Genomic DNA, 112,028 nt, shown 5'->3' with positions numbered 1-112,028 from the left:
AGGTGCCGACCTTGGTGATGCATGGCGAAGACGACCAGATCGTGCCGATCGCCGACTCGGCCTTGCTTGCGGTCAAGTTGCTGAAGAAGGGCGAGCTCAAGACCTACAAGGGTTTCCCGCACGGCATGGCGACGACGCACGCCGACGTCATCAACAAGGACCTGCTGGCGTTCTTCAAGGCCTGACGTCCAATGCTCGACAAAGGGAGACACCCGCCGCACGCGGGCGTCTCTTTCTCCGGCGCGCGACGCGGGTCTCCGCTACAGATCGTGTCCCGGGCGCAAATTCCTTTTGACAGCTTCGCTTATGATGTGGCCAACCAGCACGCGTGCAAGCTACTCTTCGTCAAGAACCAAAGCAGACATCGAGAGCGTGCTCCGACCATGCCCATCACCATTTACGGCATCAAGAACTGCGACACGATGAAGAAGGCGCGCGCCTTTCTCGACAAAAAGGGCGTCGACTACGCTTTCCACGACTACAAGACGGCGGGCATCGACAAGGACAAGCTTGCTGCCTGGGCGAAGAAGGTCGGCTGGGAGACCTTGCTCAACAAGGCCGGCACCACTTTCAAGAAGCTGCCCGAGCAAGACAAGGAAGGGCTCACCGAAGCCAAGGCCATCAAACTGATGCTGGCGCAGCCGTCGATGATCAAGCGTCCGGTGCTGGAGATCGGTGGCGGCAAGATCCTGGTCGGCTTCAAGCCGGAGGACTACGCCAAGGTTGGCGGCTGAGGCTCAGCGACTCTTGCGCTTTGAAGCGAGCGGGAGCGGCGTTTCGCGGCCGTCCGCCGCCATCGTGAGTAATTCGCGTTCGGCCTGGCTGACCCAGCGCTCGCGGTGGCGTACGGCGTAGAACTGCCGCTTGGGCAAGACAAAGTTCAGCGCAGTCAGCGCGCCTGAGGCCAGCGCGTCGCTGACGGCCAGCTTCGACAAGGCTGCGGCGCCAGCGCCGTGCTCGACGGCGGCGCGTACCGCTTCGTTGCTCGGCAATTCGAGCACGATATCGAGAGTGTCGGGATCGACGCCGAGTACGGCGAGCGCATCCTCGAAGATTGACCGTGTCGCCGAGCCGCGCTCGCGAAACACCCAGCGCATGGCCTTGAGATCGACGGCGCCTAGAGGCTGGCGGTTTTTTGGCTGGCGATGTTCCATCGCCCTGTCGGCACGAGTGACGACGATGAGCTGGTCGTCGGCTACCGGAATCGCGGTCAGCGCCGGCTCGTCAATCTCACCTTCGACAAAGCCGAGATCGACCGTGCCCTCGCGCACCATGGCGGCGACCGTTTCGGTGTTGCCGACGATGAGGGAGAGGGCGATGCCGGGATATTTTTCGCGATACCGTGCCATCAAAGGCGGCAGCCAGTAGCTCGCGACGGTCTGGCTGGCGGCGAGGCTGAGCGAGCCGCGCTTGAGGCCGGCAAGATCGGTGAGTACGGTCTCGGCCGCGGCGGCGCGCGCCAGCACCGCGCGCGCCTCGGTGAGGAACAGTCGGCCGCTTTCGGTGAGCTCGATCCGCCGGCCGACGCGATCGAACAGTCGGACGCCGTAGCGTGCTTCCAGCGCGCTCACCGCGGCGCTGACTGCCGACTGGGTGAGGTTGAGTGCGCGCGCGGCCTGTGTGACATGTTCGCGCTCGGCGACCGCAGCGAAGATGCGCAATTGTTCCAGCGTCATGCTCATGCGGTCGCGCTCATGTCCTAGGCGTAAACGAGTTTGATGAGGATCAGGCTCAGGGCCGAAATGAATAGCGAAGCGGCGAGGCCCAGCAGCAGCGGACGCAGGCCTTTGCGTTTCAGCTTGGCGATGTCGGTCTCGAGTCCCATGGCCGCCAGCGCGACCGACAGCAGGAATGCGGTGGCCGGCACGATGATATCCTTCATTGCGGCCGGGATGGTGACCGCACTGTTCACAATGATCAGGGCGATGAAGCCGAAGACGAACCACGGCAACGGCGGCGCTTTGCCGGCGCTGGTATTCGCGCCCATCCGCCGGCTGGCGATCACGCCAAGCGCGATGACCAGCGGCGCCAGCAGGATGACGCGCGACAGTTTGGCGATGGTGCCGAAATATCCGGCCTGTTCGCCATCCTGATAGGCGGCGGCGACCACCTGCGCGATTTCGTGGATCGAGGCGCCGCTCCACAGGCCGTATTCATGCGGCGTAAGATGCAACAGGCCGGGCAGCAGCGGATACACAAACATCGCGATCGAGCCGAACACGGTGACGCAAGCGACCGCATAGGCGACGTCCTCGTCGGGCCCCTGGGTCACCGTATTGGTGGCGATCACCGCGGAGGCGCCGCAGATCGAGGTGCCGGCGGCAATCAGTTCGGAAAGCTTGCCATCGACACCGATCAGCGCGCCGAACCACTTGGTGAACGTGAACGTTGCCACCAGCGTTACGACGATCAAGGCTACACCGCTGGCGCCGACCTCTGCGACCTGCGCGGCGGTCAGTTGCAGGCCGAGCAGGATGATGGCGAAGCGCAAAATGCGGCGCAAAGAGAAGGTGATGCCGGCTTTTGCGCGCGCCGGCGTGCCGACGACGTTGTGAAAGGCGATGCCGATGAGGATGGCGAGGATCATCGGGCTGAGGACCGAGATGCCGGGGATCAGCCGCAGGCCGAAGGCTGCGGCGGCAATGGCAAAGGTCAAAGCGAGGCCGGGCAGGGTGGCGATCAGGCCGGCGCGCAGACGGGCGGCGGCCGAAATGGCGGAATCAGGGACAACGGCGGTCATCAGGGCATTTCCGGAGTTCAATTCGAGCGGGAATGCGCCGATCATGAGCCGATCCGAATGTTCGATCCAATTGATTATATAACATAAAATGTTCGAATTAAACGAACGAAAAGCGCCGCCAAACGGCCGTGCAGGAGGTCAGCCATGAAGCCAATCCGGAAGACGGATTTCCCGGTGGAGGAGATCCGCCGCTTTCTCGAGCCGGGCCCGGTGGTGCTGGTGTCTTCGGCCCACAAGGCAGAGCGCAACATCATGACAATGGGCTGGCATACGGTCATGGAATTCGCGCCCGCGCTGGTCGGCTGTGTCATCGCCAGCGGCAATCATTCGTTCGAGCTGATCCGCCGCTCCAGACAATGCGTGATCAATGTACCGACGTTCGATCTTGCGCCGGTGGTGGCCAAGATCGGCAATTGCTCCGGCGTCGACACCGACAAATTTGCGGCATTCAAACTCACGGCGGCAGCGGCGAGCGAGGTGAAGGCACCGCTGATTGCCGAGTGTCACGCCAGTCTTGAATGCAAGTTGCACGACGGCCGGCTGATCGATCGCTATAATTTCTTCGTCTTCGAGGTGGTGAAAGCGCATGCGCCGCGCGCACCAAAATATCCCAAGACCATTCATTATCGCGGTGACGGCCAGTTCATGGTATCGGGCCGCTCGATAAGTCTGCGCCGCTACTTCCGTCCTGGCATGTTGTAGTGGCTCGTCAACTCACGCGCGTGTCGGGCGTCACGTTGCTCACCGTCGCTTCTTGACGCCGCCCCGGCCCTCGGGCACGTAGCATTGCTCCCGCATTCGTCTTCCTGGAATTTCCGTGCCGTTACAGTCTGAGCAGGGCGCCGTCCGCCCGCGATTTTTCGTTGCCTCCATTTGGTATTCGCTCGCGATGGCTGCCGTTCTGGCGGCGACGCTCGCCGCAATGATGGCGGTTCAGCGCAACGCGATGCAGGAGACGGCGCACCGAGACCGCATCGCCCAGATGAAGCTGGTCAGCGGCGCGCTGGATTCGGCATTCGACCAGGCCGGCAAGCTGGCGCAGGCGCTGGCGGAGACAACGGCCCGCCGCGACCAGGTTGGGCGAGCGATGGCTGCTCGCGACCGCGATATGTTGCGGCGGGTGTCCGCGCCGGTGTTCGACTACGTCAAGAACAACGCCGGCATCGAGATCTTCGGCTATCACTCCGAGGACCTTCACTATTTCCTGCGCATGCACCGCCCGGAGCAGTTTGACGACGACATTTCGGCCTTCCGCTCGATGGTGGTTGCGGCCAACCGCAGCCGCCAGCCGCAGACCGGTGTGGAAATCGGCATCGCCGGCATCGGCATGCGCGGTATTGCGGTGATCAATTACGAGGGGCGTTTTGTCGGCACAGCCGAGGCCGGCGTCGCGATCCAGCCGATCCTCGAAATGGTGAAGGCCTCAGCCAATGCCGACGCCGCCGTGGTGATCGTGCCGTCGATGAGCGGCGTGAAGATTGACGACAAGCTGCCGCGGTTCGGCGATCTGGCGCTCGCGGTGTCGACCGACTCCGATCTGTTCACGCGCTTTCTCAAGCAGGAGCGTGTGTCGCCGGTGCGCGATCTCGAAATCGGCACCGTGCGTCTCGATGGCCGCAACTATAGCACTTCGATCGAACCGCTGGTCGACTTCAGCGGCCGGCTGGTCGGCCTCATCATTGCGCTGAAAGACGATCCGCTCGCGGGTCTGGCGCGAACCCGCATCGAACTGTGGGTGACCGCTTTGTGCGGCGGTATTCTTGCCTTTCTGGTTTTCGTCGTGCTGTTCCAGTTCGCCATTACGCGGCGCGAGGCGTCGAAGTGAGGCGGCTGCTCGCAGTTCTTCTCTTGCTCGCGGCAGCCATTGCCACGCTGCCGGCGAAGGCGGCCGATACGCCGTCGATGACGGCGGTGACAGCGCTGCCGCCCGGCGAATTGCCGGTGCGCGTGCGCGTCGCGTTGCGCGTGCTCAACATTCTCAGGATCGCGGAAGTTGCGGGGCAGGGCCGCCTGTCCATCGAGGTGACGCAGCGCTGGACCGACAGTCGGCTGCGTTTCGATCCGATCGCGCGCGGCTTTGCACGCGCCGATTATGTCGGGCCGGACGCCGACGCCTATCTCAAAACCATCTGGACGCCGCAGCTCGCGGTCGACAACCAGACTGGCGATAAGACGTCCCGCACCATGGCGGTGTCTGTCCATTCAGATGGCGATGTCACGCTGATCGAGCGTTACGAAAGCGATTTCCGCTTCGCCATGAACCTTGCGGCCTTTCCATTTGACCGCCAGAACCTGACCTTGTCGATGTCGCTGCCGCGTTACGCCAAGCAGGAAGCGATTCTGCTGGCAACCGAAGAAGATCGCAAGCTGTCGGACGTCGAGAACACGCTGTCGGTTGCCGACTGGAAAGCGGAACGGCCGCGTTTTGCCAACGAGGAAGCGGTCGGCTGGAACGCGCGTTTCTATTCGCGGCTCAACGCAACCGTTCAGGTGTTGCGCCATTCCGAGCAATACATCCTGCGCATCTTCGTGCCGATCCTCGCAGTGCTCACGGTGTCGATCTTCATCCTGTGGACGCCGGAATTGACCGGCAAGGAGAAGGGCACGCAAATCTTCTCGTCGATGCTGGCGCTTGCCGCACTCAGCTTCACGTTCGAGGCGAGTTTTCCGGGCGCTATCTCGCTCAATACGCCGGTCGCGCAGATCATATCGCTGGGCTATTTCTATCTGATCGTCGTCCTGCTGTCGGACGTCGTGCTGTCGCGGCTGATCGCGGCAGAGCGCGGTCATGTTGCGGCCTGGCTGGCCCTGCAGAGGCATCTGCGCTGGGCGCTTCCGGCGATCATGGCCATCGTCTGCATCGGCGCGACGATGCGTGCCTTGCCGGCCTGAGCGCCTGACGCGCGGCATCGATTTCCGCCATCAGCCAATGGCCTGACCCCATTTACTACGCCTTTGGTCGAGTGTGACCAAGGTCGATTTTCTCCATCTTCTTCAAGCGGATGTGAAGGTCTCATCCTTTTGGATTGCTTGCGACGATCCGATGCTTGGGCCTATGCCGTCGGCGAAACGTCCCTTCGAGCAAGAAGAAGCAACATGTCGCAAATTGCCATTCCGGCGCCGGCCACAGCCGCGCGTCCACGTAACCCATGGTACCGCATTCTCTACATCCAGGTTCTGATCGCCATCGCAATCGGCATCGCGCTTGGCCATTTCTGGCCCGATCTCGGCAAGGCGATGAAGCCGTTCGGCGATGGCTTCATCGCCTTGATCAAGATGATGATCGCGCCGGTCATTTTCTGCACCGTGGTGCACGGCATCTCGTCGATGGGCGATCTTCGGCGCGTCGGCCGCGTCGGCGTCAAGACATTGCTGTATTTCGAAATCGTGTCGACCCTGGCGCTCGCCATCGGCCTCATCGTCGGCGAATTGCTGCAGCCCGGCGCCGGCTTCAATATCGATCCGGCTTCGCTCGATATGAAGTCGGTCGCGACGTATGTGACGAAAGCCAAGGAAGACGGCATCGTCGCGCATTTGCTGGCGATCATTCCGGACAGCTATGTCGGTGCGCTGGCGCGCGGCGACCTGCTGCAGGTGCTGCTGGTGTCGATTCTGTCGGGCTTCGCGATCGCTGCACTCGGCGAGCGCGGCCAGCCGATCGCCAACGCCATCGACCAGGCGGCCAAAGTGTTCTTCGGCATCATCCGCATCGTGGTGCGCGTGGCGCCGATCGGCGCTTTCGGCGCCATGGCCTTCACCATCGGCGCCTATGGCATCGGCTCGCTCACCAAGCTCATCGCGCTGATCGGCACTTTCTACCTGACCAGCCTGCTGTTCGTGCTGCTGGTGCTTGGCGCCATCGCGCGCATGGCCGGCTTCTCGATCATCCGCTTCATCGGCTACATCAAGGATGAATTGCTGATCGTGCTCGGTACGTCGTCGTCTGAAACCGTGCTGCCGCAGATGATCCAGAAGATGGAGCATCTCGGCGCTTCACGTCCCGTCGTCGGTCTGGTCATTCCGACCGGCTATTCGTTCAACCTCGACGGTACCAACATCTACATGACGCTGGCCACCTTGTTCCTGGCGCAGGCGACCAACACGCACCTGACCATCTGGCAGGAGCTTGGCATTCTCGGCATTGCCATGATCACGTCGAAGGGCGCGTCCGGCGTGACCGGCGCGGGCTTCGTGACGTTGGCGGCGACGCTCGCCATCGTGCCGGATATTCCGATCGGCTCGCTGGCGCTGCTGCTGGGCATCGACAAGTTCATGAGCGAATGCCGTGCGCTTACCAATCTGATCGGAAACGGCGTCGCCTGCATCGTCATCAGCCGCTCCGAGGGCGAACTCGACAAGGCGGCGCTGCACCATGCCATGGCGCATCCGATTTTGGAGGGCGAAGCCCAGGAGCCGGGCGGGGCGCTGGTCCAAAGCTAGACGTCCAACGCGACCAATAAAAAAGCCCCCGCGATGAGCGGGGGCTTTTCATTTTTTGGAGCCTGAGATGCCTCAGTACCTGGCGCGATCGGGCAGCTTGCGGAATTCCTGCCAGACCTGCTGCGCCTCGCTGCGCAACAGCGGCGCGACCTGAACGGTGCGCTTGGCGTAGGGTCGCTTCATGTCCTGCGCGATGTTGGAATCGTCGAACAGGTCGGCATAGTCGGTCCAGGCGGCGGCGTAATAGATCTTGCTGACGCGCGCCCAATAGGCCGTCGCGTAGCACATTGGGCAGCATTCGCAGCTCGTGAACATCACCGCGCCTTTGATGTTCGGTTGGCCGACCTTCTTGCACGCCGCGCGGATCGCGTTGACCTCGGCATGCGCGGAAGGATCGTTATCGCGCAGCACGCTGTTGCCCTCGGCGGCGAGGATCTGACCGTCGCGTACGATGACGCAGCCGAACGGGCCGCCAGTGCGATCGACGACGCCGGCCTTACGCATCAGCGCGATGGCCTGACGCATGTAGGCGCGGTCTTGTTCGGTAGCCGCGGCAGGCGCGGGGGCAGCAATCGCCTCGCCGGCATAGGCGGCGGCGAAAGCGCCGGCGCCGGCTGCGAGGAAATGGCGGCGCGGCATGACGCGGGTCTGTGCGAGGGCGTCGTCGAAGAGGTCGTTGAGTGCAGTTTTGTCTTGGTGGTCCGGATGGTCCATTGGCGCTTCCTTAATAAGATACCGCACTGTAGGAGCGGGTTCTTTCGAAACAATTGATAAGGTTGGCGCAAATCGCCACCGCTTGAAGGGAGGTTCCGGCATGGTCTCGACGGGCACGCTTGCATTCGCCCTTAATCATGGATAAATAATATCCACGAAAGGCAAGATCATGAAACTCGGCGAAGGCGTCGAACAGGCGATCCACTGCGTGTTGCTGCTCTCCGGCCTGTCGGAGACGGGCGTGTTGTCAGCGCAGGCGCTGGCGGAATTCCACGGCGTATCGCCGAGCTATCTCCTGAAGCATCTGCAGGCCATGGCCGGGGCAGGGCTTCTGGAATCCGTGCCGGGGCCGAAAGGCGGTTATCGTCTGGCGAAACCGGCTGACAAGATCACACTGCTCGATGTCGTGCTTGCCGTGGAAGGGCCTGAGCCCGCCTTCCGCTGCGCAGAGATCCGTCAGCGCGGGCCGAGCCCGGTCGCGAGCCACTTCTTCAAGTCGCCCTGCGCGGTGAACGCTGCGATGCTCAAGGCCGAACGGGCGTACCGCGCGGAGCTGAAGCAGGTCACCATCGCCGATCTGGGTGGCCGCGGTGGCAGCGAACTGGGCAAGGCGATTACCGCGCGCACCTGCGCCTTCTTCGATCTCCACGAGCGCAATCGATCAACCAACCCGTAACAGGAGTAGAGCCATGAAGACCCGTTTCGATTTCGCCACTGTCGCGCCGGACGCCATGAAGGCGGCGATCGCGCTGGAGATGCACTGCAAGAACAGTGGTCTGCCGATGCGGCTGTTCCACCTCATCAAGCTGCGCGCGTCGATCATCAACGGTTGTTCCTATTGCGTCGATATGCACTCCAAGGAGTCGCGCGCCGACGGCCTCTCCGAGCAGTGGATCAATCTGGTGTCGGCCTGGCACGAGTCCACCGTGTTCTCCGACGAGGAGCGGGCGGTGCTGGCCTTTACCGACTCCTTGACCCTGCTGGCGCAGACCCGCGCGCCGGATGCCGACTACGACGAACTGCGCCGGTATTTCTCGGAATCCGATATCGCCAAGATCATCATGGTGATCGGCGCTATCAATGTCTGGAACCGCATTGCCGTCGGCACCCGCAAGAAGCATCCGGTGGATGCCGCGGCCAAAGCGGCCTGAACGGGCCGCCTGGGGTTCGTCAGACCGGACAGGAAGCAGGGAAAAGCCTTGAAATAAGGCGCTTTCCCTGCCACATGCCCGGCCATGGATCAGACCGCCGAAATGGCCGATTCGGGCCCGAAACTGCGCAATTCGTCGCCGCTGGCGGCGGAGGTCGACCGCCGCCGCACCTTTGCGATCATTTCGCACCCGGACGCCGGCAAGACCACGCTGACCGAAAAGCTCCTGCTGTTCGGCGGTGCCATTAACCTCGCCGGTCAGGTGAAGGCCAAGCGCGACCGCCGCTCGACCCGCTCGGACTGGATGTCGATCGAAAAGGAGCGCGGCATTTCGGTTGTCACCTCGGTGATGACCTTCGATTACAACGGCCGCGTCTTCAACCTGCTCGACACGCCGGGTCATGAAGACTTCTCCGAAGACACCTATCGCACGCTCACCGCCGTCGACAGCGCGGTGATGGTGATCGACGCCGCCAAGGGCATTGAGGCGCGCACGCGCAAGCTGTTCGAGGTGTGCCGTCTGCGCGACATTCCGATCATCACCTTCATCAATAAAATGGATCGCGAAAGCCGCGACCCGTTCGAAATCCTCGACGAGATCGAGAAGACGCTGGCGCTCGACACCACGCCGATGACCTGGCCGATCGGCATGGGCCGCGACTTCGCCGGCACCTATGACGTCCGCCGCGGCGACATGCGGCTGATGGTGGAGGACTCCAAGGACGCGCCATCTCAACCACTCGATTTGAAGATGCTGGCGGCGAAGAATCCGATGCTGGACGCCGATGCGATTGCCGAAGAGCTGTCGCTGATCAAGGAGGCGTGCAAGCCGTTCGATTTCGCTGCCTTCCGCGAAGGACATCTGACGCCGGTCTACTTCGGCTCGGCGCTGAAGAATTTCGGCGTCAAGGATTTGCTCGATGCGCTCGCTGATTTTGCGCCGCCGCCGCGGCCGCAGGCGTCTTCCACGCGCACGGTGGAGCCGGAAGAGAACAACATGTCGGCCTTCGTCTTCAAGATCCAGGCCAACATGGACCCGAACCACCGCGACCGCATCGCGTTCGCGCGGCTGGTATCGGGCAGGCTGCGCCGCGGCATGCGCGCCAAGCTGGTGCGCACCGGCAAGCCGATGACTCTGTCGGCGCCGCAGTTCTTCTTCGCGCAGGACCGCTCGATTGCCGACGAAGCCTTCGCCGGCGACGTCGTCGGCATTCCGAACCACGGCACCTTGCGCATCGGCGATACGCTGACCGAAGGCGAGGACATCAAGTTTCTCGGCGTGCCGATGTTCGCGCCGGAAATCCTGCGCCGCGTCAAGCTCGGCGATCCGATGAAAGCGAAGAAGCTCAAAGAGGCCTTGCAGCAGATGGCCGAAGAGGGCGTCGTGCAGGTCTTCCGCCCGCTCGATGGCGCGCCGGCCATGGTCGGTGTCGTCGGCTCGCTGCAGCTCGACGTGCTGAAGGTACGGCTCAAGGACGAATACGGCCTCGAGATCGGTTTTGATCAGCCGGAATTCCAGCTCGCGCGCTGGATCGCCTGCGACGACGACAAGAAGCTGAACGATTTTGTGCAGGCCAATTACTCGTCCTGCGCCGAAGATCTTGATGGCGACAAGGTGTTCATGGCGCGCAACCAGTTCATTCTCGACTACACCGGCGAGCGCGCGCCCGGCATCGTCTTCACCGACATCAAGGACGTGAAGAAGGCGGAGTAGGCTTCGGGCTCTCGGCCTCATGCCCGCTTTCGCGGGCGATGACGGGCAATTTGATGCGCCGCTCTTCGGTTGCGCATTCGCGCCTTGTTCTTCGGCGGAAAAAGCGTCAGCCTCTCCCTAGTGTCGGGACGGGGCCGCCATGCGTTTCATCATCGGGTTTCTCTCGGGTATCCTCGGTGCGCTCGCCGGCTGGTTTGCGCTCGCCATGCTGGTCATGGCGCTGGCGGGTCCGGACCGCGATGGCGGCGTTGCCATGGGCGCGTTCTTTAATATCGGGCCAATCGGCGGCGTCATCGGCTTTGTCGCCGGGGTGTTGCTGTATCTCAAATTCGGGATGACAGCCGAGGCGCCGGCGGATGCGGGGGTGGCCGGCCCATCAAGGGCGCCGAAACGGAAGCGCGTCTCGCGCCCCTTCGCCATCGTGGTTGTGGCGGTCCTGGCCCTTCTGGCGTGGGGGGCGTGGTACGAACTGATCCGCTCGCCTTACATGACGCGTGGTTTCATGACGCTGGAGCTGCAATTCAGGCTGCCGTCCGGCATGTCGCTGCCGGCCGATCCAACCGGCGTTCATATCGCTGTGAAGGAGGGATCGCAGACTCTCGAGCCCGCACTCGGGCCAGCGTGGCAGGGCACCGATGAAGGCCGGCCCGTCATCCGCGCCCATGTGACGCTCAGTCTGAAAACAGGTGCGCGATCGGTCACTCTGGCCTTGCCGGGCGTGCAACAGCAGACGTGGCCGATTGACTTGCCGCGCGATCCCGGGCCCACGCCCGGTTATGCGCCGTGGCAACTGGCGAGCGGGCGGTCCGAGCCGAAAATCGAGATGAACTTCCGCCTTAGTGCCGACCGCTGAGACGGCACGTTGTGCGTTTCAATTCACCTTCACATCCGCGGCCTTGATCACCGGTGCCCAGCGCTCGATCTCGCCGTCGATGCGGGCGCGGAACTGTTCCGGCGTATTGCCGACCGGCGCCATGAGCTGCACGGCCAGCTTGTCCTTCACCTCAGGCAGCTTGATGATGGCGACGACGTCCTTGTTGATGGCATCGACGATCGGCTTCGGCGTGCCGCCCGGCGCGATCAGGCCCATCCACGCGTCGGCGTCGATATCGATGCCGCTTTCCTTCAGCGTCGGCAGGTCGGGAATATAAGGCGAGCGTTCGGCGGTCGAGACCGCGAGCGCCTTCACCTTGCCGTCCTTGGCCTGCGACATCACCGAGATCGCGGGCAGGCAGGCCATCTGCGCGTCGTTACGAATGACGGCGAGGATGGCTTCGGGCGAGCTCTTGTAAGGAATATGGACGAGCCTTGTGCCCGCCTTGATGGCCACCGCTTCCATGGCCAGATGCGACAGCGAGCCGTTGCCGATGGAGGCGAAGTTATATTTGCCCGGGTTGGCCTTCATCAGCGCGACGAGCTCTTTCACCGAATTGACGCCGAGATCGTTCGATACCGCAAGAACGCTCGGCTGGGTGATCAGCTGCGTCACCGCCGCAATGTCCTTCTTCGGATCGTAGGGCAGCGACGAGAACAGAAGCGTGTTGATTGCCAGCGGCCCGCCGATCGAGACGCCGATGGTGGTGCCGTCGGGCGTCGCCTTGGCGACAATATCGGTGCCGGTATTGCCGGAGGCGCCGGCCTTGTTTTCGACGACGAAGGTCGAGTTCGGATATTGCTTGCCGAGTTGCTCGGCGATGAGGCGCGCCACGATGTCGGGCGTCGACCCGGCCCCGAACGGCGCGATGATGCGCACATTCTTCGGTGGCCAGGCGGGCGCGGAAGTCTGCGCCTGCGCGGGCAGGGCCAATGCGGCGACGGCCAGCAGGCCGAGCGCGATCCGTTTCAGCATCGATGTTTCCTCCACGTTTCGGCGTTTTGTCTTGCTTGACCTGTCGGCAGAAATATCTGCATTGGCGCTGCGCGCGGCAAGCGAAAGATGGCCGGTGGTGCCGCATCGGGCGCGCGGTTGCAGTGCGGCAAACGGCTTGCATTGGCGGCCATCATCGCCTCTACTGCGCCGCCAATAGCGGCGTCAATGCGTTAGCGGGTGGAAGCGATGGGCAATAATTTGGGTCTGATGTGCCTCATCGTCGGACTGGCGGTGTTTCACGCCTCGCATCTGTTCGTGACCCGGCGCGATGCACGCGCGGCGGCGATCGAGCGCCTCGGTACCAATGGTTATCGTATTGCTTTTTCGCTGGTGTCGCTCGCCGGGCTGGTGCTCATCATCTGGGGCTTCGCGCAATACCGTGCCACCGGCTGGATCGACGTCTGGTATCCGCCGGTCTTCATGCGCCACATTGCCGCGACTTTGATGCTGTTCGCGGCGATCTTCTTCGTCGCCACCTACATCCCAAGCCATATCAAGACGCGGCTCAAGCATCCGATGCTGACCGCGGTCAAGACCTGGGCGCTGGCGCATCTTCTCGCTAACGGCGATCTCGGCTCGATCCTGCTGTTCGGTTCATTCCTGGCCTGGGGCGTCATGGCGCGGATCGCGGCGAAGAAGCGCGGCGACAATGGCCCCGTGACCGCGCCGTCCGGCTATCGCAACGACATCATCGTCGTTGTCGCCGGCCTCGCGCTCTATGCCGCGCTCGCCTTCTATTTCCATCCGTACGTCATCGGCGTGCCCGTCTTTAGCAAGTAAGGCGGCTGCGCAGTTAAACTGCCCGGGAGACTAGGACGTGTCTGTACAGGAACAGATCAAGCGCTTCACCGCGCCCGATATCCGCGCCCGCAAGGGCGGCGAGCCCATCGTGATGCTGACGTCGTATCACGCCCACACCGCGCGCCTCGCCGACAAGTATTGCGACGTCATTCTGGTTGGCGATTCACTCGGCATGGTGATGCACGGGCTCGAGACCACCGTGCCGGTCACACTCGACATGATGATCCTGCAGGGTCATGCGGTCATGCGCGGTTCGCAGCGCGCGCTCGTCGTCGTCGACATGCCGTTCGGCACCTATGAGGCGTCGAAGGAGCAGGCCTTCATGAGTGCGGCGCGCGTCATGAAGGAAACCGGCTGCGGCGCCATCAAGATGGAAGGTGGCGCGCGCATGGCCGAGACCATCCGCTTTCTGGTCGAGCGCGGCGTGCCGGTGATGGCGCATGTCGGTCTCACGCCGCAATCGATCAACACCATCGGCTCGTTCCGCGCTCAAGGGCGTGACGAGACCGACTGGGCGCCGATCGAACAGGATGCGCTGGCCGTCACTCAGGCCGGCGCCTTCTCGGTGGTGCTGGAGGCGATCGCCGAGCCGCTCGGCCGCAAGATCACCGAAGCGGTTGCCATCCCGACGATCGGCATTGGCGCCTCGGTCGCCTGCGACGGTCAGGTGCTGGTGATGGAGGACATGCTGGGCCTGACGCCGCGGGTGCCGAAATTCGTCAAGCGTTTCGGCGACCTCGGCCCCGGCATCGAGAAGGCGATGGCCGATTATGCCGCCGAGGTCCGCGCCCGGACCTTCCCGGCGCCCGAGCACACTTATCCGATGAAAAAGAAGGGCTAAGGCGGCGTCTTTCGACCTCATGGTGAGGCGGGCCGCAGGCCCGTCTCGAGCCATGTGGCCGCCCATCCTTCGAGACGCGGCCTTCGGCCGCTCCTCAGGAGGCGGCGGAGGCGCCTAACCCTCTGAATCTTAACGGTTGTCTGGGACACTTTTTGCCTTGCGGCCGCCATACCGCTAGGTTACGCCGCTTGCGCCCGGCCAGGGCTGGGCGGGTTTTTGAAGGTGCGGGGAGCCATTCGTGGCCGATATTTTCAACGAAGTTGACGAGGAAGTCCGGCGCGAGAAGCTGAAAGCGCTGTGGGACCGCTATAGCCTCGTCATCATCGCCGTGGCTGTGCTCATTGTCGCCGGCATCGGCGGCTGGCGCGCTTATGAATATTACGTCGGCCAGAAGGCGTCGGTTGCCGGAGCGGCCTTCGAAGACGCCGTGACGCTCAGCGAGCAGGGCAAGCACGCCGAGGCCGAAAAGGCCTTTGCCAAGGTCGCGGGCGAGGCGCCGAAAGGTTATGCCGTGCTGGCCCGGTTCCGCGCCGCGGCCGAACTCGCAGCCGCGAACCCCGGCAAGCCGGAAGAAGCCGTGAAAGCCTATGGCGCCATTGCCGCCGATGGTTCGCTTGGTCCGCTCTGGCAGGATCTCGCCGCTGTGCGCGCCGGGCTGCTGCTGGTCGATAGCGCGCCATATGCCGACCTGCGCAGCCGTCTGGAACCAATCACCGCGGCGGGCCGGCCTTACCGGCACACCGCGCGCGAACTGCTGGCGTTGTCGGCGTTCCGCGCCAATGATGTTGCCGAGACGAGACGCTATATCGACATGATTTCAGCCGATGCCGAGACGCCGCCCGGCTCGCGCCAGCGCGTTGAAGTGCTGTCCGCGCTGATCGCGGGCGAAGGCAAGGCCGCTGCCGACGGCAAGAAGGGTTGAGGAGCAAGATGCGCAGTCTGCCACGCTTTGCCTTGTGGACGCTGCTGGTGCTCGCCGCGCCGGCTCTGTCCGGCTGCGCCAATTTCGATCCGGATAACCTCGATATCTTCGGCCTGAACGAAAAGAAGAAGCTGCCCGGTGAGCGCAAGGACGTGTTTCCCGAAGGCGTGCCCGGTGTGACCCAGGGCATTCCGCAGGAATACCGGATGGGCGCCCAGACGGCCGCGGGTGCCGATGCCGCCGCGTCGGCTCCGCAGCAACCGGCTGCTGCGCCGGTGGAGCCGGAAAAGCCGAAACCGGCTCCCAAGAGGACGGTCAAGCGCGCGGCCCCTAAACCCGCGCCGAGGGCCGCTGCGGCCCCGGTCGCTCCGGTCCAATCGCAGGAGGCGCCCGCGCCGCAGGCGACACAGCAACAGGCTCCGTCATCCGGCTGGCCGGCTCCGGCGCAAGGCACGACGTCATCGTCGGGCGGCGCATGGCCAGCGCCGCAGCCCTCCGGTACGTTCCAGCGCTAGAGTCGCGCAGGTCCGCTTTTCAAGGACCGCGCGAAGGCGCGAAACGGCACACCATGAGTTTCACCGTCGCCATTGTCGGCCGGCCCAATGTCGGCAAATCGACCCTGTTCAACCGGCTGGTTGGCCGGCGCGTCGCGCTGGTCGATGACCGGCCGGGCGTGACGCGCGACCGCCGCGAGGGCGAAGCGCGGCTCGGCGATCTCGATTTCACCGTGATCGACACCGCCGGCTTCGAGCAGTCCGGCGCCGAGACGCTCTCCGGACGGATGCGCGCGCAGACCGAGACCGCGATCGCGCAGGCCGACGCGGTCTTTTTCGTCATGGATGCGCGCGCCGGCGCGCTGCCGGACGACCGCGCTTTCGCGGCGCTGGTGCGCAAGTCGGGCAAGCCGGCGGTGCTGATCGCCAACAAGATGGAAGGCAAGGCGGGCGAATCCGGGCGGCTGGACGCTTATTCGCTGGGTCTCGGGGAACCGGTGGCGTTATCGGCCGAACACAACGAAGGCATGCCCGATCTCTATGATGCCTTGCGCGAGGCCTTGCCGGAAAAAACCGCGGAGGTGCTTGAAGCCAAGCAGGATGAGGACGGTCCCCATCCGATCCGCGTCGCCATTGTCGGCCGGCCGAATGCCGGCAAATCGACCTTGATCAATCGCCTGATCGGCGAGGAGCGGCTGCTCACCTCGCCGGAAGCCGGCACGACGCGCGATTCCATTGCCGTCGATCTGGATTGGCACGGCGAGAAATTCCGCCTGCACGACACGGCCGGTTTGCGCCGTCGCTCGCGCGTCGAAGAAAAGCTTGAGAAGCTGTCGGTCGGCGAAACGCTCAACGCCATCCGCTTCGCCGAAGTCGTGGTCGTGCTGCTCGATGTCGACAACGCCTTCGAGGAGCAGGACCAGAAGATTGTGGACCTGGTGGAGAGCGAAGGCCGCGCGGTGGTGCTCGCGGTCAACAAGTGGGACCTTAAAGAGCGCAATCCCGGCGACATTTCGAAGCTGCGTGAGAAAGCGCGCGAGAAACTGACGCAATTGCCGGACGTACCGCTGGTCGCGGTGTCGGCGCTGACCGGTGAGGGCCTCGACCGCCTGATGCAGGCGGTCATTGATGCGCATGCGGTTTGGAACCGGCGCATTTCAACGAGCGCCCTCAATCGCTGGTTTGAGGACGCGACCTCCGCGCACCCGCCGCCGGCGGTGTCGGGCCGCAGGCTGCGGCTGAACTACATCACCCAGGTGAAGTCGCGGCCGCCGAGCTTCGTCGTATTCTGTACGCGCGCCGATGCCGTACCCGACGCCTACAAGCGCTATCTCGTCAATTCGTTGCGCCAGGCCTTCGAATTGCCGGGCACGCCGGTGCGGCTGATGCTGCGCGAGAAGGCCAACCCCTATGAGGGGAAGGCGAAGTGGAAGAATTGAGAGGGCGCATCGCGCGCCATTACCGACGAAAGCGATGAACCGGTTATCGCTGTCGCAGCAGTCTATCGAAGGCGCTTGGGTCACCGGATGCCCGATTTTGCGGGCATAACGGCTCCGCTACGCCGGCGCCTTGAACGTCAGAAACTTGCCCGCGCGATAATCGTAGACCTTGCCGCTGTCGTTGCATGACGGCAGGCACAGCGGCACGATGGCCTTGGCGACCTCGTCCGGCGCCGGCAGCGTTTCGGGATCGACGCCCGGCCAGCCGCTGGCATGCATGCGCGTTCGCGTCGGCCCGGGATTGAACAGATTGACGCGCACATGGGTCGTCGCCGTCTCGGCCGCATAAGTACGCGCCAGTTCATCCAGCGCGGCCTTGCTGGAGCCGTAGACGCCAGTATAGGCGCGCCCAGCCCAGGCGAGGCCGGACGTGATGAACACCGCACGGCCCGCAGGCGCGGCGCGCAGCAGCGGGTCCATGGTGCGGATCAATTGCCAGTTCGCCTTCACATTGACTGCGTAGATGCTGTCGAAGTCCTTGGGTTCGGCATGCGCCAGCGGCGACAACACACCGAGGATACCGGCGTTGCCGACCATGACGTCGAGCCGGCCATAGCGATCATTGAGCGCCAAAGCCAGCCGTGCGATGCCGTCCATGTCCTTCACGTCGACCGGGACCAAAGTCGCGGTGCCGCCTGCGGCCTTGATCTTGTCGTCGACCTCTTCCAGTCCGCCGACAGTGCGCGCGACGGCGACAACATGTGCGCCGGCCTCGGCCAGCTGCAGCGCCAGCGCTGCGCCAATGCCACGCGAGGCGCCGGTAACCAGAGCGATCTTGTCGGTGAGCGGCTTTTGCGCGGTCATCCGTCGAACCTCATCCTGAGGAGGCCACGGGACGCGGCCGTCTCGAAGGAGGAGGCCTCATACTGCGAGACGCATTCCTTCGAAGCGCTCCTCAGCATGAGGGGCAGTGGAGGTCAAGCGGCCGGCCTTAAATCGCTTCCGCCAGCAGCGACAACTGACGCGGGCCTGCATCCTGCTGGCCGAGATCCGTTAGCGGCGTCGGGTAATCGCCGGTGAAGCAGTGGTCGGTGAATTGCGGGCGCACGTTGTCGCGGCCGGGCAGGCCCATGGCGCGGTAAATGCCGTCGACCGACAGGAAGGCGAGGCTGTCGGCGCCGATGAACTGGCGCATGCTTTCGAGATCATGAGTGGCGGCGAGCAGCTTTTCGGCGTCCGGCGTATCGATGCCGTAATAGTCCGGATGCTTGATCGGCGGCGACGAGATGCGGAAATGCACTTCCTTGGCGCCGGCATCGCGCATCATCTGAACGATCTTGCGCGAGGTGGTGCCGCGCACGATGGAGTCGTCGACCAGTACGATACGCTTGCCCGAGACCACGGCCCGATTGGCCGAGTGCTTCATGCGCACGCCCTGATCGCGGATCGCTTGCGTCGGCTGGATGAAGGTACGGCCGACATAATGATTGCGGATGATGCCGAGCTCGTAGGGGATGCCGCTTTCCTGCGCGAAGCCGAGCGCGGCGGGCACGCCGGAATCCGGTACCGGCACGACGACGTCGGCCGCAGCCGGCGCTTCGCGGCCAAGCTCCATGCCCATCGCCTTGCGTACGTTGTAGACGTGGCGGCCGCCGACGATGGAGTCGGGGCGGGCGAAGTAGATGTACTCGAAGATGCAGGGCCGCGCCGTCTGCGGCGGGAACGGCTTGTGCGACTGCGCGCCTTCGTCGTCGAAGATCACGATTTCGCCGGGCTCGACGTCGCGCACATATTCGGCGCCGATGATGTCGAGGGCGCAGGTCTCCGACGCCAGGATCGGGCAGCCGTCGAGCCGGCCGACGACGAGCGGCCGGATGCCGAGCGGATCGCGGGCGCCGACCAGCTTCTTGTTGGTCATGCCGACGAAGGCGTAGGCGCCTTCGAGCTGGCGCAGACCCTCGATAAAGCGGTCAACGAAACGGTTGCGCCGGGCGCGGGCGACGAGGTGCAGGATCACCTCGGTGTCGCTGGTCGACTGCATCATGGCGCCGTCGCGGATGAGCTGGCGGCGCATGGTCAAGGCGTTGGTCAGGTTGCCGTTGTGGCAGACGGCGAAGCCGCCGCCGTCAAGTTCGGCGAACAGCGGCTGGACGTTGCGCAGGATGGTCTCGCCGGTGGTGGAATAGCGGACATGACCGATGGACAGGTTTCCGGGCAGACGGTCGATCACGTCCCGCTTCGAAAACGTATCGCCGACAAGGCCGAGGCGGCGTTCGGAGTGGAAGCGCTTGCCGTCGAAGGAGACGATGCCGGCGGCTTCCTGGCCGCGATGCTGGAGCGCATGCAAGCCGAGCGCGGTGATGGCGGCAGCGTCGGGGTGACCAAAGATGCCAAAGACGCCGCATTCCTCGCGCAGCCGGTCGGCATAAAGATCGAGGTCCTGCTCCGGTTTCTGCGGATCGACCGCATCGCCGCCGGAGACCTGGTCTTGCGTCTGTTCTGGCATTAGCGGGTTCCCAGTCTAGGGTCCGGCTGCAAAACCGCAGCCATGCGCACAGTCGAGCCCAGCTCCGAACGGCGTTCCGGCGCCCCGTCGGGAGGAGCATCCTGATCGGCCGGCTTCGGCCGCTTCAGCTTTTGTAAGATGGTGCTTTCGGGGTCATCCGGCAACATGCCCTTGAGCCAATCCCCTGTGCTCTTGAGCACAACCTTTGACTTGGCGCCGCTGATCCAGGCCGGCTGACTGCGCTCGGGAACCAGCCAGTCGAAAAACAGGTAGGCCACCACCACAATCAACAGACCGCGGCCGAGGCCGAACAGGAAACCGAGCGTGCGGTCGAGTGCACCGACCCGGCTATCGAGCACCATGTCCGAAATCCGGACCGTAATGATGGAGACGATGAGCAGCGTTGCGACAAAGATGGCGCCGATGGTGACCGCGGTCGCAACCGTATTGCTGGAGAAGTAGCCTTGAGCGATCGGCAGTGCCTTGGAGAAAGAATACAGCGTGACCAAGGCCGCGATGGCCCAGGCCGCGATCGAGAGGACCTCGCGCATGAACCCGCGGATCATGGCGAGCAGCCCGGAGATCAGCATTACGACCAGAAGCAGGATGTCGAGCAAGGTGACCGGCATGCCAGGCTTTTCCAAGCGCTCCGCGAATTGGCGTTGGCGCGGCCCCTTGCGACGGGTGGCCGGCACGGCGAATCCAAAGCTTTCGTTTCCCCAAGCCTCTTGGCGGCTTGCGGGCACGGCGTCAATATCGGTTCTAAGTGCTTTGTGTCAGGCTCTTTTTTGCCCGCGGCCGGGCGCCTCTCGCCCGCTGGCGGGCCGGCCTCGCGCGCGCCTTCTATAGCGGGGCGTCACCGGGCCGTCATCCGTCTTTTCGCCGGGGTTCGGCAACCGGGCGGGGTTTTCCCAGTGCCGCTATATCCGCCACCAGGCCGGAAAGCTGACCCACGGTCATGAATCGGATCGCCGGATCGCCGGCCTCGCCGCGGGCGGCCTCCGGCATGACGGCGCGGGCAAAACCGAGCTTGGCGGCTTCCTTGAGCCGCGCCGGGCTGTGGCTGACCGGCCGGATCGCACCGGACAGCGACACCTCGCCGAAATAGACGGCATCGGCCGGCAGCGGCGAATTGGCCAGCGACGAAATCAGCGCCGCCGCGGCGGCCAGATCCGCCGCCGGTTCGTTGATGCGCATGCCGCCGGCGACGTTGAGATAGACGTCGTAGCCGCCCAGTTTCACGCCGCAATGCGCCTCCAGCACCGCCAGCACCATGGCCAGCCGGCTCGAATCCCAGCCGACCACCGCGCGACGCGGCGTGCCCAGCGAGGTCGGCGCCACCAGCGCCTGGATTTCCACCAGCAGCGGCCGCGTGCCCTCCATGCCGGCGAACACCGCGGTGCCGGGCGAGCCGAGATCGCGCTCCGACAGGAACAGTTCGGACGGATTGCTCACCTCGCGCAGGCCCGCACCGGTCATCTCGAAGACGCCGATCTCGTCGGTCGGGCCGAAGCGGTTCTTCACCGCGCGCAAGATGCGGAACTGGTGCGAGCCTTCGCCCTCGAAGGAGAGCACGGCATCGACCATATGCTCGACGACGCGGGGGCCGGCGATCTGGCCATCCTTGGTGACATGGCCGACCAGGATCACCGCGGCGCCGGAGCGCTTGGCGAAGCGGATCAAGGTTTGCGCCGCGCCGCGCACCTGCGTCACGGTGCCGGGCGCGCTTTCGACCGCGTCGGTCCACATGGTCTGGATCGAGTCGATGATGATGAGCCGCGGCACCTTGCCTTCGGACAAAGTGGCGATGATGTCCTCGACCGAGGTCTCGCTGGCGAGTTCGACCGGCGCATCGGACAGGCCGAGCCGCTCGGCGCGCAGCCGCACCTGGGCGGCGGCTTCCTCGCCGGAGATGTAGACGGCGCGGTGGCCGGCGCGAGCGAGCGCGGCACTGGCCTGGATCAGCAAGGTCGATTTGCCGATGCCGGGATCGCCGGCCATCAGGATCACCGAGCCGCGGACGAAGCCGCCGCCGGTGACGCGGTCGAGTTCGGACAGGCCCGAGGGCAGGCGCGGGGCGTCCTTGGCTTCGCCAGTGAGGGGCTCGAGCTTGAACAGGCGGCCTTTGGCCGGCTTGCGCGGGCCGACAGGCTTGTCGCCGCCTTCCTCGGTTAGCGAGTTCCACTCGCCGCAGGCCTCGCAGCGGCCCTGCCAGCGAGAAGCCGCGGCGCCGCAGTTCTGGCAGACAAAGGCGAGATGGCGCTTAGACATGACAGGCCGGCATAGGCGGAATCGTTCCCGAATGGTCGCAGGCAGGCTAAAGCCCGTATGAGAACATTACAAGAACATTCGTAAACGAAGTCCCAAGCCCGTCAATTCGGAGCGCGACTGAGGCCGCGCGCCCGGAGTCCATACGCCGCAGCAGGGGACATGGATTCCGGGTCCGCGCTGCACGCGTAATGGAATGACCGAGGATCAGTCCCTTCGATACACCCGGTGATAGCGGCGTCCGAGGCTCGTGAGCACCTCGTAGCCGATGGTGCTGGCGCCGCGGGCGACCTCGTCGAGGGGCAGGTCGTCGCCGATCAGGGTCACCATGTCGCCGCGGCGCACGGCGCCTTCCGGCAGGTCGGACACATCGATCGTGGACAGGTCCATCGAGACGCGGCCGGCGATTGGACACAGTCTGCCGGCGACGAGCGCAGAGCCGCCGGGCGTTTCATCGGTCGAGCCGGAGGCGCGCAGGAAGCCGTCGGCATAACCAGCCGCGATCACCGCAACGCGCGTTGCGCGCCGCGCCGTCCAGGTGGCGCTGTAGCCCACGGTTTCGCCGCGCGTCACGCTGCGCACCTGGATGACGCGCGCTTTCAGATCGATCACCGGCCGCATCGGGTTCGGCTTGCCTGGCGTCGGATTGACGCCATAGAGCGCGACGCCCGGACGCACCACGTCGCAATGCGCCGCATCGCCGAGGAAGATACCGGACGAGTTCGACAGCGATGACGGAATGCCGCGATAGAGGAGGCGCACCTCGCGGAAGAGTTTGATCTGTCTCTCGTTGAGCGGATTGTCGGTCTCTTCGGCGCAGGCGAAGTGACTCATCAGAAGATGAATGCCGTGGTTCTCGGCGCGGATGCGCGGCGCGAGCGCCGCGGCTTCGTTGATCGAGACGCCGAGCCGGTTCATGCCGGTATCGACATGCAACGCCGCGCCGCCGCGCCAGCCGGAGGCAGCGCAATAGGCATCCCATTCGGCCAGCTCGACCGTCGAGCTGATCACGGGCTTCGCCTTGATCACCGAGAACTCGGGCCCGCTGCCGGGCATCACGCCGTTGAGCACATAGATCGCCGCGTCGGGCGCGGCGGCGCGCACACGGCGCGCTTCGCTCAGGTCCGCGACGAAGAATGTCTTGCAGCCTTCCCGGGCCAGCGCATGCACGACCGGCTCGATGCCCAGCCCATAGGCATTGGCCTTGACCACGGCGGCGCATTCGGCGGGCGTGGCCCGGCGGCGCAAGGTCTGCCAGTTGGCGGCAAGGGCGCCGAGGTCGATGGTCAGCGTGCCGCCGGCCTGCGCCGCGGGCGGGCCGTCCTTTTCGACGATACCGGTGTCGACCGGCGGGGCGGTTTCAATGAGGTCGATCGTGGCCATGTTCAAGGTTTAACGGTCCCGGCGCGTTGCGTCCACGTGAATGCCGGTCGATTTCAATCAGGCAATTGTGGCTGCTTCCGGGGCGGGGCGGCCGCGAATCATGTCGGAAGCCTTGTCGGCAATCATCAGGGTCGAGGCGTTGAGATTGGCCGAGATCATGCGCGGCATGATCGAGGCATCGACGACGCGCAAGGCCTCGAGGCCGTGGACGCGCAAGGTGTCGTCCACCACCGCCATGCTGTCGGTCGACGGACCCATGCGGCAGGTGCAGCCGGGGTGGAAGGTGGTCTGTCCGCGCATCGTCGCGGCATGCAGGAATTCATCGTCGGTCTGCACATTCGGTCCGGGAAAATCCTCGTAGTCGTAATAAGGCTGCATCGGCACGGAGGAGAGCAGGCGGCGCGCCAGCTTCATGCCGGCAATGGTGACGCGGCGGTCGAGTTCGTGGCCGAGATAATTGGTCTGGATCGCGGGCGGCTCGAACGGATCGCTGGAGCGGATGCGAACATGGCCGCGCGCTTCCGGCCGCTGCTGCCACGAGGCGACAGAGACGCCGGGCTCGCGCTCAAGCTTGCCCTGTTCGCCTTCCATGTAGCTTGCCGGCGTGAAGGTGAGCTGGAGATCCGAGGTCTCGGCCGTTTCGCCGGAATGCCAGAAGCAGTAAACCAAGGTCGGCGACAGCGCGAGAATGCCGCGGCGCCGGACCGCCCAATTCAGCGCTTCCATCGCCAGATTGAAGCCGCGGGCGCGCTGGTTGATGGTCTTGATGTTCTTCACCCGCGCCACCGAGCGCGGCGCGTAGTGATCCTGCAGGCCTTCGCCGACGCCGGGCAGGGCGTGCTTTACGGCGATGCCGCGCGCGGCGAGAAGCTCGGCCGGGCCGACGCCGGACAATTGCAGCAGTTGCGGCGAATTATAGGCGCCGCCGGAGAGGATGACCTCGCGGCGCGCGCGAACTTCCTTCGTTTCGCCGCCGCGCCCGCCAACCTTGTAGCGGATGCCGGTGGCGCGTTTGCCGTCGAACACGATTTCGGTGGCATGGGCCTGCGTGCGCACCGTGACGTTGCCGCGCTTCATCGCCGGATGCAGAAAGGCCGTGGCGGCGCTGATGCGGCGGCCGTTGTGGATGGTGCGCTGGGCGTATGAGACGCCTTCCTGCATGGCGCCGTTGTAATCGGGGTTGCGCGGGATGCCGAGGCTGACGGCGCCGTCGATGAAGGCGTCGCACAAGGGATCGCGCCAGTCGATGTCGGTGACGGTCAGTTCGCCGTTGCGGCCGTGATAGGTGTCGTCGCCATTGCCGATGCGGCGTTCCATGCGCCGGAAGTAGGGCAGCACATCGGCATAGCCCCAGGAGCGGTTGCCGATTTGCGCCCAGGTGTCGAAGTCGCTGCGCTGGCCGCGGTTGTAAATGTGGCCGTTGATCGAGGACGAGCCGCCGAGCGTCTTGCCGCGCGGCGAGAAGATGCGGCGGCCGTTGGTGTAGTCGCCGGGCTCCTGCGAATAGCACCAGTTGATGCGTGTGTTGTAGAACGTCTTGATGAAGCCGGCCGGGATGTGGATGTATGGGTGCCAGTCGGCGGGGCCGGCCTCGAGCACGCAGATGCTGACATTGCGATCTTCGCTCAGCCGGTTGGCGAGCACGCAGCCGGCGGAGCCTGCGCCGACAATCACGTAATCGAACGTATCCATTTCCATCCCGGTCTTTTTGTTGCCGGGATGCTAGCGCCGCACGGGGCGGTGGGGAAGGGTGGACGTATTAATCGGTCATTCCCGGACGCGCATGAAATGCGCGGGCCCGGATAACGACGCTACTCCATCCGCTCAGGCAGATGATCGCTGTGCGCCAAGGTGAAGAACTTGGTGATCGAGCCGTCGAAGCCGAGTTCGACCGTGCCGGTCGGGCCGTGACGCTGCTTGCCGATGATGACTTCGGCCTTGCCGCCGACCTTGTCGCCTTCCGCCATCCAGGCCGCGAACTTCTCGCGGTCGCTCTCCAGCGGCTTGCGCATGACGTGGTAATATTCTTCGCGGTAGACGAACAGCACGACGTCGGCGTCCTGTTCGATCGAGCCCGATTCACGCAAGTCGGACAACTGCGGGCGCTTGTCTTCGCGGCTCTCGACCTGACGCGACAACTGCGACAGCGCGATCACCGGCACCTGAAGCTCCTTGGCGAGCGCCTTGAGCTTGGTGGTGATCTCGGTGATTTCCTGCACGCGGTTCTCGCTCGAGCGCTTCGACGAACCGGTGAGCAACTGAAGATAGTCGATGATCAGCAGATCGAGGCCGCGCTGGCGCTTGAGGCGCCGCGCCCGTGCCGACAGTTGCGCGATCGACAGGCCGCCGGTCTCGTCGATGAAGAACGGGATGTTCTGCATCTCGATCGAGGCATCCTTGATGCGCTCGAAATCGGCTTCGCCGATCGAGCCGCGGCGGATCTGGTTCGACGGAATGCCGGTCTGCTCGGCGATGATACGGGTGGCGAGCTGTTCGGCCGACATTTCCAGCGAGAAGAAGCCGACCACGCCGCCGTTCACCGCCTTCATGTGGCCGTCGGGCTTGACCTCGCCGACATAGGACTTGGCGATGTTGTAGCCGACATTGGTGGCGAGCGACGACTTGCCCATGCCGGGCCGGCCGGCAAGCACGATCAAGTCGGACGGTTGCAGGCCGCCCATCATGCGGTCGAGATCGGCAAGGCCGGTGGCGATGCCGGACAGTTTGCCGTCGCGCTGATAGGCGTGCGCGGCCATGTCGACGGCGGTGGTGAGCGCCTGACCGAAACGCTGGAAGCCGCCGTCGTAGCGGCCGACTTCGGCGAGTTCGAACAGCTTGCGTTCGGCGTCCTCGATCTGGGCGCGCGGCGCGAAATCGACCGGCGCATCGTAGGCGACGTTGACCATGTCCTCGCCGACCTTGATCAGGTCGCGGCGGATCGACAGGTCGTAGATGGTGCGGCCGTAATCCTCGGCGTTGATGATGGTGGTCGCTTCGGCGGCGAGGCGGGCAAGGTACTGGCTCAGCGTCAGGCCGCCGATGACGATCGATGAATCGAGGAAGGTCTTGGCGGTAACCGGGGTCGCCACCTTGCCGGCGCGGATCAGGTCGCCGGCGATCTGGTAGATCTGGTTATGGATTGGCTCGAAGAAGTGTTCGGGCTTGAGAAAATCGGAGACCCGGTAGAAGGCTTCGTTGTTGATCAGGATCGCGCCCAGCAGCGCCTGCTCCGCCTCGATGTTGTGCGGTGCGGTGCGGTAAAGCGGGTCCGGTTCTTTGCCGAGCGGGGCAGAGACCGGTTTGCGAAGGACTGATTCGACTGGGGCCATGAGTTTGCGTGCGGCGCTTGTGCGGCGGATTTTTGTTCACGCTTGCTTAACCACGCAGACCCGGCGGCGCGATGGCGCATTCGCCTTATTGCCGCTGTCCACAGCGTGTGCCGGTACAAGCGAATGCATCGCGCGAAATCGGTTGACCTGACGCCGGTACGAGCGGCGCATCAAAAAAGCCGGCGCGATCAGCGCCGGCGTTGAATTCGCTCGGCAATCCGGAACGGCCTATTCGCCGGCCAGACGCAAAGGCACCTGACGCCGGTCTTCCAGCACGCGCAGGCGCTGTTCTTCGCGCATGATGTAGTCGCGGGTGATCGGCACCACATCCTGCCGTTTGGTGAGCTGGATCTGGAACACCATCATATCCTGCTCGCGGAACGACATTTCGGAAGCGGCGAGGTAGAACTCCCACATGCGGACAAAGCGTCGGTCGTAGATGCGCTCGACTTCCTCGCGGTGGGCGAGGAAACGCTCGCGCCAGTGCTTCAGGGTTTCGGCGTAGTGCAGCCGCAGGATTTCGATATCGGTGACGAGCAGGCCGGATTTTTCGATCTTCGGCAGCACCTCGGACAGCGACGGGATGTAGCCGCCGGGGAAAATGTATTTGGAAATCCACGGATTGGTGACGCTCGGCCCCTCGGAACGGCCGATCGAGTGCAACACCATGACGCCGTCGTCCTTCAGGAGTTCGGCGGCTTTGTTAAAGTAAGTCTCGAAGTGATTGACGCCAACATGCTCGAACATGCCGACCGAGACGATGCGGTCGAAGCTGTCGTTCAGGTCGCGGTAGTCCTGGAGGATGAAGCGGGCGCGCGCCGACAGGCCGCGTTCCACGGCCCGCTCGTTGGCGACGGCGTGCTGTTCCTGCGACAAGGTGATGCCGGTGACATTGGCGTTGCCGTATTCGGCCAGATAGAGGCCGAGCCCGCCCCAGCCGCAGCCGATGTCGAGAATGCGCAGGTCCTTGCGGTCGGGCGAGAGGCGCAGCTTGGCGGCCAGATGGCGCTTCTTGGCCAGTTGCGCATCGTCGAGCGACTGGTCCGGCCGCTCGAAATAGGCGCAGCTATATTGCCGGTCGGCATCGAGGAAGAGGGAATAGAGCCGGCCGTCGAGGTCGTAGTGATGGGCGACGTTCTGCCGCGAGCGCTTGCGCGGGTTGAACTGCTTGATGCGGCGCCAGAGATAGCGGATCAGGAACTGCGGCTTGGCCCAGTGCGGCACTTCGCTGTCCTGGCCGAGCGCGATCGCCAGCACATCGGCGATGGAGCCTTCCTCGACGACAAATGTACCGTTCATGTAGGACTCGCCGAGCTTGAGCTCGGGGTCGAGCAGGATGCCCCATTCGGCGGCACGGGTGGCAAAGCGCACCGATACCGGCGGCCCGGAGCCGTCGCCGAAAATGAGGACGGTGCCGCGCGACGTGGTGACCCGGAAATTGCCGCGCCGGATAAACGTCTTCAGTAAGAAACGAAGCAACCGGTCCATCGGCCGCATCCATCCGCCCGACATCACTCGGACACCGATCGCGCGTCGTACCCGCGCGATGCGTTAACCGGCCCGGCGGCGGCCGGTTGCAACAGGCGGTATTCAACCAAAGACTGAATGCCTCAGCAATGCCGCAAATTGCGACGCTGCATGCAGGATTGGCAGGGCCCGAGCCTTGTTCCGGCCCAATCGGGTGGTCACAAGTCCTTGTGAATCCGCTATGGAGCCACGGTGCGGCCGGGCGGGGCGATCGGCTAAAGGGAGGGCCGGGGCTGCGTATTTTGGGCGCGCTCTTTGGGCCCAGGACAGAGGGATCGGCGGCGATGACGTTGATGGGACTGAGAGTTTTCCGCCTGGCGGGACTGGCCATGCTGACGATGGCGGCGCCGGCCTGCGCCCAGGACAACCTCGACCGGGGCAAGTCGGCGCAACAGCTTTTCGCCTCCGACTGCGCCATCTGCCACAAAAGCCCGCAGGGGCTGGCCAAAGCTGGTGGTCTGTTCGGGCTGCAGGGCTTTCTGCGCGAGCACTACACGGCGAGCCGGGAGACGGCCAATTTGCTGGCCCGCTATATTGAATCGGCCGGTGCGGCGCCGGCGGCGGATCAGAAGCGCCAGCCTCAGCAGCGCCGTACCGCCAAGCCTTCCGATACCAAGCCTTCCGACACCAAGTCCTCGGATACGAAGCCTTCGGACGCCAAACCGTCCGAGGCAAAGCCTTCGGAGGCCAGGACCGACAGCAAGCCCGAGCCGGTGAAGACCGAAGCCAAGCCGGAGCCCAAACCCGAACCCAAAACCGAGGCCAAGCCCGAGAGTGCTCCAGAGCCCAAGGCCAATACCGAAATCAAATCCGGCATCGCCGTGACGCCGGCCGCGGCCGACAAGCCGAAGTCCGAGTAACCCGGCTGGCGCCGCAACGCGCTTCGATATCTCCGCAAACAAAAACACCGCCCGGATGTGCCGGGCGGTGTTTTTCTTTTCAAGCGTCGGGCGATCAGGCCTCTTCGCTCTTCTTCTTTTTGCCTTTGGCCGGCTTGGCTTCGGCCGCGGGCTCTTCGGTCGCTTCGGCGGCCTCGGCCTCGACTTCCTCTTCCTCGGCGTCGAACAGCGCTTCGGCGCGCTCGCGGGCGGCCTGAGCTTCCGCTTCGGCGTCCTCGGCAACCGAGGCGCGGACGGTCACGTCTTCACCGCGCGCGATGCGCTCGGCTTCGGCTTCGCTGCGGGCGATGATCACGGTCACCGACACGTCGATGTCCGGGTGCAGCGCCAGCGGCACCTTGAACTGGCCGAGCGTCTTGATCGGCGCGTTCAGTTCGATCTGGGTGCGCGAGATGGTCACGCCATCGCTCGAGATCAGCGAGGCGATGTCGCGAGTGGTCACCGAACCGTAGAGCTGGCCGGTTTCCGAGGACTGGCGGATCACGGTGAAGGACTTGCCGTCGACCTTGGCCGCGACCTTGCCGGCCTCGCCCTTGCGCTCGAGGCTTTCCTTCTCGAGATCGGCCCTCATGCTTTCAAAGCGCGCCTTGTTATCGGCGTTGGCGCGCAGCGCCTTGTTGCGCGGCAGGAGAAAGTTGCGGGCATAGCCGTCCTTGACGCGGACGACGTCGCCCATTTTGCCGAGCTTGCCGATACGCTCCAGCAGGATCACTTCCATTGTCGTTACTCCTCGTTTGATCGTTTGATGAAGTTAAAAATTCAGGTCGACGCCGGGGGACCACGCCGCAGCGCGGCGCGGGCCCGGAAGTTGAAAATCTGTTCGGCAAGTCCGACGAGGCACAGCACCAGGATCGGCCAGCCGAAAATCAGCACCGCCGCATAGACGCCGGCGAGCACGAAGCCGCGCGCCGACATGCCGCGCGTGACCGAGTGAATGACGGCAAAGCCGAGCACGCCGTAGACAATCAGCAGGCTCGCCATGACGATGCCGGCGACAATGCCGACCATGCCGTCGATGAAGGTGACGGCGACCGCGACGGCGAGCGCCGCGGCGGTCAACGGCGGAAGCGTCATCTCGGAAATCGCCGGCCATGGCCGTGTCAGGCGGCCGGAGAATTTTACGATGCGGCCGGCCAGCCAGAGATTGACGGTGTTGGTCAGCGTCGCCATCACCGCGGTGGCCGGCGGAATGACGACGACCAGCAGGTCGACGAAGCGTTCGGGATTGCGCAATGCGGCCGGTCCTGACGAGCCAGCTTCGCTGGCGGCGATACGGAACACCTCATGCACCGCCACGCGCATGGCTTCACGGAATGCATCGGCGTCGCCGCCCATCATCAGCACGGTGAGAACGATGAGAGCGCTGGCAAGGCCCGCTGCCCAGGCCACCAGACGGCCGGGTGGATACCATTCGAGCGAAGCGGTGCCGTTGCTTCCAACCGGCCGCGCCAGCATGGCCAGATAGCCGAGCCACCAGCCGGGCAGGCCGATGCCGGCGAAAAAGGCAACGAAGAAAAGACTGCCGAACAGCAGCCAGATGGCGAGGCCGCCGGTGACGGCACCGATCAGCGCCGCCCAGTGGCTCCAGCCCAGCGCTGCGATCATGATGGGAAGGGGCGCCAGATAGGCGAGGGGCACCGAAAGCGGCGAGCCCGAGGTCAGCGATGCGAACAGCAATGCCGCCGCCGCGCCCGAACCCAAACCTATGAGGCCAAATTGCATCATCACCAGCTGTCCCGCTCCAGGAGCGGTTAGAGGCGGATCGTGTTCTTCAGCAGAACCGTCCGCCCCAACCATCGGCGCCCGGGCTCAGTCCCGCGCGCCTCGTTTCTTGAGCCTCATCCTGAGGAGCGGGCGCAAGCCCGCGTCTCGAAGGATGAGGGATGTCGCTTCGCCCTTCGAGACGCGCACCTTGCGGTGCGCTCCTCAGGGCGAGGCGGTTACCGAATGACGTAAGGCAGCAGACCGAGGAAGCGCGAGCGCTTGATCGCCTGGGCGAGTTCACGCTGCTTCTTGGCCGACACCGCAGTGATGCGGGACGGCACGATCTTGCCGCGCTCGGAGACGTAACGCTGCAGCAGCTTCACGTCCTTGAAGTCGATCTTCGGCGCATTGGCGCCCGAGAACGGGCAGGTCTTGCGACGACGGAAGAACGGACGGCGCTGGCCGCCACCCTGCGAAGAACCGAAAGCCATGACTTATTCCTCCCCGCCGGTATCGGCATCGTCGTCGCGACGCGGACGACGCTCACGGTCGCCACCACGGCCACCACCGAAGCCGCGGTCGCCGCGGTCACCCCGATCGCCACGGTCACCGCGATCATCGCGGTCCGACTTGCGCATCATCGCCGAGGGACCTTCCTCGAGCTCTTCAACGCGAATGGTGAGATAGCGCATGACGTCTTCGTTGATGCGCTCCTGGCGCTCGACTTCGGTCAGCGCCGCCGCGGGGGCTTCGACGTTGAGCAACGTCATGTGCGCCTTGCGGTTCTTGTTCATGCGGTAGGAGAGCGACTTGAGGCCCCAGTATTCGGACTTGGTGACCTTGCCGCCGCCTTCGGTGATGACACCGGTCAGCTTGACGGTCAGCTCTTCCACCTGCTGCGGGCTCAGATCGGGCCGCGCCAGATAGACGTGTTCGTACAATGGCATGGAATGCCTTTCCCTTGGTTTGCCCATTTCCGTCGTCTCGGCGCCTAGCCCTTCGAGCCCTTCGGGAAAGGCTCGATTTGCTCTGAAGGCGGAAACACGGGACGCCGGGCTTTTGAGGGCCCTACCGTAAGCGGCTGAATTATCAGTCGAAAAACGGCCGTCCGTTCAGTCCCCAACCGGGAGCGACGGAAGATCGCGGGGTTATAGGGATTCTGGCGCAAAAGGCAAGGATTGGCGGGGCTGATCGGCCGAGGTTTACGCCGCAGTCGGGCCTTTTTGCAGCCGGCCGGCGAGCTTCACCGCCAGATCGACGCCCTCGCGGATCTGGCGGGCGCATACGGGATCGCGTTCGTCGCCGTTCTTGCGCGCCGTATTGAGTGCCGCCAGCAGCCTTTCCAGGTTTCGGGCCAGCAATTCCTGGCGGAAACCGGGGTCGGTGCGAGCGCGCTCAATGTCCTCCTCGGTGTTCAGGTCGGCCATGAACGGTTCCGCCGCGCGGGGCTACGATGTCGCCGCGCCCAAGGATACAGTGTGGTTGAGCGAAAAATCCTAGCGGCAGAGTCTTTTAGACTGGTTACTGCCTTCGGGCCCGCGCCCGGGGGAGCTTCGGATAACTCAGGTTGACATCGCGCGAGGACCCGTGTTTTTCGGCCCCGGTTTCGCCCCGGGGCTGGGTTCCGGGTACAGGCGACGGTATCCAGACACAGCGCAGGGTAAGCAGAAGACCATGACGGTCGCATTCGTATTTCCCGGTCAGGGCAGCCAGACGGTTGGCATGGGCAAGGCGCTGGCCGATGCCTTTCCGGTCGCCAAAGCGGTGTTCGATGAGGTCGACGCAGCGCTGTCGGAGAAACTGTCGACGCTGATCTTCGAGGGCCCGATCGAGACGCTGACCCTGACCGAGAATGCGCAACCGGCCTTGATGGCGGTGTCGCTGGCGGCCTTCCGCGTGCTGCAGGCGGAGGCCGGGCTCGACCTCCAGCGCGACGCCCAATTCGTCGCCGGCCATTCGCTCGGCGAATATTCGGCGCTGGCCGCGGCCGGTACCTTTTCGGTGTCGGATGCGGCGCGTCTGTTGCGCACCCGCGGTCAGGCCATGCAGAAGGCGGTGCCGGCAGGCGCCGGCGCCATGGCGGCGCTGATCGGTCTCGATTTCGATGCCGCGGCAGCGGTGGCCGCCGAAGCCGCGCAGGGCCAGGTATGTCAGGCGGCCAACGACAATGGCGGCGGGCAGGTGGTCGTGTCCGGCGACAAGGCGGCAGTCGAACGCGCCGTCGAGATTGCCAAGGGCAAGGGAGCCAAGCGCGCCATGCTGCTGCAGGTATCCGCGCCGTTCCATTGCGCCCTGATGCAGCCGGCCGCCGACGTGATGGCCGAGGCCTTGTCCAAGGTTCAGGTCAACAAGCCCGCCGTGCCGGTGGTCGCCAATGTCACCGCGGGCCCGCTGAGCGAACCCGCCGACATCGTCAAGTCGTTGGTCGCGCAGGTGACGGGCACCGTGCGCTGGCGCGAATGCGTTGCCTATATGGCGGCGCAGGGCGTGACGCAGTTTTACGAAGTCGGCGCCGGCAAGGTGCTGGCCGGCCTCAACAAGCGCATCGCCGACGGTGCGACCACGACCTCGATCGGCACGCCCGACGACGTCACCGCCTTTAAAGCCGGGAGAAATGGCTGATGTTTAGTCTCAACGGAAAAACCGCGCTGGTCACCGGCGCGACCGGCGCCATCGGCGAGGCCATTGCGCGGTCGATGCATGCGCAGGGCGCCACCGTCGCCATTTCCGGCACGCGCCAGGACGCGCTGGACAAGCTGGCCGGCGAACTCGGCAGTCGCGTTCATGTATTGCCCTGCGATCTGTCCAACATGGAGCAGGTCGAGGCGCTGGTGCCGGCGGCGGAAGAGAAGATGGAGAAGCTCGACATCCTCGTCGCCAATGCCGGCGTCAACAAGGACAACCTGTTCGTTCAGCTCAAGGACGAGGACTGGGACAAGGTCATCGCCGTCAATCTCACGGCGACGTTCCGCCTGACGCGCGCGGCGGTCTCGCGGATGATGCGCCGGCGCTACGGCCGCATCATCGGCATCTCGTCGGTGGTCGGCTTCACCGGTAATCCGGGGCAGGGGAATTACACGGCGTCGAAGGCCGGCATGGTCGGCATGATGAAGTCGGTCGCCGCCGAATATGCCAAGCGCAACGTCACCGCCAACTGCATTGCGCCGGGCATCATCACCTCGGCCATGACCGACAAGCTCAACGACAAGCAGCGCGAGACGATCCTGTCCAAGGTTCCTGCGGGGAAACTCGGCACGCCGCTGGACGTGGCCGCGGCGGCAGTCTATTTGGCCTCCGACGAGGCGGCCTACGTGACCGGACAGACCATTCATGTGAATGGCGGCATGGCGATGTTCTAGGGCGTCCGCACACCGTTGCCGGAGGGCGGCGGCGGTGTGCAAAGCAATACCGAGCGCGTAGCGACAAGATGTGATTTAGCGTGGCTTTTCAGCCCTCTAACGAATAGACTGGGGCTGCTAGTCAACGCATTTGAAGTGTGGTAACCGAATTTCGGCCCGGCTGGGGCGGCCGATGGCGGGAAGTCTCGATGCACCAAAATAGCGGTGCCGAACTGACCCGCGATCCGACGCCGTAGACGCCACTGTCACCACGACGAGGCCGAAGCGCGATGGCTGTGAACCGACCGGGGCACAGCCAATTCTAATGAAGCACGAGGTTGGACCGATGAGTGACGTTGCCGAGCGGGTGAAGAAGATCGTCGTGGAGCACCTGGGCGTTGAGCCCGACAAGGTGACCGAAGGGGCAAGCTTTATCGATGATCTTGGTGCCGACAGTCTCGACACTGTCGAGCTCGTGATGGCCTTCGAGGAAGAGTTCGGCTGCGAAATCCCCGACGATGCCGCCGAGACGATTCTCACCGTCGGCGACGCCGTCAAATTCCTCGAAAAGAACGCCAAGAGCTGAACGCTGCGAGGCGAGCTGACGCTGCCACGCATCGGATTTCCGGGCCCCGCCTTGCCGGCTACCGGCGTGCGGGCCTGGATGTGTGCGGGCGACCGATCTCCGGATTTCCCGGTGAAGTGTGTTCGCAGCGCGGCGCGCTGGCCGATGGCCGAGCCGTCGCGGCTGCGTGCGTCATCGTAATAGCACGGAGCCGGATATGAGACGGGTTGTCGTCACCGGATTGGGAATGCTGACGCCGCTGGGTTGCGGCGTCGAGCCGACATGGTCACGCCTGATCAAGGGCGAGAGCGGCGCCAAGAAGGTCGATACCTTCGAGGTGTCCGATCTGCCGGCCAAGATCGCCTGCATCATTCCGCGCGGCGACGGCACCAACGGCACCTACAATCCCGATCAGTGGATGGAGCCGAAGGAGCAGCGCAAGGTCGATCCGTTCATCGTCTATGCGATGTGCGCAGCGACCCAGGCGCTCAACGACGCCGGCTGGCATCCTGAGACTGAGGACGAGAAGGTCGCGACCGGCGTCCTGATCGGCTCCGGCATCGGCGGCATCGAAGGCGTCGCCGATATGGCGGTGATCCTGCACGAGAAGGGCCCGCGCCGCGTTTCGCCGTTCTTCATTCCCGGCCGCATCATCAATCTGGCGTCCGGTTTCGTCTCGATTGAGCATGGCCTGAAGGGCCCGAACTCGGCGGTGGTCACCGCGTGCTCGACCGGCGCACATGCGATCGGCGATGCCGGCCGCATGATCGCGCTCGGCGACGCCGACGTCATGGTGGCGGGCGGCGCTGAATCGCCTGTGAACAGGATGTCGCTCGCCGGCTTCTCGGCGCTGCGCGCGCTCTCGACCGCGTTCAACGAAGAACCGACGCGCGCGTCGCGTCCCTACGACAAGGCGCGTGACGGCTTCGTCATGGGTGAGGGCGCCGGCGCTGTCGTGCTGGAAGAACTCGAACATGCCAAGGCGCGCGGCGCCAGAATTTACGGCGAACTCGTCGGCTACGGCCTGTCCGGCGACGCCTATCACATCACCGCGCCGTCTCCGGATGGCGATGGCGCCTATCGCTGCATGAAGATGGCGCTCAAGCGGGCCGGGTTGTCGCCGGGCGACATCGACTACATCAACGCCCACGGCACATCGACGCCGCTCGGCGACGAGATCGAGCTTGGCGCCGTGCAACGGCTGATCGGCAACGATGCCGCGCATGTCTCGATGTCGTCGACCAAGTCGTGCATCGGCCATCTGCTTGGTGCGGCCGGCGCAGTCGAGGCGATCTTCTCCGTCCTCTCGATCCGCGACGGGATCGTGCCGCCGACCATCAACCTCGACAATCCATCGGTCGAGACACCGATCGATCTCGTGCCGCACAAAGCCCGCAAACGCGACGTAGATGTAGCGCTGTCCAACTCGTTCGGTTTCGGCGGCACCAATGCGTCGCTGATCTTCAGCCGCTATAACGGCTAGCGTTCCGGGCCATGGCTGCGCTAACCTTGCGCGGACGTGGCGAGGGCACGCGGAGGGGAACTTCGACCGGGTGTGGTGGTAAAGAGGGCCATGCGCGCCGGTATTGCAGACAAGGCGGTGCGGCCTCGCGCTTTCGCCACAATTCTTTCTAACCTGCGCAATCTGCTTTCGTTTTCGAGCTGCGGTCCCTTGCCCAGGGCCAGCGCCGCTCCGAAGTCAGGCATGATCGGTCAAATGCGCGAATCGGACATCGGATAAAGCCTGTCGGGCTAGGAAAGCGAGAGCGGACGTTTGGCGAACCTTCCACCAGATCACGACCGACAGCCGGGTACGCGCCCCGGTTCTGTCGCGCGTGCGGCCGCAAGCCCGGTGCCGCCGCCGTCATCCAACAAATTGCCGCGCAGCCCACGCGCGGCGCTTGAGCCCGAAATGGTGCCGGCGCCGCGGCGTCATTCGGCCCGCGTCCGCCACCCGATGGTGGTGTTCGGCAATGCCATCTTCACGCTACTCGTTCTCGTCGCCCTCGCGGGCGGCGGCGCGCTGTATGTCGGCAAGCAGAGATTCGATGCGCCGGGTCCGCTCGGCGAAGACAAGATCGTCAACATTCCTCAGGGCTACGGCGTCAGCGATATCTCCGATCTTCTGAAGCGAGAAGGCGTGATCGATCAGCCTTACGTGTTTATGGGCGGCGTTGCCGTGCTGAAGGCGCGCGGGCTGACGCTGAAGCACGGCGAATACAAGTTCGCCAAGCAGGCCAGCCTGTCGGATGTCGTCGAGACCTTGAGCGAAGGCAAGGTGGTGCAGCACACCTTCACCGTCGCTGAGGGGCTGACCTCCGAGCAGATCGTGCAGCGCCTGCTTGAGACCGATGCACTGTCGGGGCAGATCAAGGAAATTCCGCGCGAGGGCACGTTGCTGCCCGAGACCTACAAGTTTACGCGCGGCATGTCGCGCGAACTGATCCTGCAGCGCATGCAGCAATCGCAGAAGCGCGTGCTGCAGGAAGTGTGGGCGCGTCGCTCGCCCGACCTGCCGGCGCAAATCCAGACGCCGGAGCAGCTCGTCACATTGGCTTCGATCGTCGAGAAGGAAACGGGTCGCGACGACGAGCGCACGCGCGTCGCCGCCGTCTTCGTCAACCGTCTCAAGGCGAAGATGAAGCTGCAATCCGATCCGACCATCATCTACGGCCTGACCGGCGGCAAAGGCGCGCTCGGCCGGCCGATCATGAAGAGCGAAATCGAGCAGCACACGCCGTACAACACCTATACGATCGAAGGGCTGCCGCCGGGGCCGATCGCCAATCCGGGCCGCGCTTCGCTCGAGGCCACCGCCAATCCGGCGCGTACCAAGGAATTGTTCTTCGTCGCCGACGGCACCGGCGGCCACACCTTCTCGGACAGTTACGCCGAGCACCAGAAGGCGGTTGTCAAATTGCGGGCCATCGAGCGCGGCAACGGCGCCGCCCCGGCAGCGCCTGCCGCCGCGCCGGCCGAAGCACCGGCGCCGGCGGTCGATCCGAAGCCGAAAGCCGGCCTGCGGCGGTAACGGAGCGGTTTCCTTCTTCTATGCTTTCTGCCGAAGCGGCGTTTCCACGCCCCGACCGGATGCTTTATGTCGGCGCGTTTCTTCACGCGGATCGGTATCCACCTCGCTTGAAAACGCTATAAGGTCCGCCGGTCTTCACCGTTGAACAGCAGCGCGAGTTTTTATCTATGGCCTTGTCGAGCATGACCGGATTTGCCCGTGGGCAGGGCGTCGCCGGCGCCTATGTCTGGAATTGGGAGATCAAGTCCGTCAATGCCAAGGGGCTCGACGTGCGCCTGCGCGTGCCGCCGGGCTGGGACGCCGTCGACGTCGCAGCCCGCAAGGCGGCGAACGATGCGCTCGCCCGCGGCACGGTCTACGGCAATCTTTCGGTCGAGCGCAAAGGCACGGCGCCGAAGGTAAAAATCAACGAGCCGGTGCTGGCGGCGATCATCGCCACGCTTGATGAAATCGATAACCGCATTGTCGGCGCGGGGCGGCCGACGCTCGACGGCATTCTCGCGCTCAAGGGCGTGATCGAGGTGACTGAAGATGACGACACGCCGGAGGCTCGCCAGGCGGCCGAGCAGGCGGTGATTGCCGGCTTCAACAAGACGCTCGCCGATCTGGTCGCGATGCGCCGGGCCGAAGGCGATGCGCTCGGCAAGATCCTGACGGCGCGGCTCGACGAAATCGGATCGCTCGCCGCACGCGCCGAGGCAGCGCCCGGCCGCAAGCCGGAAGCGATCAAGGCCAGGCTCGCCGAGCAGATCGCGAACCTGATCGAGGCCTCGCAGCGGTTCGACAGCGACCGCCTCTATCAGGAGGCAATCCTGATGGCGAGCAAGGCCGACATCCGCGAAGAGCTGGACCGGCTTGCCTCCCACGGCACCCAGGTACGCAAATTGATTGCCGAGGGCGGGCCGATCGGGCGCCGCCTCGATTTTCTGGCGCAGGAGCTCAACCGCGAATCGAATACGCTGACCGCCAAGGCCAATGACGTCGAGCTTGCCAATATCGGGCTTGAACTGAAAACCGTGGTCGAGCAGTTCCGCGAACAGGTGCAGAACCTGGAATGAACGACGAACCCGACATCACACGCCGCGGCATCATGCTGGTGCTGTCGTCGCCCTCCGGCGCCGGCAAGACCACGCTGACCCGCACCCTGCTGGAGCAGGAAAATATCGATTATCCCGGCAAGCTGGCTTTGTCGGTGTCGGCGACGACGCGGGCGAAGCGGCCGAGCGAGATCGAAGGCATTCACTACTTCTTCAAGACCAAACGCCAGTTCGAGGTGATGCGCGACTCCGGCGAACTGCTCGAATGGGCCGAGGTTCACGGCAATTTCTACGGCACGCCGCGCGAGCCGGTGGAGAAGGCGCTAGCGGAAGGCCGCGACGTGCTGTTCGACATCGACTGGCAGGGCACGCGGCAACTGCTCGACAAGATGCGCGACGATGTGGTGACCGTATTCGTGCTGCCGCCGTCGGCGCAGGAGCTGAAGTCGCGCCTGGTGCGCCGCGCCGAGGACAGCGATGCCGTGATCGCGCAACGGCTGCGCAATGCCGCGGAAGAATTCCAGCACTGGAACGAGTACGATTACATTCTGGTCAACCGCGATCTCGACAAGAGCTTTGCGCGGCTGCGCGCCATCCTGATCGCGGAACGGCTCAAGCGCGTGAAGATGCCGAACCTGAATGTGTTCGTCGACAAGCTGCTGACGGAACTGAAAGGGCTGACGCCGTAGCCCCATTGGCTTGCGAGCTACTGGTTCTTCAGCTTCACATATTCCTGCGCCAGCGCCACGAATCCCGGCACGTCGATCTCTTCGGCGCGCGCGGTCGGCTCGATGCCGGCAGCGCCGAGCAGGGCGGCGGTGTCGACGGCGAGCGATTTAAGGCTCTGCCGCAGCATCTTGCGTCGCTGACCAAAGGCGGCCTCGGTAACGCGCTGCAGGGCGTTCGCATCGCAGGGAATTGGGGTGTCGCGCGGCTCGAGCCGCACCACCGATGAGGTGATCGAGGGCGGCGGCACGAAGGCCGATGGCGCCACATCGAACAATATCTTCGCGTCGGTACGCCAACCGGCGAGCACGGCAAGCCTGCCATAGGCATCGTCACCGACACGGGCAACAATGCGTTCGGCAACCTCGCGCTGAAACATCAGCACCATGCGGTCGTAAAACGGCGGCCAGGGTTCGGCGGTGAGCCACTGGATCAGCAGAGCGGTACCGACATTGTAGGGCAGGTTGGCGACGATGCGGCAGCGCTCGGGGCCGATCAGCGCGTTGTAGTCGGCCTCCAGCGCGTCACCGGATACGATTTCGAGCCGGCCCGGATAGTGGTCCGATATTTCCTGCAACGCGCCGATGGCGCGCTCGTCGCGCTCGATAGCGACGACGCGGCGGGCGCCGAGCGACAAGAGCGCACGTGTCAGCCCGCCCGGTCCGGGGCCGACCTCGATGACGGTGACGGACTCCAGGGGCTCGGCGGCGCGCGCGATGCGGGCCGTGAGATTGAGATCGTGCAGGAAGTTCTGGCCGAGCGATTTCTTGGGCCGCAATTCGTGTTTGCGGATGACGTCGCGCAGCGGGGGCAGATCGTCGATCGAGCCCATGGAGTATGTGCCTATTGGGCCGTCGCCAACGTCGGCGCGTGTGCCGACAGCCGCGCGGCGAGGATGAGCGCTGCAACAAGGCTTGAGGCATCGGCCTTGCCGGTGCCGGCGATATCGAAGGCCGTGCCGTGATCGGGCGAGGTGCGCACGAACGGCAAACCCAAGGTGACGTTGACGCCGTGATCGAAGGCGAGCGTCTTGATCGGGATCAGCGCCTGGTCGTGATACATGCACAAAGCGACGTCGTAACCCGCGCGGGCACGTGCATGAAACAGCGTGTCGGCGGGCAGCGGTCCGACCGCATCAATGCCTTCGCTGCGCAGCGCGGCGACGGCGGGCGCGACGATGTCGCGGTCCTCTTCGCCGAGCGCGCCATTCTCGCCGGCATGCGGGTTCAAGCCGGCAATCGCCAGCCGGGGCCGTGCGATGCCGAAGCGGTTGGCTAGATCGCGCGCGACGATGCGGCCGGTCTCGATAATCAGCGCCTTGCTCAGGCGGCCGACCACGTCCTTCAACGGCAGATGGATGGTCACCGGGACCACAGCGAGTTCGGGCGACCACAGCAGCATCACCGGCTGCGTCTTGCGGCCGGTCGCTTCTTCCGCGAGCTTGGCGAGGAATTCGGTGTGGCCCGGCTCGGCGAAGCCGGAGCGATAGAGCACGTTCTTGGCGATCGGATTGGTCACTACGGCACCGGCGCGGCCCGCGAGCACATCGGCGACGGCGCGGCGGATCGACGCAATTGCGGCGGGGGCGCTGGAGCCATCGGGCACGCCCGGCTGTGCCGTCACCTGAATGTCGAGCGGCACCACCGGAAGGGCGCGATCGAAGGTGGCGCAGGCTTCCGCAGCCGCGACGCTCTTCACCGGCACATCGAGGCCCAGCATGCGGGCGCGGTCGCGAAAAAAATCAGGATCGCCGACGACGTAGAACGCCGGCACATGCAGCGCGGTGCGGCGGCGCCAGACATCGAGCGTGAGTTCGGGGCCGATGCCGGCCGGCTCGCCCAAAGTCAGTGCGAGGGGAAGGCCGGACGCGGGTGTCATTTGTATTCGATCATCGCCGACTTGCGAATGTCTTCCAGGAATTTCTTGGATTCCGCTTCGTAGCGCTCGTTGAAGAGCTTCTCGCGTATCTCTTTCTTGGCCGGCGAGTCGGTCTGGTTTTCTCTCTTTCCGCACAACGCGAACATCTGCCAGCCCTGTGGGGTCGCTTCCGGCGTGCTCAGCCGGCCGATCTCGAGCCGCGCCAGCACATCGCGAAGCTGATCGGGCAGGTCGGAAGAGCTGCGTGTCACCGGCTCACGCACGGCAACGTCGCGCAGGCCGCGCGCCAGCCGGATTCCTGAGTCGCAACTGTTGAAGCGGCTGCGCAGGTTCTCGGCCTCCCGCCGTTTGGCATCGGCGATGCCGGGCGCGGAGCCATTGGGAATGATCACGGTAATGGGATAGAGCGTGTAGACATAGCCGGTGACGTTTTCCGGCGTGTTCGCGGCGCGCATGGCGTTGGCGACGTCGGCGTCGCCGACCTGCAGGCTGGAGCCGAAGCGGCCACGCACCATCTGGGTCCAGACGATCTGAGCTTTCAGGCGCGCCTTGAGGGCGGCCGGCGAAATGCCGCTGCGCTCCAGCATCTGGCCGAACTGCGCCGGCGTCATACGCTGACGCTGCGCCATGTTCTCGAAGGCGTTGTCGACTTCCTTGTCGCCGACATCGAGCCCGTAATATTTCGCCTTGGCGATCTTGAGGCGATCATCGATCAGCTCATTGATGACCTCCTGGCGCGTCGGTGTCTTGCGTGTCGAGGTGGCGATGAGCTTGCTGCGCTGAGAGATATCGAGCTCGGTGATGGGCGAGCCGTTGGCGATGACCACGACTTGCGCACGCGCCGGAGCGGGGGCGACGAGCACGGCGAAAGCCGCCGCCACCAGGGCGCCTGCGATCCAGACTCGGTTCGGTTGAGGTTTCCGCCGCTGCCCCGACATCGTCCGTTCCATCATATCCGCGCCTACAAGTGTTCAGGTATTCCAGAGGTCCAGGTCTTCAAGAGTCCGAGTCTTCAAGAATCCAGGGCTTCAAGGGTCCACGTCAACAAGGGCCGTGGCCGCCCGTTCTGCGGCCGCCGTAGCGGCCCTGTTACCGCCGCCACAAGCGGCAAGGCGTTATTGACCGCCCACACCCTGGCTGACCGAGGTACCGCCCAGCGTGCGCAGGCTCAGCTGCAGCATCACGGTGTGGTTGTTCGAGACGTTGCCGCTGTAGGTGTAATTAGTAATGTAATTCACGGCCAAGATGAGGCAATCGTCGATATAGCCGAGGCCGAGCCGCGTCTGGGCGAACTTCTTGTCGTTGATGTCGTAGAGCGCCTGGCCGAGGATCACCCAGTTGGCGTCCAGCTTGTACTGGCCGGATCCCAGGATGCCCTGGCGGCGGTCGAGGAAGCCGATGAGCGGCTGTGCCGCGTAGTCGCCATAGAGCACCGAACCGCTCCAGCGGTCGAAGCTGGCGGAAGCCTCAAGCTCCATCCGCTGCATGCCGAAATTGGCCTGATCGAAGCGGAAGCGCGAGGTGAAGGTGAAGATGCTGTTCGGCTGGTAGGCGAGGCGGGCGACGTAATCCGAGGATCGGGTATCGAGGCCGCTGTTGAGGCCGGTATTGCTGCTGTCGGTGACGGCGAAGGAGTTCTGACCGAACAGGCTGTACGACTGGCCGAACAGGGCGTTGACGAAGCCGCCTTTGTCGAACTGCGCGGTGTACTGGATGCCGTAATTGGCGCGGCTGCCGCCTTCGGCGCGATCATAACCCGAGAACTTGTCGACCTTGAACAGGTTGGTGTCGTCGAAGATCAGGCTCTGGCCGTCTTCGTTGATCCACTTGCCGACCTGCGTTTCGTTCGGCCGCACAATGATCTGCGCGATCGGTTCGACCGTCTGCGTGCCCCAGGAACTGACATTGATGAAGGGGAAGCGGTATTCCAAACCAACGGTCGGCATGAAGCGGACGAGGTCGGTTTGACCGGGGCTGACGAAGTTGCCGATGTTCGGGTCGTTGGAGACGTTCATCGAACCGGCGTCGGCGCGCACCGAGGCGAAGGGCGTGAACACTTGGCCCAGGCCGTCGGTGATGCTGCGCTTCCAATGTGTCTCCGCGGTGAAGCGGCTGAAGGTGCCGGGCGCGCCGCGCAACAGACAGTTGGCCGAAGTCTTGGCGGCGGGATCGGCCGTGTTGCAAATGCTGCCGCCGTTCGAGCCGGCGGTGAGCGCTGTTTTCGTGATGGCGTCGAAATTGGCCTGGCTGCGGGACAGGCTGGTGAGATTGAACTTGAAGCCGAGTTCGCCGCCGATGATCGGACGATCGACGGTGTAGTCGTAGTCGACCACCGGATGGACGACCGGGATTTGGCCCTGCACGTCCGACTCCGAGAAGCCGAGATAGTACATGCTGCGGGCGTCGAAATAGCTGCGGCTACCGCGACCGGTCAGGTAGAGCTGTGACTTGCCTTCGGCCATGCCGGTCTGCAGCGGATCGGTGGCGCGGTACTGCGACAGGCGCGGATTGTAGTCTTGCAGGAACGTGCGGTCGGACACCAACAGCGCGTCCCAGCCCCAGGCCCACTTGTCGTTGATCGCGAAGCGGCCGCTCGATTCCACGCTGCCGCGATTGTCGCGGAAGCCCGGCGTGGAGGAGCCGTCGCTGCGCTTGAAATAGTTCGGATCGGCCTGATGGATGCCGGCGGCGCGGATCGAATAGGCGCCGTTGATCAGCCGCTGGCGGAATTCGCCCTGCAGCAGCACACCCTGCTTGGTGGTGATCATCGGCGCGACGGTCGCGTCGTAATCGGGCGCCAGCGCCCAATAGTAGGGGATCTCGACCGCGGTGCCGTATTTCGAGCTCGTCGAGACGGTCGGCATCAGGAAGCCGGTCTTGCGCTTCACGGTCGGATCGGGCGCCGAGAAGTACGGCAAATACATGAGGGGCTGGCCGAAGAACTCCAGCTTCGCGTCCTCGAAATAGATCATCTTCTCGCCCTGATCGTGGACGATGCGCGCAGCCTTCACCTGCCAGAGCGGCGGCTTCTGCGGGTTGTCCTTACAGGGTTCGCAGGCGGTGTAGACGCCGTTGTGAAACACCGTGTAGTTGCCGCCAGAGCGCTCGGCCTGCGCGGCGGCCATGCGGGTGCGGTCCGGCGTCTCCACGCGCAAGGAATCGACGAAGCCGTCGCGGTAATCATCGGCCAGATCCATCACCTGGCCATGCGTGATCTTGCCGTCTTCCTCGGTGAGGCGGACATTTCCCTCAGCGCGCAGCCGCTTGGTCTTCTGGTCGTAAGTAACCTTGTCAGCCTCGATGGTCGCGCCGCCGTAGTAGAGCTGCACGTTGCCGACGGCCGAAACGCGATTGTTGGCGTAGTCGTATTTGATCTCGTTGGCCTGAACGAGCATCTGCTTCTGGCCGGACTTGTCGCGCTCGATGGCAGCGGCCGACTTGGCGCGCGCCGGCGGCGGCGGCGGGAAGTCGAGAGTCGTTTGGGCGTGAGCAGGCGCAGGCAAGCCGACGCTGAGAGCGCCGAGACCGCAGGCGGCCAGAAACAGGGCTGTCCAAACGCGACATACGCCGCGGGAGCGGCGGTCTGACACTGACGGACGAGTGCTGGGGCGCACCGCCATCAACCGTCCTCCTGATACAACAACGCCATAAACCCGGTCAGGCCGCCAACGAGCACAGGCAGCCAGGCCGCTGCCACTGGGTGCATCAGGTCGGCCTTGCTCAGGTCCTCGGTTACCTTCTGGAGGATATAAAGCAGAAAGCCCGCGGTGACGCCACTCAAAACCATCTTCTGCACGCCACCGAAACGGAAGAACCGTAAACTTACAGCCGCGGCAAGGAATACCATGGCGGCCAGAAAGAAGGGCCGGGCAAGAAGCTTCTGGAACTGCAATCTATAGCCTGCCGCGCCAAGTCCAGCGTGCTCGGCAATGCGGATATACAGTGGCAATTCCCAAAAAGGTACTGTCTCTGGGGTTGCAAAACTTTCGCGAACCTGCTCGGGGGTGAGGCTGGTCTGGAACCGGAACTCGGCCAGGTCGAGAGGCAGCTTCTGCAACTCATAGACGCGGGCATTGGACAGGTGCCACACCCCCGGTTCCAGCACTGCGGATCGGGCCTCGATACGCTGGCGGAAATGTCCCTCATTGTCGAAGCTGAACACGGTGACGCCGAACAGCGACACGCCTTGGTCGCGGCTTGACGCGGCATTGATGATCGCCGTGCCATCGCTGGTCTTCTGGCTGAGCCAGAACGGGCCGCCGCTTTGGGCGCCCATCGCGTTCTGGCCGAACAATTCGGCCTCGAAGCGCTTGGAGCGCTCCTGGAGGATGGCGGACACCGGGTTGTAGACGGTCGTGGCGAAGACGCCGAGCAGGAAGGCGACGATCAGCGCCGGCGCGACGAATTGCCAGGCCGACATGCCGGCCGAGCGCGCCACCACCAGTTCGAGCCGGCGCGACAGGTTGAGATAGCAGGACATGGCGCCGATCAGGATGCAGAACGGCAGGATGCGCTCGGTGACCTGCGGCACGCGGTACAGGGACGTCTTGGCCACCATGATTCCCGAAACATTCGGGATGTCGGAGGCCCGGCGCATCAACTCGATGTAATCGAGCAAAGCCACCAGAAGAAAAATGCCCGCGAACACCAGGAGCACGGTGTTCAGGAAGCGCATGCCGAAATAGCGCGCCAATGTGCCGCCGACGACGTTCATGACGCGGCCACGCGTTGCGTGAGGCGCAGGATACGTGCCGTTGCCGTTTCGATCCAGCGGTTGAGAAAGGCCGGCGGCTCGATGATCAGGCCGCGATGAATGACGAAAAGCCCGCCGCCGATGGCGAAGGCGAGGGCGATGTATTGCAGGACCAGCATGAACGGCGCGTTGGCGCCGAGCACGGTTGAGGCAAAGCCGATGAGCCTCAGCAAGGCGACGCCGCCAATGGCGCCCAGCATCGACATGTTGCGGCTTTGGCGCGTGGTCCGCGGCGGCCCGAGATAGGCGAAGGCAATGATGACGAAGGCGATGGGATAAAGGGGCGCCACCAGCCTGTCATGCAATTCGGCGCGGAACTGGCCCGGCTGCTCGACATAGTATTTGTCTTTGGGATCCGGGAACAGAAGCTGCCAGAGATAGCGCTCGCGGATCGAGTATGTGACCGCTTGCGGGCCGCCGGAGAACTGCGACAGATCGAACGCGTAACGGTCGAACACGACCATTGCGGGCTCCGGCTTGCGGGTCTCCTGGCGCTGCACGATGCCATCTTGCAGAACGAGGAACGTGCCGTTGTCGTTATCCACGAGTTCGCCGCGTTCGGCGATCACCGTCATGCGCTCGTTCGGATTGCGGCGGTCGTCGAGGAAAATGCCGACGAGCTGACCGTTCTGTCGCCGCTCGCGGATATGGATGGTGACATTGGCTTCGATCGGCGTGAAGCGACCTGGCTGGACGATGGTGCTGACGACATTGGCGCGCACTTCGGTCAGCCAGTCGCGCAGCATGCGCAGGCCCTTGGGCGCGAAATAGGCGCTGATCGCCATCACCAGGATGGAGACAACAAGCGTTACTGACATGAAGGCGCGGAACAGGAACCACGGCGACATGCCGGCCGCGTTCATGACGATGATCTCGGAATCGGTCGATAGCTTGTTGAGGTTGTGCGCGACCGCGATCAGCAGCGCGATCGGCGCGATCACCAGAACGAGCAGGGGAATAATGAGACCGGTGATGCCGACGAAGACCAGAATGGTCTGGCCCTGGCTGGTCATGATGTCGATGTCGCGCAGCGCCTGGGTCACCCAGATCACCGCCGTGAGACTGATGAGCACGAGCGCAAAGGCACCGAAGGTGGTGCGGAAGATATAGCGGCTGATGGAGCCCATGCGCGCTGTCTTGTCCCAGGTCCCCTAAAACGCCCCCGCGCCGGACCCCCGTCCGGCACCGTGACGCAGCAATCTTAACCCGATCCTGTTGGTTAACGTTGTTCGACGTACAAAATGGCTCAGGCAAGGCAAAGCCATTGAACATGCCCAACAATTGGTTAATGGCGGGGGCGGATACTGGGCCCAAACCAAGCCTGCGGGAAGCGATTCTGGCAAGCTGTAACGGCGCCCTTGGGCAGTTCGGCTCAGAGCTGGTTTGTGGCTGGTGAAAAGGCTCCATTTGGCGGTTCGGGGGCTTTGCAGAGCCCCCGGTGCGGCGCATATGGGTCAGGTCGTCGCTATTTCCTGCCTGACCCAAGGACCCCGCCATGGCCGATGCTCCCCGGATCTCGTTTAGTCCCGTTTTCGCAGCCAAGCCGGGCGGCACATTGGTCGTTTTCTGCGATGAGGGGTTGAAGTTCGGCGCGCGTGCGACCGAGGCCCTCGGGGCGGCGGCGGCGCTGGTGACCCGCGCGGCCAAGGCCGAGCAATTCAGCGGTAAAAGCGGCTCCGCGCTCCAACTGATCATGCCCGACGGGCTCAAGGTCGACCGTCTGTTCGTGCTCGGCGCCGGCAAGGTGGCCGAGCTGAAGTCAGAGGACATCGTCAAGCTGGGCGGTGCGGCGATGGGCAAACTGCCGAAGGCGGGCGATGCCACGGTCGTCGCCGACCTGCCGGCGGCGGGCAAGGGCAAGGATGGCGGCAAAAATGCCGGCATGAGTGCCGAGCAGGCTGCCGATCTGGCGCTGGGCATGCTGCTGCGCGCCTACGCCTTCGACCGCTACAAGACCAAACGCAAAGCCGACGACAAGCCGGTCGGCCAGCGTAACGTCGTCATTGCAACCGGCGACGTCGCGGCGGCACGCAAGGCCTTTGTCGCGCGCGAGGCCCTTGCCGGCGGCGTGCTCACGGCGCGCGATCTCGTCAACGAGCCCCCAAATGTGCTCTTCCCGGAAGAGTTCGCTCGCCGCACGCTGGCATTGAAAAAAGCCGGCTGCACAGTCGAGATTCTCAATATGGCGGCGCTGAAGAAGCTCGGCATGGGCGCGCTGCTCGGCGTCGGCCAGGGCTCGACGCGCGAGAGTCGCGTCGTTGTGATGCGCTGGAACGGCGGCAAGAAGGGCGAGGCGCCCGTTGCCTTCATCGGCAAGGGCGTGTGCTTCGACACCGGCGGCATTTCGATCAAGCCGGCGGCCGGCATGGAAGATATGAAGGGCGACATGGCGGGCGCGGCCTGCGTCGTCGGCCTGATGCAGGCGCTTGCAGGGCGTAAAGCCAAGGTCAATGCCGTTGGCGTTATCGGTCTCGTCGAGAACATGCCGGACGGCAATGCGCAGCGGCCCGGCGACATCGTGACCTCGATGTCGGGCCAGACCATCGAGATCATCAACACCGACGCCGAAGGCCGCCTCGTTCTCGCGGACGTGCTCTGGTACACAAAGGAAAAATACAAACCGCAGTTCATGGTCAATCTGGCGACCTTGACCGGCGCCATCATTGTGGCCCTCGGTCATGAATTTGCCGGCCTGTTCTCCAACAGCGACGAACTCAGCGAGCGCCTGACGGCGAGCGGCGAGGCGACGGGCGAGCCGGTGTGGCGCATGCCGCTGTCGGCGGCGTTCGACAAGATGATCGATTCAAAGTTCGCCGACATGAAGAACACCGGCGGCTCGCGCGCCGGCGGCTCAAGCACTGCGGCGCAGTTCCTGCAGCGCTTTGTCGACAAGACGCCGTGGGCGCATCTCGACATTGCCGGCACCGGCATGGATTCGCGCCAGAACGACATCAACAAAAGCTGGGCTTCGGGCTGGGGCGTCCGGCTGCTCGACCGGCTGGTGGCGGATTTCTACGAGCGGTGAGGGCGCCTGGCTCTCTTGCGCGTTCAAAATCCGCCACGCGGGTCGCTCGGCATTCAGCGGCCGTCCGGCATCATGGAATGTTGGCGTTCACCCAGTCGATGAGTTCATCATCCGTGTATTCGCTGAGCGTCTTCGGCGTTGCCGCCGTGATCGGCGTCTGCGTCGAATTGCACTTGGGAAACGTTGTGCCGTATCGCTCGGCGGTGCCGACGCATTGAACGATCAGCAAGTAGTTGCCGCCCGAGTCCGGATAGGCCTTGATGAACGCGATGGTGCTCCTGAGCGTGGCGTCCCATGTGGGCGGCGGCGGCTTGGCACGGGCGGCCGGCGCGACGCCATCGTCCATTCTGAAGCCGGCTTTGCCGACGTCGACTTGCGACGTCGCGCTGCGCAGGCCCAGCGAGTCGAAGCAGACATTGCGCCATTGTTCGGTGGTGATTGCGTAAGCCGGCGTGTCAATCGCCGACAGCGGGACGAGCATCGCGACCGCGATGCCGAGACTTCGGAAGGAACGCATGGCATTTGCCTTTTCGGTCCATGTTATCCTCCCGTTGCAGTTTCCGATGAGACAATCAAAACGTGTCTAAATTTAGTCAGTTCGAGACGGCACCGGCGGGCCTGCGTATGATGCGGAAGTCATGACCGAAATTCTCTTCTACCATCTGCAGGGCCAGAAGCTCGAAGGCGTGCTGACGCCGCTCATCGAGAAATCGCTGGAGCGCGGCTGGCGCGTCGCGGTGCAAGGCTCCAGCGAAGAGCGCATCGAGGCGCTCGACGCCCATCTATGGACCTATCGCGACGACGGCTTCCTGCCGCACGGCACCTGGCGCGAGGCGGAAGCGGCACAGCAACCGGTGCTGCTCACGGTCAACGACACCAATCCGAATGCCGCGACCGTGCGTTTCCTGATCGATGGCGCAGCGCTGCCGGCTGACGCCGAGGCCTATCAGCGCATCGTGCTGGTGTTCGACGGCAACGACGATGACGCGGTGGCGCAAGCGCGGGGCTTCTGGACCGAGGCCAAGGGCAAGGGCTTCGAGGCGACCTATTGGCAGCCCGACGAGCAGGGCCGCTGGGTCAAGAAAGCCTGAGAACCGCCGTCCGGTTCCCCTTGATTTGAGCAGCGGCTCGGCCACTGGCCGAGTTGCCGCTGCCATTGTGATGACGCAAAATAGGTCTTAAGGGACAATACGATAGATTGCTGATGATGAATTGATCCGGGGATGTTTGTCTTGGTGCGACGCGACGTGAAATCGAAACTGGCGATGGCCGGCACTGCGCTTGTGGCGCTTGCCCTTGGTGGCTGCGGCAGTGTGAACAGCATGAGCGATACGCTGCGCTCTGACGCCGGCTGGTTTTCTAAGCCGGTGAGCGGCCTGTTCTCGCGCGAGGACGGCTCAGGCTCGATGGGGACGGCCAAGAATTTGTCGCTCGGGCCCAGCGGGCCGGTGCCTCCGGAAGATCTCGTCAATCCTGACGGCAGCTGTGCTGCTGCGGCGGCCGAGACGCCAGCGCCGGCAAGCCCCGCCGCGCCGCAAGCCGGCTCGGTGGCGGGCGATCTTGCCGGTTCGCCGATGCCAGCGGGCGGTGACGCACCGGTCCTGGGCGGCGTCGCGCTCGGGATGTCGGAATGCCAGGTGGTGCGCCGCGCCGGCACGCCAAGCAACGTCGCTATTAGCGCGGCCGAAAACAACGAGCGCAAGACCGTGCTGACCTACGCCGCTGGGCAGTGGCCGGGCGTGTACACCTTTGCGTCGGGCCGCCTGAAGGTGGTCGATGCGTTGCCGCAAGCGCAGAAGCCGAAACCGGTGGCGAAGAAGAAACCGGCGCCGAAGCGCGCGCCGACCCGCATCAACTAATCCGGCGCCGGAATTTACGCCTGCTCCAGTGCGCTGGAAGCGGCGAGCCATTCCTCTTCGGCCTTGGCGATCGCCGCGACGACGTTCGCGCGTGTCTTCGACAGATCGGCGGCGCGTGCAGGGTCCTTCACGAACAGCTCGCCGTCGCCCAGCGTGTTGTCGAGCTTGGCGAGTTGCTTGTTGAGCTGCGCTATGTCGGCTTCCGCTTTTTGAATCTGCTTGCGTAGCGGTGCCGTCTCGGCGCGTTTTTCGGCGGCGGCGCGGCGCGCTTCGGCCGGATCGACGCGCGGCGCGGCTTTCGCGACGCTCGACGGCTTGCCTTCCGACAGGATGAAGCGGTGGTAGTCCTCGATATCGCCGTCGAAGGGTTTGACCTTGCCGCCCGCCACCAGCCACAGCCGGTCGACGCAGGCTTCCAGCAAATAACGGTCGTGCGACACCAGGATCACGGCGCCGGGGAAATCGTTGATTGCTTCGATCAGCGCGCCGCGGCTGTCGATGTCGAGATGGTTGGTCGGCTCGTCGAGGATGATGAGATGCGGCGCCTCGAAGGTCGACAGGCCCAGCATCAATCGGGCTTTCTCGCCGCCCGACAGTTTCTCGACCTTGGTGTTGCCGGCGTCACCGGAAAAGCCGATGGCGCCGACGCGGGCGCGTATTCTGGCTTCCGGCTGATCGGGCATCAGGCGGCGGACATGATCGTAGGGGCTGTCGTTGAGGTCGAGCTCGTCGACCTGATGCTGCGCGAAGTAGCCGACCTTCAAAGGCGCGGCGCGCGTGACAGTGCCGCGCTCGGGTTTGAGGCGGCCGGCAAGCAGCTTCACCAAAGTCGATTTGCCGTTGCCGTTGGAGCCCAGCAGCGCGATGCGGTCATCATTGTCGATGCGCAGCGATACGCCGCTGAGCACCGGATGGCCGGGCTCGTAGCCGACCGCGACGCCGTCGGTGGCGATGATCGGCGGCGATAGCAGCTTGTCCGGTGCGGGAATGTTGATCGGCCGCACATCGTCCGTCGTCATCGACACGATGGGCTGCATCTTGGCCAGCATCTTGATGCGCGACTGCGCCTGCCGCGCCTTGGTGGCCTTGGCGCGGAAGCGATCGACGAAGGCCTGCAGATGCGCACGCTGGGCCTCCTGCTTCTTGATCATCTTCTGGTCGAGCGCGAGGCGTTCGCTGCGCAGGCGCTCGAAGTCGGAATAGCCGCCTTTGTAGAGCGTGAGCTTCTTGGCTTCGAGGGCGAGGATCTGGTTGACCGAATTGTCCAGGAGGTCGCGGTCATGGCTGACCACGATCATGGTGTGCGGATATTTCGCCAGATGATCCTGCAGCCACAGCGTGCCTTCGAGATCGAGATAGTTGGTGGGCTCGTCGAGCAACAGCAGGTCGGGTTCGGCGAACAAGGTCGCGGCGAGGGCGACGCGCATGCGCCAGCCGCCGGAAAATTCGGTGCAGGGGCGTTGCTGGTCCGACGGCGAGAAGCCGAGCCCTGACAGGATGGCGGCGGCCCGGGCCGGGGCGGCATGGGCGCCGATGTCGGCAAGGCGCGACTGAATCTCGGCAATACGGTTCGGATCGGTGGCGGTTTCAGCTTCGGCCAGCAGGTCGGTGCGCTCGCTCGGCGCTTGCAGCACGACTTTGAGCAGGCTCTCGGGACCGTTCGGCGCTTCCTGGGCGAGGCGGCCGATGCGCCAGCGCGGCGGCAGGCTGACGGAACCGGTTTCCGCGCCCAGTTGGCCGGTGATGACATTGAACAGCGTCGATTTGCCGGTGCCATTGCGGCCGATCAGGCCGACGCGCGCGCCGGGCGTGACCCGGGCGCTGGCATCCTCGAGCAGGGAACGGCCGGCGATGCGGACGGTGAGATTGTCGATAATCAGCATGATGCGCGCCTTGTGGCCGACACGCCCGCGCCGCGCAATCCCCAATTCCGATGTCCTTCCGGGCGCGTCTTGCCGCGTCCGGAATGACGAGATGGAGCTCAGCTCATCGAGCTCAGGCCCATGCCGGTTTCGCGCTGGAGGATCAGAAGGTCGAAACTCGGCGTCGCATCATTGCCGAGAATGGCGGTGAGAAGGGCGTGCGCCTGGCCGCGGTGATGCGTCTGGTGATTGAAGAAATGGTCCAGCGCGGGCGCCAGCGGCTGCTCGATGACCTGCGGATTGACAACCGTCTTGTAGCGCAACGTCCCGTCGAGCCTGGCCTGATCGAGGCCGTCTATGTAGCGATTGATAAGAACGTCTTGCGAGCGGCGAGCGGCCCGTAAATCCTCGAAACGGTCGAACAGGATGGCGTTGAGGCCCGGTGGGACCTCGCCGACGCCGGTAAAGCGCCGCATCCAGATACGGTCGGCGACCAGGAGGTGATTCAGCGTGCCGTGCAGCGATTTGAAGAAGGCGCCGCGATCGGCGCGGTATTCGGCGTCCGGCACCTTGGCGATGGCATCGTAGAGCCGCTCATTGCACCAGGCATTGTAGGCGGCGAACATCTGGTAGCGGGATTTCATCAATGCCTCCAGCTCTCTCGGAAAAGTCCTTGAAAGGAGAGGAAAACCGGCCTTGCCGGGCCCCCTCGGCCCCCGGTATAAGCCGCCCGCAATCTCCCCTCCAATCAAAGTCGGACATCAGTCCGATCAATTCCACTGAAGGATTTAAACCCGATGGCAGTTGAGCGTACTTTTTCGATCCTCAAGCCCGATGCCACCGAGCGGAACCTGACCGGCGCGATCAATGCCATGATCGAAAAGGCCGGTCTGCGCATCGTCGCGCAGAAGCGCGTGCGCATCACCAAGGACCAGGCCGAGCAGTTCTATTCCGTTCACAAGGCACGGCCGTTCTTCGGCGAACTCGTCGATTTCATGATCTCGGCGCCGGTCGTCGTGCAGGTGCTCGAAGGCGAAGGCGCGATTGCCAAGTACCGGGACGTGATGGGCGCCACTGACCCGTCGAAGGCGGCCGATGGCACCATCCGCAAGACCCACGCCAAGTCGATCGGCGAGAACTCGGTGCATGGTTCGGACTCGGCCGAGAACGCGGCGATCGAGATCGCCCAGTTCTTCTCCGGCAACGAAATCGTCGGCTAAGATCAATTAGCGAAGAACCGGCGGCGGGCCGCTTCCGCAAAGGGGCGGCCCGCAACGATCCGGCGAACTGAACCGTGTAACTTTGAACTATCCGCACAGCGCGATGCGGGCACAGGTGGGGAGACAAAGCGGTGGCAAATCTGTTTGAGATGATCGGCTCCGGCTGGGGCCAGATGGGCGGCGGCGAATTCTGGATCGCGCTCGTCAAGATCATCTGGATCAACATCCTTCTCTCCGGCGATAACGCGCTGGTCATTGCCATGGCCTGCCGCGGTCTGCCACCGCATCAGCGCAAATGGGGCATGATCCTCGGCGCCGGTGTCGCCGTCGGCATGCGCATTGTCTTCACTGGCGTCGTCGCGACGCTGATGCTGCTGCCGTGGCTCAAGATCGCGGGCGGCCTGGCGCTGCTCTACATCGCCGCCAAGCTCCTGGTGCCGGACGAGGCCGAGGACGATCACGGCGAGGCGGTGCAGAATCTGTGGCGCGCCGTGCGCATTGTCGCGGTCGCCGACATCATCATGAGCCTCGACAACGTCATCGCCATTGCCGCCGCGGCCGGCGGCAACATGGCGCTGCTGGTCATCGGCCTGGCCATTTCGATCCCGCTGATCGTGGCCGGCGCGGCGCTGATCATGGCGCTGCTTGACCGCTTCCCGGTGCTGATCTGGGCCGGCGCGGCGCTGCTCGGCTGGATCTCCGGTGAGGTCATTGCGACCGATCCGGTGGTGACGGGCTATCTGGCCCAGTACGGGGCCGGCACGGCGCACGTGGTCGAGTACACGGCCGCGGCGGTCGGCGCGGTGCTGGTGCTGACGGTCGGCGGCCTGTGGCGGCGCTCGCGCATGCCGAAGGAAAGCGAAGTCTAGGACAGGACGCGACAGGGGCGCGACTTGCGGCGACTCCGCCGGTATAGTCGCGGCCATGAACCAGACCGTCCGGCCTCCGAAGCAAGCCATCCGGATCGGGCATTCGGCCTGTCCGCATGATTGCCCCTCGACCTGCGCGCTCGATGTCGAAATTCTCGACGCGCATACCATCGGCCGCGTGCGCGGCGCGCGCGACAACGACTACACTGCGGGTGTCGTCTGCGCGAAAGTGGCGCGCTATGCCGAGCGCGAGCATCACGCCGATCGCCTGATGCATCCGCTGCAGCGCGTCGGCGGGAAAGGCTCGCGCGAGTTTCGCCGCATCGGCTGGGACGACGCGCTCGATATCGTGGCCGAGCAGCTATTGAAGGCCGAAACGCACCACGGCGCGGAAAGCGTCTGGCCGTATTATTACGCCGGCACCATGGGCCTCGTCATGCGCGACGGCATCCACCGGCTGCGCCACGTCAAGAAATATTCGGGCTTTCATTCGACCATCTGCGTCAATCCGGCGTGGTCTGGTTTTGCCGCCGGCACCGGCAAGATCGCCGGCAGCGATCCGCGCGAGATGGCGAAGTCCGATCTCGTGGTGATTTGGGGCACCAATCCGGTCAACACGCAGGTCAATGTCATGACCCATGCGACGCACGCGCGAAAAGAACGCGGCGCCAAGATTGCAGCGGTCGATGTCTATATGAACGGCACCATGGCGCAGGCCGATCTTCCGGTGCTGGTGAAGCCCGGCACCGACGGCGCGCTTGCTTGTGCGGTGATGCATTGCCTGTTCCGCGACGGCAAGGCGGACTGGGCCTATCTCGACAAATACACCGACGCGCCGCGTGAACTCGAAGCGCATCTCAAAACGCGCGATCCGCAATGGGCCTCCGCGATCACCGGTACGCCGGTCGAGACCATCGAAGAGTTCGCGCGGCTGATCGGCGATACCAAGCGCACCTATTTCCGGCTCGGCTATGGCTTCGCCCGTTCGCGCAATGGTGCGGCCAATATGCACGCGGCGCTGTCGATCGCCGCCGTCACCGGCGCCTGGCAATATGAGGGCGGCGGCGCCTTTCACAACAACAACGATATCTTCGGCCTCAACAAATCGCTGATCGAAGGCACCGATGCCTTCGACCCGAAAGTGCGCATGCTCGATCAGTCGCGGATCGGCGCGATCCTCACCGGCGACCGCGACGCCTTGCGGGGCGGGCCGCCGGTCGATGCGCTGTTTATTCAGAACACCAATCCCCTGTCGGTGGCGCCGGACCAGACCTTGGTGAAGCGCGGCTTTGCCCGCGACGACCTGTTCGTCTGCGTCCACGAGCAGTTCATGACCGAGACGGCAGAGGTCGCCGATATCGTGCTGCCAGCAACGACCTTTCTCGAACACGACGACATTTATCGCGGCGGCGGCCACCAATACATTATGCTGGGGCCAAAGCTGGTCGAACCGCCGGGCGAGTGCCGTAACAATCACGACGTCGTTGCCGCCTTGGCCGAACGTCTCGGCGCCGAGCACGAGGGCTTCGGCATGAGCCCGCGCGAACTGATCGACGACATGCTGCGCCGCTCGAAGCGCGGCACGCTGGCCGAACTCGAAGCCAATAAGTGGATCGATTGCCAGCCGCCATTCGAGAAGGCGCATTACCTCGACGGCTTCAACTGGCCGGACGGCAAATTCCGCTTCAAGCCGGACTGGCCGAAAGTGCCATTCCGCAGCCCGTACACGTCAGGTCCGGTCGACGACATGCCGGTGCTGCCCGATCACTGGAACGTGGTCGAGACGGCCGATGCGGAACATCCGTTCCGGCTGGCGACGTCACCGGCGCGCGGCTTCCTCAATTCGACGTTCAATGAAACGCCGACATCGCAGGCCAACGAGAAACGGCCGACGGTGATGATCCATCCGGACGACGCGGCAGAGCAGGGCATCGCTGACGGCGACGAGGTCGTGCTGGGTAATCGGCGCGGCGAGGTGCGCCTGCATGCCAAACTGTTCGACGGCGTGCGCCGCGGCGTGCTGATCGCGGAATCGATCTGGCCGAATTCGGCTTACGTGGACGGCCGCGGCATCAACACGCTCACCGGCGCGGATGCGGTGGCGCCGTTCGGCGGCGCGGCGTTTCACGACAATAAGGTGTGGGTGCGGAAGGCGTGACGGTCATTCCGGGCCGCGCGCTTGTGCGCGCGTCCGGAATGACTGAGGTGAGCCTTACAGCTCTTTGCCGATCTTGGCGTCGACCGAATAACGGCCGCCGCCGCGAATGGCGATGAAGAAGGCCACGATGCCGAGCGTCAGCGCGAACTCGTAGCCGCCCTGGCCGGCGTAGAATCCCTTGGCCCAGTGCGCGGCAAACATCGCGACCAGCAGGAGAATGGCCGAGGCCGAGGCAAAGAAGCGCGTGAATAGGCCGATCAGGATGGCGGCGCCGCCAATCAACTCGACAAACGCAACAAGATAGGCCGAGGCACCCGGCAGTCCGTAATTGGTGGCAAAGGCTGTGCTGACCTTGTCGAGGCCGAAAGTGTTCACCTTCTGCCAGCCGTGCATGAACAGGACGAGGCCCAAGACAACACGTACGAGCGTATAGGCGATAGGCTCCATCGCGGCGTAAAAGCCGGAAAGGCCGGGAATGAGCAGACGAGTTTCGTTATTGCGAGTAAGCATTCTGTTGTTGTCCCCTTGAGTCGCAGTAGGACGTTGGGACTAGAAGTGCGCGGCCCCACGTCCAAGTCACAAAAACGTGTGGCCAGTTACGCCGGTGTTAGTGCGTGGCGTTACGCCGCAGGCGTGAGCGCGTCTGCATCCGGCACCGCAACGCCGTCGATCAGACAACGGCCATCGGCAACCTTGACGCGATCTTCGGCAACGAGCTTCAGCGCCGCGGGATAGATGGTGTGTTCGACTTTGAGCACGCGCGCGGCGAGCGTGGCTTCGGTGTCGTCATCACGCACGACAACCGCGCCCTGCATGATGATCGGCCCGGCGTCCATTTCCGGCACGACGAAATGCACTGTGGCGCCATGAACCTTGGCCTTCGCGTCGAGCGCGCGCTTGTGCGTGTCGAGGCCCTTGAAGGCGGGCAGGAGAGCAGGGTGGATGTTGAGCATGCGCTCGTTCCACTGCGCCACGAATTGCGGCGTCAGGAGACGCATGAAGCCGGCGAGGCAGACCAGCTCGATGTTGTGCGCGACGAGCACGTCGTGCATGGCGCGATCGAAGGCGGCGCGATCTTTGCCGAAAGCCTTATGATCGACGACGGCGGTTTCGATGCCGTTGTTGCGCGCCGTCTCGAGCCCGCCGGCATCCGCGATGTTGGCGAGGACGAGCACGATCTCCGCGGGATAGTCCGGTGCCTTTGCGGCCTCGATCAGCGCCGCCATGTTCGAGCCGCGGCCGGAAATCAGAACGGCGACGCGCTTCTTGGGCATCGCGTTACAACTTGAGATCGAGGGCGCCGTCATAGATGACGCGCTCATTGCCGTTGGCGCGAATGACGCTGCCGATGGCCGCGACCTTCTCGCCGGCTTTGGCAAAGGCGTCGGTCACCGCGGCCGCGTCCTTCGGGGCGACGACGACGATCATGCCGACGCCGCAATTGAAGGTGCGCAGCATTTCGTTCGGCGCGATATTGCCAACCTGCGCCAGCCAGCGGAACACCGGCGGCGCGTTGACTTTGGTTAGGTCAATGCGGGCGCCGAGGCTCTTTGGGAGCACGCGCGGGATGTTGTCGGGGAAGCCGCCGCCGGTGATATGGGCGAGACCTTTGACGGCCTTGGTGGCGCGGATCGCGGCAAGGCAGGATTTCACATAGATGCGCGTCGGCGTCAGGATGGCTTCGCCGAGCGACTTCTCGGGCGCGAACGGCGCCGATGTGCTCCACAGCAATCCGCTCTTGGCCACCACCTTGCGCACCAGCGAATAGCCATTCGAATGCACGCCGGAGGAGGCGAGGCCGAGGATGACGTCGCCTTCGGCGATGTCCGGTCGCGGCAGCACCTCACCGCGCTCGACGGCGCCGACGGCAAAGCCGGCGAGGTCGTAATCGTCGCCCTGATAGAGGCCGGGCATCTCGGCGGTCTCGCCGCCAATAAGGGCGCAGCCGGCGTCCCGGCAGCCGACGGAGATACCGGCGACCACGGCGGCGCCGATTTCCGGCTCCAGCCGTCCGGTGGCGTAATAGTCGAGGAAGAAGAGGGGCTCGGCGCCTTGGACCACGAGGTCGTTGACGCTCATTGCGACAAGGTCGATGCCGATGGTGTCGTGGCGCCCGGTTTCGATGGAGATCTTGACCTTGGTGCCGACCCCGTCATTGGCGGCGACCAGGATCGGGTCCTTGTAACCGGCGCGTTTCAGGTCGAACAGGCCGCCAAATCCGCCGATTTCGGCGTCGGCGCCGGGCCGGGCCGTGGCGCGGACCAGTGGCTTGATCAGGTCCACCATCCGGTTTCCGGCGTCGATATCGACGCCCGCCTGAGCATAGGTCAGGCCGGGCTCATTCGGGGCCTTGTCCGCCATCCTGTCTCTCCGGGGCGGCAAAATAGCGCGCGCCTGTCAACATTTAGCCGTCGCTTACGTCGAAAAGGACCTTCGCGCAATGGCACCCGCGCCGTTATACTCCGCCCGTTGGATATCCTTCCGAAGTGGCCCCGTGCCGGGGGCGTGACGTGAGCCGGGCCTGGCTTTGAGCATTCCGAACCTTATTACGCTGGCGCGTATCTTCATGGTGCCTCTCGTCGTCTGGGCGATTGCCTCCCATACGATGTGGATCGCCTTCGTCCTGTTTCTGGTCGCCGGCGTCAGCGATGCCGTCGATGGCTTCCTGGCCAAGCGTTTTGGCATGACCACGGAACTTGGCGCCTATCTCGACCCCTTGGCGGACAAGGCGCTGATCGTGTCGATCTACCTGACGCTTGGGATCAACGGGGACATCCCGCTTTGGCTGGTGATCCTGGTGGTGTCGCGGGATATCCTGATCGTCGGAGGCATCATCTTGTCCTGGCTCATGGATAACCCGCTCAAGATCAAACCGCTGTGGGTGTCGAAGCTGAACACCGTGGCGCAGATTGCCTTCGCCTGCGTGGTGCTCGGCTCGCTCGGCTTCAATATCCAGGTGCCGACGCTGCGAGCGGTCCTGATGGGGGCGGTCGCGGTGCTGACGCTGCTGTCGATCGCCGCCTATCTCAACGACTGGGTCCGACACATGAATTCCCCGAAGGCGCATTCGTGACCGGCCCGGAAGCGAGTCCGCCGAATGGTGGCTTGACCCTGCAACGCCAGATGACGTTCTGGCTGGTGGCGCTGGCGATCTTCGTGCTGCTGCTGTGGCTGCTGGCCGACATCCTGCTGCCATTCATCGCCGGCCTGGCCATTGCCTATTTTCTGGCGCCACTTACCGACCGTCTCGAGCGCATGGGCGTCAACCGCATGGTCGCGGCGCTCGGCATTATCACTTTGGTGGTGCTGCTGATCGTGCTGGTGCTGTTGCTCATTCTGCCGCTGCTCGGGGGGCAGCTCGGCGCGCTGATCCAGAATATTCCGACTTACGTCACCAAGCTGCGCTCGCTGGTCAGCGACCCGGGCATTCCGTGGCTCAACAAGCTGCTCGGCAGCGGCATCGGCAGCGACAAGGGCATCAGCGATCTGGTGACGCAAGGTGCCGGCTGGATCACCACCTTCCTGACCGGGCTCTGGTCCGGCGGCCGGGCCATTGTGTCGCTGTTCTCGCTGATCGTGGTGACTCCGGTCGTTGCCTTCTATCTGCTGTATGACTGGCACCGGATGGTCAACGCGGTCGATAGCTGGATTCCGGTGCGCCAGCGCGACACCGTGCATCAGTTGGCGCACGAAACCGATCGGGCGATCGCCGGCTTCGTGCGCGGCCAGGCTGCGGTGTGTCTTATCCTCGGCACCTTCTATGCCGTGGCGCTGACGCTGACGGGACTCAATTTCGGCCTGCTGATCGGGCTGATCTCCGGCCTCATCACATTCATTCCCTATGTCGGCTCGATGACCGGTCTCGTCCTGTCGGTCGGCGTCGCGGTGGCGCAGTTCTGGCCGGACTACACCTGGATCGTTGTCGTCATCGTCATCTTCTTCGTCGGCCAGTTCATCGAGGGTAATGTGCTGTCGCCGAAGCTGGTCGGTGAAAGCGCCGGCCTGCATCCGGTGTGGGTGATCTTCGCGCTGCTCGCCTTCGGCTACCTGTTCGGCTTCGTCGGTCTGCTGGTTGCCGTGCCGGTGTCCGCCACCATCGGCGTGCTGGTACGCTTCGCACTCCGGCGCTATCTCGAAAGCCCGTTCTATACGGGCGATCCAACAAAATAAGCAGCGCCGGCATGTCCATGCGTCACGATAGCGAGGACCTGGAGCGCGTGGACGCGCCGCGCCAGCTTGTGCTCGCGCTCGACCATGCCATCTCCTATGCGCGCGAGGATTTTCTCGAAGGGCCATCGAATGCCAAGGCGCTGGCGCTGGTCGAGCGCTGGCCGGACTGGCCGAGCCGGCTGATCGCGCTGATCGGACCGGAAGGCTCGGGCAAGAGCCATCTTGCCGCCATCTGGGCGGAGCTCAGCGGCGCGCGCGTGATCTCGGCGCGGCGGCTTGGTGAAACCGATCTGCCGCAATCGCTGGCGACCGGCGCTCTGGTCGTGGAGGACCTCGACACGCGCGATGGCGACGGACATGCGCTCGACGAGCGCGCCCTGTTCCATCTGATCAACCTGGCGCGCGAGGAGGGGGCCGACATCCTGTTCACCTCGCGCGTGTCGCCGCCGTCCTTGCCGGTGCACATCCGCGACTTGCAATCGCGCCTGCGCATGCTGCCGGTCGTCGAACTCGAAGCGCCCGATGACGAGATGCTGCGCGCGCTTCTCTTCAAGCTGGCCGCCGACCGGCAACTGGCTGTCGATGCGGCGCTGGTCAATTTCCTCGCCAACCGCATCGAGCGGTCGTTCGCCGGAGCGCACCGGGCGGTGGCGGAACTGGACGAGGAGGCGCTGCGCCGCCAGCGGCCCGTGACCCGGGCGCTGGCCGCGGAGCTGTTCAGGGCGACTTAACGCCCTTGGCCTAAGGTGCTTGACGGGAAGCCTCACCCCGGCGCCGAATGTCATGCCGGGACCATGATCGTGGCCTATCAACGGTCCGCCTCAGGTTCAGCGTTAACATGACAGAAGATACACAAGCTGCTGTTTCCAAACGCGAAAGTGCCGCCGCGGCCAAGGCCGTTGCGGCCGCGCCGGAGCCGGCCGAGCCGCCCGTCCGCGAGCGCCCGGAACGCTTCATCAACCGCGAAATTTCCTGGCTGCAGTTCAACCGGCGCGTCCTTGAGGAGGCCGCCAACGAGAACCATCCGCTGCTGGAGCGGGTGCGCTTCCTGTCGATCTCGGCCAACAACCTCGACGAATTCTTCATGGTCCGCGTCGCCGGCCTCAAGGGCCAGGTGCGCCAGGGCATCACCATCCGCAGCCCGGAAGGGCTGACGCCGGCCGAGCAACTGGCGCAAATCCGCGAGGCAGTGTCGCGGCTCGCCCACGATCAGCAGCGTCGCTGGATCGAGTTGCGCGAGGATCTCGCCGAAGCCGGCGTTACGCTGGTCGATGGCATCAAGCTTACCAAGAACGAGAAGATCTGGCTTGAAGACCATTTCCTCACGCACGTTTTTCCGTTGTTGACGCCGCTGGCGATCGACCCCGCGCATCCGTTCCCGTTCATCCCCAATCTCGGCTTCTCGATGGCGCTGCATCTCACGCGCGGCCGCGATGGCAAGCTGATGAACGCGCTGATCCGCATGCCGCAGAAGATCGACCGCTTCATCCGGTTGCCGGCGACCAGCGATCAGGGCATGCGCCTGATCACGCTGGAGGAGGCGACCGCGCTGCATGTCAGCAAGCTGTTCCCCGGTTACACGGTGAAGGGCGCGGGCTCGTTTCGTGTCATCCGCGACAGCGATCTGGAAATCGAAGAAGAAGCCGAAGACCTGGTGCGCGAGTTCGAGACGGCGCTCAAGCAGCGTCGCCGCGGCTCCGTGATCCGCCTTGAGCTCGACGCCGCCATGCCGTCCGAGTTGCGCGACTTCGTGCAGCGGGCGTTGGCGGTGGCGGACGACGAAGTGTTCAACGTCGACGGCGTTCTGGCGCTCAACGATCTGTCGCAACTGACGCGCGTCGGGCGGGCCGATCTCGAATTCACGCCGTACAATCCGCGCTATCCGGAGCGCATTCGCGACCACGGCGGCGACGCCTTCGCCGCCATCCGGCAAAAGGACCTGATCGTCCACCACCCCTATGAGTCGTTCGACGTCGTGGTGCAGTTCCTGCAGCAGGCGGCGCGCGATCCCAATGTCGTCGCTATCAAGCAAACGCTCTATCGCACCTCGGCGGAGAGCCCGATCGTCAAGACGCTGGTCGAGGCGGCGGAAGCCGGCAAGTCGGTGACCGCGCTGGTCGAGCTGAAAGCCCGCTTCGACGAGGAAGCCAATATTCGCTGGGCCCGCGATCTCGAACGAGCCGGCGTCCAGGTGGTCTACGGTTTCATCGAACTCAAGACGCACGCCAAGTTGTCTCTCGTCGTGCGTCGGGAGGGTGGCTCGCTCGCCACTTATTGCCATGTCGGTACCGGCAATTATCACCCGGTGACGGCGCGCATTTATACCGACCTGTCGTTCTTTACCGCCGATCCGGTGATCGCCCGCGACGTGGCGCGCATCTTCAACTACATCACCGGCTATGCCGAGCCGGCCGAGCTTGAGCGCATGGCGATGTCGCCGGTGACCTTGCGCGCCCGCATTCTCGATCACATCAAGCGCGAGACGGCCAACGCGCGCGCCGGCAAGCCGGCCGCTATCTGGATGAAGATGAATTCGCTGGTCGATCCGGAGATCATCGACGCGCTGTACGATGCCTCGGCCGCCGGCGTGCAGGTCGATATCGTGGTGCGCGGCATTTGTTGTTTGCGGCCCGGCGTGCCGGGGCTGTCGGAGAACATCCGCGCCAAGTCCATTGTCGGGCGGTTCCTCGAGCACGCGCGCATCTACTGCTTCGGCGACGGTCACGTGCTGCCGCACCCCAAGGCGGCGCTCTATTTTTCGTCCGCCGACATGATGCCGCGCAATCTCGACCGCCGCGTCGAGGTGCTGTGCCCGATCGTCAATCCGACCGTCCACGAGCAGGTCTTGGGCCAGATCATGGTCGCCAATCTGCGCGATAATGAGCAGAGCTGGAAGGTCTTGCCGGACGGCTCCTCGACGCGCATAAAGGCCGCGCCGGGCGAGGAACCGTTCAACGCCCACAAGTACTTCATGACCAATCCGAGCTTGTCGGGCCGTGGTAAATCGCTCAAGGACTCCTCGCCGCGCAGCCTCATCCGCCGCCTCATCGAAGGCGCGTAAGGCCATCAAAAGCGCGAGGAAAACCGAATCGGTGAAGGGCCGGCTCGACCACGGGCCGGCGATTGCCGTCATCGACGTCGGCTCGAATTCGGTGCGCCTCGTCATCTACGAAGGCCTGACCCGCTCGCCGACGCCGATCTTCAACGAGAAGGTGCTGGCCGGTCTCGGCCGCCAAGTGCAGACCACCGGCCTGCTGGCGCAGGATGCGATCGATACCGCGCTGCGGGCGCTGGTACGCTTCAAGGCGCTGTGCGACATCCAGCACGTCCGCACCATCTATCCGATCGCCACCGCGGCCTGCCGCGACGCCCGCAATGGCCGTGCCTTCATCTCCGCGGCCGAACGCATACTCGGCAGCAAGATCGAAATTCTCTCCGGCAAGCGCGAGGCCCAGCTCACGGCCTTTGGCGTCGTCTCCGGCATTCATAAGCCTGACGGTATCGTCGGCGATCTCGGCGGCGGCTCGCTCGAACTGGTGGACGTGCGCGGTGCCAGCGTGCGCCGTGGCCTGACCTTGCCGCTCGGCGGGCTGGCGCTGCAGGACCTGACAGGGCGCTCGATCAAGAAAGCCGAGAAGCTCGTCGAGCAGGCTTTCTCCGATCTCGACATCATGAATGCGGGGACGGGACGCACCTTCTACGCCGTCGGCGGCACCTGGCGTGCGCTGGCGCGGTTGCACATGTGGCAGACCGGCTATCCGTTCCATGTCATGCACAATTACCGCATCTCGGCGCGTGAGGCGCTGGAGTTCTCGCGGCTGGTGCATCGCGTCGATACCGAGACCTTGTCGAAGATCGAAGTCGTCAATTCGGCGCGCCGGCCGCTCCTGCCTTACGCGGCGCTGGTGCTGGAAAATCTGGTGCGCAGCCTGCGGCCGAAAGACGTTATCATCTCGGCGATGGGCGTACGCGAGGGGCTGCTCTATTCGCTGCTCGATGCTCCGGAGCGCGCCCGTGATCCGCTCATCTCGGCCGCCGCCGACCTCAACGTGCTGCGTTCGCGCGCGCCTCGGCATGGCGAAGAGCTGATCGAATGGACCGACCGCTTCATCGCCTCGTCGGGTCTCGATGAAACGGGGGAAGAACAGCGGCTGCGCCATGCCGCGTGTCTGCTCGCCGATATCGGCTGGCGTGCGCATCCGGATTATCGCGGCGAGCAGGCGATGAACATCATCGCGCACGGGCCGTTCGTCGCCATCGATCATCCTTCACGCACTTATATCGCGTTGTCGGTGTTTCTGCGGCACACCGGATTGAACGAGGAAGAACTGCCGTCGCGCATTCGCGAACTGGCGACGCCCTATATTCTCGACCGTGCTCGCGTGCTCGGCGCGGCGATGCGGGTGGCCTACATTCTCACCGCGGGACAGGACGGCGTGCTGCCGCACGTGCCCCTGCGGGTGGTGCGCGGCAAGCTGGTGCTCAAGCTGACCGGCCCTTACGCCAAACTGTTCACTGAGCGCGTCTCCGGCCGTATGCGCCAGCTGGCGCGGCTCATTGGCCGTGAAGCGGTGGTGGAGACCTGAGGCTTAACCGGCGCTGACGAGTGTCGTGAAGCGGTCCACTTCTTCCACCGTCGTCTGAAACGACGTCACCAGCCGCACGATGACATTGCCTTTATTGTCCGCATCCCAGCGGTAGAACACCGCGCCGGCGGCCTGCAATTTGTCGCATAGAGCAACGGGCAGGGCGGCGAACACTTCATTGGCCTCGACCGGCCAGACTGGCGCAAAGCCCGCCTTGGTCAGGCCATCGCTCAAGCGATCCGCCATGCTGTTGGCATGGCGCGCCAGGCGCAGCCATAGATCGCCGTCGAGGAACGCCTCCATCTGCGCAGCGATGAAGCGGTGCTTGGACAACAGCGCGCCGCCGCGCTTGCGCCGCGCCGACATGCCCTCGGCGCGTTTCGGATCGAAGAAGATCACGGCTTCTGCGGCCATGGCGCCGCATTTGGTGGCGCCAAACGACAGCACATCGACGCCGGCCTTCCAGGTCATCTCGGCGGCGGACACGTTGAGCCGCACCAGCGCATTGCCAAAGCGAGCGCCGTCCATATGAAGCACGGCCCCGTGCTCGTGCGCGATATCGGCGAGTGCGCGGATATCCGCGACGCGATAGATGGTGCCGGATTCCGATGCCTGTGAGATCGACACAGCTGCCGGTGCGACGTGATGCGGCGGTCCCCACGATGCCTTGTTGCCGAGCCGGGCTTTCAGCGTATCGGCCGCGATCTTGCCGTTGTCGCCGGGCAGCTCGAGAAGCTTGATGCCGCCGCCGAAGAACTCCGGCGCGCCGCATTCGTCGACCGCGATATGCGAATTCTGATGGCACAGCACCGCGCCCCAAGGCGGCGTCACATGCGCCAGCGCCAGCGCATTGGCGACGGTGCCGGTCGGCACCAGGAACACCGCGACGTCGCGCTCGAACAGCGCGCAGAACTTCTTCTCGACGCGGCGCGTTGCCTCGTCATTGCCATAGCCGAGCGTGAAGCCATTGTTGGCATGCGCCAGCGCCGCCATAATCTCGGGCGCGACGCCGGCCGTGTTGTCGCTGGCGAAGTTCATGCGTTCTATCTCAGCGGGGAGACCGCAATGCCGTTGGCCTGCAAGGTCTCCTTGACCACGCGCGCGACCTCGGCCGAATTCGCGCGGTCGCCGTGCAGGCAGAGCGTCGAGACCTTGAGGTCCATGTCGCTGCCGTCGATCTTCGACAGCTTACCCTCGTGAATGATGCGCAGCGCACGCTGCGCGACCGTACCGGGATCACGCAGTTTCGCGACACGCTCGATGATCAGGCCGCCATCGGCGTCGTAATCAAGGTCGATGAAAGCCTCCCGTGCCACGCGCGCGCCGGCGGCTTCCGCCGCGTCGGCGCCGGGACCGGCGAGCAGGACGAGAAACATCTGCGGATCGTAGGCGGCTATCGCGGCGCCGAGCGCCTTCGACAGCGCCATGTCGATTGAGCACGCCTTGTAGAACGCGCCATGCGGTTTCACATGGGCGACGTGCAATCCTTCGGTGCGTGCAATCGCGGTCAGCGCGCCGAGCTGATAGAGCGTGTAGTCGACCATCTCGTCCGGCGCGATGGTCATCATGCGGCGGCCGAAGCCCATGAGATCGGGGAACGACGGATGCGCGCCGATGGCGATGCCGGCCCGTTTGGCAATCCGCACGGTTTCACGCATCGTCGCCGGATCGCCGCCATGGAAACCGCAGGCGATGTTGACGGACGATACGTGCGGCAGGAACGAGGCGTCGTCACCGAGCGTCCAGCGTCCGTAGCTTTCGCCTGCGTCGCCGTTGATGTCGATGGAGAGGGGCATGAGGTCAACCCTTCTCGGTCGTGACAACGCGGCCTTTTTCGATGGCCAGCGCCAGCTTGCCATGCTTGAGCGCCAGTGCCTTGTCGCCGAACAATTCGCGCCGCCAGCCTTTCATGGCCGGCACGTCAGCCTCATCGTCGGCGGCGATACGGTCAAGATCGTCCACGGTGGCGATGACCTTGGCAGCGACGCCGTGCGTCTCCGAGGTCATGCGCAGCAGCACCTTGAGCAGTTCGACGATGGCGGCCCCGTTCTGCGCCGGCCGCGAACGCTCGAAGCGCGGCAGCGTTTTCGGATCGCGTTCGAGCCCGCGGTTGACGGCTTCCACGATCTGCTCGCCCCAGCGCGAGCGCTCAAAGCCCTTGGGCAGCGAGCGCAACTGGCCAAGCCGTTCGATGGTGGTCGGCATCTGCGTCGCCACATCGCCGACGATATCGTCCTTGAGCACGCGCGACCGCGGCACGTCGCGGGTCTGCGCCTCGCGCTCGCGCCAGGCTGCGACTTCCATCAGCACCGCGAGCTCCTTCGGCTTGCGCACGCGGGTTTTCAGCCGCTCCCAGGCGCGCTCCGGGTCCATGCGATAGGTCTCGGGCGAAGTGAGCACGCCCATCTCGGACTCGACCCAGCTGGCGCGGTCGCGCTTGGCGAGATCGGCGGCGAGCTTGACGTAAACCGAACGCAGATGCGTGACGTCGGACAGCGCGTAGGTGACCTGAGCGTCGGTCAACGGCCGCCGCGTCCAGTCGGTGAAGCGGTTCGACTTGTCGAGCACGTCGCCGGTGATGCGCTGCACAAGCTGGTCGTAGGAAATGGAGTCGCCATAGCCGAGCACCATGGCGGCGACCTGCGTATCGACGATCGGATGTGGAATGGTCTTGGCCATGTTCCACATGATTTCGATGTCCTGCCGCGCGGCATGAAACACCTTGATGACCTTCTCATTGGCCATCAGTTGGAAAAAAGGCGCGAGGTCGATGCCAGGCGCCAGTGCGTCGATGACGACGGCCTCGTCGTCGGTCGCCATCTGCGCCACGCAGAGCAGGGGATAGTAGGTGGTCTCGCGCAGGAATTCGGTATCGACGGTGACGAACTGGTGTTGCGCCATGCGCTCGCAAATGGCGGCGAGCTCGGCGGAGGTGGTAATCAAGGGGGACATCAAAGGCCTTCTTGCGTTGTGCGTTCAGCACGCACGGTTGGAGTCTTGTTATTGTTTCAACGTATCGTTTTGCCGCGCACCGGCGGCATATGGAGAAATTCCCACGGGCTCGGCATCGCGCCGACCGGCACCTCGATAACAGAGGGTTCGCCTGCCTTGAAGCTGTCACGCAGCGCCATACGCAATTCTTCCGGGCCATGGGCCCTGACCCCGCGGGCGCCGAAGCTTTCGGCGAATTTGACGAAATCGGGGTTGGCGAGGTCGGTGGCGATCAGGCGGTTGCCGTAATGCTCCTGCTGGATGCGTTTGACGTTGCCGAAGGCGCCGTCGGCAAACACGATGGCGGTCAGCGGAATGCGATGGCGCATGGCGGTGGCGAGTTCGCTGGCGGTGAACATGAAGCCGCCGTCGCCATTGATCGACACCACCGGGACGTCTGGCCGGGCATGCTGGGCGCCGAGCGCGGTGGCATAGCCCCAGCCGAGATTGTCCTGGTAGCCGGGCGACAGGAACGTGCGCGGCTTGTAGACCGGGAAGGCGAGGCGGGCGGCAAAGCCGACCTGGGTGACCTCGTCGACATAGATGCCGTCCTCCGGCAGTTCGGCGCGGATGGCGTCGAGGAAAGCAATCTGCGGCGCGAGCTTGGCGAGCCGGCTCCGCATTTTCATCTGGCGCGGGCGCATCTCGTCGTCGCGCGGGGCGCGCTTGATGTTGGTCTTGCCGAGGGCGTCGATCAGGCGGCGCAGAACCGGCGCGGCATCGCCGATCAACGCGACATCGGGCTTGTGGAAGCGCGTCGCGCCTTCTTTGGTCGCATCGACGCTGACGATCGTGAGGCCGCGGTCGACGCCCCATTGCGTCATCGGATAGAACAGCCGGGTGCCGACGGCGAGCACAGCATCGGCTTCGGCCCACAGCTCGCGGCCCAGCGGAAGATTGACCGAGAAGGGGCTGCGGCCGTCCAGGACACCGCCGCCACGCCGGTATGACATCACCGGAGCCTGCAGCATCGAGGACAGCAGCGTCACCTCCGGCGAGGCGTCCTGCGCGCCGCCGCCCGCGACGATGAGCACGCGCCTGGCCTTGCCGAGCATCTTCGCCGCGCGCTTGATCGCGTCTTCGTCGATCCGCGGTGCGCGGGGCGGGAGCGCCGCCGGGATCGACCCGACCGGCCCGCGTTTGCCCCAGACATTCATGGCGCATTCCAGCGCCGCCGGGCCAGGCCGGCCCTCAGTCATCGATCGGATCGCCTTCGCGGTCTTCGCCGGCGCCTCGGCGGGGCTCTTCAGCATCACGGCATGATCGACCAGCCGCTTGAGGATGCCGGCCTGATCCTTGATCTCGTGCAGATGGCCCTGGTCGCGGCCGATGGCTTCGGCCGGAATCTGGCCGATCAGGGCCAGAACCGGCGCATTCATGCCGTAGGCGGTGAGAAGGGCGGCGCCGGAGTTCATCAGGCCGGGGCCGGGCACCACCGCATAGGCCTGCGGCCGGCCTGTCGCCAAGGCCGCGCCCAGCGCCATATAGGCCGCGCCTTGCTCGTGACGGGTGTGGACCACGGCCATCCGGTCCCCGGACCGGGCAAAGGCGTCGAACAGGTGGTCGTTATGAACGCCGGGCAGGGCGTAGACAGTGCGCAGGCCGTAGGCCAGCAGGGTCTCGACCGTGGCCTCGGCGGTGGACATGTCGGTGGCGGCCGCCACGGCCTTTTTGCGGGCCTTGCGGGCAGGCTTTTTGGCAGCGGATTTCGGCATTGCTGACTCGGACACGTCCCCCCCAAACGGGGAGTTTGCAGGGTGGCTCCGAGTCTGTCGAGGCGAGGTTTGGCGGGGCTTGCCTGCGCTTTCTGGCGGTTCCGGGCTGTCCTTGACAAAGGCCACCCCCCATGCGTTTTTCGCCCGCCTCCACCCAATCCGTGAATCGTTTGCCGGAACAGCCCCGAATGTCATTGCATCGCTATCGTTCCCATACCTGCGGCGCGCTGCGCGAGAGCGACATCGGCAAGGAAGTTCGCCTGTCCGGCTGGTGCCACCGTATCCGCGACCACGGCGGCGTGCTGTTCATCGATTTGCGCGACCACTACGGCATCACCCAGGCGGTGATCGATCCGGACTCCAAGGCCTTCAAGCTGGCCGAGACCTTGCGCTCGGAGTGGGTCATCCGCATCGACGGCAAAACGCGCAAACGTCCCGAAGGCACTGAGAATGCCGACCTGCCGACCGGTCAGGTCGAGGTCTATGTCAGCGAGATCGAAGTGCTCGGCGCGGCGGCTGAACTGCCGATGCCGGTGTTCGGCGATGCCGATTATCCGGAAGATATCCGCCTCAAGTACCGCTTCCTCGATCTGCGCCGCGAGAAGCTGCACAACAACATCATGCTGCGCGGCCGCGTCATCGACTCGATCCGCAAGCGCATGAAGGATTCCGGCTTCTTCGAATTCCAGACGCCGATCCTCACCGCTTCGTCGCCGGAAGGCGCGCGCGACTATCTCGTTCCTTCGCGCATTCATCCCGGCAAGTTCTACGCGCTGCCGCAGGCGCCTCAGCAGTTCAAGCAGCTGCTCATGGTGGCGGGCTTCGATCGCTATTTCCAGATCGCGCCGTGCTTCCGCGACGAGGACGCGCGCGCCGACCGCTCGCCGGGCGAGTTCTATCAGCTCGATCTGGAAATGAGCTTCGTCACGCAGGACGACGTGTTCGCCGCGGTCGAGCCGGTGATGCGCGGCGTGTTCGAGGAGTTCGCGAACGGCAAGTCCGTGACGCCGAAATTCCCGATGATTCCTTATGCCGAAGCGATTTCGAAATACGGCTCCGACAAGCCGGACCTGCGCAACCCGATCGTGATGCAGGACGTCAGCGAAGCCTTCCGCGGCTCGGGCTTCAAGATCTTCGCCAACATCCTCGCCGGTGACTCCAAGGCGCAGGTCTGGGCCATTCCCGCGCCCGGTGGCGGCAACCGGGCCTTCGCCGATCGCATGAATTCGTGGGCTCAAGGAGAAGGCCAGCCGGGCCTCGGCTATATTTTCTGGCGCGATGGCGAGGAGGGCGGCGCCGGTCCGCTCGCCAAGAACATCGGACCCGAGCGCACCAAGCAGATTGCCGACCAGCTTGGCCTCAAGGTTGGCGATGCGTGCTTCTTCGTCGCCGGTCTGCCGAAGAATTTCTACAAGTTCGCCGGCAGCGCGCGCACGAAGGTCGGTCAGGAGCTGAACCTGATCGCGCAGGATCGTTTCGACTTCTGCTGGATCGTCGACTTCCCCATGTTCGAATGGAACGAGGAAGAGAAGAAGATCGACTTCTCGCACAACCCGTTCTCGATGCCGCAGATGGGCGTCGATGAATTCCTCGCGCTCGACGCAAACGACGCCGACAAGATCCTCGGCATCAAGGCCTATCAGTACGACATCGTCTGCAACGGCACCGAATTGTCGTCGGGTGCCATCCGTAACCATCGCCCCGAGGTGATGGAAAAGGCGTTTGGTCTGGCTGGCTATCCGAAGGAAGTGCTGGAAGCCAAGTTCGGCGGCATGCTGAACGCCTTCCGCCTCGGCGCGCCGCCGCATGGCGGCATCGCGCCCGGCATCGACCGTATCGTCATGCTGCTCGCCGGCGAAGAGAACCTGCGCGAAGTGGTTCTTTTCCCGATGAACCAGAAGGCCGAAGACCTGATGATGGGCGCGCCGGCTGAAGTGACGCCGAAGCAGCTCAAGGAATTGAGCATCAGGATCGATCTGCCGAAGAAGGCCTGACGAGGCCTGTGGCGGCCGGCTGCGTGCCGGCCGCGATGCTGCCCTGATCCATATCGCTGTCGACACGGGGCGGTCCGCTGAGTTGCGGGCCGTCATCAGTCGTGTCGGCGCACGTCTCGCCCGCGCGCGTCGTGGCGTATCCGCCTGTCACGCGGGCCGTTGTGTAATTCGTGATGTCACGGTGCGTATGACGCACTCATTTTCTTTGCCTCAACCCATTTTGGGCAACGCCGCTCTGCATAGTCGCCGATTATTCGCCCTTGCGCGTTGTGTTCACAGCTCCCGACCTTCAGGTTCCATGCAGAACAAGTCGACGCGCAAGCACAGTCAACCGACGTGCATTGCGTGCGTGCAGGTGTCGGGGATTTATAATGTCGAAGTTGTTGTCGCGTTGCTCGACGATTGCCATTGCCACGTGCGTTTGGGGATTTTCGCTTCCGGCCTATGCGGGCTGTCTGTTTACGGGTGATGCGAATCTCGTTTCCTGCACCGACAACGGCGTGCGCGCGTGGCTTAATTCAGGCACCGGAAGCCTGACGGTCTCGAACATGACTGTCGATTCGCTGGCTGCGGAAAACGTCGCGGTCGTTCTACGTGGCAGCGAGACCAGCTTCGTCACGCAATCGCTGATCCTCGAAGGGCTGACCTCCATCACCACGGCGTGGACGATCGGCGCGCATGCGCGAACCGAGACGGGAGATATCACCGTCTCGGCGGGAAAGGGGGTCACGATCGATTCCGCCGGCGCGGGCATTGGCGCGCTTGCAGCCGTCCAGGGCAACATCGTCGTCACGAGTTACGCGACGATTCATGCGGGCAAGAATGTACTCTTCGTCGATGCGTCAACCCGTGCCGGAGGTGAAGGCATTGCGGCGACTGGAAATGGCGGCGGCGCGGTTTCCGTTACGAACTACGGCAACGTCACCAGCGACTATGGTCGGGGCATCTATGCCGACGGCGGCAACGGCCACACCGCGGCGGTCGAAGTCAGCATAACGAACTACGGCGCTGTCGATGCCTGGCACGAGGGCGTGCGGGTCATTCAATACAACGGCACGGCCACGGCCACGAATGCGGCCGGCGCCTCGATCCTCAGCCGCAATCGCCAGGCTATGGTCTCGTGGGCCGATGTCGGCGACGCTATCGGAGTCAACTACGGTTCGATGACGGCCGAGAATGGCGCGGGCATGGTCATCTGGGGGCAGCGGAACGCCATTGCCGACAATTACGGCTCCGTCAGTGCCGCATATCTTTCGAGCCGGCCAAGTACGGGCTCAAGCTGGTACGGCATCGAGGCGTTCTCGCAGACGGCCGGCGATGTCAGGCTGGTCAACCATGCCGGTGCCACGGTCGTTGCCAGTTACAGCGACGGCCTTTACGGCCACGGCACCAGCGGTTCCGTGTCGATTACCAATGCCGGCCGTGTCACAGCCGCTGGCGCCGGCATCAAGGCCGATACGGCGAATGGCGATATCACCGCGATCAACAGCGGCTGGATTGGCGCGGACGGTGCGGATGGCGCCGTGGTCCTCAAGGGCCGTGATGGATCGAGCGACACGCCGCCGACCACCAGCTTTGTCGGCAATGCCAGCTTCACGAACCGGCAGGGCGGTATCGTTGCCGCCAATTCGCAGCTTTCCAAGATACCGGGGCTCGGCAATCTCTCTTCGCTGAGCGACAGCGAGCGTTCGCAATTCGTGACTGCAATCGAAAGGCGCGCGGTGGCTCTCGCCGTCAATGCGACGACACTGGATGTTACGAACGCCGGGACGATTCTCGGCAATATCAATATCTCCACCGATACCGAGCCGACGACCGGAACGGGCCGCATCGGAAATTCCGGGCTGTGGGCCTTCAGCGGCAATTCCGGTTTTGGTACCGGCGTTGCCGGCGCCACTGTCGATAATTCCGGAACGATATGGGCTCTCGGCACGAGTTCGCTCGCGGCGAACCTGACCAATAACGGCGCGCTCTGGGCGACAAGCTTGAATGGCGCGCCGGCCCGGCTGACGGTGTCGGGCAATTACACCGGCGGGGCCGGTTCGTCGATGTATGTCGACTATGCGTCGATCGCGCATGGCGGCGCCGCGATTGTGTCGATCACCGGAAACGCGACCGGCTCGACGAACGTTGTTCTCTCCGATCCGCAGAGTCTGTCGGGTATTGCGCTGGCGAACCTGCCACGCAATGCGGTTGTGACCGTCACCGGCACGCCGGCCAATGGCGCCTCGACCTTCACGATGCAGCAGTCCTACGGCCTGGTGACGATGGGCCTGGACTACTCGGCTGCGACCCAGACCTGGTCGATCAACTACAGCACGGCCAAAGCCGGCAATATGCTCGACAAGGTACCGCAGGCGGGCGCCAAATTGGTGACCTCGATTTCCGACATCGGCGCCGATCGACTGGATATTCTGCGCAGCGAAGTGCTGGGCGGCGGCGGTTTGGTGTCCTCAAGCTATGCCGCCGAAAGCGCCGATCCGATTTCATCGGCGCTTGCCAAGGCACCGGGCCGTCCCAAGCACGGGGCATGGACGAGCGTCATCGGCAATGTCGGTCATGGCGATGGTTACAATCGTGAATCGGCGACCCTTCAGGCAGGCCTCGACGGCGGCATGTCGCTCGACAATGGCGACTTCGTCACGCTCGGTGTCATGGCCGGATACAACGCGACCAAGTTCAGTTTCGACGACCGGTACAACATGGTGTTTACCGGCCCGTCGCTTGCGAGCTATGGCGAACTGACTTTCAAGAGCGGTCACTTCATAACGGCGGATGTGGCCTGGCAGCGTCTCAATGCCAGCATTGATTTTGCCGGCGTGAGCAGCACCAGCGAGGGCAACAGCTTCGGCGGCAAGTTGACCGGCGGCTACCGTTTCATGAGCCGGAATTTCGAGATCACGCCCTCGGTTTCGGTGGGCGCGAACCACACCAAGATCGGCGACTTCGCCATGCAGGGGCTCGCTGTCCAGTTCGGTGCCAGCAACACGCTGTCGGGCGAGGCGATGCTCAAGATCGCGCGCCCGATGGTGGCCGACTTCGGCTGGTTTACGCCGTTCGGCAGCGTGAAGCTTGGCGATCGCAAGACGTCGGGCGGCGGGGTGTCGGTCTCCGATGCCGGCACCTACACGGGTGCCAGCACCGGCGTGTTCGGCGCGGGCACGCTTGGCTTCACGGTGTCCAACGCCGAGGGCACCAGTTCGGCGCGGCTCTCCGGCACCGTCCGGCGCGATGGTCGTGAGAACAGCTTTGAACTGCGTGCCGGCGCGAGCCTGCTGTTCTAGGCGTCACAGGACGGCAAGGCAGCAACCGGAAAGGGGCTCGCGGGCCAGCCCGCAGCCCGCTAGGATCGCCCCGGTGGAGGGCGTCCATGCGGTTTGAACGGCTGATATTTCTGGCGGCTCTGGGGCTCGCCGTGCTGGTTCTGATGAGCCGGCCCGGACGCGCGCAAGACGGGGCGCAGGCCAACGCAAACGATGCGGCGTCGATGCCGATCTTCGACGCGCACATGCACTATAATCAGGAGCCCAATCCGTTCTTCTCCCTCGACAAGGTGATCGAGGTCTTCGGCCGCAACAACGTCAAGGGCGTGCTTGCCACCAGCCGGCCGAACAAGGGCACGCACCAACTCATGGAGGCGAAAGCGCCGGGGTTGTGGGTGGTGCCGTTCATCCGGCCTTATCGCGTGCGCGCCGATATCCAGACCTGGTTCGGCGACCCGCTCAGCATTGAACTCATCGAGCAGGAGTTCAAGCGCGGCTACTACCGCGGCATTGGCGAATTCCATCTCTACGGCAAGGCGGCTTGGAATCCGATCGTCAAACGGATCGTCGATTTCGCCGTCGCCAACGACCTCTATCTACATGCGCATAGCGACGAGGAAGCGCTCATCATCCTGTTTGAGCATAATCCGAAGGCGAAGATCATCTGGGCCCATACCGGTTTCTCGACGCCGCCTTCGCGCGTTGCCGAACTGTTCGAGAAATACCCGATGCTGTGGGGCGAGTTGTCCTATCGTGGCGGCATTACGGGGCCCGGCCGCGCACTGACTCCTGAATGGCGCGACCTGTTCGCGCGCTATTCCGACCGCTTCCTGCTCGGCTCCGACACCTGGATCAACGAGCGCTGGGCGAGCTACGACGACACGTTCAGTGAGTATCGTTCATGGCTGAAGCAATTGCCGCGCGAGCAGGCGCAGCGCATCGCCTGGGGCAATGCGCAGAAGCTGTTCGGCGCGGCGAAGGTGGATTGAGCTACTTCTCCGGCAGCGGGATGAACTCGATCTCGTCGCCCGGCACCTTGTCGAAATGGCCCGCCTTCCAGTCGGCCTTGGCCTGCTCGATACGGTCCTTGCTGGATGACACGAAATTCCACCAGATGTGACGCGGGCCATCCATCGGCGCGCCGCCGAGCACGACGAAATGTGTGTCGCTCGCCGCCGTCACGGTGATGCGGTCGCCCGGCTTGAACACCAGCAGCCGGCCCGGTTCGAATGTGTCGCCGGCGATATCGATGGTGCCGTCGACGACATAGAGCGCGCGCTCTTCGTGATCGGCGTCGATCGGCAGCGTATGACCGGCTTTGAGCACGACGTCGCCGAACATGGTTTCGTGCAACACCGGCACCGGCGAGATCGCGCCATAGAGCGAGCCAGTGACCACGCGCACGGTCTTGCCCATGTCCTCGATGACCGGGAATTCGGAAGTGGCGTGATGGGCAAAGGCGGGCGCGGTTTCCTCATGCGCCTTGGGCAGCGCCACCCACATCTGCAGGCCGTGGATCGGGCTGCCAAAGGTGCGCTGGGTGCCGTGGGTGCGTTCGGAATGCACGATGCCCCGCCCCGCCGTCATCCAGTTGATCTCTCCGGGACGGATCGCCAGCGCGGTGCCGAGGCTGTCACGATGCATGATCTCGCCGTCGAATAAATAAGTCACGGTCGACAATCCGATATGCGGATGCGGGCGCACGTCGAGTCCGGTCCCGGCGCGGAATTCGGCCGGCCCAAAGTGATCGAAGAAAATGAAGGGACCCACCATGCGCGAGCGCGCCGAGGGTAGGGCCCGGCGCACCGAGAAGCCGTCGCCAAGATCGACGGTGCGCGGCACCACGACATGGGCCAGCGCATCGCAGCTATAGGCATCGCCCGCGACCGGGTCCTGGCCGGGAAAAAAACTCATGCGCCCCTCCGTCCGTGTGAAATTGTCCCGTTAGACGTTAATGCCGGCTGCGGCATCTGTCATTGCGGTATTACCGGACGTATCCGTGCCGCTTCATCGCAATCTGCATCCAGGCGGTGTTCCAATTTAGCAGGCTGTTAACCATGCGGGCGCTGACGGCTATGCGCAGCGGCTTTTCCACGATTGTCGGGTCCCATGCTTAAGCCGCTTTTTACGGCGCCATGGCTCACTGGAGGCCGCACCAGAAGGGTGGGACGAACCGGTAATGGGTTATTTTGCGCGGGGATTTACGCGCCAGCATATTGTTGCGATTGCAGTTGGCGTATTGGTTGCCGGTGCTCCTCTGATCGCGTTCAATTTCTGGCTTAGCGGCGTCATCGACAGGCAGGGCCGAGAGGAAGCGGATGTTTCCGCCCGCCACGCGATTGCGCTTGCCGAACGTCGTACTGGCGAGGTCATTAGAACGCTCGATACGTTGAGCGCTGCTGGCGTCGTCGATTGCGGCAGTGCCGCGCTTGAGGCAATGCAGCGCGCCACGTTCGACGCTGTTCCGATCAAGGAAATCGCCATCCTCGATGCCGGCGGGCGCATCCTGTGCTCACCGCAACAGCGCGGGACAGCCATTGAGCGTGACGTGGTGCGTCGCATTCTGGCGACCGAGGCGATTGAAGGCGCGCCGGGCTACATGCTCGATATGGTCCATCTGCCCGGTGGAAAGCCGATGGTTCGCTTTCGCCGCCCGGCGGGCTCCAGTCCCAACGCGATTGCCGCCCTGGTGCCGGCCGGGATGTTCCTGCCGCATGTGGCGGTTCACGCCTTCGAGCAGGAACTGCGGGACGAGCTCAACGGCGGTCTGGAATCGGGACGTGAGGCGGACGGTCTCTATGCCGCGGTTGAGACTCGCGGACACCTCATCCTCGCCGAATTCGGCAAGCGCCCGGCCGGGCAAGCCGCCCGCGACGGCTACACCGCCGAGCACCGCTCTCCCAAGTACGGCTTCCAGGTATTGATCGCGGTGCCGAACAGGCTGATCAGCGCCGGCGGCGCCGAGGTGAGGTGGCTGGGCTTGTTCACCGCGGGCGTTGCGCTGGCGCTGCTTGGCGTGTTCGCAACATTGATTGCGCGGCGCGACCCGCACAACCCCGTTCTGGAGATCCAGCGCGCGCTCGCCGCAGGCGAGTTCGTGCCGTACTACCAGCCCATCGTCGATATCACGACCGGGCAACTGCGTGGCGCCGAGGTTCTGGTGCGCTGGAAAAAACCGGACGGCACGGTGGTGCTGCCTGCCGCCTTCATTCCCTTGGCTGAGTCGAGCGGTTTGATCCGCGCCATGACGCTCGACCTGATGCGGCGTGTCAGCGATGAGGCCGGCAAGGCGATTGGTGAGCGGCCCGCTTTGAAGATCGCGTTCAACTTCGCCAGCAAGCTGGCCAGCGACGAGACGGTGGTCAAGGATGTCTATGGCGTTTTCGCCAAGTCTCCGATCAAGATGACGCAGGTGGTGCTCGAGATCACAGAGCGCGATCCGATCGAGAGCTTCGCCGCCACGCGCCAGATCATTGCCGCCTTGCAGAGCCTGGGCATCCGCATCGCCATTGACGATGTCGGCACGGGCCATAGCGGCCTGTCCTATATGCTCAAGCTCGGCGTCGACATCATCAAGATCGACAAGATGTTCATCGACGCAATCGGCACCGATCGCAATTCGACAACTATCATCGAAACCTTGGTCGATCTCGCGCACAATATGCGTATGGATGTGGTGGCTGAGGGCGTCGAGAGTTTCGAACAGGTCATGCACCTGCGCGAAATCGGCGTTCGCTCGGCGCAAGGTTATGTCTTTGCGCCACCGCTGCCCGGCCGCGCCTTCCTCAAGCTGGTCGATGCGATGGACGGGCTTGGCGAGCAGCCGGTACCGGCGCCGATCGAAGCGGCGGCCTGAAGTCAGGCGCCGAGCTCGGTTTCGATCGCGACGATCAGGCCCGGATCCGACGGGTCGACCGCGGACGCAAAGGCGGCCTTCAGCCGGCCATCGCGGCCAATCAGATATTTGTGGAAATTCCAGCGCGGCGCTTCGCGGGGACGCTCGGCGGCGGCCCAGCGATAGAAAGGATGGGCTCCCCCACCTTTCACCGCAGCTTTGGCGGCGAGCGGAAAGGTGACGTGATAGTCGTCTTGCGCGGTCCGGGCGATTTCCGGAGCGCCGCCCGGCTCCTGACCGCCGAAATCGTTGGATGGCACGCCGATAATGACGAGGCCGCGATCCTTGTAGCGGGTCCACAGCGCCTGCAGACCGGCATATTGCGGGGTATAGCCGCATTGCGAGGCTGTATTGACGACAAGGATTGGCTTGCCGGCGAAATCGGCCAGGGCAATATCGCCGCCGTTCAGCGCGCCGAAGCGGAAGGCATAGGCGGACAGGTGACTCATCGGGGCCGCCTGCGCGACCAGTGTTCGGGGCGCGGCGGCGAGGCCGGCCAGCGCGAGCAGCAATGTGCGACGCATCATCATGGCGGCGAAGTCTACCGGCCCGCGCTCCGAAAGTACGCCACAATTTACCGTGATCGGACCGCGCCAAACTTCATTTTGCACAATCGAGATGAAGGGCAGCGAAAGGAACCGACTTAACGCTGCTGCGCCGCTGGGTTGCTCTGGGGGCGAGGGCGCGTGCGTCTAAGCCGGTTCCTTTCTTGCGTAGGCGCGGACTGGCAGAGCCCAATCAGCCTCGCCGGGCCGGGCCCGGGGCCACTCCTGCCGGTCAGGCGTACTACGCTGCTGCGAAGCGTACGGTCGTCTCGAAGGCGTAGCCGCAGGCATCGCACTGCCAAAGATGCCTGGCATAGCCGGCATCCAGCCACTCGGAGTATTCCGGCAAATAGAGCGCCTCACCGCATTGTGCGCATGTATTGGCCGGCCGGTAACGCGGGGATTGCCGAAGGATGTCGATGCCGCTTCGGGCGTGCGGATTCATCACTTGCTCCTCTCTGCTTGCGTCTACCGCGCAGCACGGTTCCCCAATATCCGTCGCGCGTTACACTCCTTCGCCGTCCCCGTACTGAAAAAAATGATAGCGATGCCGCAAGGCAAATGAAGCAGCAGGGCTGACGTATACCATCACGCCATGCGAAACGATTTCGCGCCCGCGCCGGGTGGGCGCGAGCGCGAAAATTATGTTCATATTAATTCGATTGAACCGTTCAATCGACGCAATGCGTCATCAACGATGCGCCAAACCTCGTTATTTCTTTTCCACCGATATGCCGCCCGCACCGATATTGAGCTGCACGCCTTTGGGCTCGCGATGCTCTTCGTAGAGCTTGTAACCAAGCGCGCCCACCGCGACGCAGAGGACGGCAACGGCGATAACAAGGACATTACGATTCATAGGCAGGTCACCCCAGTGGCGTTTGTATGCCCATCAACGCCGACGATGGAACAAAGTTCCGTCGCCCCGAGGTCGCCGAAAATAGCGAATTACTTTGCGAAAATGCGCAGTCGATGCGCCGTGTCGGCATTGGCGGCACCGGGCGGGATCTTGCCGGCGAGGATGTCCCTGACCTGATTGACGGTGTCGAAGGCCTGATGCTCGGCGGCATCGGGCGTGAGCCCGGCGGTGTGCGGGGTCGCAACCGCGTCGGGCCGTTTGGCGAGGAACAGCGATGGCTTCTGGTCCGGCGCGCGGCCGACGTCCATGGCCGCACCGGCGATCTGCTTGCGATTGAGCGCGTTCTCCAGCGCCTGTTCGTCGACCAGGTTGCCGCGCGACATATTGATGAAGAAGGCCGACGTCTTCATGCGCGCGAAGGCCGCGGCATTCATCAGGTTCTCCGTCTCGTCATTGGCGATGACGAGACAAACGAGGAAATCCGAAGCGGCCAAAACGTCTTCGAACGAGCCTTGCGCGATGCCGGGATCGTTGATGGTCTTGAACGGATCGGACACCATCACCTTCATGCCGAAGGCGACGCCGAGGCGGGCGAGATAATGGCCGATGGCGCCATAGCCGAGAATGCCAAGCGTGGCCCCGGCCAGCTGACGGCCCATCTGCGGCTGCGGATCGAGTCCGGCGCGATACTCCGCGGTGTAGCGGGAGACATGTCGGCCGAGATCGATCATGAAGCCGATGGTCTGTTCGGCGACGGACGCAATAAACCCCGGCGTCGCATGAGTAACCAGAATGCCGGCCTTCGAAGCGGCTGCGACATCGATGTTGCGGATATCGACCGCGACCCGGAGGAAGGCGGCGAGAGAGGCGGGCGCCTGGGCGAAGAACTCCGCAGGGCCCGCGGTCAGCCGGTCGGAGACGATGATGTCACAGCCTTCGGCGAGCTTCGCCAGCTCCCCTGGATCGAGCACCCGGCCGGTGTCGTTGAGGCGCACGTCGCACAGCCCGCGCAGCGCGGAGAGCGCGCGGTCGCCATAGTAGTTGGCGAGCATGTCGGGCGTGTGCGTGAGCAGGACGGTCGGCATGGGCGTTTCCTTCAGAACATAAGCTTGTTGGCGCCGGCCGGTGCGCGGGCATGGGCAGGGCTTTTGCTTCTAGGCAGGACTTGCAAAGATAGGCAATTGGGGGAATTGCGCCGGGAACAGGAAATCGCGGCGTGTCGCAGGCCAGTCAATGGAGCGCCGTATGAGCCCGGCGGACAATCCCGGCACCACGACCAAGCCGCGGACCAGAACGCGGCAGAAGTCCGACACCAAAGTGGCCCGCCCGCCGCTCTGGAAAGTGATCCTGCTCAATGACGATTATACGCCGCGCGAATTCGTGGTGCAGGTCTTGAAGGCCGTGTTCCGGCTCAACGAAAGCCAAGCCTATCGCGTGATGATGACCGCCCACCAGAAGGGCGCCTGCGTCATCGCGGTCTATACCCGCGACGTCGCTGAGACCAAGGCGAAGGAAGCGACCGACCTCGGCAAGATGAACGGGTACCCGCTGTATTTTACGACGGAGAGGGAGGAGTGATCTTCCTTTCCCGCTCCCCTTGTGGGAAAGGATAAGAAACATGAGGGGAAACGCATGCCACAGAAAGTCCTGATCACCGCCGGTGCGGCCGGCATTGGCCGCGAATTTGCGCGCGCCTTCGCCGCCACCGGCGCCAAGATCTTCATCTGCGATATCGACGACGCGGGGCTCGCCGCCATGGTGAAGGAAATCCCCGGCCTTGTGGCGAAGCGCTGCGATATGGCGGTGCGCGCCGATATCGAGACGATGGTGCCGGCCGCCGCCGAAGCCCTCGGTGGCATCGACGTGCTGATCAACAATGCCGGCATCGCCGGCATGACGCTGCCGGTGGCCGACTATCCGCCCGACGACTGGGACAAGGTGATGGCGATCAACCTCACCGCGATGTTCGACGTGACGCGGTTGGCCATCCCTTTTTTGAAACAGTCGGAAGCAGGCTCCATCATCAACCTGTCGTCGGTGGCCGGACGCTTTGGCATTCCGAACCGTTCGCCTTATGCCGCGACCAAGTGGGGTGTGATCGGTCTGACCAAGACGCTGGCCATTGAACTTGGCGAATGGGGCATTCGCGCCAATGCCATTGCGCCGGGGCTCGTGGAAGGCGATCGCATTCAGCGCGTGTTCCGCGGCAAGCAGCAGCTCACCGGCCGCACCATGGATGAAATTCTTGGCGAGACCTTCTCGTATCAGTCGATCAAGAAGTTCGTCGACCCGAAGGACATTGCCGCGCTGGCGGTATTCCTTGCCTCTCCGGCGGCCAAGACCATTTCCGGGCAGGTGATCCCGATCGATGGCGACCGCCAACACGCTTGATTTGACTGGGGAAATTGCATTTTCAGCTAATTTTAACGGGGCGGCGGAATGATGCGGCGGTCCCGGGCCATTCCCGGGCCGGCCGCGCCATCCCGCAATGGCGGCCGGCTTCTCATGAGGCTCTCATGCCTGACACCAGCGCCGCCCACGCCACCGATCTGCCGACGACGGACTCGCCGCCCTCCGTGCCCGCGAGCGACCCGAGTTATATCGTCGAGGTCGGCGGCCAGCGCATTTCGCAGTTCGGCTCGCTGACCGCGGCGCTGTCCTGCGGACTGACGCTGAAGGGCCAGAATGCCGGCGTCGAAGTGAGGGTCTATGACGCGCGCGAGCGCGCCACGGCCTAAGGCCTAGAGCCGCTTTTTCTTCTTCACGGCTTTCTTCGCCTTTTTGGCGGTCTTCTTTTTCTTCTTCTTGGCCGTGGCCAGTTCGGCCTTCGACTTCGAACGCATGTCGGCGGCGTGCGCGCGCTGATAGGTCTGGATGTCCTTGAACTTGCCGTCCTTGTCGCGCACCGCGTAGAGCTTCTTGCCCTTCGATGAATACAACGTCGTCCGCTTGGCCATGGGTCGTTTCCCCTCGTGATGGTCCGGTTGCGGGAGGCAAGCTAGCGCCGCCGCCGATTCGTGCCAAAGGCCGCTAGGTTTCTTCCGCCGCCACCGGCGCGACGATGCGGCGGTAGAGATGCCAGGTGGTGTGGCCGAGCACCGGCAGCGTCAGAATGAGCCCGAGAAAGGCCGGCAGCGCTGACACGATCAGCAACACCACAATCACCGCCGCCCATGAAATCAACGGCACCGGGCTGGCCACCACCGCGCGGACGCTGGTGATCATGGCGGTGATGAAATCGACGTCGCGATCCAGCAGCAGCGGGAACGACACCACGGTGAGCGAGAACAGGATCAGCGACAGCACCGCGCCGTCGAGATTGCCGATGGCGAGGAACAGCAGCCCGGTATTGGTGGTCAGGACGACGGTGATGAATTGCTCGAACGACGCGAACGAGACGTTGAGGCCGAGAAACAGCGCCATCAGCAGGCGCACCTGATACATCCACATCAGCATCACGAATACGGTGACGAAGGCCATCCAGCCGATCTCGCTGCGGCTTGTCACCTTGCGCCAGACGGCGGCGAAGGAAATCGGCTCGCCCGTTTCGCGCCGCCGGCTCACCTCATAGAGTCCGATCGCGACGAAGGGGCCAATCAGCGCGAAGCCGGCGGCCAGCGGATAGGCCAGATAGCTCACGCCCAAAGCCGTAACACTCAGCACGATGGCGAGGCCGCCGAAGGCATAGAGTGCGCCGCAGGCGAGCCCGATCGACGGCGCGGCCTGGAAATCGCGCAGGCCGGCGGCCAGCGCGTCGGCAACATCGCGCGCCGTGATCGCCTGCACGACGGGATCGGTCTTGCCTGACACGGAGGTCTTTCCGAGGGGTGCGCTCATGGTGTCCGCCCTGATGATTTGTTTATTGAACGCCCAGCATTGGCCTTCGGCAGGTGCGCGCCTTGATCGGCGTCAAACCGGGGCGAGGGCGGCGTGACGCGGACATGACTCATCGCCCGCATTGTTTGGTCGGCCCCGGGCAGGCCGTCGTCCCAATCCGCATTCCCATCATCACCCCCATAACGAGGGCGCGCGGAACGCCGGGGCCCGAACAGCCCCGCAGCCTCGCGTGATGTGTGAGTTAGATTCACGCGAGCGTCGTCACCACGGAATTGCCGGACTTCCGGCGTTCCGCACGCGGTGTTTATAGGTTTGCTCCGCGCCGTTCCCGGTGGTCGTCCGTTCGTCATCGGCCTGTTCGCAGCCCGACAACGCTCCACCGAAGGGGCAGGCAACTCGCCGGTCCTGTTCTGACTCAGGACCGGGTACCGGCCGTCAGGGCCCCGGCACGCGGCAGGCGTGCAGGAATCCCGGCGCGGCTTGGACCGCCGGGAGGGGAAAGCTGCGCCGCATCTCCGACGCCCCGTGCCCGGCCACCGCTCCCCGCCCCAGCATCTGGAGACGCTGATCAGACACCCCTCGCTAGATGGGGCGGGATGGAGGGGAATATAGACCTAGGCTTAAATACAGTCAAGCGGCGTTTTGAATAAATCCCGCCCTCATGGTGAGGAGGGCCGAAGGCCCGTCTCGAACCATGGGGCGGCCTCAATCCTTCGAGACGCCCTCGCTGCGCTCGGGCTCCTCAGGATGAGGCCGGTCAGGGCTGCGGCGTCTGGATTCCGACAGGGGCCGGCATGACGTGTGGCGCCTCAACTCCCCCGCAAATAATCCCCGAGCCGCGCCAGCCTGAACGGCGCGAGGTCGACATGCCGGGCTTCGCCGACCGACAACTCATCCGCCAGCGCTTCGCCCAAAGCCGCGGAGTGCTTGAAGCCGTGGCCGGAGCAGGGTGAGGCAAAGGTGATGCGGTCGCTGCGCGGGTCGGCGTCGATGATGAAGCGCGAGCGGGGAACGCGGGTATAGAGGCAGGTCGCGGTGCGGACGCAGCGGGGACCGAGGTCGGGCAGGAACGGTTCGATGTAAGTTCGATAGGCGCGTTCGGTTTCGAGCGCCGGATCGACCGTGCGGTCGACGTGATCGGGATCGGTGGGGTGGCCGTCCTCCTCGTGCGTGACCTTCAGGCCGTTGCCGGCTTCGCCTTCGAGCGGGAAGCCGTAAATGCTGCTGGCGATATCGCCGCGCCGCGGCAACTGCCAGATGAAGACCGGGCAGTTCGCCGGCCTGAAACGCTCCGGATTGCTGCGGATCTCGAACCAGTGCAGCACCTGGCGCGTCACGGTGAAATGCCGCGACAATTCGGCGGCGACAAAGCCCGGCAGCCAGGCGCCGGCCGCGATCAGCACGCGCTCGGCGGTGAAACGTTGATTGTCGCCGGTCACGATCTCGACGCCTGCCGCCGACGGCTCGATCTGCATCACCCGCGTGTCGCGCAGAAGCTGGGCGCCGGCCTTTTCCGCAAGGTCGAGTTCGGCTGCGATGCAGCGCTCGACATAAAGAAGGCCGGCTTCCTCGTCGAGGATGGCGCGGTCGCCGGCTTGCGCGGCGAATTGCGGATAGCGGGCGCGGATCGCTTCCGGCGTGTCGAAGGTGCGGGTCGGGATGTTGTATTGCCGCGCCGCGGTTTCGACATTGACGAAGAAATCCTCGACATCGTGCATCGCGATCGCGTCGGCGCCGGAGATGGTGAGGCAGCCGTTGCGCACGAACAAGGTCTGTCCGGTGAGCTCCTCGAATTCGCGCCACAGCGCATGCGAGCGCAGCGCCAGCGCCGAATATTCGACACCTTCGCCGATTGCCGAACGGGTGATGCGGGTGTCGCCGTGCGACGAGCCGTGGCTGTGCGGCGGCGAAAAACGATCGATGCCGAGCACTCTGGCGCCGCGCCGTGCCAGATGCAAAGTGGCGGCGGCGCCGACAGCGCCGAGGCCGACCACGATGACGTCATGCTTCGCCATTTTGGAACGCCATGTTGGATCGACCAATGTCCCGTTCGCCGGCGTCAGGTCAAGTATTGCCGCGCTTTTTTATTTTGTCGCGTTTCCGGACGGCGAGCCGGTTCCCACTTCGCCTGGAAACGCTCCTATGGGCGGACGATGGTCCAGCCTTGCTCGGACAATTCGATCAACGTGACGACGCCGGCCTTCACGCGCGTGGCGTTCTCGACCAGCGGCGGCTCCTTGCCTTCCTTCTTGGTCAGCGTGTCGAGCGTGTTCTCGCAAGCGGCAAAGGATACATTCGGCATGCCCTGCTTGAACGATTTGAGGCGCGTCGCGACCGGCGTGCGGTCGGCAAGCAGCATATTGAGACCGGCATTGAAGGCGACGATGCGGATCTCGATCTCTTCGCCCTTGTCCGAATAATAGCGCGAGACATTGGCCGCGACATTAAGCACGGCGTTCATCTTGGATTCGTCTCCGTCGCTGATCTGCAGCGCAAGGCGGTGCGGTTTGTCGTCGGCGCGCGCGGCGTTGAATGCGAGAGGCAGCAGGAGGAGGGCGGTGACGAGCAAACGCAACATGACGGGACTCCGATGAAACACGCGGGCACGATACCCGCGTTCAACAGAGCCGGCCACTCAAGAGCCCGTCATTCCGGGTTCGGCTCTTCGGGCCGTCCCGGAATGACCACAAACAAAAAGGGCGCCCGATCGGACGCCCTTTGGATCGCATTCGCCTGGAAAGGCGGCTTACTTGATTTTGCCTTCGCGATATTCGACGTGCTTCTTCGCGATCGGGTCGTACTTCTTCTTCACCAGCTTGTCGGTCTGGGTGCGCGAGTTCTTCTTGGTGACGTAGTAGTGACCGGTGTCGGCGCTCGACACGAGCTTGATCTTGAGGCTGACGGCCTTGGCCATGATTTAAGTCCTTGAATCTCGGGATATCGTGAGCCGCAGAAGCGTGGTGGCGGCTGCGTGGCGCGGAAACTAGCCAGACTCGGCCAAATGTCAAGGAATCCGGAAAAGATCAGTCTTTTCAGGAGGCTGATTACAGCAATTCGCGGTAAAACTTGTCCGAACCCATGTGGTAGAACGGCACCGGCAGGCCATGCGCCATGCCGGCCGCGACCCGGGCCGCCAGTTCCTCCAGCACCACGCTGGTAATCGTCGGCATGTCGAACTGGGCGGCTTCCTCGATCGGCGCCCAGACCAGCTCGACCAGCTCAGAATCCGGCCCGACCATACCCTCGATGCGATGGGCGATGGTGGTGGCGTCGGCGGTGAAGAAGCGGGTGTCGAAGCGCTTCGGCCGCTTCGGCGGGGTGATGGCGCGGGCAATGAAGTGCAACTGGCCGAGGTCCGGATGAACGCTCGCCTTGGCGAACTCGGTCCAGATTTCGCCGGGCGTCTGCGGCGGCACGTCGGTTTTGACGCCCAGCAGCAGGCCGGTCTCCTCCGCCATCTCGCGCACGGCGGCGAGCGCCATGCCGCGCGCGAATTCGCGCGAGGGGGTGCCGACGCGCGCGATGAGCTTGGCCTGCGTGTCCGGATGGAGTTCGCTCACCGCCGTCATGGCGCTGTCGTGCGCCTCGATGCGGCCGCCGGGAAACACGAACTTGCCCGGCATGAACTTGTGGCCGTGATGGCGGCGGCCGAGCAGGACCTTGGCCTGCGGACCGGCGCGATCGATCAGCATGATGGTTGCGGCGTCGCGCGGCTCGGAATCGGGAAACGACTGGTCGCGCTCCATTTCACTCATGCGCTTGAGAAGGCGGTCGCCGTCATTGCTGCCCATTGTCGTGTCACGTCCCCTGACTTCCGCTTCTATTTTCTTTTGCCTTTGTTCTTGCGAACCTTGTGGCGGGTACTTTTCTTGCCGAACTTGCGGCGCCGTTCTTCGCTGCGCTTCTTTTCTTCGTGGCCCTTGGCATTATCGCTCTTGAACTTCGCGCTCTTGCCTGGCCGGTCGGCGCTGCGTCCGAAACGCCGGCCGGGCGGCGGGGTGCCCTTGCTGCCGTGCGACAGGATCTCGAAGCGCAGCGCGCCGGCCACGGGAGCTGCCTCTACCAGTTTCACGGTGATGCTGTCACCCAGCCGGTAGGTCTCGCCGGTGCGGCTGCCGACCAGCGCATGGCCGCTCTCGTCATAGACGAAGAACTCGTCGCCGATGGTGCGCGCCGGCACGAAGCCGTCGGCGCCGGTCTCGTTGAGTTTGACGAACAGGCCGGCGCGATGCACGCCGCCGACCTTGCCCTCGAAGGTGGCGCCGACGCGGTCGGCCAGAAAGTGCGCGATGAGCCGGTCCTTGGTCTCGCGTTCGGCCAGCATGGCGCGGCGCTCGGTGGCCGAAATCTCGGCGGATATTTCGGCAAGCTCGGGAATGCCGAAGTTCGCGGGCAGGCCATCGTGACCGAGATGCAAGGCGCGGATCAGCGCGCGATGCACGATCAGATCGGCATAGCGGCGAATGGGCGAGGTGAAATGCGCATAGCGGCGCAGGTTCAGGCCGAAATGGCCGTAGTTCTCGGCGGAGTATTCGGCCTGGGCCTGCGAGCGCAGCACCACTTCGTTGACGAGCGTTTCGCGCTCGGTGTCCTTCACGCGCTCGAGAATGAAATTGAAGTTCGAGGCGCGCAGCGTACCGCCTTTGGCGATGTTGATATCGAGGCTGGCGAGGAATTCACGCAGCGCGTTGATCTTCTCCAGACTCGGCTCGTCATGGACGCGGTAGATCAGCGGCGTGCGCGCCTTCTCCAAAGTCTCGGCGGCGGCGACATTGGCGAGGATCATCATCTCCTCGATCAGCCGGTGCGCGTCCAGCCGCTCCGGCACCGTGACGCGGTCGACCATGCCGTCCTTCTTCAGCAGGATCTTGCGTTCGGGCAGATCGAGATCGAGCGGGCCGCGCTCGGTGCGCGCGCGCTTGAGCGCTTCATAGGCGGCATAAAGCGGCTTGAGGATCGGCTCGACCAGCGGGCCGGTGACGTCGTCGGGGCGGCCGTCGATGGCGGCCTGCGCCTGCTCGTAGGCCAGCTTGGCGGCCGAGCGCATCATGATGCGGTGAAACTTGTGCTCGCGTTTGCGGCCGTCGGCGCCGATGACCATCTGCACGGCGAGCGCCGCGCGGTCCTCGTTCGGCTTGAGCGAGCACAGATCGTTGGAAATGCGCTCGGGCAGCATCGGCACGACGCGGTCGGGGAAATAGACCGAGTTGCCGCGCACCAGCGCTTCGCGATCGAGCGCCGAGCCGGGCGTGACGTAATGGGCGACGTCGGCAATGGCGACGGTGACGATGAAGCCGCCGGGATTGAACGGATCGGCGTCGTCTTCGGCGTGGACGGCGTCGTCGTGATCCTTGGCGTCGGCGGGATCGATGGTGATCAGCGGCAGCTTGCGCCAGTCCTCGCGGCCGCCTTCCAGCCGAGCCGGCGTCGCGGCTTCGGCCTCGTTGAGGGTCTCGCGGCGGAACACGTCGGGAATGGAATGGGCGTGAATGGCGATGAGGCTGACCGCCTTTTCGCTTTTCAGCGAGCCGAGGCGCTCGACGACGCGGCCGTTCGGCGGGCCGAAGCGCGAGACGCGCTGCGCCTCGACCGCGACGAGGTCGCCGTCCTGCGCGTCGCCGGTGGCGCCCTGCGGAATCTGCATTTCGCGGCCGAGCATTTTCTTGTCGACCGGTTCGAGCCGGCCGCCGCCGCGCGCATCGGCGCGGAAAATGCCGAGCACGCGGTGCTTCGGCCGCTCGACGATTTTGATGATGCGGCCGCGATGGCGGATGCCGTCCTCGGGCTCGATCTCGTCGGTGTGCAGGAGAACTTTGTCGCCTAGGCCCGCGGCTTCGCCGGGACGCGGGCGGCGCGCGGAGAGAATGCGGATGCGCGGGGCAGGGCCGTGTTCTTCCTCATCCCATTCGTCGGGCACGGCAATGAAGTCGCCGTCGCGATCGCGCGCGACGATGTCGGCGAGCACGGTGGAGGGCAAGGTGCCCGGCTGGTGCAGTTTCTTGCCTTTGTGGCCGCGGCGGGCGACGGCGCCGTCATCGGCAAGGTCGCGCAGCAGACGCTTGAGGTCGGCGCGCAGATCGTTCTTCAGATTGAAGGCGCGGGCGATTTCGCGGGCGCCGACCTTGCCGGGATTGGCGGCAATGAAGACGAGGATGTCGTCTTTCGACGGCAGGGTATCGGGATTGTGTTTAGGTGGTTTCTTCAAAGCGGGTTCCGGCGCCGGTGCGGCGCGACGGGATTAATGTAATCTCGACAGTCGGGCCGCGCCAGCGGCCGAGATTACTCGGCCGCCGTGACTTTCTTGTTGGTCTTGCCGGCGGGTTTCTTCGGCTTCGCGGGCGCCTTGGCCGCCGGCTTCTTGCGCGCGGCGGGGGCTTTTGCCGTCACCGCCGGCTTGTCCTCGGCGGTATCGGCCTTCGTCGCTGCCTTTTTCGGCGCGGCCTGCTTTGCAGGTTTCTTGGCGCCGCGTGGCGAATTGCCGAGCGCAGCCGCACGCGCATCGAGCAGCACAATGGCTTCGTCGAGCGTGAGCGTGTCCGGCGTCTTGTCGGCGGGCAGCGTCGCATTGACGCCGTTGTTCGACACATAAGGCCCGAAGCGGCCGCTCTTGACCACGATCGGACCGCCCTTGTCGGGATGCTCGCCGAGCGTCTTGCCCGGAGCCGGACCGAAGCGACGGCCCTTCTTCGGGTTGGCGATCTTGTCGGCGATCAGATGCATCGCGCGATTGAGGCCGATGGTCAGAACGTCGTCGCCTTCCTCAAGGCTGGCATAGGTCTTGTCGTGCTTGACGTAAGGACCGAAGCGACCGACGCCGGCCAGGATCGGCTGGCCGTCCTCGGGCGAAATGCCGACTTCGCGCGGCAGCGACAACACAGCCAGCGCCTGTTCGAGCGTGACGTCGTCGGCCGAAATGCCTTTGGGCAGCGAAGCGCGCTTGGGCTTCTGCGGCTCCGGCGCATCCGGGTCTTTCTTCTCACCCTTCTTGCGCTTCGGCGCCTTGATCTCTTCGCCGAGCTGCAAATAGGTGCCGAAGCGGCCGCCGCGTATGGTGACGTCGAGACCGGTCTCGGGATCCTGACCCAGAACCCGGGTCGCCTGCGCGCTCGCCGCGCCGGGCGTCATCTGCCGGGTGTAGTTGCATTCCGGATAATTCGAGCAACCGATGAAGGCGCCGAAGCGGCCGACCTTCAGCGACAATTGGCCGTTGCCGCACTGCGGACACTGGCGCACCGGGGCGCCATCGGCGCGGGCCGGGAAGATGTGCGGCTCGAGCAGATCGTTGAGCGCATCCAGCACCTGCGTGATGCGGATCTCCTTGATCTCGTTCACAGCGCCGATGAAGTCGGTCCAGAAGTCCGAAAGCACTTTTTTCCACGCGATCTCGTTGTTCGAGACCTTGTCGAGCTGCTCCTCGAGCGAGGCGGTGAAATCGTATTCGACGTATTTGTGGAAGAAGCTCTCGAGAAAGCCGACGACGACGCGGCCCTTGTCCTCGGGGATCAGGCGCTTCTTGTCGATGCGCACATAACCGCGGTCCTGCAGCACTTGCAGGATCGAGGCATAAGTGGACGGCCGGCCGATGCCGAGCTCTTCCATGCGCTTGACCAGCGCCGCTTCCGAGAAGCGCGGCGGCGGTTCGGTGAAGTGCTGATCGGCTTCGATCGCCAGTTTCGCCAGCGCATCCTTCTCGCTCATGGCGGGGAGGCGCTTGGATTCATCGTCGTCGGAGGCCTCGTCCTGGCCTTCCTGATAGAGCGTGAGGAAGCCGTCGAACTTCACCACCTGACCGGAGGCGCGAAGTTCAGCAACGCGCGCGCCGTTCTTGGCCACGATATCGACCGTGGTGCGCTCGAGTTCGGCGGATTCCATCTGCGAGGCCACCGCGCGGTTCCAGATCAGTTCGTAAAGACGGGCCTGATCCTTGTCGACGTAGCGGGCGACTTCCTGCGGCGTGCGCGAAGCGGAGGTCGGACGCACGGCTTCGTGCGCTTCCTGGGCGTTCTTCGACTTGTTCTGGTAGGTGCGGGGCGAGCCCGGCACATACTCCTTGCCGTAATTCTTGCCGATCATCGAGCGGATGTCGGTGATCGCCTCCGGCGCCATGTCGATGCCGTCGGTACGCATATAAGTAATGAGACCGACGGTTTCGCCGCCGATGTCGGTGCCCTCATAGAGCCGCTGCGCCAGCCGCATGGTGATGGCCGGGGCGAAGCCGAGCTTGCGGCTGGCTTCCTGCTGCATGGTCGAGGTGGTGAAGGGCGGCGGCGGATTGCGCCGCGCCGGCTTGGCCTCGACCGAGGTGACGGTAAAGCTCGCACCCTCGAGCATATTCTTGAGATCGGTCGCCTGGACGCCGGTGCCGATATCGAGGCGCTGGAATTTCTGGCCGTCGGCGCCGACTAGGCGGGCGTCGAACTCGTCGCCGCGCGGCGTCTTCAGCTTGGCGAGGATCGACCAGTATTCGCGGGCGACGAACTTTTCGATTTCGAGTTCGCGGTCGCAGACGAGGCGCAGCGCCACCGACTGCACGCGTCCGGCCGAGCGGGCGCCCGGCAGCTTGCGCCAGAGCACAGGAGAAAGAGTGAAGCCGACGAGGTAATCCAGCGCCCGGCGCGCGAGATAGGCGTCGACCAGCGCGGTGTCGATTTCGCGCGGCTTCTTCATCGCCTCGGTCACCGACTGCTTGGTGATGGCGTTGAAGACGACACGCTGGATGGTCTGGCCCTTGAGCGCCTTCTTTTCGTTCAGCGCTTCCAGGACATGCCAGGAAATGGCTTCGCCCTCGCGATCAGGGTCGGTCGCGAGAATGAGGGTGTCGGCGCCCTTCACGGCGCGCGCAATGTCGTTGACCCGCTTCTGGGACTGCGGGTCGATCTCCCAAAGCATCTTGAAGTCCTGGTCCGGATCGACCGAGCCATCTTTGGCCGGCAGGTCACGGATATGGCCGAACGAGGCGAGCACCTCGTAGCCGGCCCCAAGATACTTGTTGATCGTCTTCGCCTTGGAAGGCGACTCGACAACGACAACTTTCATCGAAAATCCAAAGGGTTAAACGCCCGGACCAACGCGGACTGGGCTTGAATCGTCCGTTAGCGTCGGCCGGAACATGGGGAAGCGGACCCTCCCTGTCAAATCAGGCCCGTCGGCCGTCGGACCCCGGGCCGCAAAAAGCCCGCTGAATCGGGCTCAAAACAACATGTTCCTTTTGCGCTCAAATACAACTTAAGAGAGTATTTTTATAAGATACTATTATTAATATTAGCTGGTCAGGTCGGTAGTGTTATTGCGGCTCGCAAGAAGCGTAGTGATCCGGCCGGACCCAACGATGCCAGAGACAGGCGAAGAAAACGGCAGCCAAAGCTCGGTGGCCCATTACGTGGCGACACTCTCCAACGATCTGGCCGTGCTGGCCCGCCGCAACGGCCTCGACACCCTGGGGTACCTCCTGGAAATGGTCCGTCTTGAGGCCGAGAACCTGACCCGGGCGAACGACAGTGGCTTTGGGAATGGGCGCCCTGAGGATGGGCACTCTTCCTCATGAGCCATCACCGCACCGGGACCCCGATCTTCTCAAGCAGCGCGATGGTCGGATTGCCATCCGGCACCATGCCATTCTTCTTCTGCTCGGCGCGGATGTAGTCGCGAATGTCGAAATCGATATGGCCCTCGAACTCGGCCACCTTGTAGCCGAGCGTCGCGAGGCGCTTCTGCAGGGCAATGCGCAGGTCGCGCGACAGCGGCCGGTCATCCTTGGGCCAGGCGGCGCGGAACGGAAGGCCGCCATGCAGCCGGTCGGCGAGGTGGCCGACCGCGATCGCATAGGCATCCGAGTTGTTATAATCCTTCAGCACCAGAAAATTGCCGGTAACGATGAAGGCCGGTCCCTTGATGCCGCTGGGAAAGAACAGCACCGCTTCGCCGATGTCGGCGGCATCGCGCGGGAACGGTTTGCCGTCGGCGCGGCGCACGCCGAGCCGGGTCCATTCGGCAAAGCTCGCACGGCTTTTCATCGTGTCGAAACCGTTCGGCAAGGACACCTCGAAACCCCAGGGCAGGCCGGGGCGCCATTTCGCCTTGTGTAGATAGTTGGCGGTGGAGGCGAGCACGTCCGGCACGTTGCTCCACAGATCGGGGCGCCCCTGGCCGGAGAAAGTCACGGCATAGGTGACCACGTTTGACGGCATGAACTGGCTCTGCCCCATGGCGCCGGCCCATGACGACACCATCTGCTCGCGCGGATAATTGTTGGTCTGCATGATGCCCATCGCAACGATGAGCTCGTTGCGGAAATAGGGATGGCGGTACTTCACATAAGCCAGCGTCGCCAGCGAGCGGAACACGTCCCATTTATCCTTGGCGGCACCGTAGTCGGTTTCCATGCCCCACAGCGCCACGAGGATCCAGCGTTCGACGCCGTACTTCTTTTCGACGGCCTCAAGCGGGCGCGCCTGGTCCTTGGCTTTCGCCAGCCCGGTCTGGATGCGGCGCGGTGATGCCAGTGCATTGATGTAATCGCCGACGGGTTTGCCGTATTCCGGCTGGCGCTGCGTCGCCTTGATGACGCGCTGGTCCGGCGTGAGCCCGCGCATCGCGGTGTCGAAGGTGGCGCGGGTAATGCCCTTGGCCCGCGCATCGAGCCACAGCGCGTTGACGAAGGCGGCGAAGCTTTGATCCTGCGCCTGCGCCAGCGGCGCGGCCAGCATGACGAGGAGCGCAATGAGAATGGCGCGGTGAAACATCGTCGCGGGCCCATGGTTCGATTCGATTGGCGTTCAGCTTACACCAGCGACACCAGCCCGCCGCCGTGGCGCTCCAGCCGTCCCGCCAGTTCAAGCTCCAGCAGCACGACACGGACAGTGGCCGGGGTGGTATCTGACAGCCGCACCAGATCGTCGATCGTGATCGGCGAGGGACCGAGCAGCGCGACGATGCGACTGCGCTCGTCATTGTCCGGTTCGTCGCCAGGGCCGAGCAAGTCTTCCATCTCGGGCTCCTCCACGGGGGGCAGGCCGCGGCCGAGGATCGGCTCGATGGCATTGATCACGTCCGCTGCTTCGGTGACCAGTGTCGCGCCCTGCTTGAGCAGGCCATTGGTGCCTTCGGCGCGCGGATCGAGCGGCGAACCCGGCACGGCGAAGACTTCGCGGCCCTGTTCGCCGGCCATGCGCGCGGTGATCAGCGAGCCGGAGCGCTTGGCCGCCTCGACGATGACGACGCCGACCGACAGGCCGGAGATGAGGCGATTGCGGCGCGGGAAGTCATGGGCGCGCGGCTCGTGCGCGAGCGGCATTTCCGATACCGCCGCGCCCTGCGCGATAAGTTCATCGACCAGCTTTTCGTGTTCCGCCGGATAGATGCGCGCCTGGCCGCCGGCCAGCACGGCGATCGTGCCGGTCTCCTGGCTCGCGCGATGCGCGGCAGCGTCAATGCCGCGCGCCAGCCCCGACACGATGCCGTAGCCAGCGCCGCCCAGATCGCGCGCCAGCGACGCCGCGAATTTCAGACCGACGGCGGAGGCGTTGCGCGAGCCGACAATGGCGACCAGCGGCCTCGACAGTGACGCGATGTTGCCGCGCACGGCGAGTAGCGGCGGCGCATCGTCGATGGTTTGCAGGCGCTGCGGATAATCGGGCTCGCCCAGCGCGATGAGGTCGATGCCGCGCGCGTGGCACGCCTTGAGTTCGGCCTCTGCGTCTTCGACTGGGCAGAGGGTGATGCGCGACGCGCCGCCGCGGCGCGCGAGAGCGGGCAGGGCCGCGAGCGCGCCCTTCGCGCCGCCATAGGTGTTTATCAATTCGCGAAAGGTGCGCGGCCCGACATTGTCGCTGCGGATCAGCCGCAGCCAGTCGAGGCGCTGCTCGTCGGTGAGTTTGGTTCTGGCAGCCACGACGCCCCCGAAGTGCCCAGGGGCAGTGTTGCGCGCGGCGTGAAGAGGTACAATCAGAAGTTTAAGAGCGGTTGTGGAGCCGGCGCCTGACAGGAGCCGGGGTGACTCTCTACTTCCCGATCTTGCCTTCAGTCCCGTTCAGCAGGCGCTGAATATTGGCCCGGTGCATGATCCATAAGAGAATGCCGAGCAGGAAGAACAGCGCCGCCGCCTCCGGGCGGCCGAGTGCGAGCAGGGCGATCGGCGTCAAGGCGCTGGCGACCAGGGCCGACAGCGACGAGTAGCGCGACAGGAAGGCGACGACGAGCCACAGGCCGATGAAGATCAGCGCGCCCGGCCAGGCAAGCCCAATCAGCAAGCCGATATAAGTGGCAACGCCTTTGCCGCCCTTGAAGCCAAGCCACACCGGAAAGAGATGGCCGAGGAAGGCGCCGAACCCCGCGATCAGCGCGGCCTCGTAGCCGGCGGCGTGTTGCGCGGCCAGCACGGCCAGCGTGCCCTTGAGCGCATCGCAGAGCAGCGTCGCGGCGGCGAGTCCCTTGCGGCCGGTGCGCAGCACATTGGTGGCGCCGATATTGCCCGAACCGATCGAACGCAGATCCTCGGTGCCGGCGAGCTTGGTGAACAACAGGCCGAACGGGATCGAGCCGAGCAGATAGCCGAAGCAGAAGGCGAGGAGGAGGGTAAGCTGCCAGCTCATGTCAGGCTCCCGTCATTCCGGGACGCACCGCAAGGTGCGGACCCGGAATCCAGATACAGGCTCCGAGCGCGCGTCTGGATTCCGGATCGGCGCTGATGCGCCGTCCGGAATGACAGACGAGGGCTCATAGCGATTCAAAAATCGTGCGGCCGGCGACGATGGTGCGCACGACGCGGCCGGTCATGCGCGCTTCGTCGAACGGCGTGTTCTTGCACTTCGACTTGAGTTCGTCCGGATTGACCACCCACGGCACGTCGGTGTCGATGACGATCACATCGGCCGGCGCGCCGGTGCGCAGCGTGCCGCCGGGAATGCCGAGCAGTTCGGCCGGGCGCGTCGACATGGCGCGCAGCAAGGTCGGCAGCGTCACATCGCCCGAATGCACCAACCGCAAGCCCGCCGACAACATCGTCTCCAGCCCGATGGCGCCGGCCGCCGCTTCGGCGAAGGGCAGGCGCTTGGTTTCGACATCCTGCGGATTGTGGTCCGACATGATGACATCGATGAGACCGTCATTGAGCGCCTGCACGAGCGCCTGGCGGTCGCTCTCGGCGCGCAAAGGCGGCGACATCTTGAGGAAGGTGCGGTAGGGCCCGATATCGTTTTCGTTCAGCGTCAGATGATTGATCGACGCGGCGGCGGTGACGGCGAGGCCGGCTTCCTTGGCATCGCCGAGCACGGCGAGCGAGGACGGGCAGGTGACGGACGCGGCGTGATAGCGGCCCTTGGTCAGCGCCACCAGCCGCATGTCGCGCTCGAGCATGATGGCTTCGGCCGCGGTCGGAATGCCGAACAGGCCGAGACGTGCGGCGAATTCGCCTTCGTTCATCACACCGTCCGCGACGAGATCGGGATCTTCGGTGTGATGCACGATCAGCGCATCGAAGTCGCGGGCGTAAGTCAGCGCGCGCCGCATCACCTGGGCGTTGGTCACGCTTCTCGCGCCATCGGTGAAGGCGACAGCGCCGGCGGCCTTGAGCAGGCCGATCTCGGTCATCTCCTTGCCTTCGAGGCCCTTCGTCAGCGCGGCCATCGGCGCGACATGGACAATGGCGGTGTCGCGGGCGCGGCGCAGAACGAAATCGACGGTCGCCGGATCGTCGATCACCGGCGAGGTGTCCGGCTGACAAACGATGGTGGTGACGCCGCCGGCAGCGGCGGCCTGGCTTGCGGAGGCAAAGGTCTCGCGATAGCCGGCGCCTGGCTCGCCGATGAAAGCGCGCATGTCGACAAGACCGGGGGCCACGACCTTGCCGCGGCAGTCGATCACCTCGGTGCCTTCCGGCACGCCGGCAGCGCCGATGCCCTTGCGGGCGTCGCGGATCGTGCCGTCGGCGATCAGGAGATCGCCGGCAATGTCGAGATCGCGCGACGGATCGATGATCCGGGCATTGGCCAGCAGGACGGGGCGGCGTTCGGACAACATCACGATTGGCCCTCGCTGCGGGCGAGGCTACGGAAGAAGCGGATCCAGAACGAGACGGCGACACCCGCCGCGACGAACACGATCATGCCGAGGCGCGCCTTGCGGGCCACCCGGTAGCCGACATAGGCGACAGCGTCCCGGCTACGCATTGGGCAGGTTCCTCGACAGCGCTTCCAGCACCGCCATGCGGATGGCGACGCCCATCTCGACCTGTTCGCGGATCAGGGACTGCGCGCCATCGGCGACGATAGAGTCGATCTCGACGCCGCGGTTCATCGGACCCGGATGCATCACCAGCGCATCCTTCTTGGCGTAAGCCAGCTTTTTGGTATCGAGGCCCCAGTAGTTGAAATATTCGGAGACGGACGGCACGAACGAGCCGTTCATGCGCTCGCGCTGCAGGCGCAGCATCATGACGATGTCGGCGTCGGCAAGACCTTCGCGCATGTCATGCGCGACCTCGACGCCCATGCGCTCGATGCCGGGCGGCATCAGCGTCGACGGGCCGACGACGCGCACGCGCGCGCCCATGGTATTCAAGAGCAGGATGTTCGAGCGGGCGACGCGCGAATGCAGGATGTCGCCGCAGATCACGACCAGCAGGCCCTCGATGCGGCCCTTGTTGCGGCGGATGGTGAGGGCATCGAGCAAAGCCTGCGTCGGATGCTCGTGGGCGCCGTCGCCGGCATTGATCACCGAGCAATCGAGCTTGGACGCCAGCAGTTCCACCGCGCCGGAGGCGTGGTGGCGCACCACCAGGATGTCGGGGTGCATGGCGTTGAGCGTCATCGCCGTGTCGATCAGCGTCTCGCCCTTGCGCATCGAGGAGGAGGAGGCCGACATGTTCATGACGTCGGCGCCGAGGCGTTTGCCGGCGAGCTCGAACGAGGCCTGCGTCCGGGTCGAGACCTCGAAGAACATGTTGATCTGGGTGCGGCCGCGCAACGAGGCCTGCTTCTTCTCAATCTGGCGATTGAGGGCGACGAATTCCTCGCCAAGGTCGAGCAGGCCGGTGATATCGGCGGCCGAAAGGCCTTCGATCCCCAGCAAATGACGGTGGCTGAGGACGAATGATGATTTCGGCGAATTGGTCATTAAAGCCAGTTCTATAGGCGTGCCTTTCCGCCCCGGCAAGTCCGGTTCCGCGCGATCCACAGGCCCGGTCACAGCGTCGTTAACCGGATGTTCCGGAACAAGCGCCCCGTTCCGGAATTGTACCCGCGAATGCCCGATGGCGGGCGAAGGAGGCATCTCATGAACAATTTCGGTAAATTTGCGCTGGCGGCCGCTTTGGTCGGCGTGACGGCGCTGGCGGCGGTTTCCCCGAGTGAAGCGCGTGACGGCCGCAACACCGCGGCGGCAATCGGTTTCGGCGCTGGCGCCCTGGTTGGCGCGGCGGTCGCGTCGTCGGCCAACAATGGCTACTACGACGCCGGTTACAACGAACCGCGTTACGGGTACCGGCGCGGCTATGCGTACCAGCCGGGCTATGCGTATGAGCCGAGCTATGGCTACGAGACCGATTACTACGCTTACGAGCCGGCACCGGTTTACGCGCCGCGGTATACCCGTGGCGGACGCAGCCAGTGCGGCGGATCGCCGGGTTCGGCGAACTATCGTCCGTGCAATAACCAGTAAGCGGGCGACGTTTTGCGTCGATAGGGCGGACCCGGCGGGTCCGCCCTTTTTCGTTCAGGAGCGCGCCAGCACGGCGAGGCGGTCGAGCGCGCCCTGCAGGATGAACATCGCGGCGTGCTGGTCGATGACCTCGGCGCGGCGCTCACGGCGCATGTCGGCTTCGATCAGGCCGCGTTCGACGGCAGCCGTCGACAGCCGCTCGTCCCAGAATGCGATCGGCAGCTGAGTGAGCTTGGCGAGATTGCGGGCGAAAGCGCGGGTCGATTGTGCGCGCGGACCTTCCGAGCCGTCCATATTGATCGGCAGGCCGAGCACCAGCCCGGTTGCATTGCGTTCGGTGGCGAGCGCCAGCAGCCGCTTCGCGTCGGCGGTGAACTGCTTGCGGGCGATGGTCTCGACGCCGGTGGCGAGCTTGCGGTCGGGATCGCTGACGGCGACACCAATGGTTTTGGTGCCGAGATCGAGCCCGAGCAGGGCGCCGCGCGCACCGAAATGCGGCGCCGCATCGACGAGGGGCAGAATGAGGGCGGGCGCAGGAGCGGTCATTGCCGCATCACCTAGCATGGGCGCCTGACCTTCGCATCAGGTGCGACGGTATCCCGTGCTTGGTCTCGGCGCCCGATAATGCGAAACTCGGATTCGGGATTCAGTTCGGAGGGACCAAGATGACTGTCGCACAACGGCTTTGCCGTCTGGTTCTGCCGATCGCGCTGGCGGCGCCGACCGTCGCTCTGGCACAGACCTTCGAAGCCCCGCCGTCTTTCAATGCGGCGCAGATCAAGGGCATCGTCCCAACCGGCGATAACTACACGGTGCGTTCGCCCGTGCGCAGCGACGGCTTTCTGCGCGTCTACAGTCTTGAAACGCCTTACGGCGAAACGGTAGCCCCCGGCGACCAGATGGCGGTGATGCGTATCAACGAACTGCGCGCGCTGGCGCAACTCGAGAAGGTGTCGAGCTCCAACACTTTTGCGACGGCGCTGGCCAATGCCGGCCTCAACCCGATCAAGTACACCGGGCGACTGATTACCAATCCGATCGGCACCATCCAGGGGACTTTGTCGGGCATCGGCACCATGTTCAATCGCATCGGCTCGGGCATCAGCAATGCCGGCAAGACCCAGGATGGCGCGCTGGCGAGCCTCATCGGCGTCACCACCGAGCGCCGCACGCTGGCCGCGACTTATGGCGTCGATCCCTATACGGATTTCCCGCCGCTCGATGCCAAGCTCAAGCAACTGGCGGAGGCCGCGGCGCTGGGCGGCTTGGCGGTCACCGGCGCGCTGATTGCGGTGCCGGGCGCGGCCGGCATTGTCGTGTCCAATCTGTCGACGGCCAACAAGCTCAACAACATGACGATCGAGGACCTCGCGCGCCAGTACACGGCAGCGCAGATCCTCGACCTCAACCGCACCAAGCTGACCGAGATGGACGTGCCGAGCGAACTCATCGAGCGGCTGCTCGCCAACCGCAACTACACGCCGGTCGATATGGCGGCGATGGTTGCGGCCATCGACAGCATGAAGACGGTGCAGGGGCGGGCGGTCTTCTTCGATGCGGCTGGCGCCGCCGACGAGCGCTCCAACGCTTATTTCATGCGCCGGCAGGCCGAACTGCTGGCCGCCGAATACAAGCGCCATTCCAGCTACAATCACATCGTGACGCTGGGCGGCCTGCCGTTCCTGGTGGCAAAAGACGGCCGCTTCGTCACGGTGGCGCCGCTCGATGCGCTGTCGTGGACGCCGGAAACCTCGGCGCGGCTCAATGCCTTCACCAAGGCGCGCAATGAACTGGTCGACAAGTCGCGCGGCGAAATCCGCATCACCGGGACGGCCTCGGCGCTGGCCAAGAAGCAGCTCAAGGCATTGGGCTGGACCGTGGTCGAAAACCAGCGCGGCTGACGGTCCGGGCGGCACCGCGGAACGCCGGTTGCCGCCAATTCCACCCCTCTGCTATACGCGCGGGACGCCGCTTGGGCAGATCCGCCGCCCGACAGCCGCCAAAAAAAGCGTAACGATTTCAATGTCCGTCGACGCCGACACCGTCCGCCGCATCGCCCGTCTCGCCCGCATCGCGGTGAAAGATGACGAGGTCGAGCATCTGCGCGGAGAACTCAACGCCATTCTGGCCTTCGTCGAACAACTCGGCGAGGTCGATGTCGAGGGCGTCGAGCCCATGACCTCGGTGACGCCAATGGCCATGAAGATCCGCGCCGACCTTGTCACCGACGGCGACGATCCCGAGGCCGTTCTCGCGAACGCGCCGAAGAGCGAAGACAATTTCTACCTCGTGCCGAAGGTGATCGAGTAGATGTGTCTGGCTTGCGAACAGGGCGACCTGGAAGCCCGCTGGGAGATGATCAATGTCATCTCCACCGGCGCGCTTCCTGACGGCCATTCGGTCGACGATCTGCGCGCCATGGGCCTGCCGCTGCCGGGCGAGATCTACCGCGAGCCGCAGCCCGACGGCACCTATCTCATTCGCCAGCGCTCGCCGGCCGAAATCGCGGCGCTGAAGAACAACTTTGAATGCGACAGCCCGCAATGACCGAACTGACCGCACTGACCCTGGCCGATGCGCGCGATCGCCTGCGCAAGAAGGACCTCAGCTCCGCTGAGCTCACTGCCGCACATCTGGCCGCCATTGAGAAGGCGCGTTCGCTGAACGCCTTCGTGCTGGAGACGCCGGAGATCGCGACCGCGATGGCGAAAGCCTCCGACGCCCGCATCGCCAAAGGCGAGGGCGGCCCGCTCGAGGGCATTCCGCTCGCCATCAAGGACCTGTTCTGCACCAAGGGCGTGCGCACCACGGCGTGCTCGCACATCCTCGACAATTTCGTGCCGACCTATGAGTCTACGGTGACGTCGCAGCTCTGGCGCGACGGAGCGGTCATGCTCGGCAAGACCAATAATGACGAGTTCGCCATGGGCTCGTCGAACGAGACTTCGTATTTCGGCCCGGTGCAGTCGCCGTGGCGCCGCAAAGGCGGAGATTTGGGATCGAACACGCCGCTGGTGCCGGGCGGCTCGTCCGGCGGCTCGGCGGCGGCCGTCGCCGCGCAGCTTTGTCTTGGCGCCACGGCGACCGATACCGGCGGTTCTATCAGGCAGCCGGCCGCCTTCACCGGCACGGTCGGTATCAAGCCGACTTACGGGCGCTGCTCGCGCTGGGGCATCGTCGCGTTTGCCTCGTCGCTCGACCAGGCGGGTCCGATGGCCAAGACCGTGCGCGACGCCGCCATCATGCTGCGCTCGATGGCCGGCCCTGACGCCAAGGACACCACCTGCGCCGACATCGCGGTGCCGGATTACGAAGCGGCCGTCGGCAAATCGGTGAAGGGCCTGCGCATCGGCATTCCGAAGGAGTACCGCCTCGACGGCATGCCGGCCGAGATCGAGAAGATCTGGCAGCAGGGCTGCGACTGGCTCAAAGCGGCCGGCGCCGAGCTGGTCGATGTGTCGCTGCCGCACACCAAATATGCGCTGCCGGCCTATTATATCGTCGCGCCGGCGGAAGCCTCATCGAACCTCGCGCGCTATGACGGCGTGCGCTACGGCCTGCGCGTTTCCGGCCGCGACATCACCGACATGTACGAGCAGACGCGCGCCGCCGGTTTCGGCGGTGAAGTGCGCCGCCGCGTCATGATCGGCACCTATGTGCTGTCCGCCGGCTATTACGACGCCTATTACCTGCGGGCGCAGAAGGTCCGTACGCTGATCAAGCGCGACTTCGAGCAATGCTTCGAGCAGGGCATCCACGCCATGCTGACGCCGGCGACGCCGTCGGCCTCGTTCGGCATTGGCGAGAAGGGCGGCGCCGATCCGGTCGAGATGTATCTCAACGACGTCTTCACGGTGACGGTGAACATGGCCGGTCTGCCGGGCATTGCGGTACCGGCGGGCAGCGACGCTCAGGGCCTGCCGCTCGGGCTGCAGCTCATCGGCCGCCCGTTCGACGAAGAGACCTTGTTCTCCCTCGGCTCGGTGATCGAGCAGGCGGCGGGCCGCTACGTCGCGCAGCCGTGGTGGTGACGGTCTATGTCCGGCCGCGGTTCGGCTTATCCGATCGTCATGGAAATCCATGACGCGTTTCGCCGGTCCGAGTATTTCCGCATGGCAGCGCTTTATGCCCGCGACATCGAGTGGCAGATGCATGCGTCGCCGTCTATCTTTCCTGTGGGCGGACAACGGCGTGGCAAAAGCGCAGTCTTCCTGATGCTGCTGAACATCAGCTTGCACTACCGGTTCGATCACTACGAAATCGACGATGTTGTTGCCGAAGGCGATTGGGCGGCGGTCGTCGCCGACGTGTCCATCACGCAAAGAAAAACAGGCCGGGTCATTCGATGCCGTGCGGCCAGCTTCAACCAGGTTCGCGACGGCAAGGTGGTGGCCTATCGCGGGTTCATCGACAGTTTCGATGCGGCCGAGCAGATGTTGGGCCGTATCATAGCGCCTTGACGCGTGCCATGTCGCGGCATCCCGAGACGATAACGCTGCACACGGAAGACTTGGTTACTTCGCCTCGTTGGTTCGGCACCGCGGCCATCGGTATTAACCTCGGCAGCAATTGGACGGCGCTTTTGATCTGCGCCGGCTTCCCGCCACCAGCGCAAGAGGCTATCCCGCCGATGCCCGGGTGAAACCGCGGCGGGAGACCAGGCGATGACGACAGAGATCACGCGTGCGGCGCTCGAAGACATCATCGATGCGTTTCAGCGCGGCGATCACACGCGTCTGGCGGCCCGGTACGACGATGACATTGAATCGCTGCTGTATGCGCCGCCAACGGTCTTTCCGTTCGCCGGTCTGAAGCGGGGCAAGAGTGCGGTGCTCACCGGCCTGCTGCTGGTCTATCGGTCCTACATCATTACGCGTTACGCAGTGTCGCTGGCCTTGGTTGATGGCGATCGGGCGGCATCGATTGCCGATTTCCATCTCGTTCAGCGCTCGACCGGACGGGTGATCACGACGAGTCTGGCCAGCTTCTATCGTTTTCGCGACGGCAAGCTGATCGGATATCGTGGTTTCACGGATAGCTTCGATTGGGCCGAACAGGTGCTCGGCCGCGAACTCGATCCGTAACGGGAAAGCGCGGCATCTGTCAGTACCGGTGCCTTTGCCGGACGATTGCGAGCCTCGCGCGAGCCCGCGTTGACCCATAACCATTGCGTGTTCGAATTCGCTGTGGCACCGGCTCGCCGGCGATGTAAGCTTGCGCGCGAACTGGAAGAAGGCCAATTCGCAATGCCCCTCCAGCCCTCGGAAACAATATTGCAGAAATCCGAGCAGACGCGCGCGGTACTCGCCAATCTCCTGGCCGCTTTTGTCAGCGGCGATCGGGAACGTCTCATCGCCTGTTATGGCGACGACGTCGATTGGCTGTTCATGGCGCCGGCGTCTGTCTTTCCCTTCGCCGGTCGGCGGCATGGCAAGGCGGAGGTCGGGAAGGGCTTTTCGGCGCTGTTCGAAAACTATCGGATCATCAGCTACCAAACCGAGGCCATGCTCGCCGACGGCGACTGGGCTTCGACTTTGGCCGACGGCCAGTTCCTGCAGAAGGACACCGGACGCACCATTCGCATCCGGACGGGCAATTTCTACCGTTTCAACAATGGTCTGGTCGTTCAGTATCGGGGCATTACCGATAGCCTCGATATCGTCGAGCAAGTGATCGGCCGCGAACTCGATTTCTAGGCGGACTTTTCGGCCATCTTGCTCAGTCCGGCCCGGGCGGGTACGGGTAGGGCCATGAACGTGCAGAACAAGCCCTCCAAGCTCATCAAGGGCTCAACCGGCGACTGGGAAGTGGTCATCGGCATGGAAGTCCATGCCCAGGTGACCTCGAAGTCGAAACTGTTTTCCGGCGCCTCGACCGAATTCGGCGGCGCCCCGAACAGTCATGTCTCGCTGGTCGACGCCGCCATGCCCGGCATGCTGCCGGTGATCAACGAGGAATGCGTCCGTCAGGCGGTACGCACCGGCCTCGGCCTCAAGGCGAAGATCAATTTGCGCTCGGTGTTCGACCGGAAGAACTACTTTTATCCGGACCTGCCGCAGGGCTACCAGATCAGCCAGTACAAGCAGCCGGTGGTCGGCGAGGGCGAGGTCGTGGTCGATCTCGACAACGGCGAGGCGGTCACCGTCGGCATTGAGCGCCTGCATCTGGAACAGGATGCCGGCAAGAGCGTCCACGACCGGCACCCCTCGATGTCGGCGGTCGACCTCAACCGCTCCGGCGTCGCGCTGATGGAGATCGTCTCGAAGCCCGATCTGCGGGCGTCCGATGAGGCGATGGCCTATGTCGCCAAGCTGCGCTCGATCCTGCGCTATCTCGGGACCTGCGACGGCGACATGGAAAAGGGCAGCTTGCGCGCCGACGTCAACGTTTCGGTGCGGCGCCCCGGCGAGCCGTTCGGTACGCGCTGCGAAATCAAGAACATGAACTCGATCCGCTTTATCGGCCAGGCGATCGAATACGAGGCGCGCCGGCAGATCGAGATCATCGAGGACGGCGGTTCGATCGACCAGGAGACGCGGCTGTTCGACCCGGCCAAGGGCGAAACCCGTTCGATGCGCTCGAAGGAAGAGGCACACGACTACCGCTATTTTCCCGATCCGGACCTGCTGCCGCTGGAACTGAGCCCCGACATGGTCGAGGGACTGAAAGCGGCGCTGCCGGAACTGCCTGACGAGAAGAAGGCGCGGTTCGTGCGCGACCTCGGCCTGTCGGCCTATGACGCCGGCCAGCTGGTGGCCGAGCGCGAAACCGCTGACTATTTCGAAACCGTCGCAACGGGACGCGACGCCAAGCTGGCGGCGAACTGGGTGATCAACGAATTGTTCGGCAGGCTGAACAAGGAAGGCCTCACCATCGCGTCGTCGCCGGTCTCGGCGGCGCAGCTCGGCGGCGTCATCGAGCTGATCGGCGACAAGACCATCTCGGGCAAGATCGCCAAGGATCTGTTCGAGATCCTCTGGACCGAAGGCGGCGACCCGCGCGACCTGGTGAAAGCGCGCGGTATGGCACAGGTCACCGACCTGTCCGCCATCGGCGGTATCGTCGACGACCTCATCGCCAAGAACCCGGACAAGGTGGAGCAGGCGAAAGCCAATCCAAAGGCGATGATGTGGTTCGTCGGCCAGGCGATGAAGGCATCCGGCGGCAAGGCGAGCCCTCAGGCGGTTAACGATCTGCTAAAATCCAAACTCGGTCTGTAAGGCGCGACAGGCAACGCGCGGTTTGCAGAGGGCGTGTCGCGTGCGTGCGATGCGGTGCGATGGTGCGCGCGTCGGGGCGTGCGAGGCATGTTTGCACCTCCCTCATCGCAGTGCGAGACGCGCGAATGATCGCGTCACGTTCGCCACCTCCGCGAATCACTCGCACCCGATTCGCTCGTTTTTGATCGATTTCGGCTTGTCGACGCCATTGCGCGGTGATTTCCGCGCAAATTTTTTACACAGCATGTCGGCGGCCTCCCTGCGGGTGACGGCGCACACTTTGTACCCTGCAAGAGGGCAAAAAAATATTGCGGTGGAAAGATTCGCGCCGAATTGGCGGCGTGCAAAAAACGCATATTTCACCGCGGTTTTTTGAATTCCTGATTTCGGCGCTGCGATGGAATGTTCGGCGCGCGATGTCGGCGCGTTGCGCCTCGTCTTTGCTGTGCGATTACGTTTGCCGGCAACGTCTTCGCGTCGCTTACGCACACAAAGACAACGAGTCACTGTTTTTTTTCTTGCGCTGGTGTAAACCAATTGTGGTGCAGGTCGATCCCCGACCGCACTTATGCGACACCCGCCATTCTATATGGCTAGGAGGGCAGCAAATGGCTAAACGTAAGAAGAAAGCAGTGAAGACGGCGAAGAAGGCCAAGAAGAAGAAGAAGAAGCTCTAGGTCTAGCGCCTCTTCTCGATCTTCGGCGCACTAGCGCCGCCGATCGCGTCATTAGGGGGCCGGAGTGCATCAGGTACGATAGCGCAAGCAGTCGTTTGTCTGGGCACCCGGTTCCGGTGACATCAGAGGGCGTCGGGGAGACTGAAAGTCTCACCGACGCCCTCCGAGTTTCTGCCGGTTGTTTCCGGGTTCAGGTTTCGATCTAGGCGTCGCGCGCGCCGCTGGCTTGCAAGCGAAGACCTCAGACGCAAGACCTCAGCCGCAAGAGCCAGTTCGAAGACGCAACCGCCCGTCGATCAGGTTGCCGTTCCTTTGAGCCGCTTGTTGCACGCGCTCCAGTAGGCCGGCCACTTCATTCCCTTCTCGATTTTGCCCGCTGCTTTGGCTTCCTTCCATTCGGCAGCGCATTTCTTCTGACGCTCGCGCGCCGCGATCTGGCCGGGCGTTGGCGTCCGCTTGGGTTTCGCTGTCGTAGCGGTGCTGGAGCCGGACGCCGGCGCCGATGATTGCGCGGGTGCCGGCAACGGAGCGGCGATCAGACAGATGGCAAAGAGCGCGGCAAAGCCGGCGCGCAGCGTTGTTCTTGTGCCAGGCAATCTTGCATTTGACGGCTTTCTCGACTGGGTCCTTCCTTGAGTGTCGAACATTGGTCCTCCCGTATGACTGATTGTGGCTCGGCGATATCAGGCTGCGCGCTTGTCTTGCGTCACAACACAACCTGAAGAGTTTATTTTATATAATTAAGGTTGTGTAAGTCCATATATACAATCGATTGATTGCTTTTGTGGCGAGGGGCGGCTGTTGCGGTCCTTTGCGCGCGCCCTAAGGTCGAGCCGGCTGACTTGATTCCGGGGGACCGTTCGATGGCGCGTCGCACCTTAAAGCGCGGAGGCAAGTCGCCATCCAAATCCCCATCCGTCGCGGTCAAGACGGCCTCAGCCAAATCCACCGCTGCACGATCAAGGGCCACGCCGTCTGCATCAAGCGCCAAAGGACCTAAACCGATCGAACTCTATTACTGGCCAACGCCGAACGGCCAGAAGATTGCCATCATGCTTGAGGAGTGCCGGCTGGCTTACGTCGTGAAGCCGATAAACATCACCAAGGGTGAGCAGTTCAATTCCGACTTTCTGAAAATTTCGCCGAACAACCGCATCCCGGCGATCGTCGATCCGAATGGTCCCGGCGGGCGGCCGATCCCGATCTTTGAATCCGGCGCTATCCTTCAGTATCTCGGCCGCAAGACCGGCAAGTTCTATCCCAAGGACGAGCGCGGCCGCGTTGAAGTCGATCAATGGCTGTTCTGGCAGGTCGGCGGCGTTGGCCCCATGGCCGGGCAAGTGCATCACTTCAAGAACTACGCGCGCCAGCATATCGCCTACGCGATCGCGCGCTATGTCGATGAGGTGAACCGGCTCTATGGCGTAATGAATGAGCGACTTGCCGGCCGTGACTTCGTCGCCGGTCGCTACTCGATCGCCGACATGGCGCTGGTCGGCTGGATCAATGGCTGGCAGCGCCAGGGCCAGGACATCGAGCAGTTTCCCCGCCTCAAGCAATGGCTCACCCGCATGAAATCGCGCCCTGCGGTCGAGCGCGCGCTGGCGCTGGGGCAATCGTGGCGGCAGGGCGTCGATATGAAGGACCCAAGAGTGCAGGCCGTGCTGTTCGGACAGCGCGCGCGCTAAGGGCAGGGCAGAGGCGCGCATTGGCGCACGAAAAAGCCGGCCGCGTTGCACGCCGCCGGCTTTGTTTGGTGAGGCCGAATGTGCTGGCTCAGTCGGCGCGGGTCCAGGTCTGGCTCTTGCACAGGAAGCCCAGCACGCAGCCCTGCACCTGCATGGCGTTGTCGCTGACCAGCTTCACGTGGGCCTGATAGATCTTGCCGTCGTCGGCATTGTAGATCTGGCCCGACCACTTGTTATCGCCGCTCGGCGTCATGCCGTTGACAACCTGCACGCCGAGAAGGGGACGCGCGCGCTTGGCCGGGTCGGAATTGCGCTTGTCGGTCTTCGGCTTGCCCGTGTCGCGGTCGATCGGCTCGTTGAGCCAGACGACCTTGCCGCACAGTTTGTTGCCGCCGCAATCGCTGACGCGCACTTTGGTGCCGCCGTCTGCAGAGAGCCAGGTACCGGCTACCGGCATCGCCGCCTGCGCGCCGGCAAGAAGGGAAGAACCGAGGAGCACGGCCGCCGCGAGCGTGGCCGTTTTGAAATTTGGAAACTGCATTGAATACCTTTGAATCCGTGCGTCTTGCCTGAAGCGCGGCGGGTCGCTGAAAACCGCGCCGTGCCCTTTGTCATATAACCGTCACCTTGGGAATTGGTTACCTGGGCGGCAATCAATTCAGTTAGCAGTTTGTAACGAGCCGGGGCGCGAGGTGTAGAAAGGCAATAAAAACGGGTGTTTTCGCATTGCCGACCGAATTCAGCCACGAAGTCTTCACGATTGATTTAGGCAAATGTTTAAACTGCCATTCAAATTTTCTCCCGAAGATCGGCTCGTCAACAGGGACGACAAAACGCGGCATCCGGATATCGGACAGCCGCGCGTAACGGGAGCCAACATGATCAATCTTGCGGTGGTCGCGGAGACCAGAGAACCTTCGGATGGCGACGCGTGCTTCGAACGCGGCATGGCCTGTTCGGCCGGTGCCGGCGTGCCGGTCGATCTCATCGAGGCGCACAAGTGGTTTAACATCGCGGCCATGCGCGGGCATCGCGAAGCCGCTCAGCTGCGCCGTGAGGTCGCGGACCAGATGACCGACAGCGAGATCGGCTGCGCCCAGCGCGCCGCGCGGGACTGGCTCAAGCGTCATCAACCGGCGCCGGTTGAGATCATTCGCGCCGCCGCCTGAGAACAGCAGCGCCAGACGCGAGCCTTAGTGACGGGGCTTGCGCGGTTTGCGTGGGGCAGGCGGCTGGTAGGCCGGGTTCTCAACGCACATGCCGCCGACCCCGCTGATGGTGGCGCGGCATTGCGCGAGCGTCGTGAAGCCGCAATTCGTCGCGCCGACGGACCACTCGCTATAGACGGCGCACCAAGGATATTCGACGCCCGCTCGAGCGGGCGAGATGGCCTGCAGGCTCGCGGCGCTGGCAATGACCAGCGCCAACAGCATCGCTGCCGACAGGGGCAGTCGCAAATCGAGCCCGAACCTTTTCTTCGGCATAGAACAACTCTCCTGGCGTCGGCGCGGCCACATGTCGGCCGTCGCCCTGATATAACGCCGCCAGCGTCAAATCGATACGACGTGTCGACACCGGCTTCATCAAAATCCGCACCGCATCAATAGTAGGTCCACGGCCCCAGACACGAATTGACGGGCCAAGCCCGGTTCTATACGCCAGTGCGCGTCGGAGCTGTGGCCGAGAGGCTGAAGGCGGCGGTTTGCTAAACCGTTATACGCTTGTAAAGGCGTATCGAGGGTTCGAATCCCTCCGGCTCCGCCAGCCTTCCATGAATCCCCTTTCGAACCCTCGACTTTTCGCGCGCGGCGGCGCGCTTGGCGCGTTGCCTCGCTCTGGTACGTCCGGTTCCAACGGGGCCTTGAGTTCGAA

General features: G+C 64.2%; 110 protein-coding genes and 1 tRNA gene (1 of these 111 running past the window's edge). 54 read left to right on the top strand and 57 right to left on the bottom strand.

What is annotated here, in order from left to right; translation table 11 throughout:
• Both DXH78_RS14725 and DXH78_RS14720 read left to right on the top strand, forming a co-directional pair.
• Positions 1–185, top strand: the 3' portion of a protein-coding gene (locus tag DXH78_RS14725) for an alpha/beta fold hydrolase (protein ID WP_245416884.1). Its footprint begins 670 nt before the window's first position; the window shows 185 of its 855 coding nt (coding positions 671–855); the start codon falls outside the window, past its left edge; its stop codon occupies positions 183–185.
• Between the two features lie 198 nt (positions 186–383).
• Positions 384–734 carry an ArsC family reductase gene (locus tag DXH78_RS14720; protein WP_115517992.1) on the top strand — a complete coding sequence of 117 codons (351 nt, stop codon included), beginning with the start codon at positions 384–386 and terminating at the stop codon, positions 732–734.
• A 3-nt stretch (positions 735–737) separates the two neighbouring features.
• Here DXH78_RS14720 and DXH78_RS14715 read toward each other — a convergent pair whose 3' ends face one another.
• Both DXH78_RS14715 and DXH78_RS14710 read right to left on the bottom strand, forming a co-directional pair.
• On the bottom strand, positions 738–1,676 hold the full coding sequence (locus DXH78_RS14715) for a LysR family transcriptional regulator (RefSeq protein ID WP_115518501.1): 939 nt from the start codon (positions 1,674–1,676) through the stop codon (positions 738–740).
• Positions 1,677–1,699: 23 nt separating this feature from the next.
• Positions 1,700–2,785 (bottom strand): YeiH family protein, encoded by a 1,086-nt coding sequence (locus DXH78_RS14710; protein ID WP_430727499.1) that lies wholly within the window; start codon positions 2,783–2,785, stop codon positions 1,700–1,702.
• 99 nt (positions 2,786–2,884) lie between these two features.
• Here DXH78_RS14710 and DXH78_RS14705 point away from each other — a divergent pair, with 99 nt between their 5' ends.
• The 4 genes from DXH78_RS14705 (at position 2,885) to DXH78_RS14690 (ending at position 7,180) form a co-directional block, all read left to right on the top strand.
• Complete coding sequence (locus DXH78_RS14705; RefSeq protein ID WP_115517991.1) at positions 2,885–3,442, top strand: flavin reductase family protein; 558 nt, start codon at positions 2,885–2,887, stop codon at positions 3,440–3,442.
• 187 nt (positions 3,443–3,629) lie between these two features.
• Positions 3,630–4,565 (top strand): cache domain-containing protein, encoded by a 936-nt coding sequence (locus DXH78_RS14700; protein WP_115517990.1) that lies wholly within the window; start codon positions 3,630–3,632, stop codon positions 4,563–4,565.
• A gap of 23 nt (positions 4,566–4,588) precedes the next feature.
• Positions 4,589–5,632: a ligand-gated ion channel gene (locus tag DXH78_RS14695; protein ID WP_245416883.1), complete on the top strand. Its 1,044-nt coding sequence runs from the start codon at positions 4,589–4,591 to the stop codon at positions 5,630–5,632.
• A 204-nt stretch (positions 5,633–5,836) separates the two neighbouring features.
• A complete protein-coding gene (locus DXH78_RS14690) occupies positions 5,837–7,180 on the top strand; it encodes a dicarboxylate/amino acid:cation symporter (RefSeq protein ID WP_115517988.1) in 1,344 nt (447 codons plus the stop codon).
• Between the two features lie 72 nt (positions 7,181–7,252).
• On the opposite strand, the gene DXH78_RS14685 is transcribed toward DXH78_RS14690, so the two are convergent.
• Positions 7,253–7,894, bottom strand: a complete 642-nt coding sequence (locus DXH78_RS14685; protein WP_115517987.1) for a nucleoside deaminase — start codon at positions 7,892–7,894, stop codon at positions 7,253–7,255.
• Between the two features lie 169 nt (positions 7,895–8,063).
• On the opposite strand from DXH78_RS14685, the gene DXH78_RS14680 reads away from it, so the two are divergent.
• The 4 genes from DXH78_RS14680 to DXH78_RS14665 all read left to right on the top strand — a co-directional run bounded on the left by DXH78_RS14680 (position 8,064) and on the right by DXH78_RS14665 (position 11,611).
• The gene (locus tag DXH78_RS14680) at positions 8,064–8,570 is read left to right on the top strand and encodes an RrF2 family transcriptional regulator (RefSeq protein WP_115517986.1); all 507 of its coding nucleotides are present in this window, start codon (positions 8,064–8,066) and stop codon (positions 8,568–8,570) included.
• Between the two features lie 13 nt (positions 8,571–8,583).
• Positions 8,584–9,045 carry a carboxymuconolactone decarboxylase family protein gene (locus DXH78_RS14675; RefSeq protein ID WP_115517985.1) on the top strand — a complete coding sequence of 154 codons (462 nt, stop codon included), beginning with the start codon at positions 8,584–8,586 and terminating at the stop codon, positions 9,043–9,045.
• Positions 9,046–9,129: 84 nt separating this feature from the next.
• On the top strand, positions 9,130–10,758 hold the full coding sequence (locus DXH78_RS14670; RefSeq protein ID WP_168192844.1) for a peptide chain release factor 3: 1,629 nt from the start codon (positions 9,130–9,132) through the stop codon (positions 10,756–10,758).
• 139 nt (positions 10,759–10,897) lie between these two features.
• Complete coding sequence (locus DXH78_RS14665) at positions 10,898–11,611, top strand: hypothetical protein (protein ID WP_115517984.1); 714 nt, start codon at positions 10,898–10,900, stop codon at positions 11,609–11,611.
• 18 nt (positions 11,612–11,629) lie between these two features.
• Here DXH78_RS14665 and DXH78_RS14660 read toward each other — a convergent pair whose 3' ends face one another.
• Positions 11,630–12,607 (bottom strand): Bug family tripartite tricarboxylate transporter substrate binding protein, encoded by a 978-nt coding sequence (locus DXH78_RS14660; protein ID WP_245416882.1) that lies wholly within the window; start codon positions 12,605–12,607, stop codon positions 11,630–11,632.
• 219 nt (positions 12,608–12,826) lie between these two features.
• Here DXH78_RS14660 and DXH78_RS14655 point away from each other — a divergent pair, with 219 nt between their 5' ends.
• From DXH78_RS14655 to der, 5 genes are all read left to right on the top strand, one after another.
• On the top strand, positions 12,827–13,408 hold the full coding sequence (locus tag DXH78_RS14655; RefSeq protein WP_115518497.1) for an NnrU family protein: 582 nt from the start codon (positions 12,827–12,829) through the stop codon (positions 13,406–13,408).
• Between the two features lie 37 nt (positions 13,409–13,445).
• Positions 13,446–14,270: a 3-methyl-2-oxobutanoate hydroxymethyltransferase gene (gene panB / locus DXH78_RS14650; protein ID WP_115517983.1), complete on the top strand. Its 825-nt coding sequence runs from the start codon at positions 13,446–13,448 to the stop codon at positions 14,268–14,270.
• A gap of 238 nt (positions 14,271–14,508) precedes the next feature.
• Positions 14,509–15,192 carry a tetratricopeptide repeat protein gene (locus DXH78_RS14645; RefSeq protein ID WP_115517982.1) on the top strand — a complete coding sequence of 228 codons (684 nt, stop codon included), beginning with the start codon at positions 14,509–14,511 and terminating at the stop codon, positions 15,190–15,192.
• 8 nt (positions 15,193–15,200) lie between these two features.
• Positions 15,201–15,707 (top strand): hypothetical protein, encoded by a 507-nt coding sequence (locus DXH78_RS14640; RefSeq protein WP_115517981.1) that lies wholly within the window; start codon positions 15,201–15,203, stop codon positions 15,705–15,707.
• Positions 15,708–15,760: 53 nt separating this feature from the next.
• Positions 15,761–17,125 carry a ribosome biogenesis GTPase Der gene (gene der, locus DXH78_RS14635; protein WP_115517980.1) on the top strand — a complete coding sequence of 455 codons (1,365 nt, stop codon included), beginning with the start codon at positions 15,761–15,763 and terminating at the stop codon, positions 17,123–17,125.
• Between the two features lie 117 nt (positions 17,126–17,242).
• On the opposite strand, the gene DXH78_RS14630 is transcribed toward der, so the two are convergent.
• The 8 genes from DXH78_RS14630 to DXH78_RS14595 form a co-directional block, all read right to left on the bottom strand.
• A complete protein-coding gene (locus DXH78_RS14630) occupies positions 17,243–17,989 on the bottom strand; it encodes an SDR family NAD(P)-dependent oxidoreductase (protein WP_115517979.1) in 747 nt (248 codons plus the stop codon).
• A gap of 127 nt (positions 17,990–18,116) precedes the next feature.
• The gene (gene purF, locus DXH78_RS14625) at positions 18,117–19,631 is read right to left on the bottom strand and encodes an amidophosphoribosyltransferase (RefSeq protein ID WP_115517978.1); all 1,515 of its coding nucleotides are present in this window, start codon (positions 19,629–19,631) and stop codon (positions 18,117–18,119) included.
• Entirely contained in the window at positions 19,631–20,260 is a 630-nt protein-coding gene (locus DXH78_RS14620) for a CvpA family protein (protein WP_115518496.1), read from the bottom strand. The genes purF and DXH78_RS14620 overlap by 1 nt, the downstream gene beginning before the upstream one ends.
• A 238-nt stretch (positions 20,261–20,498) precedes the next feature.
• Complete coding sequence (gene radA, locus DXH78_RS14615; RefSeq protein WP_115517977.1) at positions 20,499–21,902, bottom strand: DNA repair protein RadA; 1,404 nt, start codon at positions 21,900–21,902, stop codon at positions 20,499–20,501.
• Positions 21,903–22,106: 204 nt separating this feature from the next.
• Positions 22,107–23,282, bottom strand: a complete 1,176-nt coding sequence (gene alr / locus DXH78_RS14610) for an alanine racemase (RefSeq protein WP_115518495.1) — start codon at positions 23,280–23,282, stop codon at positions 22,107–22,109.
• Positions 23,283–23,339: 57 nt separating this feature from the next.
• The gene (locus DXH78_RS14605) at positions 23,340–24,974 is read right to left on the bottom strand and encodes a GMC family oxidoreductase (protein ID WP_115518494.1); all 1,635 of its coding nucleotides are present in this window, start codon (positions 24,972–24,974) and stop codon (positions 23,340–23,342) included.
• 119 nt (positions 24,975–25,093) lie between these two features.
• On the bottom strand, positions 25,094–26,611 hold the full coding sequence (locus tag DXH78_RS14600) for a replicative DNA helicase (protein WP_115517976.1): 1,518 nt from the start codon (positions 26,609–26,611) through the stop codon (positions 25,094–25,096).
• A 228-nt stretch (positions 26,612–26,839) separates the two neighbouring features.
• Positions 26,840–28,099 carry a cyclopropane fatty acid synthase gene (locus DXH78_RS14595; RefSeq protein ID WP_115518493.1) on the bottom strand — a complete coding sequence of 420 codons (1,260 nt, stop codon included), beginning with the start codon at positions 28,097–28,099 and terminating at the stop codon, positions 26,840–26,842.
• Positions 28,100–28,422: 323 nt separating this feature from the next.
• Here DXH78_RS14595 and DXH78_RS19945 point away from each other — a divergent pair, with 323 nt between their 5' ends.
• On the top strand, positions 28,423–28,998 hold the full coding sequence (locus DXH78_RS19945; RefSeq protein ID WP_168192843.1) for a hypothetical protein: 576 nt from the start codon (positions 28,423–28,425) through the stop codon (positions 28,996–28,998).
• A gap of 94 nt (positions 28,999–29,092) precedes the next feature.
• Here the strand turns inward: DXH78_RS19945 and rplI are convergent, their stop codons facing one another.
• From rplI to DXH78_RS14565, 5 genes are all read right to left on the bottom strand, one after another.
• Positions 29,093–29,755 (bottom strand): 50S ribosomal protein L9, encoded by a 663-nt coding sequence (rplI, locus tag DXH78_RS14585; protein ID WP_115517974.1) that lies wholly within the window; start codon positions 29,753–29,755, stop codon positions 29,093–29,095.
• Between the two features lie 41 nt (positions 29,756–29,796).
• Positions 29,797–30,762 (bottom strand): DUF2232 domain-containing protein, encoded by a 966-nt coding sequence (locus tag DXH78_RS14580; protein ID WP_168192842.1) that lies wholly within the window; start codon positions 30,760–30,762, stop codon positions 29,797–29,799.
• Between the two features lie 215 nt (positions 30,763–30,977).
• On the bottom strand, positions 30,978–31,232 hold the full coding sequence (rpsR, locus tag DXH78_RS14575) for a 30S ribosomal protein S18 (RefSeq protein ID WP_115517972.1): 255 nt from the start codon (positions 31,230–31,232) through the stop codon (positions 30,978–30,980).
• A gap of 3 nt (positions 31,233–31,235) precedes the next feature.
• On the bottom strand, positions 31,236–31,688 hold the full coding sequence (gene rpsF / locus DXH78_RS14570) for a 30S ribosomal protein S6 (protein ID WP_115517971.1): 453 nt from the start codon (positions 31,686–31,688) through the stop codon (positions 31,236–31,238).
• Between the two features lie 255 nt (positions 31,689–31,943).
• A complete protein-coding gene (locus DXH78_RS14565; RefSeq protein ID WP_115517970.1) occupies positions 31,944–32,168 on the bottom strand; it encodes a hypothetical protein in 225 nt (74 codons plus the stop codon).
• Between the two features lie 247 nt (positions 32,169–32,415).
• Here DXH78_RS14565 and fabD point away from each other — a divergent pair, with 247 nt between their 5' ends.
• The 7 genes from fabD to gmk all read left to right on the top strand — a co-directional run bounded on the left by fabD (position 32,416) and on the right by gmk (position 39,401).
• On the top strand, positions 32,416–33,363 hold the full coding sequence (fabD, locus tag DXH78_RS14560; RefSeq protein WP_115517969.1) for an ACP S-malonyltransferase: 948 nt from the start codon (positions 32,416–32,418) through the stop codon (positions 33,361–33,363).
• Entirely contained in the window at positions 33,363–34,100 is a 738-nt protein-coding gene (gene fabG / locus DXH78_RS14555; protein ID WP_115517968.1) for a 3-oxoacyl-[acyl-carrier-protein] reductase, read from the top strand. The genes fabD and fabG overlap by 1 nt, the downstream gene beginning before the upstream one ends.
• A 325-nt stretch (positions 34,101–34,425) precedes the next feature.
• Positions 34,426–34,665, top strand: a complete 240-nt coding sequence (locus DXH78_RS14550; RefSeq protein WP_056911484.1) for an acyl carrier protein — start codon at positions 34,426–34,428, stop codon at positions 34,663–34,665.
• 196 nt (positions 34,666–34,861) lie between these two features.
• Positions 34,862–36,127 carry a beta-ketoacyl-ACP synthase II gene (gene fabF / locus DXH78_RS14545; RefSeq protein ID WP_115517967.1) on the top strand — a complete coding sequence of 422 codons (1,266 nt, stop codon included), beginning with the start codon at positions 34,862–34,864 and terminating at the stop codon, positions 36,125–36,127.
• Positions 36,128–36,556: 429 nt separating this feature from the next.
• Entirely contained in the window at positions 36,557–37,675 is a 1,119-nt protein-coding gene (gene mltG / locus DXH78_RS14540) for an endolytic transglycosylase MltG (RefSeq protein ID WP_115517966.1), read from the top strand.
• A 167-nt stretch (positions 37,676–37,842) separates the two neighbouring features.
• Complete coding sequence (locus DXH78_RS14535; RefSeq protein WP_115517965.1) at positions 37,843–38,733, top strand: YicC/YloC family endoribonuclease; 891 nt, start codon at positions 37,843–37,845, stop codon at positions 38,731–38,733.
• The gene (gmk, locus tag DXH78_RS14530; protein WP_245416881.1) at positions 38,730–39,401 is read left to right on the top strand and encodes a guanylate kinase; all 672 of its coding nucleotides are present in this window, start codon (positions 38,730–38,732) and stop codon (positions 39,399–39,401) included. Before DXH78_RS14535 ends, gmk begins: the two co-directional genes overlap by 4 nt.
• A gap of 17 nt (positions 39,402–39,418) precedes the next feature.
• Here gmk and rsmA read toward each other — a convergent pair whose 3' ends face one another.
• The 6 genes from rsmA to lptF all read right to left on the bottom strand — a co-directional run bounded on the left by rsmA (position 39,419) and on the right by lptF (position 47,196).
• Positions 39,419–40,270 carry a 16S rRNA (adenine(1518)-N(6)/adenine(1519)-N(6))-dimethyltransferase RsmA gene (gene rsmA / locus DXH78_RS14525; RefSeq protein WP_115517964.1) on the bottom strand — a complete coding sequence of 284 codons (852 nt, stop codon included), beginning with the start codon at positions 40,268–40,270 and terminating at the stop codon, positions 39,419–39,421.
• A gap of 11 nt (positions 40,271–40,281) precedes the next feature.
• A complete protein-coding gene (pdxA, locus tag DXH78_RS14520; RefSeq protein WP_115517963.1) occupies positions 40,282–41,316 on the bottom strand; it encodes a 4-hydroxythreonine-4-phosphate dehydrogenase PdxA in 1,035 nt (344 codons plus the stop codon).
• Positions 41,313–42,254, bottom strand: coding sequence for a peptidylprolyl isomerase (locus tag DXH78_RS14515; protein ID WP_210209588.1), 942 nt, complete (start codon positions 42,252–42,254; stop codon positions 41,313–41,315). The genes pdxA and DXH78_RS14515 overlap by 4 nt, the downstream gene beginning before the upstream one ends.
• Positions 42,255–42,431: 177 nt before the next feature.
• Complete coding sequence (locus tag DXH78_RS14510; RefSeq protein ID WP_115517961.1) at positions 42,432–44,936, bottom strand: LPS-assembly protein LptD; 2,505 nt, start codon at positions 44,934–44,936, stop codon at positions 42,432–42,434.
• On the bottom strand, positions 44,936–46,030 hold the full coding sequence (lptG, locus tag DXH78_RS14505) for an LPS export ABC transporter permease LptG (RefSeq protein ID WP_115517960.1): 1,095 nt from the start codon (positions 46,028–46,030) through the stop codon (positions 44,936–44,938). Before lptG ends, DXH78_RS14510 begins: the two co-directional genes overlap by 1 nt.
• On the bottom strand, positions 46,027–47,196 hold the full coding sequence (gene lptF / locus DXH78_RS14500; protein WP_115517959.1) for an LPS export ABC transporter permease LptF: 1,170 nt from the start codon (positions 47,194–47,196) through the stop codon (positions 46,027–46,029). The genes lptG and lptF overlap by 4 nt, the downstream gene beginning before the upstream one ends.
• Positions 47,197–47,564: 368 nt before the next feature.
• Between lptF and DXH78_RS14495 the strand changes: the two genes are divergently transcribed.
• Complete coding sequence (locus DXH78_RS14495; protein WP_115517958.1) at positions 47,565–49,094, top strand: leucyl aminopeptidase; 1,530 nt, start codon at positions 47,565–47,567, stop codon at positions 49,092–49,094.
• Positions 49,095–49,164: 70 nt separating this feature from the next.
• Here the strand turns inward: DXH78_RS14495 and DXH78_RS14490 are convergent, their stop codons facing one another.
• Complete coding sequence (locus DXH78_RS14490) at positions 49,165–49,611, bottom strand: hypothetical protein (protein ID WP_115517957.1); 447 nt, start codon at positions 49,609–49,611, stop codon at positions 49,165–49,167.
• 121 nt (positions 49,612–49,732) lie between these two features.
• Between DXH78_RS14490 and DXH78_RS14485 the strand changes: the two genes are divergently transcribed.
• Both DXH78_RS14485 and DXH78_RS14480 read left to right on the top strand, forming a co-directional pair.
• On the top strand, positions 49,733–50,185 hold the full coding sequence (locus DXH78_RS14485) for a DNA polymerase III subunit chi (RefSeq protein WP_115517956.1): 453 nt from the start codon (positions 49,733–49,735) through the stop codon (positions 50,183–50,185).
• Between the two features lie 141 nt (positions 50,186–50,326).
• Positions 50,327–50,953: a hypothetical protein gene (locus DXH78_RS14480; protein WP_147292652.1), complete on the top strand. Its 627-nt coding sequence runs from the start codon at positions 50,327–50,329 to the stop codon at positions 50,951–50,953.
• A 14-nt stretch (positions 50,954–50,967) separates the two neighbouring features.
• On the opposite strand, the gene DXH78_RS14475 is transcribed toward DXH78_RS14480, so the two are convergent.
• Entirely contained in the window at positions 50,968–52,836 is a 1,869-nt protein-coding gene (locus DXH78_RS14475; protein ID WP_115518491.1) for an ABC-F family ATP-binding cassette domain-containing protein, read from the bottom strand.
• Between the two features lie 98 nt (positions 52,837–52,934).
• Complete coding sequence (locus tag DXH78_RS14470) at positions 52,935–53,459, bottom strand: DinB family protein (protein ID WP_115517954.1); 525 nt, start codon at positions 53,457–53,459, stop codon at positions 52,935–52,937.
• A 153-nt stretch (positions 53,460–53,612) separates the two neighbouring features.
• Between DXH78_RS14470 and ndk the strand changes: the two genes are divergently transcribed.
• The 3 genes from ndk (at position 53,613) to DXH78_RS14455 (ending at position 57,062) form a co-directional block, all read left to right on the top strand.
• Positions 53,613–54,035 carry a nucleoside-diphosphate kinase gene (gene ndk / locus DXH78_RS14465; protein ID WP_115517953.1) on the top strand — a complete coding sequence of 141 codons (423 nt, stop codon included), beginning with the start codon at positions 53,613–53,615 and terminating at the stop codon, positions 54,033–54,035.
• A 149-nt stretch (positions 54,036–54,184) separates the two neighbouring features.
• On the top strand, positions 54,185–54,904 hold the full coding sequence (locus tag DXH78_RS14460) for a TerC family protein (protein WP_115517952.1): 720 nt from the start codon (positions 54,185–54,187) through the stop codon (positions 54,902–54,904).
• 55 nt (positions 54,905–54,959) lie between these two features.
• On the top strand, positions 54,960–57,062 hold the full coding sequence (locus DXH78_RS14455) for a molybdopterin-containing oxidoreductase family protein (RefSeq protein WP_115517951.1): 2,103 nt from the start codon (positions 54,960–54,962) through the stop codon (positions 57,060–57,062).
• Between the two features lie 54 nt (positions 57,063–57,116).
• Here DXH78_RS14455 and DXH78_RS14450 read toward each other — a convergent pair whose 3' ends face one another.
• From DXH78_RS14450 to purM, 3 genes are all read right to left on the bottom strand, one after another.
• A complete protein-coding gene (locus DXH78_RS14450; RefSeq protein ID WP_115517950.1) occupies positions 57,117–57,572 on the bottom strand; it encodes a DoxX family protein in 456 nt (151 codons plus the stop codon).
• Positions 57,573–57,682: 110 nt separating this feature from the next.
• Positions 57,683–58,336: a phosphoribosylglycinamide formyltransferase gene (gene purN / locus DXH78_RS14445; RefSeq protein ID WP_115517949.1), complete on the bottom strand. Its 654-nt coding sequence runs from the start codon at positions 58,334–58,336 to the stop codon at positions 57,683–57,685.
• A gap of 4 nt (positions 58,337–58,340) precedes the next feature.
• The gene (gene purM / locus DXH78_RS14440; RefSeq protein WP_115517948.1) at positions 58,341–59,423 is read right to left on the bottom strand and encodes a phosphoribosylformylglycinamidine cyclo-ligase; all 1,083 of its coding nucleotides are present in this window, start codon (positions 59,421–59,423) and stop codon (positions 58,341–58,343) included.
• Between the two features lie 166 nt (positions 59,424–59,589).
• Between purM and DXH78_RS14435 the strand changes: the two genes are divergently transcribed.
• The 5 genes from DXH78_RS14435 to ppx all read left to right on the top strand — a co-directional run bounded on the left by DXH78_RS14435 (position 59,590) and on the right by ppx (position 65,818).
• Entirely contained in the window at positions 59,590–60,135 is a 546-nt protein-coding gene (locus DXH78_RS14435) for a CDP-alcohol phosphatidyltransferase family protein (protein ID WP_115517947.1), read from the top strand.
• Positions 60,136–60,167: 32 nt separating this feature from the next.
• Positions 60,168–61,232, top strand: a complete 1,065-nt coding sequence (locus DXH78_RS14430) for an AI-2E family transporter (protein WP_115518490.1) — start codon at positions 60,168–60,170, stop codon at positions 61,230–61,232.
• 11 nt (positions 61,233–61,243) lie between these two features.
• Complete coding sequence (locus DXH78_RS14425) at positions 61,244–61,963, top strand: P-loop NTPase family protein (RefSeq protein ID WP_245416880.1); 720 nt, start codon at positions 61,244–61,246, stop codon at positions 61,961–61,963.
• A 107-nt stretch (positions 61,964–62,070) separates the two neighbouring features.
• Positions 62,071–64,293: an RNA degradosome polyphosphate kinase gene (locus DXH78_RS14420; protein ID WP_115517946.1), complete on the top strand. Its 2,223-nt coding sequence runs from the start codon at positions 62,071–62,073 to the stop codon at positions 64,291–64,293.
• A gap of 31 nt (positions 64,294–64,324) precedes the next feature.
• Positions 64,325–65,818: an exopolyphosphatase gene (gene ppx, locus DXH78_RS14415; protein WP_245416879.1), complete on the top strand. Its 1,494-nt coding sequence runs from the start codon at positions 64,325–64,327 to the stop codon at positions 65,816–65,818.
• Positions 65,819–65,821: 3 nt separating this feature from the next.
• On the opposite strand, the gene DXH78_RS14410 is transcribed toward ppx, so the two are convergent.
• The 4 genes from DXH78_RS14410 to DXH78_RS14395 are packed head-to-tail and all read right to left on the bottom strand — an operon-like array spanning position 65,822 to position 70,524.
• Entirely contained in the window at positions 65,822–66,856 is a 1,035-nt protein-coding gene (locus tag DXH78_RS14410) for a threonine aldolase family protein (RefSeq protein WP_115517944.1), read from the bottom strand.
• A 5-nt stretch (positions 66,857–66,861) separates the two neighbouring features.
• Entirely contained in the window at positions 66,862–67,614 is a 753-nt protein-coding gene (locus tag DXH78_RS14405) for a LamB/YcsF family protein (protein WP_115517943.1), read from the bottom strand.
• 4 nt (positions 67,615–67,618) lie between these two features.
• A complete protein-coding gene (gene rnd / locus DXH78_RS14400) occupies positions 67,619–68,770 on the bottom strand; it encodes a ribonuclease D (RefSeq protein WP_115517942.1) in 1,152 nt (383 codons plus the stop codon).
• Positions 68,771–68,826: 56 nt separating this feature from the next.
• Positions 68,827–70,524 carry a thiamine pyrophosphate-dependent enzyme gene (locus tag DXH78_RS14395; protein WP_210209587.1) on the bottom strand — a complete coding sequence of 566 codons (1,698 nt, stop codon included), beginning with the start codon at positions 70,522–70,524 and terminating at the stop codon, positions 68,827–68,829.
• Between the two features lie 194 nt (positions 70,525–70,718).
• Between DXH78_RS14395 and aspS the strand changes: the two genes are divergently transcribed.
• From aspS to DXH78_RS14380, 3 genes are all read left to right on the top strand, one after another.
• Entirely contained in the window at positions 70,719–72,518 is a 1,800-nt protein-coding gene (gene aspS, locus DXH78_RS14390; protein ID WP_115518487.1) for an aspartate--tRNA ligase, read from the top strand.
• A gap of 548 nt (positions 72,519–73,066) precedes the next feature.
• Positions 73,067–75,802, top strand: a complete 2,736-nt coding sequence (locus DXH78_RS14385; RefSeq protein ID WP_168192840.1) for a DUF3575 domain-containing protein — start codon at positions 73,067–73,069, stop codon at positions 75,800–75,802.
• Between the two features lie 86 nt (positions 75,803–75,888).
• The gene (locus DXH78_RS14380; RefSeq protein WP_115517940.1) at positions 75,889–76,770 is read left to right on the top strand and encodes an amidohydrolase family protein; all 882 of its coding nucleotides are present in this window, start codon (positions 75,889–75,891) and stop codon (positions 76,768–76,770) included.
• A 1-nt stretch (position 76,771) separates the two neighbouring features.
• Here the strand turns inward: DXH78_RS14380 and DXH78_RS14375 are convergent, their stop codons facing one another.
• Positions 76,772–77,695: a pirin family protein gene (locus DXH78_RS14375; protein WP_115517939.1), complete on the bottom strand. Its 924-nt coding sequence runs from the start codon at positions 77,693–77,695 to the stop codon at positions 76,772–76,774.
• 265 nt (positions 77,696–77,960) lie between these two features.
• On the opposite strand from DXH78_RS14375, the gene DXH78_RS14370 reads away from it, so the two are divergent.
• Positions 77,961–79,637: an EAL domain-containing protein gene (locus DXH78_RS14370; RefSeq protein WP_115517938.1), complete on the top strand. Its 1,677-nt coding sequence runs from the start codon at positions 77,961–77,963 to the stop codon at positions 79,635–79,637.
• A 2-nt stretch (positions 79,638–79,639) separates the two neighbouring features.
• Here the strand turns inward: DXH78_RS14370 and DXH78_RS14365 are convergent, their stop codons facing one another.
• The 4 genes from DXH78_RS14365 to DXH78_RS14355 form a co-directional block, all read right to left on the bottom strand.
• Positions 79,640–80,206, bottom strand: coding sequence for a glutathione peroxidase (locus DXH78_RS14365; protein ID WP_115517937.1), 567 nt, complete (start codon positions 80,204–80,206; stop codon positions 79,640–79,642).
• Positions 80,207–80,462: 256 nt separating this feature from the next.
• A complete protein-coding gene (locus tag DXH78_RS14360) occupies positions 80,463–80,666 on the bottom strand; it encodes a hypothetical protein (protein ID WP_115517936.1) in 204 nt (67 codons plus the stop codon).
• A 267-nt stretch (positions 80,667–80,933) separates the two neighbouring features.
• Positions 80,934–81,080 (bottom strand): hypothetical protein, encoded by a 147-nt coding sequence (locus DXH78_RS19940; protein WP_168192839.1) that lies wholly within the window; start codon positions 81,078–81,080, stop codon positions 80,934–80,936.
• Positions 81,081–81,169: 89 nt separating this feature from the next.
• Positions 81,170–82,165 carry an NAD(P)-dependent oxidoreductase gene (locus DXH78_RS14355; RefSeq protein WP_115517935.1) on the bottom strand — a complete coding sequence of 332 codons (996 nt, stop codon included), beginning with the start codon at positions 82,163–82,165 and terminating at the stop codon, positions 81,170–81,172.
• A gap of 160 nt (positions 82,166–82,325) precedes the next feature.
• On the opposite strand from DXH78_RS14355, the gene clpS reads away from it, so the two are divergent.
• The 3 genes from clpS (at position 82,326) to DXH78_RS14340 (ending at position 83,818) form a co-directional block, all read left to right on the top strand.
• The gene (gene clpS / locus DXH78_RS14350) at positions 82,326–82,658 is read left to right on the top strand and encodes an ATP-dependent Clp protease adapter ClpS (protein ID WP_115518486.1); all 333 of its coding nucleotides are present in this window, start codon (positions 82,326–82,328) and stop codon (positions 82,656–82,658) included.
• 54 nt (positions 82,659–82,712) lie between these two features.
• A complete protein-coding gene (locus DXH78_RS14345) occupies positions 82,713–83,471 on the top strand; it encodes an SDR family oxidoreductase (RefSeq protein ID WP_115517934.1) in 759 nt (252 codons plus the stop codon).
• Positions 83,472–83,596: 125 nt separating this feature from the next.
• Positions 83,597–83,818, top strand: a complete 222-nt coding sequence (locus tag DXH78_RS14340) for a hypothetical protein (RefSeq protein WP_115517933.1) — start codon at positions 83,597–83,599, stop codon at positions 83,816–83,818.
• 3 nt (positions 83,819–83,821) lie between these two features.
• Here DXH78_RS14340 and DXH78_RS14335 read toward each other — a convergent pair whose 3' ends face one another.
• The 8 genes from DXH78_RS14335 to topA form a co-directional block, all read right to left on the bottom strand.
• Positions 83,822–84,037, bottom strand: a complete 216-nt coding sequence (locus DXH78_RS14335) for a hypothetical protein (protein WP_115517932.1) — start codon at positions 84,035–84,037, stop codon at positions 83,822–83,824.
• 73 nt (positions 84,038–84,110) lie between these two features.
• Entirely contained in the window at positions 84,111–84,917 is an 807-nt protein-coding gene (locus tag DXH78_RS14330; RefSeq protein WP_115517931.1) for a DUF2189 domain-containing protein, read from the bottom strand.
• Between the two features lie 809 nt (positions 84,918–85,726).
• Positions 85,727–86,932: an N-methyl-L-tryptophan oxidase gene (gene solA / locus DXH78_RS14325; protein ID WP_115517930.1), complete on the bottom strand. Its 1,206-nt coding sequence runs from the start codon at positions 86,930–86,932 to the stop codon at positions 85,727–85,729.
• A gap of 125 nt (positions 86,933–87,057) precedes the next feature.
• The gene (locus DXH78_RS14320) at positions 87,058–87,495 is read right to left on the bottom strand and encodes a DsrE family protein (RefSeq protein ID WP_115517929.1); all 438 of its coding nucleotides are present in this window, start codon (positions 87,493–87,495) and stop codon (positions 87,058–87,060) included.
• A gap of 168 nt (positions 87,496–87,663) precedes the next feature.
• Positions 87,664–87,831 carry a 50S ribosomal protein L33 gene (gene rpmG, locus DXH78_RS14315; RefSeq protein WP_056911438.1) on the bottom strand — a complete coding sequence of 56 codons (168 nt, stop codon included), beginning with the start codon at positions 87,829–87,831 and terminating at the stop codon, positions 87,664–87,666.
• A gap of 130 nt (positions 87,832–87,961) precedes the next feature.
• The gene (locus DXH78_RS14310) at positions 87,962–88,708 is read right to left on the bottom strand and encodes an NUDIX hydrolase (RefSeq protein WP_115517928.1); all 747 of its coding nucleotides are present in this window, start codon (positions 88,706–88,708) and stop codon (positions 87,962–87,964) included.
• 29 nt (positions 88,709–88,737) lie between these two features.
• A complete protein-coding gene (gene rnr, locus DXH78_RS14305; RefSeq protein WP_115517927.1) occupies positions 88,738–91,122 on the bottom strand; it encodes a ribonuclease R in 2,385 nt (794 codons plus the stop codon).
• Positions 91,123–91,196: 74 nt separating this feature from the next.
• On the bottom strand, positions 91,197–93,953 hold the full coding sequence (gene topA, locus DXH78_RS14300) for a type I DNA topoisomerase (RefSeq protein ID WP_115517926.1): 2,757 nt from the start codon (positions 93,951–93,953) through the stop codon (positions 91,197–91,199).
• A 292-nt stretch (positions 93,954–94,245) separates the two neighbouring features.
• Here topA and DXH78_RS14295 point away from each other — a divergent pair, with 292 nt between their 5' ends.
• Positions 94,246–94,461: a hypothetical protein gene (locus tag DXH78_RS14295; RefSeq protein ID WP_115517925.1), complete on the top strand. Its 216-nt coding sequence runs from the start codon at positions 94,246–94,248 to the stop codon at positions 94,459–94,461.
• Positions 94,462–94,465: 4 nt separating this feature from the next.
• Here the strand turns inward: DXH78_RS14295 and DXH78_RS14290 are convergent, their stop codons facing one another.
• The 6 genes from DXH78_RS14290 to DXH78_RS14270 form a co-directional block, all read right to left on the bottom strand.
• On the bottom strand, positions 94,466–95,659 hold the full coding sequence (locus tag DXH78_RS14290) for a lytic murein transglycosylase (protein ID WP_115517924.1): 1,194 nt from the start codon (positions 95,657–95,659) through the stop codon (positions 94,466–94,468).
• A 38-nt stretch (positions 95,660–95,697) separates the two neighbouring features.
• Positions 95,698–96,807: a DNA-processing protein DprA gene (gene dprA / locus DXH78_RS14285; RefSeq protein WP_115517923.1), complete on the bottom strand. Its 1,110-nt coding sequence runs from the start codon at positions 96,805–96,807 to the stop codon at positions 95,698–95,700.
• 109 nt (positions 96,808–96,916) lie between these two features.
• Positions 96,917–97,507 (bottom strand): glycerol-3-phosphate 1-O-acyltransferase PlsY, encoded by a 591-nt coding sequence (plsY, locus tag DXH78_RS14280; RefSeq protein ID WP_115517922.1) that lies wholly within the window; start codon positions 97,505–97,507, stop codon positions 96,917–96,919.
• Positions 97,508–97,631: 124 nt separating this feature from the next.
• Positions 97,632–98,933, bottom strand: a complete 1,302-nt coding sequence (locus DXH78_RS14275; RefSeq protein ID WP_115517921.1) for a dihydroorotase — start codon at positions 98,931–98,933, stop codon at positions 97,632–97,634.
• The gene (locus tag DXH78_RS19935) at positions 98,933–99,082 is read right to left on the bottom strand and encodes a hypothetical protein (RefSeq protein WP_168192838.1); all 150 of its coding nucleotides are present in this window, start codon (positions 99,080–99,082) and stop codon (positions 98,933–98,935) included. The genes DXH78_RS14275 and DXH78_RS19935 overlap by 1 nt, the downstream gene beginning before the upstream one ends.
• Entirely contained in the window at positions 99,075–100,028 is a 954-nt protein-coding gene (locus DXH78_RS14270) for an aspartate carbamoyltransferase catalytic subunit (RefSeq protein ID WP_115517920.1), read from the bottom strand. The genes DXH78_RS19935 and DXH78_RS14270 overlap by 8 nt, the downstream gene beginning before the upstream one ends.
• A 159-nt stretch (positions 100,029–100,187) precedes the next feature.
• Here DXH78_RS14270 and DXH78_RS14265 point away from each other — a divergent pair, with 159 nt between their 5' ends.
• On the top strand, positions 100,188–100,571 hold the full coding sequence (locus tag DXH78_RS14265; RefSeq protein ID WP_210209586.1) for a hypothetical protein: 384 nt from the start codon (positions 100,188–100,190) through the stop codon (positions 100,569–100,571).
• A gap of 54 nt (positions 100,572–100,625) precedes the next feature.
• On the opposite strand, the gene ruvX is transcribed toward DXH78_RS14265, so the two are convergent.
• Positions 100,626–101,117: a Holliday junction resolvase RuvX gene (gene ruvX / locus DXH78_RS14260; RefSeq protein ID WP_115517919.1), complete on the bottom strand. Its 492-nt coding sequence runs from the start codon at positions 101,115–101,117 to the stop codon at positions 100,626–100,628.
• Positions 101,118–101,236: 119 nt separating this feature from the next.
• Between ruvX and DXH78_RS14255 the strand changes: the two genes are divergently transcribed.
• The 8 genes from DXH78_RS14255 to gatB all read left to right on the top strand — a co-directional run bounded on the left by DXH78_RS14255 (position 101,237) and on the right by gatB (position 107,791).
• A complete protein-coding gene (locus DXH78_RS14255; protein ID WP_115517918.1) occupies positions 101,237–102,472 on the top strand; it encodes a hypothetical protein in 1,236 nt (411 codons plus the stop codon).
• Positions 102,473–102,593: 121 nt separating this feature from the next.
• Positions 102,594–102,881, top strand: coding sequence for an Asp-tRNA(Asn)/Glu-tRNA(Gln) amidotransferase subunit GatC (gene gatC, locus DXH78_RS14250; RefSeq protein ID WP_115517917.1), 288 nt, complete (start codon positions 102,594–102,596; stop codon positions 102,879–102,881).
• Positions 102,882–103,118 carry a hypothetical protein gene (locus DXH78_RS14245; RefSeq protein ID WP_115517916.1) on the top strand — a complete coding sequence of 79 codons (237 nt, stop codon included), beginning with the start codon at positions 102,882–102,884 and terminating at the stop codon, positions 103,116–103,118.
• Positions 103,115–104,602 carry an Asp-tRNA(Asn)/Glu-tRNA(Gln) amidotransferase subunit GatA gene (gene gatA / locus DXH78_RS14240; protein WP_115517915.1) on the top strand — a complete coding sequence of 496 codons (1,488 nt, stop codon included), beginning with the start codon at positions 103,115–103,117 and terminating at the stop codon, positions 104,600–104,602. Before DXH78_RS14245 ends, gatA begins: the two co-directional genes overlap by 4 nt.
• Before the next feature lie 6 nt (positions 104,603–104,608).
• Complete coding sequence (locus DXH78_RS14235) at positions 104,609–105,031, top strand: nuclear transport factor 2 family protein (protein WP_115517914.1); 423 nt, start codon at positions 104,609–104,611, stop codon at positions 105,029–105,031.
• 204 nt (positions 105,032–105,235) lie between these two features.
• Positions 105,236–105,655, top strand: a complete 420-nt coding sequence (locus tag DXH78_RS14230; RefSeq protein WP_115517913.1) for a nuclear transport factor 2 family protein — start codon at positions 105,236–105,238, stop codon at positions 105,653–105,655.
• A 162-nt stretch (positions 105,656–105,817) separates the two neighbouring features.
• On the top strand, positions 105,818–106,267 hold the full coding sequence (locus tag DXH78_RS14225; protein WP_147292651.1) for a nuclear transport factor 2 family protein: 450 nt from the start codon (positions 105,818–105,820) through the stop codon (positions 106,265–106,267).
• Positions 106,268–106,321: 54 nt separating this feature from the next.
• Positions 106,322–107,791 carry an Asp-tRNA(Asn)/Glu-tRNA(Gln) amidotransferase subunit GatB gene (gene gatB / locus DXH78_RS14220; RefSeq protein ID WP_115517911.1) on the top strand — a complete coding sequence of 490 codons (1,470 nt, stop codon included), beginning with the start codon at positions 106,322–106,324 and terminating at the stop codon, positions 107,789–107,791.
• Between the two features lie 156 nt (positions 107,792–107,947).
• Here the strand turns inward: gatB and DXH78_RS19670 are convergent, their stop codons facing one another.
• Positions 107,948–108,328, bottom strand: coding sequence for a hypothetical protein (locus DXH78_RS19670; protein WP_147292650.1), 381 nt, complete (start codon positions 108,326–108,328; stop codon positions 107,948–107,950).
• Between the two features lie 436 nt (positions 108,329–108,764).
• Positions 108,765–109,064: a hypothetical protein gene (locus tag DXH78_RS14215; RefSeq protein WP_245416878.1), complete on the bottom strand. Its 300-nt coding sequence runs from the start codon at positions 109,062–109,064 to the stop codon at positions 108,765–108,767.
• A 456-nt stretch (positions 109,065–109,520) separates the two neighbouring features.
• Between DXH78_RS14215 and DXH78_RS14210 the strand changes: the two genes are divergently transcribed.
• Positions 109,521–110,156: a glutathione S-transferase family protein gene (locus DXH78_RS14210; RefSeq protein WP_245416921.1), complete on the top strand. Its 636-nt coding sequence runs from the start codon at positions 109,521–109,523 to the stop codon at positions 110,154–110,156.
• Between the two features lie 88 nt (positions 110,157–110,244).
• Here the strand turns inward: DXH78_RS14210 and DXH78_RS14205 are convergent, their stop codons facing one another.
• Positions 110,245–110,697: a DUF2147 domain-containing protein gene (locus tag DXH78_RS14205; protein WP_115517909.1), complete on the bottom strand. Its 453-nt coding sequence runs from the start codon at positions 110,695–110,697 to the stop codon at positions 110,245–110,247.
• A gap of 337 nt (positions 110,698–111,034) precedes the next feature.
• Here DXH78_RS14205 and DXH78_RS14200 point away from each other — a divergent pair, with 337 nt between their 5' ends.
• Positions 111,035–111,325 (top strand): SEL1-like repeat protein, encoded by a 291-nt coding sequence (locus DXH78_RS14200; protein ID WP_115518484.1) that lies wholly within the window; start codon positions 111,035–111,037, stop codon positions 111,323–111,325.
• Between the two features lie 24 nt (positions 111,326–111,349).
• Here the strand turns inward: DXH78_RS14200 and DXH78_RS14195 are convergent, their stop codons facing one another.
• Positions 111,350–111,640 (bottom strand): DUF3551 domain-containing protein, encoded by a 291-nt coding sequence (locus DXH78_RS14195; protein WP_168192837.1) that lies wholly within the window; start codon positions 111,638–111,640, stop codon positions 111,350–111,352.
• A 186-nt stretch (positions 111,641–111,826) separates the two neighbouring features.
• Between DXH78_RS14195 and DXH78_RS14190 the strand changes: the two genes are divergently transcribed.
• Positions 111,827–111,920: transfer RNA gene (locus DXH78_RS14190), tRNA-Ser, on the top strand.
• The last annotated feature ends 108 nt before the right edge of the window (positions 111,921–112,028 follow it).

This window comes from Undibacter mobilis (assembly GCF_003367195.1).
Taxonomy (GTDB): Bacteria; Pseudomonadota; Alphaproteobacteria; order Rhizobiales; family Xanthobacteraceae; genus Pseudolabrys; species Pseudolabrys mobilis.
The sequence above is the reverse complement of the archived record's forward strand: the minus strand, read 5'-3'. Positions and strand labels throughout refer to the sequence as shown.

Excerpts from the sequence above, each read along its gene's own strand:
- DXH78_RS14720 (WP_115517992.1), top strand. The coding sequence starts at position 384 with ATGCCCATCACCATTTACGGCATCAAGAACTGCGACACGATGAAGAAG.
- DXH78_RS14715 (WP_115518501.1), bottom strand. The coding sequence starts at position 1,676 with ATGACGCTGGAACAATTGCGCATCTTCGCTGCGGTCGCCGAGCGCGAA.
- DXH78_RS14710 (WP_430727499.1), bottom strand. The coding sequence starts at position 2,785 with ATGATCGGCGCATTCCCGCTCGAATTGAACTCCGGAAATGCCCTGATG.
- DXH78_RS14705 (WP_115517991.1), top strand. The coding sequence starts at position 2,885 with ATGAAGCCAATCCGGAAGACGGATTTCCCGGTGGAGGAGATCCGCCGC.
- DXH78_RS14700 (WP_115517990.1), top strand. The coding sequence starts at position 3,630 with ATGGCTGCCGTTCTGGCGGCGACGCTCGCCGCAATGATGGCGGTTCAG.
- DXH78_RS14690 (WP_115517988.1), top strand. The coding sequence starts at position 5,837 with ATGTCGCAAATTGCCATTCCGGCGCCGGCCACAGCCGCGCGTCCACGT.
- DXH78_RS14685 (WP_115517987.1), bottom strand. The coding sequence starts at position 7,894 with ATGGACCATCCGGACCACCAAGACAAAACTGCACTCAACGACCTCTTC.
- DXH78_RS14680 (WP_115517986.1), top strand. The coding sequence starts at position 8,064 with ATGAAACTCGGCGAAGGCGTCGAACAGGCGATCCACTGCGTGTTGCTG.
- DXH78_RS14675 (WP_115517985.1), top strand. The coding sequence starts at position 8,584 with ATGAAGACCCGTTTCGATTTCGCCACTGTCGCGCCGGACGCCATGAAG.
- DXH78_RS14670 (WP_168192844.1), top strand. The coding sequence starts at position 9,130 with ATGGATCAGACCGCCGAAATGGCCGATTCGGGCCCGAAACTGCGCAAT.
- DXH78_RS14665 (WP_115517984.1), top strand. The coding sequence starts at position 10,898 with ATGCGTTTCATCATCGGGTTTCTCTCGGGTATCCTCGGTGCGCTCGCC.
- DXH78_RS14660 (WP_245416882.1), bottom strand. The coding sequence starts at position 12,607 with ATGCTGAAACGGATCGCGCTCGGCCTGCTGGCCGTCGCCGCATTGGCC.
- DXH78_RS14640 (WP_115517981.1), top strand. The coding sequence starts at position 15,201 with ATGCGCAGTCTGCCACGCTTTGCCTTGTGGACGCTGCTGGTGCTCGCC.
- der (WP_115517980.1), top strand. The coding sequence starts at position 15,761 with ATGAGTTTCACCGTCGCCATTGTCGGCCGGCCCAATGTCGGCAAATCG.
- DXH78_RS14630 (WP_115517979.1), bottom strand. The coding sequence starts at position 17,989 with ATGACCGCGCAAAAGCCGCTCACCGACAAGATCGCTCTGGTTACCGGC.
- purF (WP_115517978.1), bottom strand. The coding sequence starts at position 19,631 with ATGCCAGAACAGACGCAAGACCAGGTCTCCGGCGGCGATGCGGTCGAT.
- DXH78_RS14620 (WP_115518496.1), bottom strand. The coding sequence starts at position 20,260 with ATGCCGGTCACCTTGCTCGACATCCTGCTTCTGGTCGTAATGCTGATC.
- radA (WP_115517977.1), bottom strand. The coding sequence starts at position 21,902 with ATGTCTAAGCGCCATCTCGCCTTTGTCTGCCAGAACTGCGGCGCCGCG.
- alr (WP_115518495.1), bottom strand. The coding sequence starts at position 23,282 with ATGGCCACGATCGACCTCATTGAAACCGCCCCGCCGGTCGACACCGGT.
- DXH78_RS14605 (WP_115518494.1), bottom strand. The coding sequence starts at position 24,974 with ATGGATACGTTCGATTACGTGATTGTCGGCGCAGGCTCCGCCGGCTGC.
- DXH78_RS14600 (WP_115517976.1), bottom strand. The coding sequence starts at position 26,611 with ATGGCCCCAGTCGAATCAGTCCTTCGCAAACCGGTCTCTGCCCCGCTC.
- DXH78_RS14595 (WP_115518493.1), bottom strand. The coding sequence starts at position 28,099 with ATGGACCGGTTGCTTCGTTTCTTACTGAAGACGTTTATCCGGCGCGGC.
- DXH78_RS19945 (WP_168192843.1), top strand. The coding sequence starts at position 28,423 with ATGACGTTGATGGGACTGAGAGTTTTCCGCCTGGCGGGACTGGCCATG.
- rplI (WP_115517974.1), bottom strand. The coding sequence starts at position 29,755 with ATGGAAGTGATCCTGCTGGAGCGTATCGGCAAGCTCGGCAAAATGGGC.
- DXH78_RS14580 (WP_168192842.1), bottom strand. The coding sequence starts at position 30,762 with ATGATGCAATTTGGCCTCATAGGTTTGGGTTCGGGCGCGGCGGCGGCA.
- rpsR (WP_115517972.1), bottom strand. The coding sequence starts at position 31,232 with ATGGCTTTCGGTTCTTCGCAGGGTGGCGGCCAGCGCCGTCCGTTCTTC.
- rpsF (WP_115517971.1), bottom strand. The coding sequence starts at position 31,688 with ATGCCATTGTACGAACACGTCTATCTGGCGCGGCCCGATCTGAGCCCG.
- DXH78_RS14565 (WP_115517970.1), bottom strand. The coding sequence starts at position 32,168 with ATGGCCGACCTGAACACCGAGGAGGACATTGAGCGCGCTCGCACCGAC.
- fabD (WP_115517969.1), top strand. The coding sequence starts at position 32,416 with ATGACGGTCGCATTCGTATTTCCCGGTCAGGGCAGCCAGACGGTTGGC.
- fabG (WP_115517968.1), top strand. The coding sequence starts at position 33,363 with ATGTTTAGTCTCAACGGAAAAACCGCGCTGGTCACCGGCGCGACCGGC.
- DXH78_RS14550 (WP_056911484.1), top strand. The coding sequence starts at position 34,426 with ATGAGTGACGTTGCCGAGCGGGTGAAGAAGATCGTCGTGGAGCACCTG.
- fabF (WP_115517967.1), top strand. The coding sequence starts at position 34,862 with ATGAGACGGGTTGTCGTCACCGGATTGGGAATGCTGACGCCGCTGGGT.
- mltG (WP_115517966.1), top strand. The coding sequence starts at position 36,557 with ATGGTGCCGGCGCCGCGGCGTCATTCGGCCCGCGTCCGCCACCCGATG.
- DXH78_RS14535 (WP_115517965.1), top strand. The coding sequence starts at position 37,843 with ATGGCCTTGTCGAGCATGACCGGATTTGCCCGTGGGCAGGGCGTCGCC.
- gmk (WP_245416881.1), top strand. The coding sequence starts at position 38,730 with ATGAACGACGAACCCGACATCACACGCCGCGGCATCATGCTGGTGCTG.
- rsmA (WP_115517964.1), bottom strand. The coding sequence starts at position 40,270 with ATGGGCTCGATCGACGATCTGCCCCCGCTGCGCGACGTCATCCGCAAA.
- pdxA (WP_115517963.1), bottom strand. The coding sequence starts at position 41,316 with ATGACACCCGCGTCCGGCCTTCCCCTCGCACTGACTTTGGGCGAGCCG.
- DXH78_RS14515 (WP_210209588.1), bottom strand. The coding sequence starts at position 42,254 with ATGTCGGGGCAGCGGCGGAAACCTCAACCGAACCGAGTCTGGATCGCA.
- DXH78_RS14510 (WP_115517961.1), bottom strand. The coding sequence starts at position 44,936 with ATGGCGGTGCGCCCCAGCACTCGTCCGTCAGTGTCAGACCGCCGCTCC.
- lptG (WP_115517960.1), bottom strand. The coding sequence starts at position 46,030 with ATGAACGTCGTCGGCGGCACATTGGCGCGCTATTTCGGCATGCGCTTC.
- lptF (WP_115517959.1), bottom strand. The coding sequence starts at position 47,196 with ATGGGCTCCATCAGCCGCTATATCTTCCGCACCACCTTCGGTGCCTTT.
- DXH78_RS14495 (WP_115517958.1), top strand. The coding sequence starts at position 47,565 with ATGGCCGATGCTCCCCGGATCTCGTTTAGTCCCGTTTTCGCAGCCAAG.
- DXH78_RS14490 (WP_115517957.1), bottom strand. The coding sequence starts at position 49,611 with ATGCGTTCCTTCCGAAGTCTCGGCATCGCGGTCGCGATGCTCGTCCCG.
- DXH78_RS14485 (WP_115517956.1), top strand. The coding sequence starts at position 49,733 with ATGACCGAAATTCTCTTCTACCATCTGCAGGGCCAGAAGCTCGAAGGC.
- DXH78_RS14475 (WP_115518491.1), bottom strand. The coding sequence starts at position 52,836 with ATGCTGATTATCGACAATCTCACCGTCCGCATCGCCGGCCGTTCCCTG.
- DXH78_RS14470 (WP_115517954.1), bottom strand. The coding sequence starts at position 53,459 with ATGAAATCCCGCTACCAGATGTTCGCCGCCTACAATGCCTGGTGCAAT.
- ndk (WP_115517953.1), top strand. The coding sequence starts at position 53,613 with ATGGCAGTTGAGCGTACTTTTTCGATCCTCAAGCCCGATGCCACCGAG.
- DXH78_RS14460 (WP_115517952.1), top strand. The coding sequence starts at position 54,185 with ATGATCGGCTCCGGCTGGGGCCAGATGGGCGGCGGCGAATTCTGGATC.
- DXH78_RS14455 (WP_115517951.1), top strand. The coding sequence starts at position 54,960 with ATGAACCAGACCGTCCGGCCTCCGAAGCAAGCCATCCGGATCGGGCAT.
- DXH78_RS14450 (WP_115517950.1), bottom strand. The coding sequence starts at position 57,572 with ATGCTTACTCGCAATAACGAAACTCGTCTGCTCATTCCCGGCCTTTCC.
- purN (WP_115517949.1), bottom strand. The coding sequence starts at position 58,336 with ATGCCCAAGAAGCGCGTCGCCGTTCTGATTTCCGGCCGCGGCTCGAAC.
- purM (WP_115517948.1), bottom strand. The coding sequence starts at position 59,423 with ATGGCGGACAAGGCCCCGAATGAGCCCGGCCTGACCTATGCTCAGGCG.
- DXH78_RS14425 (WP_245416880.1), top strand. The coding sequence starts at position 61,244 with ATGTCCATGCGTCACGATAGCGAGGACCTGGAGCGCGTGGACGCGCCG.
- DXH78_RS14420 (WP_115517946.1), top strand. The coding sequence starts at position 62,071 with ATGACAGAAGATACACAAGCTGCTGTTTCCAAACGCGAAAGTGCCGCC.
- DXH78_RS14410 (WP_115517944.1), bottom strand. The coding sequence starts at position 66,856 with ATGAACTTCGCCAGCGACAACACGGCCGGCGTCGCGCCCGAGATTATG.
- DXH78_RS14405 (WP_115517943.1), bottom strand. The coding sequence starts at position 67,614 with ATGCCCCTCTCCATCGACATCAACGGCGACGCAGGCGAAAGCTACGGA.
- rnd (WP_115517942.1), bottom strand. The coding sequence starts at position 68,770 with ATGTCCCCCTTGATTACCACCTCCGCCGAGCTCGCCGCCATTTGCGAG.
- DXH78_RS14395 (WP_210209587.1), bottom strand. The coding sequence starts at position 70,524 with ATGCCGAAATCCGCTGCCAAAAAGCCTGCCCGCAAGGCCCGCAAAAAG.
- DXH78_RS14385 (WP_168192840.1), top strand. The coding sequence starts at position 73,067 with ATGACTGTCGATTCGCTGGCTGCGGAAAACGTCGCGGTCGTTCTACGT.
- DXH78_RS14380 (WP_115517940.1), top strand. The coding sequence starts at position 75,889 with ATGCGGTTTGAACGGCTGATATTTCTGGCGGCTCTGGGGCTCGCCGTG.
- DXH78_RS14375 (WP_115517939.1), bottom strand. The coding sequence starts at position 77,695 with ATGAGTTTTTTTCCCGGCCAGGACCCGGTCGCGGGCGATGCCTATAGC.
- DXH78_RS14370 (WP_115517938.1), top strand. The coding sequence starts at position 77,961 with ATGGGTTATTTTGCGCGGGGATTTACGCGCCAGCATATTGTTGCGATT.
- DXH78_RS14365 (WP_115517937.1), bottom strand. The coding sequence starts at position 80,206 with ATGATGATGCGTCGCACATTGCTGCTCGCGCTGGCCGGCCTCGCCGCC.
- DXH78_RS14360 (WP_115517936.1), bottom strand. The coding sequence starts at position 80,666 with ATGAATCCGCACGCCCGAAGCGGCATCGACATCCTTCGGCAATCCCCG.
- DXH78_RS19940 (WP_168192839.1), bottom strand. The coding sequence starts at position 81,080 with ATGAATCGTAATGTCCTTGTTATCGCCGTTGCCGTCCTCTGCGTCGCG.
- DXH78_RS14355 (WP_115517935.1), bottom strand. The coding sequence starts at position 82,165 with ATGCCGACCGTCCTGCTCACGCACACGCCCGACATGCTCGCCAACTAC.
- clpS (WP_115518486.1), top strand. The coding sequence starts at position 82,326 with ATGAGCCCGGCGGACAATCCCGGCACCACGACCAAGCCGCGGACCAGA.
- DXH78_RS14345 (WP_115517934.1), top strand. The coding sequence starts at position 82,713 with ATGCCACAGAAAGTCCTGATCACCGCCGGTGCGGCCGGCATTGGCCGC.
- DXH78_RS14340 (WP_115517933.1), top strand. The coding sequence starts at position 83,597 with ATGCCTGACACCAGCGCCGCCCACGCCACCGATCTGCCGACGACGGAC.
- DXH78_RS14335 (WP_115517932.1), bottom strand. The coding sequence starts at position 84,037 with ATGGCCAAGCGGACGACGTTGTATTCATCGAAGGGCAAGAAGCTCTAC.
- DXH78_RS14330 (WP_115517931.1), bottom strand. The coding sequence starts at position 84,917 with ATGAGCGCACCCCTCGGAAAGACCTCCGTGTCAGGCAAGACCGATCCC.
- solA (WP_115517930.1), bottom strand. The coding sequence starts at position 86,932 with ATGGCGAAGCATGACGTCATCGTGGTCGGCCTCGGCGCTGTCGGCGCC.
- DXH78_RS14320 (WP_115517929.1), bottom strand. The coding sequence starts at position 87,495 with ATGTTGCGTTTGCTCGTCACCGCCCTCCTCCTGCTGCCTCTCGCATTC.
- rpmG (WP_056911438.1), bottom strand. The coding sequence starts at position 87,831 with ATGGCCAAGGCCGTCAGCCTCAAGATCAAGCTCGTGTCGAGCGCCGAC.
- DXH78_RS14310 (WP_115517928.1), bottom strand. The coding sequence starts at position 88,708 with ATGGGCAGCAATGACGGCGACCGCCTTCTCAAGCGCATGAGTGAAATG.
- topA (WP_115517926.1), bottom strand. The coding sequence starts at position 93,953 with ATGAAAGTTGTCGTTGTCGAGTCGCCTTCCAAGGCGAAGACGATCAAC.
- DXH78_RS14295 (WP_115517925.1), top strand. The coding sequence starts at position 94,246 with ATGCCAGAGACAGGCGAAGAAAACGGCAGCCAAAGCTCGGTGGCCCAT.
- DXH78_RS14290 (WP_115517924.1), bottom strand. The coding sequence starts at position 95,659 with ATGTTTCACCGCGCCATTCTCATTGCGCTCCTCGTCATGCTGGCCGCG.
- plsY (WP_115517922.1), bottom strand. The coding sequence starts at position 97,507 with ATGAGCTGGCAGCTTACCCTCCTCCTCGCCTTCTGCTTCGGCTATCTG.
- DXH78_RS14275 (WP_115517921.1), bottom strand. The coding sequence starts at position 98,933 with ATGTTGTCCGAACGCCGCCCCGTCCTGCTGGCCAATGCCCGGATCATC.
- DXH78_RS19935 (WP_168192838.1), bottom strand. The coding sequence starts at position 99,082 with ATGCGTAGCCGGGACGCTGTCGCCTATGTCGGCTACCGGGTGGCCCGC.
- DXH78_RS14270 (WP_115517920.1), bottom strand. The coding sequence starts at position 100,028 with ATGACCAATTCGCCGAAATCATCATTCGTCCTCAGCCACCGTCATTTG.
- DXH78_RS14265 (WP_210209586.1), top strand. The coding sequence starts at position 100,188 with ATGAACAATTTCGGTAAATTTGCGCTGGCGGCCGCTTTGGTCGGCGTG.
- ruvX (WP_115517919.1), bottom strand. The coding sequence starts at position 101,117 with ATGACCGCTCCTGCGCCCGCCCTCATTCTGCCCCTCGTCGATGCGGCG.
- DXH78_RS14255 (WP_115517918.1), top strand. The coding sequence starts at position 101,237 with ATGACTGTCGCACAACGGCTTTGCCGTCTGGTTCTGCCGATCGCGCTG.
- gatC (WP_115517917.1), top strand. The coding sequence starts at position 102,594 with ATGTCCGTCGACGCCGACACCGTCCGCCGCATCGCCCGTCTCGCCCGC.
- DXH78_RS14245 (WP_115517916.1), top strand. The coding sequence starts at position 102,882 with ATGTGTCTGGCTTGCGAACAGGGCGACCTGGAAGCCCGCTGGGAGATG.
- gatA (WP_115517915.1), top strand. The coding sequence starts at position 103,115 with ATGACCGAACTGACCGCACTGACCCTGGCCGATGCGCGCGATCGCCTG.
- DXH78_RS14235 (WP_115517914.1), top strand. The coding sequence starts at position 104,609 with ATGTCCGGCCGCGGTTCGGCTTATCCGATCGTCATGGAAATCCATGAC.
- DXH78_RS14230 (WP_115517913.1), top strand. The coding sequence starts at position 105,236 with ATGACGACAGAGATCACGCGTGCGGCGCTCGAAGACATCATCGATGCG.
- DXH78_RS14225 (WP_147292651.1), top strand. The coding sequence starts at position 105,818 with ATGCCCCTCCAGCCCTCGGAAACAATATTGCAGAAATCCGAGCAGACG.
- gatB (WP_115517911.1), top strand. The coding sequence starts at position 106,322 with ATGAACGTGCAGAACAAGCCCTCCAAGCTCATCAAGGGCTCAACCGGC.
- DXH78_RS14210 (WP_245416921.1), top strand. The coding sequence starts at position 109,521 with ATGCTTGAGGAGTGCCGGCTGGCTTACGTCGTGAAGCCGATAAACATC.
- DXH78_RS14205 (WP_115517909.1), bottom strand. The coding sequence starts at position 110,697 with ATGCAGTTTCCAAATTTCAAAACGGCCACGCTCGCGGCGGCCGTGCTC.
- DXH78_RS14200 (WP_115518484.1), top strand. The coding sequence starts at position 111,035 with ATGATCAATCTTGCGGTGGTCGCGGAGACCAGAGAACCTTCGGATGGC.
- DXH78_RS14195 (WP_168192837.1), bottom strand. The coding sequence starts at position 111,640 with ATGCCGAAGAAAAGGTTCGGGCTCGATTTGCGACTGCCCCTGTCGGCA.